The sequence below is a fragment of the Zhongshania aliphaticivorans genome, assembly GCF_001586255.1.
In the GTDB taxonomy this organism is placed as follows: domain Bacteria; phylum Pseudomonadota; class Gammaproteobacteria; order Pseudomonadales; family Spongiibacteraceae; genus Spongiibacter; species Spongiibacter aliphaticivorans.
This window is the reverse complement of sequence record NZ_CP014544.1, coordinates 590,343-705,685: the sequence shown is the minus strand read 5'-3', so window position 1 is coordinate 705,685 and position 115,343 is coordinate 590,343. Positions and strand designations below refer to the sequence as shown.

The window sequence follows — 115,343 nt, the reverse complement described above, 5'->3', positions numbered from 1 at the left end:
ATGCCACGAATTCGCATAGATGGGCATCTTGGCTATCACGCGCCCTTTGCTGGCTTCTTGGCGGACAATCAGCTCATGTTTGCGTTGTTCCGCTATGGCGCTGTTATGCGGGGGCAAGGCAAAGCTATTGGGTATGGTTCGGTCGAACTTGCGGCTCCCGAACAGCCCGCCAACCTTGAGAGTGTCTTCGGTGAGCTCGAAGCGAGCCGTGCGGCTGCACATAAAACGAGCGACTACAAACCACAACTGCCAAAGGACCCAAGGAGAAACAATGGCCGCCAGAACTTCCCAACCGGGTTCGCTCACCGTGCGATCAACCAAAAACACGAGAGCGAACATCAAGGCCCAGGCCGTGACATTGGCGGCGAAGCGCGCTACCTTAAAACGCCAGGGCGTCAGATAGCGCGGAGTGACAATAAATGCGCGGCGGCCCTGATCATCGGTTACGATTTCGGTTTTTGGAGCTCCGTCAAACGGTGATATCTGCTTCATGATCCTGCCTCCTGAATACGTTAGGGACAGGTTAAAACCTTGGACTACGAAGCTTCCTCGCAGCTTCATCGTGCTCAGGATTTAATGCTCTATGGCATATACAGACTGGCAGCTTTTGCGAATGCGTAATGCGCTACGGGCCTATCATCGCTATGGCGGTTATTTTGATGGCGATGTTTACACCTGGATCGACGTCTCAGAAGCAATAGCTGAATATTGTGATGTCGAAGTGCCTCAAGAAAGTTTGCGCAAATTCGTTGAGGGCGTAAAAAAGAAGGACGGCACACGAAAATATTCGACACCGGAAGGTGAAAATAACGAGCGCATCCACGCGATTTTTAAGTTCGTCCAGGAAGAAGATTTAAACCTCCTGAATGAAGAAGAACTTAAAGAGAGGACATTCGGGCTGCAAGCAGCGAACCGGATGGTCGAATACCTTGAGCAAGACCAGCAATACACGCAGCTCGGAATTCCTGCGAACATAGCTGGCCGGTATTACAACTGGCGCGACGACGGCGACCAGGTGTGGTGCTCGGAACTGGCCATCGACCAGCCACTCGACAATCGCATTGCTGTTGTTCGGTTGCTCGAACGCAGTTATTTGAAAGGAGAAGAGCCCAGCCTGGTTGATGTTGCCATTGGCGATATGCCACTCAATTACAAATCTCAAACGAGATTAGACGGCTGGCTGGCCGTCTCGCCAGAAGAAAACATGATGTTCTTCTTAAAGGAAGTCAGTACCGGTATGAACCGGCACTATCTGCTTCTTGATAGCTCGCTGGGGTTGAACGTTGAAAGTAGCGCCCTAGAACTCAACTTGCTGTTTTTCCACGCACCAATGGAAGTGGAACATGCCCGCGCCTTAGCGAGCTTTAAAGACCCTTCACAGGAAAACCTGGAGAAGAGTCTTTACCGCTACGCCCGCGTAAAGAGGTGATATATGGCAGATTCCGGTGATAGACAAAACTTTACCGACAGGCTCCTGTCTTCCGATACCAACACGAAGCGCGTATCAGAGATCGAAAGTCAACTGGACGCTGATACCAAGGAAGCTTACAGGCTAAAACATCTCGCTGATCTTCAGCCAATGGGCATGGTATCAACTGGTGGTTACCAGGCCGGTGATGATAGTGCCCGTGGCAACGGCATGGAGATATTACTGGCCCGACGATTTTTCGCTGCGGTTGAGCGTGGCGATGCCATAACGGTATTGGCCTACATTCGCATCGGTTATGACATAAACAAAAGAAGGGAACGGCTAGGTGATACGGCTCTCCACATTGCCGCCGCTCGCGACGCAAAAGATGTTCTTAAGGTGTTAATTGAATCCCGCCGATGCGATTTCCTTATACGCGATAATCGCGGACTGCTCGCTTCAGAAATGGCCTATCTATTTGGTGATAATCCCGCCGCCGCGCGGCTACTGGGAAATAAGGAGCGTAAACAGGCAAAGGCCCAGGGCATTAAGTTGACTCGTAGACAATGAATCATCTAGTTTTTAACACGAGTATTTTTCGCAACTATTTAAGAAAATTCAATAATGACGCTCATAAAAGGACTATCTAATGGGGCAAGCTAAGCGGCTGTGGATGGATCAGCTAGAAGATGAATATCAAGAAGCAAGAGCTGAATGGATCAGGGAGCAGCTTAACGACGACGAAGCAGACGAATTCACTGAGGGCTGGGATGATTTTTCGGACGAATATGATGAGCTATATGGCAATAACGACTTTCGAGAATACGATTACGATGATGATTTAATAGTTTCCGGCAAAACTCCATTCGAGCTGTTTGAAGAAAGTATCGAGGCAACACGCGAAATACTAAATTCGCAAGTCAGTAGGCAATCTTCCACAAAACTGCTAGTCATGCTTCATGCACATATAGTCGCATCCGTCGAAGCCTACTTATCGGCAACATTTATAAAGAACTCACTTTCGACTGAGGAGCACATGCGTCGGCTTGTGGAGAGTGACCCAGAATTTGCTAAGCGCAAATTTACGATAAAGGAAATATTTACAAAAAGAGATCAACTAAAGGATGACTTAAGCCAATATCTTCGAGACCTGATTTTTCATGATCTAGCTAAGGTTAAGCCGATGTTTAATTCGGTTTTAGACATAGATTTTGGCGACATAGATTGGTTATTCAAAGCAGTAGCCACACGGCATCACTGTGTCCATCGGGCAGGATACGACAAGGACGGAAATCAGGTCCCTCTGACGAAAGATACTGTGGAGGAGCTAATTTCAAAAGGAATAGGCCTTGTTGGAGAAATAGAAGCTTCTATCACTTCGATGCCGGAAGACGGCGAGTTCTTTTGGAAAAGCAAGTGAGACCTCTTAGGGTAGAAGCTCTCTAAACAGCTCCGCGAACGGCCCATATTTATCGAAATACTCCACCCGCTGTAAAATCATCGGGTGGTAGCCTGCCCAGATCACGAGCTGACGTTTCTTGCAATCCGAGCGAGCGAAGAACCGCGTGACTTCTTCCGGGGTCATGAGATCGTGAAGCTCCAATGTTTCCGATTTTCCGGTCATTCCCTGGCGGGCCTGATCCTGGCCGACCTCACCACCCCGAATGGCGTTGATTTGAGTTTTGCCAAGCCTCTTCGAAATATATTCTGTAGTGGCAAGATCGTTGTTCCCGAAAAATTGCATGATCCCGGCATTGGCGGCAAAGCTCTCCCACCTTTCCTTATATAAGGTGGTTCCTTGCCCCCAGTCCTGCAAGATTACCCATAGCTTCACGCCAAAAGACGCAATCTGACCAGCGGCGTTTTCAAGTTGGCTCATATGGCCCAGTACCGGAAATTCATCCAGCACGACAAGGACCGGATTCTCTGGGGTGGTTTTTTCCCGCTCCATCGCATCGAGGAGCTGGTTGATAAAGATACGAAGCCAGCGGTTGCATAGCCCCATGCGGCTGGCAGGAAGGCAAAGGTAAATAGTTACGCCGCCAGCTTCCCGCTTCAGGTCGGCGAGATCAAAATCATGGCCGGAAAGTACCCGACGCATCGCCGTATATTCCAGTATCTTGGTATGGCGGCGAACGGTGGAAAGAACGCTAGCGCGCTCATTCTCGCCCTTATCAAAGAAATCGAGCGCAGCGCCCTCAATAGCGTCGGCGACATCGGTATAGCCGCAACCTTGCCCAAGCCAGTCAGCGTTTGCCAGCATCTCCGCTTTTAGCGCGAAGTCACCGTTGTCATCGTCGCCATGCCAATCCATAGCACGTCGGAGCAGGCTGCGCACGTTGATCAAATTTCGCTCACCTTCATACTGTGCTGCCGTCGCTACATGCAAAATGACGCCCTCAATAAAATTGCGGGCACTTTCATCCCAATGGGGGTCTTTGCCTGCGGCAATAACCATAGCGTCCCCAATCAGGGCCGCATCTTCAATAATGGTAGGACTCTCCAGGCTTAGCGCAGCCATCGGATTAAATTTCGCCCGATGCTCGGCTGCGAAGCCGGTTGTTTGCTCGAACGGATCAAGCACATAGACTTTTTGTCCAATGGCCGCCCGCCGGGCCGCCGTCAGGCTCGCAAGCTCGCCTTTCGGGTCAGTTGCCAAAATACTGCCGGGGTAAAAGCACATATTACCGATCACTGCGACAGATTTACCGGCGCGGCTACCAGCCACGGTCAATATATGGCGGTTGTCTTCAATTCCCACAAGCTTATTGCCTATGGCGCCCACGAGGATTTTTCCGCAAGGGGCTTCGGGGTCATAGGCCAGCACCGCGCTTTGCTGTATAGAACTACTGGTTTGCCAGCGTGCTTGCGGGGCACTCTGCTGCTTCAGCGAGCGGGTTGATACGCCACGCGGAATATCGCCTAGAAGAACATCACTGTCTTTGCTTGTCATTTCAAATATTGTCCTGCTAGTTCCGATAGCAGGGATTATCACGCGCCACGGGAATGGTGGTCCTCGCGGTGTCCTCGCGCTCGCAAAAAGAAAGGGCCACTTTGCAGCGGCCCTTTCAAAATTATTAGATCAACACTCGATTAGAAGTTGATTTGAGTACCAACAAGAAGATGTGTTGCGTCAACATCAGTCTGGCCTTCACGTTCTGCTTCGATATAGCTCACAGAACCACGGAAAGTCATGCCAGGACCATAAGTATATACTATACCACCTGTCAGACGGTTGGTCTCCACTGGAGTAGCCGCATCTACGTTGCTGTCGTTGTTCAACCAAGATGCACCGAGTTTGTAAGGGCCAGTCGTATAGTCAGCACCGACAACCCATGTTTCGTTTTCATCTTGTGTTCCGCTTTGACCATTGTTGTTTTCTGTGTAAACAACACCAAGACCGAAAGCTGACCAGTCAAGATCAACGCCTGCGTTCCACTCTTTGTAGTCATCAAAACCAGCTGCGGAATTTTCCAAGTCTACATTCGCGTAACCGGCACCAACTGTGTAACCGATTTCATCCATCTGGCCTTCGTAACGTACAGCACCTTCCCAAGCAGAACCGTAACCACCATCGTCATCTTGGTTAACACCACCGATAGTGTTTGTGTTTGACGCGAACTGTGCATCAATAGCGGCATTTGTGTCTGCAACATCAGGCGTGTAAGAAAGACCTAACTGAAAGCCATTCATGACAGGTGACAAGTAAGTTAGTTTTTCTGCATTTCTTGTAAGGTCGTTGTCATAGTCAAAACCTTCTCCGCCGCTGTGTACAGTGATGAAGTTTGCATTGTTACCGTCATTCAAGTTGGAAAGAGTAACATTAATTGGGGTGACAAATTGGCGAATGCCGTCGTAGTTGCTGTCAGCAGAAGGCGCAGCAACTTGGAGAAGGTAAGCTGCACCGTCTTCTTCACCAAAATTTATACGGCCCCATGATCCTGACAAATAAGCGTATGACTCGTCAAGTTCAAAGCTGTCAGCGCCATCAGCGTCAGCTTCGAAATTAACACCGACAGTTAAACCGTTGTCGAGTGTTGTTTCACCATTCAAGTGGATTTCTGTTTCGCGCAAAATATCAAAGCTGCGCTCTTCGTTGTTTAAACGAGAATCTTGATCGATGTAAGTGACGTAACCTTTAAGGTGGCCACCTATGTCAAGGCTAATACCATCGCCAGCAAGAGCAGGTGATGTGATTGCTGTCATACCAACGATGGCAGCAGAAGCTAGAAGTAGTTTTTTCATTTTCATCTCCATATGAAATATTTTTTGTTAAAAATCAGCAAACGATTCGCATACTGACCTTCTTGTTCTATATCGGAGATGACGTTGTTTCTATTAAATAATGAACCGTCGAGGTATTTTTATTAAGTCGTGTTGTATTTATGTCACAGCGTTGTGACTTTCATACAGCAACATTATTTCTTGCCTGATGGCGTAGATACTTATATATCTGAAAAAGTAAGTTTGTTGTAGTAGGCGAGCTTACTCTTCATCCGGAGATCAGTTCGTTTTAGTTGGCGGGCTGATCTCCTTTCTTTCTTCATTGATAATTTTCCCTGTTGAATGACTGTGATATTTGTCGGATTGGCGGCCTGTTTTGTAAGATCAAATTCTTACCCACAATTAAAGCGGGACGCGAGAGCGTTCCCGCTTCTCGTTTTTTCACATCCTGATAGAGTCAGAACCAGCCCGTTCTGGCCTGCCGGTTCCCCAAAGGAAGCGGCGACCTGAAACGATCCGTATCGACCCGGATAAACCCGAAAACCATAGAAAAACTGCGGCTTTTGGTGTTTTGTTAAGGTTATGGTAACGACCTCTTCCGTAGACTTGAAGGAGAGCAGGAGGAAGGCGTTAAGATGGAACACAAGGTGTGCGTGGTAATACCACGCCCACCTTGGAGGGGGACTTCCCATCCCCCGTTGACACCCCCTCGGAATCCCTAAGCTTGTCGATCCTTTTGGAATCGACGCACCAAGGGATTGTGTCAGCCAGACCGGTATCGAACCTCTCCGGCTGAGGTAAACGTTTCGCCGTTTCATCACGAGCAGGGGAGACTTCGCTCTCCCCTACAGCCCCATCGACCAAAGGGCAGTGTGCGCCCCTTGGAACCCTCCACAAGGCGTGTGCCGCCTTGACCTGCATTCAGGGGAATTCGCCTCCCCTGAAAACCCTGGACCAACCCTTGCGCAGGATTGGATGCCGCGAGGACGCCGCGAGGCTCGGCTTATGAAAGCCTCAGTAAGCTGGGAGGCATGGAAAAGCAAAATGACCAAAAGCGCAAAGGACCGATATCCTACCGCCCGCCTGTAGAGCTGGAAGCCGAATTTTGGTTGCGGGTCGAGCGGTCAGGGCTCTCGAAAAATGCCTTTATCACACAGGCAATTTTCGGTAAGGAACCTGCACGCGCCGCCAGAAAGCCTGTCATCGAAAAGCAGGTTATCGGTCATCTTTTGGCTCAGACGGCCCGCCTTCATGACGATTTGCACGAGATAACGCTCCTTGCCGGAGGCGATGCAAATGTCGCTTTAAAGCTGGAAGAAGCGCTCTTCGAGCTGATTGCTATCCGCAATGCCTGCTTTAAAGCCATGGGCAGGCAGTCATGATTCCCTTTGCCTCCCAGCGCGGCGGGGGCGGTGATCTGGCCACCCACCTGCAAAACGAAGCGGATAACGAACAGGTGGAAATCGCCCATATCCGGGGCGCAGTCGCTCACGACCTTCACGGCGCGTTTGCCGAGTGGGAGCTGCAAGCCCATTGTCTCACCAAATGCCAGAAATACCTCTACAGCCTTTCGATCAATCCCTGGACCAAGGTCAACGGCCAGATGAGCCGCGATCAATATATGGACTATATCGACCGGGTTGAACAAAAGCTTGGGCTAAAAAATCAGCCTCGTGCTGTTGTCTTCCATATAAAAGAAGGACGAGAGCACGCCCATGTGGTCTGGTCACGGATTGATGCCGAGCAAGGCAAAGCCGTACAGCTCAGTTTTGACCGTGAAAAGCTCATGAAGGTGACGCGGGAATTTGCCCGCGATCATGATCTGATCTTGCCGGATGGCTACGAGCCCGATCAAAAGGAAAAGAACAAACAGAATTCGCTCTACGAGCAGCACCAGCAAAACCAGACAGGCCGCACCAAAGAAGAGCGGATGACCGAAATCACGCAAGCCTGGCGCAGGGCCGATAGCGCCAAAGGTTTTGTGAATGCCCTTGCCGATATGGGCTATATCCTCGCGCAAGGTGACCGGCCCTATGTGGTGGTTGATCTTCATGGTCACACCAGTGCGCTCCCCCGCATGATCGATGACAAGTCGGTGCGGGCGCGAGATGTCGCCGCCTTCCTGAAATACGATTACCCCTCAGAACTTCTACCGACCGTGGATGAGGCCCGTGATATTGCCGCGAAGCAGCGGGCGGAATTCAAACAGCATAGCGATCTTGAGAAATGGGCCAAGAAATATGAAGACCTCAAGCAAGCCCATCGCGAGCGCCGTAAACCGCTTGAAGCCGAAGGCCCAAAGCTGGCCGAACGTATCGCAAGGGAAAAGGCGGCCCTTATCCAGAAGCAGGATGCGGAAGGAAAATTCCTTGAGCAGAAAATAGCCAGTGAAGAACAGGCTATTGCCGATAAGCGCGCCCGGTTCAATCCGCAAGGGCTGGCCGCCTTCCTTGGCCGGGTAAGCGGTGTCGAATTTGCCCGGAAGAAGCTTCACGAATATCAGGACAAGAAGCGCCATGCCGGGCAGGCGAAAGAATTTGAAGCGCTATCCAACGCCCATAAGCGGGAAACGCGGCTACAGCAAAGGGTTCATCAAGCACTAGAGCACGATATTGAGCGCCGCCTGAAAAATCTGGCAAAGGTTGAGGCGCGGGAGATTTCCGCCCTAGATGCCAAGTTCAAGCGTGAGCAAAGCCGCGATATTCAGAAACAGTTTGAAGGTAGTGAAGCACTAAATATCCGTGAGCATTTCCGCGAGGCAGCCGGGCAGGTGCGAGGTGGCCGCGAGGAAAGCACAGGGGGCGCTCGTGATAAACCTGATCTCGCAGCGCAGTTTGAAAAGGCCGCTGGCGCTAATCAAGAAAAGGCACGGACAGAAGCGGAAGGTAAGAAGGACCTTCCAAACCTGACGGCCGAGTTCGATAAGGCCTCCGGTGCTGACCAGGAGGATGGCGATACCGGTGGCGATGACGATAACGCTCCAAGCCATGACAACAATCGCAGTTCGCGGCCTCGCCGCTCAAGAAGACCGCGCCGTGGACGGGATCGGGGTAGATAGAGGAAATACCAAATGACTAAGTCAGCAATCAATCAAACCGCCGAGATCATCGTTCTTGGTGACATTCAGCATTTTCATGAACAGTGTGACGAATGCAACAAAGGTTTTATCGCTGCCGTTTCACGCAAGGTCTATGACACCGCGATGTGCTTTGAAAAACTGGAAACTGTTGTCGGTAAGCCGAGCTGGTACATGGCAGAGGCTTACGAGAACTTCTACCGCGAAATCCACGACTATGAAGAGCTCGCCTTCTGGAAGGAGGTCTGTGACTTTCTTCGAGTGATCAGCTTTTGCTGTCCAGGTGCGATCAAAATCCTGCCAGAAGAGATCGGAGAAGAAATCGATCTTGATGATCTGCCGTTTTGACGGCCTTCTTTTTTGCGCAGCTGATCCAGAAATCACGACTGACTATAGGGGCTACGAACCAAGCTGGACATATTCTAGGTTTCTGTAAAGGGAAGGGAGATGCTTGTGATTGACTCTGAACTGGCTGCGGAGTTTCAGCTTTGCCTTGTCAGTGGAAGCATTTTCCAGCTTGATACCGGGATCATAATAAACCGCCTTGTCCATCGTGGCAGACAGGAACATTTCAAAATCGGTGCCTGTTCCCAATTCAACTGTATCTCCGTAGCTGTATTCCCGGCTACCGGTTCCTGATGGCCTCATGATGCAGGGAACATAAACGGCCTGAGAATGCTTTCTTTTCCAGTGATCCATGATTTTGGAAAAACTCCAGCTTGCGGCCACTGTATTGGCCTGATCCCTTAAGGTAATTGCGCCAGTCGCATCAGTAATTCGTCCATTATTGTGGTCAAAGCCTTCAACATTCATGACGAGATTTGTAGCGCTGCAAAGGACACCGGCAATATGCCTGCCGCCAAAATTCAATCTGTCGGGAATGCCGGATTTGTCGGGATATCCGAATGCCCGGACAAACTCCGCAGCACCTTGTACTTTGTAGTACCCGCCATTGGGCTCAGGGGTCATAAGCGTTGTCGGCTTTGCTCCTTTTTGGGGAAAGCCTGTTACTCCAAACTGCTTCACTTCCCAGCCAAGATAATCGGGTTCCGATATACCATTTGGAACAATCCCGAGCAGGGATTCAAGTGTATATCCGCCGCCGTTTGGGGCTTTATATGGTATCGCGATCTCGTCTGAGCTCAGCCTTTGCCCTGCAATCCATCCCATGTTATGGATTTCGAGAAGCTTGTGAAGAAGAGCAGATCGCGTGTCTGTTACACCTGTATGGCGAATATCTATCTGACCAAACACGCTACCGATATCCAGCAAGTTCGTATGATCAAGCTCTTTTGATAATGCAGAATCCGGTGTGGCCAAATAAGCATAGACTTTCTTACTAGCAGAAACACCAAGGATCAACCATCGGCCAATACTGGTTCCTTTCCTGTATCTATCCATCCATTCACTGGCATTTACAGGGGAGCCTTTCAGAAAGCCGGAAAACCGGACTTCGGGATATTGAGGGTAATAAATCAGCTTGGCATGAGGCGCTTCATAAGTTTTGGAGTCAGCATCGATCCAGGCTAGATCGACTGGCACCTGATACTTGATTTGTCGTTTCGGGTCACTTGTTTTACCGGACGCGGTGGCTGAGGGAACAGGTTCACCGGTAGGAATAAAAGCAAGGTCAGTGAGTTGGGCGCCAAGGTATGGCTGGTTCTTGCTGTTATCGTTAGGCGCGAGCTTTTTTACATACAGGCTGGTTGCCCCAACTCCAGCAAAGAGAGCTACAAGCTGATCCAGCGAGATATGTTTGGCCGTATCGGTATCATAGGTTCCTGGAGTGCTGGTCATTTCTTATCCGTTTTGTGTTAGCCGCTCACTGATACTATCAATTTCAGCCATGATGTCATGTGGAGATTTGCCTTTTAGTGAGCACTCCCAGACTGTTATAACCTGCCAGCCGCCTTCTTCAAGAGCTTTTCTTTGCTTTTCATCCCTAACCTGGTTTCCGGATATTTTCTCTTTCCAGAATTGGGGGTTTGATTTTGGCCATTTAAATAGCTTGCAGTTGTGGCCGTGCCAGAAGCAGCCATTCACGAATATGACGGTTTTGTACTTCGGGAATACCAGGTCTGGCTTTCCAGGCAAGCCTTTATGGTGCAGCCGGTAGCGAAATCCGCGTCTGTGGAGTTCCTGTCTGACGATAAGCTCGGGTTTTGTGTTCTTTCCACGTATGCCCGACATCATCTCCGAGCGTTTTTTCGGGCTTACAACATCCGTCATCAGGCCGCTTTTTTACGTTTGGCTTTTTTGCTCTTTTCCTGCGCTTTCGCAATGTACGGCTTCATAAGTAAGGCGACTGACTCAAATACGGGTACAACAACGCTATTGCCGAATTGCTTGTATGCCTGAGTGTCCGAGACCGGGATGACGAAATTGCTTTCGCCTTTCTTGTCAAAACCCATGAGACGGGCGCATTCTCTTGGTGTCAGGCGACGCGGCCTTTTGCGCGGTCCTCGATCAACCAGGACCTCGGAGCCGTCTTTGTAATACCGGGCAGACAGGGTGCGTGTTGACCGGTCACTTGCAGTTACCTTACCAAACCCGAAGCCATTACCAGCCTTCTTGTGCTTTTCAGCATACCCTTTCAGGTAGTTCCAGAGCTTTGGAGTGAGAACGTATTTCTCGTCAACGGTGGCTTCGTTTTCCAGAATGTCGCCTACAACAGGCTCTTTTTTCGGGAAATATTTTTTGACATCTTTTAGTGTCAGACCATCTGTGACATCAAGGTCACGCCGGAAGGCAACAATAACTATGCGCTCCCTGTTTTGAGGGACGAAATTTTTGCCATTGATAATCTTGGGGTCGGATTGTAGTTGGTTGTATTCTCGGTCTATGACATCGTAACCAAGTTCGTCGAGCGTATTCATGATGACCTTGAAGGTCTTTCCCCTGTCGTGACTTTTCAGGTTTTTGACATTTTCCAGCATGATGGCAAGAGGCCGCTTCGCATCAATTATGCGTGCGACATCAAAGAATAGTGTGCCCTGAGTATCGCACTCAAAGCCATGAGCCCGTCCGAGTGAGTTTTTTTTGGATACTCCGGCTATTGAAAAGGGCTGGCAAGGAAATCCGGCAAGCAGGACATCGTGATCAGGAATGCGCTCCTGGATGAATTCATAAGCCTGATTTTTATCCATTCCTTCCGGCTGGGTGATTTCCTTTATGTCACCATGAACATCGTGGTCACAGTGGTAGTTGGCAAGATATGTCTTGACGGCATACTTGTCGTATTCACTGGTGAAGACGCATTTTCCGCCAGCTTTCTCGAAACCGTATCTTATGCCACCAATACCTGCGAACAGGTCAATGAATGTGAACTCTCTGTCCTCAGAGCAAGGCTTGGGTAGCATGCTTTCAAGCGCAATGCGCTCAGCGTAAGTTAGCCAGTCCTGATCGGGCTGTTTGTTACGTTCTTTGAGCCAGCGGTTTACTACTTCTCTGGGGTGATTGATTTCATCTGCGATGGTCTGCTGTGAGAAGATCGAGGCAACTTTGTTCAAAAGCTCAAGATCATTCATCTCAGACATATTGGAACTCCAGGTAATAGCGGGTTTAAAAAGGGACACTTATGTGATTGAATGTCACATAATCATTCCAAAATGTCAACCAGCTGTAAAAAGAACAAGCTGGCTAGCCATTACGGAATACTGTATGTATTTACAGTTAAAAGAGCAAGCAGATTGGCGTCAAGAGCGTCCTGATTGTGAGAGTTAGTTAATAAAGCGCGGTTCGAAGGTCAAAAGATGAGCAGCCTCACAGATATTGATAAGCGATACTTGGAGAGAATATTGCAAATGGGGGGAGGTTACGTGCTGGATTACAGCGATGCGACCTACGGAGAATTCTTTTCTCGCCATAAAATAGATATTCATAGCACTCGTTATCAAATCTATGGTACGTCTAAGGCTAAAAAGATGAGAGCATTTTGGGAGTTAGAGCCAGATAGTATCGTTGCTCCTGTTTTGGAAGAAATGCTTGCATCATACGAAGCTAATTGCGAACTGAGTGGGACGGATATAGAACAAAACATACTTGAAAAATCTAGGCTCATAGTCGCAAGAATTGGCGGTAGGACTCCTGAAAATAACAAGGAGCAAACTGAAGATTCGTTCTTAAACCAGGAATTTAGAATCCCCAACCTTCACAAGCTTCCGGTTGAACACCAAATAGCCAAAATTATAGAGAAAAGGCTAGAAGAGGCGCGTTTAGCTTTAGCAGCTAATGCATATCTTTCTGTAATATTTATGTGCGGAAGCGTACTGGAAGCTGTTCTGTTGGGCGTAGCACAAAACAATCCTGAAAAATTCAACAGAGCATCGTCTAGCCCGAAAAGCCCTGAAGGCAAAGTTAGACCATTACAGGATTGGAGCCTTGCGCATTTAATCGACGTAGCTTGCGAAATCGGATTTTTGAAAGTTGATGTAAAAAAATTTAGCCACGGATTACGCGATTTTAGAAACTACATCCATCCTTATCAGCAGCTTATGTCGGGGTTCTCTCCGGATGAACATACGGCAAAGGTGTGTTTTCAGGTTTTAAAGGCAGCTCTCGCCGGGCTTGCAGGAGACAGATAATACAATGCATATAGAGTCATTATCGTTAAGAAATTTCAGATGCTTTGGAGACGTTGCAACAACGATTCAATTTCAGCCTGGCATAACGGGTTTCGTTGGTGATAATGGAGCCGGAAAATCATCAGCATTGGAAGCGTTGAAACGCCTTTTTTCACCTCTATCGAGTGAGCGTCAGTTAAGAAAAGCGGACGTACACTTTGGAGTCGGTGAAGATAGTCAGTCTGTGGCTGAGCGCGAGATCATCATTGACGTCGTATTTGGTTTTTCTAGCCCTGATGTTATTCCCCACGTTTTTAACGACATATTTTTCAATGCAAGTGATCAGGCTTTAAAGGTACGGCTAGTTCTTGAGGGAAATTATTTAAAATCAGAGTCTTACGAGGATGATATCGAGATCAAGCTCTATACGGTTCGCTCGCTGGACGAAGTTCCCTTTGGTCCAGACGATGAGCGGAAAACACCCCTGCGTGGTAAGTCTACTCAATTTGCCGAGTTGGTATACATACCAGCCCATAGGGATTCCTTGGGCGTGACCCGTCATGCATTAAAGAATGTCTTGAAACGGATAGAGCGCTCTGCAGACTGGAATGAAGAGACCAAAAATCAATCACAAGAATTTGCAAAACAACTTGAAAACAGTCTCAACGCTGTAACAGCTATCGGTACAACAAGCCACGACCTCAAAACATTTTGGGGTGCCCTACATGATGGTCATTACGATGCAGACCCACTCTTCAGTGTTGTGGCAACCGAATTCGAACAGTTGATTCGCGATCTAACATTACGGTTCGAAAAATCTCCTGGGGGTGGTAACCGTCAGCTTGAAGAGCTTAGTGAAGGTCAAGTCTCGTTATTGTATTTTGCCCTGTCTGCTACGCTACACAACTTAATTTGGAAGATGGAGGCTGCTGCGCCAGCTAGCCTTGAAGGCTTTAAACCTCTTGACTTTGTACCTGCGCCATTAACAATTTTTGCCCTCGAAGAACCTGAAAACCACCTTGCTCCGTTTTACCTCCCTAGACTAATAGGGCTTTTAGAAAGCCTTATAAAAACAGGCACAGCCCAATCGTTTGTGACTAGCCACTCTACAAGCGTCATGGCGCGTATTTCTCCGCGAAATGTTAGGTATTTCAGGAATTGTAATCAAACGCTTATTTCCGATGTTCGAGAAATCCCATTGCCCACTAGCGGAAGCGAAGAGGATAATTTCCTTCATCAAGTTATCTTGGCAAATCCAGAAATTTATTTCGCCCGCCTTGTGATAATTGGCGAAGGTGATAGCGAAAGGATTGTTATTCCTCGAATTGCAGAGGCTTTAGGCATATCACTAGACCCCTCATTTGTAGCATTTGTTCCAATAGGTGGTCGCCATGCTCAACATCTTTGGAAACTTGTTGTTGGTCTCAATATACCTTGTTTAACTCTTTTGGATTTTGATCTTGGGCGACACAATGCAGGCATGGGAAGGATAAAGAATGCCGCAACATGGCTTAACGATGCAGGATATGATCTAGACCCTTCTGCTGTCATTTCTAACGAAGCTTTAACTCCGGAAAATGTTGTACCGTGGACTCAGTGGTTACGGGCGCAATGGGTCTTTTATTCCACATGGCTAGACCTTGACATGATGATGGTTCAAGCCTTTCCGGAAGCCTATAAGCCGAGTAGAGCATTCGACCCAACAAAAGATGACCCTAGTAAAATAGCTGAAGCAGTTTTTGGCAGCAGTGGGTTGGGAAATGCAGAGCTTAACCGTATCGGTGCTCAGTTTTCAACTGAAGAGCTTTTTGCATACAAAAACCTGTTCAAGTCCCGGTCAAAGCCAGCTTCACATTTTAAAGCTTTGGCCGCACTGGATGATGAGGCAATCAGAACCAATTGTCCCGAGCCATTAAAGGCCTTGATTGCAATGGCCAAGATCATTCTTGCGCCTCCATCATCCATCTGTGCTGGGGAAGAAGAATGACCTACCTGAAGGCAGATGATTGGAAGCCTTCACCGGGCATACGAATTGAAGGCCGGGCCCTAGAGGTCGTTAAGGCCGTGGAACCAATGTCGGTGCTCGCTGGCCCGGGAGCAGGAAAAACAGAATTACTGGCACAGCGAGCAACCTTTTTGCTCATGACGGGATTATGTCCTCCACCGCAACGCATTCTTGCCATATCTTTTAAGGTGGATGCAGCAAGAAATCTTGGGGACAGAGTAACTCACCGTTGCGACCCAATTCAGGCCAAGAGATTTGAATCCCTTACCCTTGATGCTTTCGCTAAAAGGCTTGTTGATCAATTTTTAGAATCACTTCCCGATCAATGGCGCCCTAGTCATGACTACACTATAGAGTTCCCAAACCGAGATGTTTGGGAGGAATTTAAATTAAAAAATGAAAGTGACTACTCGGAAGTTAGGAGCAAGAATTCGGGTCAGCTTGACAGAATTGTTCACAGATCAATTCCAGATTTCCAATTTGAAGAGGCGGTAACCCCGGAGCAACAAATTCAGTGGTTATGGTGGCGACAACATATTGATGCCAATCCGTCTCGCCTGACTTTCGATATGATAAAAGCGTTGGCGGTTTTAATTCTTCAAATTCAGCCTAAAATTTTATCTGCTTTGCGAAAGACTTACTCACACGTGTTTCTTGACGAATTTCAAGACGTAACAGCTCGACAATACGAATTGATAAAAACGGCATTTCTCGGGTCAGACTCGGTTCTTACCGCTGTTGGGGATTCTAACCAGGCAATTATGAGATGGGCGGGTGCTAGGGAAGATATATTTAATCTATTTGAGGCTGATTTCGGCGCATCGGACGAGCGTCTTCCTTTTAATTTTCGATCCAACTCCCGTATCGTCAATTTGATCAATGATTTGGCGACTACTTTCGATGGCGACTATATTCCGACAGAATGTGCTCGCCAAGACGATCCTGTTCCAGAAAATTCAGTCGAAGGCTGGGTGTCTGAAACAAGGCAAGATGAAGGGGAGTATATAGCGTCATTCATAGCTAACGAGCTTCAGAAAAACGCTGACCTAGCTCCGGCAGATTTTGTGGTATTGGCGCGGTTACGGATAAATGATGTCGAAGATCGCATTAAGGTGGCCTTTCAAAGTAAAGGTTTGAAAATCAGGAATGAGGCAAGAGCTGTTGGCGGTATTGCCATTCAGGATTTGGTGAAAGAAAAGGCTTACACATTTTTTCTTGCCTCGCTCAAACTCGCGGTAAATGTTCGGTCTGGCCAACCATTTCAAGATTGCCGAAATGCTATTGCAGAAGTAAGAGGTGCCGACCTAGATAGCGAAAAAGGGCACAGCGAGACATTGTATGCTGTTCGATGCTTAATAGATGATCTGGAGCAGCTAGTCAGGGGTAGAAGCCCAGCGGAGGTTACCGGTAGGGAAATAGTCGATATCTTGTTAAATCATGTCGAGCGCGGCGAAATTCAAAGAACATATAGGGAGTATGCGGGCGGCGAGCGCCTCAATTCGGCTATTCTCGGATTTGCGGAGTATTTTGACGAATGTCGTGATGGTTCACCTTCTTGGTCTGAATGTATATCTAACATGGAGGGTACGGAATCTGTCCGCTTGATGACCATTCATAAGAGTAAAGGACTGGAGTATCACACAGTTATTTTTGTCGAATTCAATGACGACGCTTTTTGGGGAAATGACGATGATGTGAACGTATTCTTCGTAGCGTTGTCTCGTGCTCGTGAGCGTGTACTTTTTTCTTTCACTAAAGACTCCAAAGGAGCTCAAAATGTTAAGGGCTTCGTAAAAATCTTAAAGGATGCTGGCGTAATATTCATTAAAAAACAATAAGATATGCCTATTTCAAGGCGTGCGCGTCAAACAGCAAGCAGTGTCGGTTGCCTGCCCCCGCTACCACTTTAAAGAACGGCAAATCAGTTACTTACTGGCTTGCCGTTTTTTTTCGTCTGTTGCTTTTAAGCCCCCGTGACACTCCGTGACGTTTTCCGTGACACTTTTGAATTTAGACCCACCCCAAGCAAACGACTCTATGACCTTCGGTCACCACGCCACGATTACAGCAGTGATAAAATAGCCTAAAGCAGCAAAGACTGAAGATCAATCAATGCGCGCCCAATTCCCCAGCCCACCTATCAACTTGCACTAAAACACACAGGATAGAAAACTGGCGGTCGCCTCCCAATAACATCATTCAAGGCAACCGCATCAAAGGCCTGTATAAATGCAGTATATCTCAATCGTTGTAACCTCCCCTCTATCCCAAGAACTCTCGAGCGAGAACCAAGCCGTTCGAGTCGAAATATACAAGCTCGAAGGAGAACATCGATGGTGCCTTGAGGTAGTTGACGAATACAATAACTCGACAGTTTGGGACGATACATTTGAAACCGACTCTGACACATTAAATGAAGCTCAACGCATCATTCGAGACGATGGTATTTTCGCACTCATTGGCCCGGAGGGAGACGAAGAGTGGGCGTAGTAAACAAGCGCGCTTGATGCCCTGCCAGCAAGCATCGTCAATCCAGCAATCAACCGAAGTTACTAAAGCCAGAAGACTGCAGCGGCACAATAGCAGCCAGTCACCGGCATTACCTGTTTTCTCCTATTAAAGCGGTGTTAACAGGTGAGCAATTTTCATTAACACATTCAGGACTGATTTAACTCGTTGAAATTTATAAAAAACGGGATATGATCAGGGGAATGGAATCTTTGGCAGAGATGCGTCCGCAAATCACTTTTGCCACAATGAGGGAATATGACCAAGATAGCCAAGCAGGACTTCATCTTTAAAAAACACATGTCTGTTGGTGAGGCCGACGCAGAAAATGATAAAAGCTTCTTAGAAGAATGCTTTGTGGATATTGGTGACTACGAAATATTAGAGGATACAAGCACACCACAGTCTATTATTTTGGGCCGAACGGGAATCGGAAAAAGCGCCCTTATCGAACAGCTAGAGAAGAATAGTGATCGAGTGATAAGAATTGAGCCGGAAGAGCTAGCTCTCAGACACATATCGAATTCAACAATTTTAAACTTCTTCGAAGATTTGGGAGTTAATCTCGACATATTCTATAGCCTGTTGTGGCAGCATACTCTCTCGGTCGAGTTAATAAAAAATAAGTACAACATCGATTGCGCCCAAGCAAAAACAAACTTCATTGATTCAATCACTGCACTCCTCTCAGGAAAACAGAAAAAACAACAAGCCCTGAATTATATTGAGGAATGGGGAGATAAGTTCTGGGTAGACACGGAAACACGTATTAAAGAGTTTACTGGCAAGCTAGAAGCAAGCTTAAAGTCATCGATAGACTCTAATGTTCCTGGTGTCACATTTTCAGGCGAAGCTGGGGCAGCTTTATCAGAGGAACAAAAATCAGAAGTAATACATTACGGCAAGAAAGTTGTTAGCTCCGTCCAGATTGAAAAGCTTTCAAAAATAGTAAACCTCTTAGCAGAAGATATATTTACTGACCCGCAAAAGAAAACATATATCTTAATAGATCGCCTTGATGAAAACTGGGTGGAAGATGGCCTTCGCTATAAGCTGATAAGAGCTCTCATTGAAACAATAAAGAAATTCAGGAATATTACGCCAGTAAAAATTGTCATCACACTAAGAACCGACCTTCTGGATCGAGTATTAGACAAAACTAGAGACGCAGGTTTTCAGCGCGAAAAGTATAACAGCCTATTCCTTCAGCTAGGCTGGACCAAAGAACAGTTGATGAGGGTCCTTGATAGCCGTGTTAACCACCTTCTAAAATATAAATACACCAGTGGGAGCGTTGGTTTTAGTGATGTTTTTCCAGATAAAATAGATAAGGTAACATCCGCCGACTACATATTAGATAGGACCTTACTTCGACCGCGAGATGCAATAATGTTTGTAAACGCTTGCTTAATTGAGTCGCAGGGAAAAACAGAAATAACAGCATCAATTATAAAGCTTGCAGAAAAATCATATTCCGTAGACCGAATTGAATCGCTTAAGTATGAATGGTTTGTTGAGCATCCACTACTTGATAAGTATATTGACGTTTTGCATCGTAGAAACAGCAACTTCAAAGCAGGGACTATATCTGACGATCAACTTGAACTTCTAATACTTGAGCTAGCTGAATGTCCTGAATCAAATGCAGATATCGCAGTCAAATCTGCTCATTCATATATGAAAATTGGGTATCCGTCATCCAATGCCTATATGGCCCAGCTAAGGCAAAATATACTTTTTATATTATACAAAGTAGGTGTTGTGGGGATTAAAGTGAATGGCTCTAGCTCAGTGAAATGGTCGTATGATCGTAGCCAGGACTTAACTGCAAAGAATATTGAAAATACATCCATTGTATATATTCATAAAATACTATGGCGTGCACTTGCCATTGATAAGCGAAGTTAGAAATGTGCCGATATACAAACAACTCGAAGCAGCAACACAGGTACGTTTCTGGACGCGCTAACGTACACCGCTGATTGAGCGGTTAAGGTTAAGGCTGAATAAAATCCTTCACTGAACCGAACAACGTATTTTTGACAGCCGGTTTTTTACCAACTTCGGACACAATATATTCAACAGCGGCAAGCATATAGGTTTCCGCCTAATATTGGTGACTTGCCCTAATCCTGAGCTTAACTCCCTTCGACATAGCGCAGTAAATCTTTCGGTTCGCACTCAAAATAAACACATAGCGCATTTATGGTATCGGTGTTGGTGTTATAGCCGGGAACATTAGCAACACGAGTTAGTGTAGCTCGACTAATACCAGTGACCTCAGATACCTCTCCCACCGTTATCCGCCTTTTCTCGCGAAACGATTTTTCGTCTAGAAGCTGTTTAAACAATATCCGAATCACGTTGAAGCCAACCCTTGCCACACCCAATAATGCGCCCAGTGTACCAAATTAATCATAAATGAGCATTCTAACGCTTGACTGATTCTTTTTAGCGCAATATGATTCACTTGAGCACCTAATGAATCATATATGAGCCAAGGAGAAGTACATGACTACGACATACCTTACAACCGAAGAACTATCTGAGCGTATCAAATATGACGTACGCACCATTCGGCAACAACTCAATGACAGTGTATTGCTAGAGGGTAAACACTACATAAAGCCATTTGGTCGGCGAAAAATCCTCTACATCTGGGAAGCTGTTGAAGAGGAGATGTTAGCGCGGAAGTCTCCCAATGACATTGAAATCCCTATGGCGAACGGAGGTGTGTGCTATGGGTAAGGTTCGGGTACGGCCTGATACAGGCAGGCTGCTTCTAGATTTTTCGTATCAAGGAGCACGCTTTCGGGAACACACAGCGCTGCATGACAGCGCCCAAAACCGGAAAAAGGTGCAGACGCTTCTCGATAAAGTAGAAGCCCGAATAAAGCTTGGGGAGTTCAACTATTCTGAGTTTTTCCCTGGCAGCAAAAACATTCAGAAATTTCTAGAGGTAGATCCCAACCGCGCCAATACAAGTCAAACACAGCTTGTACGTGTACAAAACAGCTACATCCCCGCGAGGAGCTCAACAAGGGCACCGCTATTTGAAATCTTCGCACGCCAATGGCAAACCGAAAAAAAAATAGAGTGGCGGGCATCTCATGCCCGCAACATTGAATCGGTGCTTTCAAATTCACTGATCAAGTTTTTCGGCAAGCGCGTGTTATCCGATATCACCAAAGCCGAGATTCTTGAGTTCCGCTCTAAACTGGCATCGAAGCCCGGTCGTGGCGGTAAAGAGCAGATTGCAGCCAAGACCATCAATACCCATATGGCGCTATTAAAAGGCATTTTGGAAGAGGCATCAGATCGCTATTCCTTTGAGAACCCCTATAAGAACATCAAGCCCCTCAAACTCCAGCGCAGCCATGTTGAGCCGTTTTCCCTAATAGAGGTTAATCGGATCATCGAATCGGTACGCGAGGATTACCGCAATTACTATGCGGTGCGCTTTTACTCGGGTATGCGTACCGGCGAAATAGATGGACTTCGCTGGGAGTTCGTCGATTTTAAGCGCGGACTGATCGCTATCAGAGAGACACTGGTTCAAGGCCAGACCGAATACACCAAAACTGACGGCAGCCAGCGGGACATCCCCATGCTAGGGCCAGTTAAAGCCGCACTAGAGGCTCAATATCAAGCAACCGGCAAGCTCAGCCCTTATGTATTCTGCAATACCGAAGGCAAGCCCCTTGATCACAACAATATTACTAAGCGTGTCTGGTATCCCCTACTCCGCCATCTAGGCCTGAAGATGCGGCGGCCTTATCAGACTCGCCATACCGCTGCGACGCTATTACTGGCTTCCGGTGAAAACCCAGAGTGGGTAGCAAGGTTTCTTGGCCACGCCAGCACCGAAATGCTGTTCAAAGTGTACTCAAGGTATATACCCAACCTGACAAGACAGGACGGTTCCGCATTTGAGCAAATGCTTGGCGTACAGGATGAACGGCACGCCGCCCAATAACACAGTAGGGATAAGGGGAAATATTCATGACCAATGAAACAAACGATACCAATTTTATCGCTTTGCTCACCCTAGGCGATATGCGCTTACTCAACATCAAGGTACCGGAACATCTTGCAGACGATCCTGATGACGCTGTACTAGGGCTGCCACGCAGTGCCGCACTTATCCTCGCGGAACGCATACTGAACATATGGAAAGTGCCTCAGGGAGACATAGCGGTATTTCTGGCTGATATCGCTGATGAAGCATTAAGCAACCTCCTCGTTATCTATCAGCTACTGCAGGTCCTATTTCCCAGAAATGAGCCAAGTAAGTATGTACACACAAACAATAAGAACTACGACGACCGGACAACGTGGCAAGCAATTCGGGACGGCGAATCGCTGAAGGTCCGCAAATACCTAGAGCATAAATCGCTTGGCGGCGGCTGGTAGCCCCGAATGGCTATGCGCTGCTCCAAATTGAATATCCATCAACGACAACACCAATTTATACGAAACAAAGATGATGGCGCTATACGCCAACAGGAGACGCTATGAACACATTGACCAAAGAGACTGCCCGCTCACTAGCAAAAATAATCAACAGCCGTCTTTCGACCTGCTACAACGATGATTTAGTCGCTATTCTCGGTACTGGCCGCGAGTCGAATAATGAACAAGCCGTACAATCATGGCTAATGTCTCGCTTCGCCCACATCGAAGTCGGGCGTGCTGACATGCTAATGGAATACGCGTCCGAGGTACTGACTCAACACCTCGATGACATACGGCTAGAAGTGGCCATTGGCGTAATAACCGAGTTACCGCTACAGCCAAGCTTTATTCCAGCGAGAGCCCTTACTGAGCGTGAGCTACACTGCATTGCACGGTCGATCTACCTGTTGGTTTTGAGGCAAGGACCGAGAGACTATTTAGACACGCTGATCGAATTGGTGCTGGGAGGCGATGGCAATACTATCGACAAGATCGCCGCATGGATACCGTCACAAATCGAGGCTTACACTTACTTCCCTAGCGAGCTGACCTTACCCTTAGCGCAGAACATGATGCAAAAGCTCAGGCAGGCAAGTGAGTTTTATTAAAGTTTTACAACTTACCTCTCAAGGAAGGCTTCAGGACACCACTAAATGCCTATACTCTTCGAGTCACCCGACCCGACGTCAGCGTTCGGGATCTACATTTACAAAACTCGAGTGGAAATAAATTACGTAATTGGAGCTAAATGCCAACTCCAAACAGGCTGTTAAAACCTATACGCCTTGAACTCGCGACTCTGCGGCAACATGATCACTTGGACTTGATCACTATTTGGTGTTTTTCCACAAATTCGGATGCAGCCTTCATATCACCAAAAGCATTTAACAACATCTCGGACGCGCGATCTTTAACGTCTTTGTCTTCGCTCGACATTAATAAATTAATCCATGTACTCACCAGAGCGATCGGAGGCTCTTTACGTTCATTCACTTGCATACCTAAATATCAATTTCGTGAAGATCAGACCAAGTTTGAGCTGAGCCTATTGCCCTCTACTCGCCAATTCTATAACGAAACGAGCAACAGTCGGAACGATTTTTGCTGCTAGCTAATAACCTTTTAATAGTTAAGTCATATAGATTTATACATCATAGAATGCTGATTTATAAATCCATATTATCGAAAGACTACAACTACTTCCTTAAAATCCAGACACCACCAATACAACACATAAATTAGTAGACAATAGATAAAATTGTGTCATTATGTGTTAAATTCAAAATATCAAGCAAAGCTCTTAAGCTAGGATCAAGAATGCGTCACGACCGCTAAAGCCACATGTCACGGTAAAAATCTAGTACTCACGCATCTAAATACTAAAAGGTTATTCAGCACAGAACTACGTGGTTTAGCCATTACAAATCGAAAACAAACCAACAACAGGAGCATCAAAATAATGAAACAAATCCCAAAAATCGTCGCAAGCGCTTTTCTTGCCAGCCTAGCCACTACGGCAAACGCGCAGTTTTCTCTCATTACAAACCTAGCCAGCGACCTGAGCACCACACTAAATTCCATCCCGATTGGCGAACTACCGATGATCAGCGATGCATTCACAATCGCTGGGCCATCTGCTATTAGCGAGGTTTCCACTACCTTACTGCCAATACTAGTGGACTTACCCGGAGCAAATTTACTTGTCGGCCCAGTAGTCCCCTTGGGCACGCAGGCCATCGGCATCATTTCTCCCTATTTCGATAGCCTCCCGCTCACAGAGTTACCGGGATTAAGCATACTTCCCGGCGGCGGGCTATAGTGACAAAAAGCACCAGCCTTCGATTGCTAGCCACCGCAAAATCGTATCGATTTGTGGCTAGCAGTTGAATTCCTGCACGTAATTCACTGCTATATATAGAGGTAATTTATGGGTATCGGCGGAATCAGTATTTGGCAACTGCTTATCATTTTGGCCATCATCGTATTGCTGTTTGGCACTAAAAAACTCGGTAACCTAGGTAGCGACTTAGGCAGCGCATTACGCGGGTTTAAAGACGGCATGAAGGGCCTAGATCAACAATTGGCACAAGACAGTGAAGAGAAACCGTCAACTGCCTCATTAAAAGAGAGCAAAAGCGAAGCAGACCAGGCAAGCACCAGCCCAATAGAAAATCGAGCATAATCGATCATGTTCGATATGAGCTTTCTTGAATTACTGGTCGTCGGGATAGTCGGCTTGCTGGTTCTCGGCCCAGAACGGTTGCCTGGCGCAATCAGGACGGGGTCGCTTTATGTTGGCCGATTGAAGCGTGGCTTTAACAAGTTGCGCTTTGAGATTGAAGATGAAATCAACGCCACAGAAATACGTACCAAGCTGAAAAGTGACGCAATATACCGAATCGATGACGATCTTGCCGCGTTAAAACAGAATTTTCATAAAGCTATTAATAGCGAACCTGACGCAAGCACTGAGATCGCCACAGGCGACAACTCACGTTCGGCAAATAATGAAGTACGAGAGTTATGATTGCCAACGCGGAGAGTGACAAGGCTACTAACCTTACCGCGCATTTAACAGAACTGCGTGATCGGCTTTTACGTTTTCTCGTCGCAATGCTTATATCTACATTGTGCTTAATGCCGTTTTCACAAGATATTTACAGCCTCATTGCCGACCCACTTTTGCAATACCTACCGGAAGGTGGAAGTATGATTGCAACTGAGGTTACGTCGACCTTTATGGCACCACTGAAGCTTGTGCTATGCACAGCCTTCGCGTTGTCAATGCCGGTTTTTCTATATCAGCTCTGGGGATTTATATCACCAGGGCTATACCGAAAGGAACAACACCTCGGTATTCCACTGCTAATTTCCAGCGTATTGCTATTTTATATTGGCATAGCCTTTGCTTTTTACGTAGTATTTCCGCTCGTATTTAGCTTTTTTAGCAGCGCTACACCGACAGGCGTTTCTTACACCCCCGACATATCACTCTATCTCAATACCGTGCTTAAGCTATTTCTGGCTTTTGGCCTTACCTTCGAAATTCCTATTGCTACGGTACTGCTCATTACCAGTGGTATAACAAGCAGAAAAGCATTAAGTGAAAAACGACCGTATATTATATTGGCCTGTTTTGTAGTTGGAATGGTTTTGACACCACCCGACATCATATCTCAGGCATTACTCGCGGTACCGATGATCATGCTATTTGAACTTGGCCTACTCTTTAGCCTTTTGATTAAAATCAAACACTCCGATTAAATTTAAACACGCAGTTAGCAAAAAGCAATTTTCATCTTTACCTCCAACATGCGGGGTTACAATGATGACCAACCATATCTACTAATGCCAAATACCCAGCCTAAAACCTAAGGAATCTCTTACATGGACACCGCCCGTTTGCCAAGTAAAGGGTTCTGACAATATAAATCGAATGCAGTCTTACATCCGGCCTATTGATGAGCATTCAGCGCTCTGGCCCCAATGATATTTGCCGACAGGGCCCTATCTGCACATCGAGGTCTTTCCTCAAGAGATTCCTCGGGTTTGACCCGCCGCGGTTCGACCGTACTGTCATTGTCTTTACCTGTGCAATCGTTGGCTGTACTTCTCTCTTTTAGCCCTTGTTAACCCTTGCTTCTTTATTTTGCTGTAGCGTGATAACACTCGTTCCTGCTCAGCAATACCCAGGCAATCCTTGCCATTTTATTCGCCAGCGCCACAGCCCCTTCATTGGGGTGACAGCGCAGCAATAATTGCTCCACCCAAGGATTGCCGCCAGGCTGCCCCAGCGCTAACCGTCGGCGGATATGCCGAATCACGGCTCTGGCACCATGGATGAGCAACCCTCGAAGGTAGCTATCCCCTCGCTTACTGATTCCCAGTAAACGAGGCTTACCGCCAGAGGAATGCTGTCGAGGCACCAATCCTAGGTACGCTGCCAGTTGCCGTCCATTGCGGAAGCTTTGGCCATCACCGACTGTCGCAGCCAGTGCCGTGGCTGTCTGCAAGCCCACACCAGGAATGCTGGCTAAACGCTGGCTCTGCTCTGCCTGCTTATGCCAAGCCTGCAGGTATACCTCCAAATCATGAATCTGCTCCACCAGTTGAAGGTACTGCGTTCTGAGTGTTGCTACTGTGTGACGAGTCAGCATCGGCAGCCCATTGTCACCGTCTTCCAGCAAACTCGGCAATTGCCGAAGTAACACACGCTCTCCTTGAGCAAGGACAATACCGTACTCAGATAACAGCCCTCGCAGGTGGTTGCTCACGGCCACCCGCTGTTTCACCAGCAGGCGGCGCGAATGGTGTAAATGCAGCACCGATTGTTGCTCAGGGGACTTCTCAGCCACAAAACGCATTGAGGGTCGCTGTATGGCTTCGCAAATTGCCTCCGCATCATTGCGGTCATTTTTGTTGGCTTTGAGATAGGGCTTAACAAACGCGGGCGCCATCATTTTGACCTCATGTCCCAGTCGGCGAATTTCTCGTAACCAGTAATGCGCACCTCCGCAGGCCTCCATGCCCATCAAGCAAGGGGGGCAATTGGCAAAAAATGAAAGTAGCTGTGAGCGCCGCAGGGTTTTCCTTATAGCTACTTCCCCGTTGGCTGTTATGCCATGAACCTGGAAAACATGCTTTGCCAGATCTAAACCAATTACGCTAACCTCATTCATAACACCGTCCTCTCTGCTAGTTGATTGTCGAAACTCAACTATGGCACTTAGATGCCGATTCAGGGAGGGCGGTGTCCATATCATCTGCATAACCCCAAAAATTTGCGATAATGCCGGCATCATCCATTTTACTCGGAATAGTATATGAGCCAATTCACCTTTGCCGAAGCGGAATACCAAAATAAAAATCGCAAACCCGCCGCGAGCGGTTCCTTGAAAAAATGGATGCACAGATTCCGCGGGTAAAGCAAGAGAAAAATCTATGGAAATACTACCCGAAAGTCGAGAACGGGAGCCCACCCACCTCCCGGGGAACAGCGCATGTAAGCAGGAAAAATGCAGCTTACAGGCCATAACGAGAGGCGGAATTTTCTGTTTCGTAGTTTAATGGACGTGAAAATTCATGTTTTGCGAAAACAAAGCGATTTTGCGGACCGTCCCTAACAGTTAATATCTCAAGCCTTACCCGATACCCCCCCCATTCAAATATTACGCTTAACTGATCCAAGAACAAAATCAAGATATAAATATTACCCGGTAGGGGCAATATAACTCAATGAAAAAGCCCGTTTATCTCAGATCGTAATGAAACATTAATTCGTTATATGGATAGGAGATACGCAAACGGGATATATATGCATTTCCCGTTCATACTACGATACGCCTACTAAAATAAATTAGTTAGTAGGCGGTAATTGTAATGGCTCAATATAATACTTATAACCACGTTGAAAAAATAAAGAATAAGGACTCCAAACGATACCTATGGTGGCTTCCACTGTTGGTAGCAGTGTCACCGATCATCGGTATAAAAATATACGAAGCTACGGGTAACCCATTATTCCCATGGCTTACCCCTATTCTTTGGTATGTATTTATCCCACTAGGGGACCTTGTATTTGGTAGGGATGATGCAAATTACCGAGAAAGCAGATCAAACGAGATTGAGAACGATGCGTTTTATAAATGGCTCGTATTCCTTTCCGTGCCGCTTTTTTATGTGACCTGGATATATTCTGCTTGGTGGCTAGCTACTGTTGCCAATAGCACTACAGCCTACTTAGGTGTCACTATCGGCGTAGCTTTGACAAATGGACTTGCGTTGGTAGTTGGGCATGAGCTAGGTCACAAGAATAATCGACAAGAAAAGAATTTGGCCAAATTGGTATTAGCTGTTCCAGCGTACGGCCATTTTTCTGCAGAGCATAATAGAGGTCACCATAAAGATGTCGCCACTCCTGACGATCCAGCTTCAGCTAGGCTGGGTGAGTCGTTATATAAATTCATTCTTAGAGAGATTCCCGGCGCATTTGCACGAGCATTTCATGATGAGAATATAAGACTAAAAAGAAAAGGAAAGTCAGTATTTAGTATTGAAAATCAAATTCTTCAATCGTTTTCCATTACATTTCTTCTGTATGGCGGCGCACTTTACGCATGGGGACCAGTAATACTTCCATTCATCCTGATATCAACATTGTGGGGATGGCAATTCCTTTCTACGTCAAACTATATTGAGCATTACGGCTTATTGCGACAAAAACAGGAAGACGGAAGATTTGAGCGGACTCGCCCAGAGCACTCGTGGAATGCAGATCATATTGTATCTAATATTATGACATTTCATCTACAGCGGCACTCAGATCATCACTCACGCCCTACTCGTCGATATCAAGTCCTTCGAAGTGACGATGCCCCACAGCTACCAACAGGGTATGCGGGGTGCTTCACAATGGCCTACCTACCTTTCTTATGGCGCAAAGTGATGGATCACAGAGTTTTAGAACAATATAACGGCGATATTTTGAAAGCAAACCTAGACCCAAAGAAGCGCGATGCCTTAATAAGAAAATACGCTAAGTGAGGTAATGATGAATAAATATATCTGTCCAGGCTGTGGCTACATCTACAGCGAAGATTCTGGAGATGAATTTGAAGGATTTCCCGCAGGCACTAAGTGGATCGACATTCCCACCGACTGGGCTTGCCCCTCCTGCGCAGTGCGCGACAAACCAGATTTCAAAAAAATAGAAGATTAGGAACTATTTTTAATGTTAAAAAAATACGAATGCATTGTATGCGGCTTTATATATGACGAAGAAATCGGCATTCCTGACGATGGCATAGTGGCGGGTACAAAATGGGATGACATCCCTGAATCTTGGACTTGTTATGAGTGTAGCGCACCGAAATCCGATTTTGAAAATATGGAGTGAAAATAATTCACAATGAATATTAATAATAAATTAAATCATGCAATTGTGGCTATAGGAATTACATTATTTTGTGGCTGCACAGGCACAGGCACAGGCACAGGCAGAGACAATCGCACTAGTGCGAAACCTGCTAGCACTGGCACTGAGATTGAATCTATTGACTGGCCAATGCACGGAAACGACGCTTACGAACAGCGCTATTCGGTACTATCGGATATTAATACCGATAATATTTCTAAGCTTGGACTCGCATGGTACCAAGATCTACCAGAAAATCGAGGGCAAGAAGCCACACCAATTGTGATCGATGGTGTTATTTATACTACGTCTGCATGGAATCATGTTCATGCTTTCTTAGCCGAAACTGGCGAAGTACTTTGGGAATATGATCCCAAAGTTCCTAAGTCCACAGGAGTTAAAGGATGTTGCGACGCGGTAACAAGGGGCTTGGCCTACCACGACGGGGGAGTCTATCTAGCGACATTAGATGGCAGACTTATAGCGCTTGATGCGGAAACCGGTAGCATGCGCTGGAGTGTGAATACTGTAGATAGCTCTTTGAACTACACTATCACTGGAGCCCCAAGAGTTGCAAATGGGAAAGTATTCATAGGTAATGGGGGCGCAGAATATGGTGTACGGGGATACATCACAGCTTACGACATAAACTCAGGGGATCTAGTGTGGCGTTTTTACACTGTCCCTGGCACAAAAAGCCATGAAACAGGTACAGAACCACAAGCTTTAATGGATGAAACCTGGTCAAAAAGTAACAGTCCATTAGAAAAAGGAGGGACTGTTTGGGATACTATCGTCTATGACCCCGATACAAATAGCCTACTCTTTGGCGTTGGCAATGGCTCACCGTGGAACCCGAATATCCGGTCGCCCGGCGGAGGTGACAATTTATTTTTATCCTCTATAGTTTCTGTCAACGCTGATACCGGAAAATATAAGTGGCACTATCAAACTACTCCAGGAGAGGCGTGGGACTTCACAGCAACCCAGCCAATTGTACTAGCTAATATTAATATTGACGGTTTAGATCGAAAAGTCGCAATTCAAGCGCCTAAAAACGGATTCCTATATGTCTTAGATCGAACCAATGGGAAATTGATTTCAGCAGAGAAATTTGTTGACGTTAATTGGGCATCACATATTGATAAATCCACCGGGCGCCCGGTTATAAACCCAGACGCTCAATATTGGAAAACTGGCAAGCCTGCTCTGGTTAAACCGTCCTGGATGGGAGGTCATAATTGGCACCCAATGGCTTTCGACCCCAATTCAAATACACTTTATATCCCAGCCCAAAATACTTCTTTCCCTTACTTGGCGGAAGACGAACAAAGCCCTTCTAAACTGGCGGTAAATCTCGGTGTAGATACGAAAGCGGCTAATTTACCAGACGACCCAAAGGTTATAGCTGCAGTAAAAGATGCTACATCTGGCTCGCTACTTGCCCGCAACGTTCTTACCGGCGAAGATCTTTGGCAAGTAGAGTATCCTGGTGTTTGGAATGGTGGCGTTTTAGCTACAAAAGGAGGTTTAGTATTTCAAGGATCTGCTACGGGTTATGTAAACGCTTACAACTCAAAAAATGGTCATCTATTATGGCGCTTTAATGCTCAGACCGGTGTTGTTGCGCCTCCGGTGACGTTCAAAGTAAACGGCCGACAATATATCGCAGTGAACGCCGGGTGGGGGGGGATCATGCCACTTATGACTGGTGTTTTAACTCAGGATGCCGCGCAAGGCTACCCAGTTAATAAAAGCCGCCTATTGGTTTTCAAAATTGGAGGCAACACCAATTTACCCGACGATAAACGAGCCACCTTGAAGATACAACCCTCTACACAGCTAGGTGACCCAGCCGCAATTACGAAAGGGTTTGAGATTTACGACCGGTATTGTATTAATTGCCATGGCGCAGGAGCTGTTGGTGGCGGTGTAATCCCAGACCTCAGATATTCTGGATTTAACAGGGCACCTAACGCATGGCTTTCAGTTGTTAGAGATGGAATCTTAGAATCTAGAGGCATGGTGTCTTACAAGGATGAGCTGAGTGACGCAGACATAGAAAGCGTACGGCAGTATATCCTAGGGCGAACTAAGTACGCCAAAGATAGCGGCGATGATGAGCGCCCTGCTCGATGAAGTTTTTGATTAAGCCATATACTTAATTGGATACTACAATTTATATCTGACCTCTAGTTAATAAAAAAATTACATAATAGGATTAACCATGAGCTTTTATGACGATAAAGTTTTACCACACATTTTAGATAAACTCTGTAGTCAAAATTCAGTCATGAGTTTGAGAGAGCGAGTGGTTCCATTAGCTCGAGGTATAGTACTCGAAGTTGGAATCGGCAGCGGTATTAATTTACATCTATACAACCCTAGTACCGTCGATTTTGTCTGGGGACTCGAGCCCTCAAATGGAATGCGACATAAAGCGCAACATAATATTAACAAGTCCCCAGTCAACGTAAAGTGGTTAGATCTTCCTGGGGAAGAAATCCCCTTAGAAAACAATAGCGTTGACACTATTCTGCTCTGCTATACTCTATGCAGCATCTCTAATAGCGCTAAAGCTCTACAGAAAATGCATCGAGTTCTAAAGGAAGATGGAATATTATTATTTTGCGAGCACGGCAAATCTCCGGAAACTGATATTGCAAAATGGCAGCAACGGGTAACACCTACATGGAAAAAGATTGCCGGTGGCTGTCATCTTAACCGGCCTATTCAAGAATTGATAGCTTCTTCCGGCTTTGATGTTATTGAAGTAGAAACATGCTACATGGATGGATTCCCAAAGATAATGGGCTACATGTATCTAGGGCAGGCAAAAAAAATTCCAAAATAAATTTTACAACCTTAGGCTCAATAAAAGGCACCCTTTAATGGAAATTTATTTTACTCTCTGCTTATTGATCACAATGACTATTTATTTTTATGAATAAAAATTTTAATCTGATAATGGATACTGTTTTTAAAAACAGCGTTGACCCTGATGAAGCCTGCTCTTTGGTAGGATCAGTCTATCAACCACACAGGCTTAATTTGTGCCGCACGTCCGATCTGCTATCCGCAAATATGGAGCACCGCTCAATTTCTGAAACATCCTTAAGTCGATTAGCTTACAACGCAAACATCCACATACAATCTGAACCGTTCCAAAATTTCTATTTGGTAATGCTACCAGTTAGCGGTCATTTTAACATTCGCCAGAATAATATAGAAAAAACCGCCTCGGCCGGAAATCCCGTAATATTAGACACAGATAAGAATATTGACATGCAATGGTCTAATGATTGTGAAAATATAATATTTAAATTAGATAAAAATCTGATCGATCGCACTCTGCTGGAATCTTACGGGGTAGAAGCGAAACTTGCCGTCGCATTCAACTGCACAGATGGGGAAAAAAGTAATCTAGATAAGTTCTCCATTATGTTAAATAATTTTGTTATAAACAACCCATATTTAAGCGACTTACAAAACAACTCCGAAATGTTTAAAAATATTGAAAGAGTTCTAGCTCTATCCTTGCTATCTGGAAGCCACAGCCATGTTGAGGATATTGAAAAAATAAAGTACAGAGTACTTCCAAAGGTAATCGTTAAAGCCAAAGAATTCATGGAAGAAAACTACTCAAAAAAAATCACCGTTCAAGATATTGCCAACCACGTTTGTATTAGCGCTCGCTCCCTTCAAAAAGGGTTTGAGCAGTATGAGTGTTCGACCCCAATACTCTACTTAAGAAGGCTTCGCTTGAGAAGAGCCCGAGAGCTCCTTGTTTTTTCACGACGTGAAAATGTTGGAATTAAGATTTCCGAAATAGCAATGCGCTGTGGATTCTACCACTTCGGAAATTTTAGCAAATTTTACTTAGAAGAATTTGGGGAAACGCCCTCTGTAACACGCTCTGGACGAAAGTCCGCTTTATAGCTTCTGCACGCAGAGCTCCTATGGTTTGCATTCGATAATGCGCTACCCCCTAACTAAATTTCTCCTTAGAATTTCCCGTTATTATTTTGCCATGCATCCCGCGCTGGAATCTCTTCGACCACGTCCCAGTGCTCAACTATTTTTCCGTCGGCTAAACGGAACATGTCATAAAAGGCAACGTCATTACCATTGAAGCGCCCACCAGAAGCGACCAGCGCAAAGTTGCCTTTACCTAGCACCATATGCACTTTGCTATAGGCTACCTCTACGCCTTCTTCTGCCCACTGACCAAAGGCTTCTGCAAGACCATCCAAACCGTCTCTAACCATGGGGTGATGCTGAATATAGGTTTGGGCACTGACAAATTCCTCCGCCCTAGACAAGTCTCCCACCATCAAAATATTTTCTACAAATGCGCGGGCCACTAATTTATTGGCAGCAGTACAATCTATATCTACGATCTCAACGGGGCCGTCCAGTAGGCTGCGACCGCTGGGATTAGCTGGCATAAGTGGCTGTGCGTTATCCCAATGCTCAACTACGTAATCACCCTCAAATCGAAATATATCAAAAACCGCTTTTGCGCCGCCAATATCTATCTCACTATGGGCAACAACGTAGTCTCCATCTTGAAATACCCGCTTTGTTGACACTTTAGCCAGACCATCTGGCAGTGACGCCACCAGCCCACGAAATCCTGCGGGGCCATCAGGCACATAGAGATTATGTTGAATATAAGCCTTGTCATCGATAAGGCTCATTGCATCCGTATCTTTTGTCTCTATCGCTTTAAGTAAGTCTACGACCTTGGCTTCACGAATATTCATATTTCAGTCCTCTTAACTTTCATCTCACACGCTAAACGCGCCCATAAATACTCACCAAAAAATGATTTTAGTAAGTAAATCCTTATTAATGTAACAAAAACTGTTACATTAATGTGCAAATTTTTTAGCGGGACTAGCCCGCTATCTCTACTTTCGCCACCAAATCTCTAATCGTTACTTTTCCGAGAACGGCCTCAACCATGCATTGTGTACTCGAAAGCACTCCTCCTAAAAGCCCTTCAATATTACGACCTACAGGACACTGGGGATTAGACGTTGGGTGCACCCGAAACAACTGCCCTTCCTCGTCTACGGCCCGCCATACATCGAACAAAGTGATACTGCTGGCAGGTCGAGCAAGACGGACGCCGCCACTGGCGCCACGCTCAGAGCTTGTAATTTTCGCATCGTTTAAGCTAATAAGCAGGCGTCGAATTAGCGCCGCATTAGTACCCACGCTGGATGCAATCAACTGGGACGAGATTGGTCGCGTCTCATCCAAGCTAATAACAGTTAGTACATGTACCGCTACTGCAAATCGGGTATTGCTCATAATTTTAATCAGACAATGTATTTGTAACCATTATGATTACTTATTATTGTCTGTCAAGTGAAGCGCGCTATTTTTCTGTATAGCATCTTATTCCGCCTTAACTAGGCTTTAGCTGGGCCTTGGCTAGGTACTCAGCGGCTTTGCTTTGCAATTCGCGCCCGTCCATCAATACACCCTGTACTTGATAGGAGCGCCCACGGAATGTTGCTAGCAGCTCGGCTCGCTGATTTACAATACTGACATCGTATACCCCTGTCCGCTTGCCCCGTGATAGCTCCTTTGCTGTAGCAGTTAATCGATCCCCAAGTTTAGCCGGTGCAATATAGTCGATTGTGCAAGCTTGCCCAACAGTCACTGCATTATAAGTATTACAGGCAAACGCAAACGCTGAGTCGGCGAGTGTAAAAATATACCCGCCATGACAGCTATCGTGGCCCTGTATCATCACATCGCTAACGATCATACTGAGCACTGCTTCGCCAGGTACTATCGTGTCTATCACCATTCCCAGCGCGCGCGTTGCTAAATCGCGCTCATACATTAGCGCCGCACAAGATTCTGCTAACTGTTGTGGCGATAATTCAACGGTACTTTGCATTAACAATCCCCAATAGCCTTAAATAAAAAAGGCGCATGACCCAATACTTAAAAAGGTGATGCGCCCAATATCGGTCTAATAATCGAAATAGCGACTAGCCCCATTTGGGCGTCGCGAACTTAATTATTTCTCGTCAAAGCTAACAACCACCCTGTCGCTTATTGGATGCGCCTGGCAGGTAAGAATAAAGCCACGCTCAACATCTGACGCATCTAGACCATGGGTAATATCTTGATCTACCTCGCCCTCTACAAGATGCGCTTTGCAGGTGGAGCAAACCCCACCCTTGCAACTGTATGGCAGGTCTATTCCGTTATTCATACCGGCATCTAATATATTCTCGCCGTCAGCAGCAAGGTCAAAGCTACTAGCCCGACCGTCGGCAATGATCGTCACCTCACTGGTTTTACCCGCATAGGTTTTAGCCCGAGCGTGATGCTTTTTAACCACTGTATCGGCATCTTCGGCCGAAGAGCCAAATAGTTCAAAGTGAATATTATCGTCTGCAACGCCAAAACCACGCAGCCCCCTAGACACCTCAGAGATCATCGACTCTGGACCACAAATATAATAACTATCGAACTGACCAAGTGGCAGTAAGCGTTTGCTTAAGGCCGCGCCTTTGGCGTTATCAAGACGGCCGTTAAGCAGATCGACACCTTGATCTTCACGACTCAATATATTCACCCAGTGAAAGCGGGTCATAAACCGATTTTTCAGGAAGCTTAGCGCGGTGCGAAACATCATGGTGTTCGTGCGCTGATTACCGTACAAAAGCGTAACTCGGCTTTCAGGCTCTACTTCTAGTACCGACTTAATATTCGACAACACCGGGGTAATACCACTCCCAGACGCAATAAAAAGATAATTGCTCGCTTTCGCTGGATCTAGGGCCACACTAAAACTACCCTGCGGCGGCATAATTTCTAGCGTTGTGCCCTCCGCAAGCTGGTCATTAGCAAAGTTAGAAAATTTTCCGCCTTCAACTCGCTTAATAGCGATTTTCATACTTTTATCGTTTATACCCGAGCATATTGAATAAGAGCGCTGTATAGGCTCTCCGTCGATTTCAGCGCGCAGAGTTAAGTATTGACCTGGGCGGTATGTAAATGTGGCAGCAAGCTCTGAAGGGACCTCAAAACTCAGCACTACGGCGTCATCGGTTTCTTTTGTACTGCGCGAAACGGTAAGCGGATGGAAATAATTGGCCTTCATGCCCCAATACCCTCAAATAAGCTAAAGTAGCTAAATATTTTTAAAATAATCAAATGCTTCACTGCAGGCCTTGCAACGGTAAAGTGACTTACATGATGTAGAACCAAACTCACTTATTACCGCCACATCCATTGAATTACAGTGTGGGCATTGAATTCCTATATTCGAATTTTTACTGGGCGCAATTCCGTAATCCTGCAATTTTTTACGCCCCTCAGACGACATCCATGCAGTTGTCCAGGCTGGCGACAGCTTAGACTCAACCCGACCATTCACGTACCCCGACTTTTGCAATGCAATGAGAATATCTTCCTTCATTACATCAACAGCGGGGCAACCAGAATAGGTCGGGGTGATCGTTACGAGTAATTCCTCGCCCACTTTTTTTATATCTTGTAATACACCGAGATCCCAAATACTAAGAACAGGTATCTCAGGGTCTTTTACTGCGTCTAACAGATCCCATATTTCTGGAATATCAGACTCACGTCGTCGCCTGCGACGCTGGTACTCCTCCAATGGCAAAAGCGGAATAAGCTTGCTGTCTTTCATGGCGTTATTCCCAGGCTCTACCAACGACAGCCAGGATAGGCACGCTGCACATATTGCAATTCAGCTAACAAATGCCCTAGGTGCTCGGTATGGAAGCCAATACGCCCACCTTTAACTGCCCAACTTGCCGGTGGCAAAGTCACATTCGCTTCAGCAAAAGTTGTCGATACCGAACTAAACCAACGGTCAAATAAGGTACTGCGATCAACGGCAACGCCAATTTCACACAAGTCACGCTCAAGATCGTCCATCTCGAACAACTCGGTGGTATAGCCCGTCAACTCATCTAAGGCCGCCTGCAAGCGACGACGACTTTCGTCTGTGCCGTCCCCTAAGCGCAACATCCACTCGCGACTACGACGCAGATGATAACTTGTCTCTTTTGCCGACTTAGCAGCAATACCAGCAAGATCACTGTCTTTTGAATTAAGCAACTCAGCAAGAAATAAGGCCTCGTACTCATCCAACAAATATTGCCGAGCCAGCGTAAACGCGAAATCACCACGCGGTAGCTCATGCATCAGCAAATTGGTGAAATCACGACAATCTCGCTGGTAGGCTAGTGAGTCCTCGGTACTGCCGTTACCACGCAATTGCGCGGCATAATTTAAAAAATTACGCGCTCGCCCCACATAATCTAGGGCAACATTCGTTAGCGCTAAATCTTCTTCTAAAAATGGGCCATTGCTACACCACTCGCTTAAACGGTGCCCCAATACCAAGGCGTCATCGCCAAGTCGAAGTGCATACACGCTTATTGCTTGATCTATATCTCGTTCTTTCATTGCCGACCTCACATGCTGTTCACTTCATCAGGAAGCTTATAATGGGTAGCGTGCCGATACGGCTTGTCATCAAGCGGGTCGTAGAAGCTCTCGCAATCACTTTCTTGTGACGCACAAATATCCGATGACTTAACCACCCAGATGCTCACGCCTTCGCTGCGTCGTGTATAAACGTCTCGCGCATATTCCAACGCCTGCTCCTGATCTTCAGCATGCAGGCTGCCGACATGCTTATGGTCTAGCCCGCGACGAGAGCGAAGGAACACTTCGTATAACTTCATATTTACGTTGTCAGTCATGATTTTCTCCTTATGCAACTTCTCGGCTGCGCTTTTTTTCTTCGTATGCACAGATTGCATCTCTAACCCAAGACCCCTCATCGTGCGCTCGACGGTGATGAGCAACTCGCTCGCGATTACAATGGCCGCTGCCGCTAACGACGCGATCAAACTCCGCCCAGTCGATTTCGCCAAAATCAAAATGACCACGCTCTTCATTCCATACTAAATCTGGGTCTGGCAGAGTGAGCCCGATTGCCTTAGCCTGCTCCACACTTTGATCGACAAACTTCTGACGTAGCTCATCGTTTGTTTGGCGCTTTACCTTCCATTTCATGGATTGTGCAGAGTGCGCAGAAGCTGCGTCGTGTGGGCCGAACATCATTAATGATGGCCACCAAAAACGGTTAACGGCGTCTTGAGCCATGGCCTTTTGCTCGGCAGAGCCCTCCATTAACGTCATGAGGATGTGGTAACCCTGACGCTGATGAAAACTTTCTTCTTTGCAAATTCGTACCATGCTCCGTGCATAAGGACCATAAGACGTGCGCTGTAGCGAAACCTGGTTAACGATTGCTGCACCATCTACCAGCCAGCCAATCGCGCCCATATCTGCCCAACTTAATGTTGGATAGTTAAAAATTTGCGCGTATTTAGCCGAGCCATCGTGAAGCGATTCAATTAGCTCCTCACGCGTTATACCCATGGTTTCCGCTGAACTATAAAGGTAAAGGCCATGACCCGCTTCGTCTTGTACCTTTGCAAGCAAAACGGCTTTGCGGTGCAATGTTGGCGCGCGAGTAATCCAATTACCCTCCGGTTGCATGCCGATCACTTCTGAATGGGCATGCTGAGAGATCTGGCGAATCAGATTTTTGCGATACTTCTCCGGCATCCAATCTTTTGGTTCTATTTTTTCTTCCGCATCAATACGCTCTTGAAAATGCGCATTCAAACCTTCTAACTCACTTGAGGAGAGTTCTTTTGAATCAAACTGGATCATTTTAGTACTCCTTTTAATTCCTTAAACACGCTCGATTACAATGGCAATACCTTGGCCTACGCCGATACACATAGTGCAAAGTGCATAGCGCTTTTTACGTTCGATCAATTCATAAACAGCCGTAGTGACCAAGCGCGCCCCGCTCATTCCTAATGGATGACCTAGCGCTATGGCGCCGCCATTTGGGTTAACACGCGCGTCGTCTTCGGCGATATTTAATGCTCTCAATACTGCTAGGCCTTGCGCCGCAAATGCCTCATTTAGTTCAATAACATCCATGTCAGCAATTGTTAAACCGGTCTGCTCCAAAACCTTACGGCTTGCCTCTACTGGTCCGTAGCCCATAATTCTTGGTGCCAAACCACTTGCAGCCATGCCCAGCACTTTGGCTTTTGGTGTTAAACCGTAACGACTAGCTGCCTTTTCCGACGCTAACAATAAGGCGCAGGCGCCGTCGTTAAGACCCGAGGAGTTACCTGCCGTTACTGTTCCGTCCTGTCGAAAGGGCGTTGGTAATTTCGCTAGGCCTTCAAGGGTGGTTTCAGCACGGGGGTGCTCGTCGCGGTCAATAATTAGCGGCTCACCTTTGCGACGCGGAATGCTCACCGCAGCAATTTCACAGTCGAAACGACCCCGCGCTTGCGCAGCCGCCGTACGCTGTTGCGACACATAGGCAAACTTGTCTTGATCTTCCCTGCTAATATTAAAATCTGCCGCAACGTTTTCTGCGGTTTCGGGCATGGAGTCCACGCCGTACTGGGCCCTCATTGCTTTATTAATAAAGCGCCACCCCAAGGTGGTATCAAACATTTGGCTATTACGGCCAAAGGCAGAATCGGTCTTTGAAACAACGAAAGGAGCGCGGGACATCGACTCGACACCGCCAGCAATGACAAGCTCTGCTTCACCTGTTTTTATTGCCCGCGCCGCGTTACCCACCGCATCCATTCCAGACCCACACAGACGATTAAGGGTCACACCAGGCACGTCGACCGGCAAGCCCGCAAGTAGCGCCGACATCCGCGCCACATTCCGATTATCTTCACCAGCTTGGTTCGCGCAGCCGTAAAAAACGTCATCTACCTTCGACCAATCAACGCCTGGGTTTCGCGCTATTAAAGCCCGCATTGGCACTGCACCGAGATCATCCCCGCGCACTGGCGCTAACGCGCCACCGTAACGGCCAATTGGCGTACGCTGGGCGTCACAAATAAAAACATCTCTCAAGCTTTTCAATTTCTTCTCCTAAACCCTTAATCGCGCTTACACTCTTGTAATTCTTACAGCGCCAGCGTCGCTACTAGATAGATTATTCACCACGAAATTCAGGATTGCGCTTTTCTATAAAGGCAAAGACGCCCTCTTTGTAGTCGTATGTTTTACCAGCGCTGCGCATCAGCTCCTTCTCTACCTCGAGCTGCTCATCAAGGCTATTGGTGGCTGACGATAGGAAGGCCTTCTTAGTAAAGGCAAAACCCCGTGTTGGCTGAGTCGCCATCTGCTTCGCCAGTGCTAACACGGTGTCCATCAGGACTTCGTCGTCAACAACTTGCCAAATCATTCCCCAATCTGCGGCCTGTTCAGCAGACACCTTAGGCCCAAGCATCGCGAGGCCTCTGGCCCTTGCCATGCCGACCAGACGCGGTAGCATCCACGTACCACCTGAATCAGGAATTAGACCTAGCTTTGCAAAGGACTCAATGAAACTTGCCTTGCGACCGGCGATAACAATATCGCAGGCTAAGGCGATATTTGCGCCCGCACCGGCGGCGACGCCATTAACCGCACAAATAACGGGCTTTTCCATGTGGGCAATTAAACGGATTAAAGGGTTATAGTAATTCTCTACTGAATCACCCAGATCGGGCATGGTGTCGCTAGGTGCAACGGCACGGTCATTTAAGTCTTGCCCGGCGCAAAATCCGCGACCATTTCCGGTAATAACAACACAGCGAACAAGTTTGTCTTCTGCCGCTTGGCTCAGTACTTTGCGCACCTCGCCATGCATTTCCGCCGTAAAACTATTCAATGAGTCGGGTCGATTAAGGCGCAGCAAGGCAACGCCATCTTCTACCGTGAATTCGATATTTTCGTAATTCATAACAATTCTCCTCGCTCAAACTTCGCGGCGTTCAACCAGTGTCAGAATGTCGTAAATAGCAACTGCAACATCGTGCTGATTGGTGACCTCGATAGCCCACGCAACAACACCGTTAGCTTTCTCATCGCCGCGGGGTGTTTTCTTGATCTTCTTCTTAACGGTCAGTTTGGCGCGGATGGTATCGCCGATGCCCACGGGCTCGATAAAGCGCAAATTATCTAAGCCATAGTTTGCAATAACAGGGCCTTGTGAAGGCTCAACAAACATACCGGCAGCCGCAGAAATCACAAAATAGCCATGCGCCACGCGCTTGCCAAAGAAGGAGTCTTTGGCGGCAATTTCGTCAAAATGAGCATAGAAATGATCGCCACTAACACAGCCGAAATTCACGATATCGGCTTCAGTCACTGTGCGGCGGTGGGTTATTAGCGTTTCGCCAATTTGTAGATCTTCAAAGTATTTTTTGAACGGGTGAACGCCATCACTCTCTACCACCCCACCGCGATGATATTCAGAGGTAATAGCAGACAGCATATTAGGAGAACCCTGCAACGCAGTGCGCTGCATATAATGCTTAACCGCGCGCAAGCCACCGAGTTCTTCGCCACCACCAGCACGACCAGGCCCACCATGAACCAACATCGCGAGCGGTGAACCATGACCGGTAGATTCTTTAGCGCAATCGCGGTTAAGAATATGAATTCGGCCATGCCAAGCTGCTGCTGCCAGCACCAACTCGCGCGCTTCGGCATTGTCGAAAGTAACCACTGAAGCGACTAAACTACCTTTGCCGAGCTGCGCAATGCGAATTGCATCGTCAATGCTGTCGTAGGGCATTACGGTACTTACCGGACCAAAAGCCTCGATCTCGTGCACTAACATTTTCTCAAAAGGCTTATCGCATTTGAGAAGAGTTTTTGGGAAAAAGGCGCCGACTTTATTATCTGCACCCACTAAATCTAGACAGTCGCCACCGCCGTAGACAAGCTCACATTCTTCAGTAAGACGTGCTACCTGACTACGCACATCCTCAACCTGACTCTTGCTTACCAAGGCGCCCATGCGAACACTTTCATCACTCGGATTACCAACAGTGATTTTGTCTAGCCGCGCACTTAGCGCCTCGATAACATCGCCCATTAAGGCGCGTGGCACCACAATTCGACGAATAGCCGTGCATTTCTGACCGGCCTTAACCGTCATCTCTTTAACAACTTCTTTAACGAACAGGTCAAACTCGGGATCGTCCTTTGCTACCGTCTTACCCAGAATGGCGCAATTTAGGGAGTCTGCTTCCATCGTAAAGGGAATTGAGTTTGCGACAATATTTGGGTGAGTCCGCAACTTGCGGCCGGTACTGGCAGAGCCTGTAAAGGTGACTAAATCTTGTTCATTGAGGTGTTCAAAGAGATCGCCAACGGAACCGCAGATAAGCTGTATAGCGCCTTCGGGCAGGAACCCACCATCAACAATCGCCTTAACCATCGCTTGGGCAAGAAAGGCATTAGGGCTGGCGGGCTTCACAATAACGGGAACACCGGCAATCAGGCTAGGCGCGATTTTCTCGAGCATACCCCAGCACGGAAAATTGAAGGCGTTGATGTGCAATGACACACCACGCTTAGAGGTTAAAATATGGCGACCGAGGAAGCTGCCACCCCGCGATAGGTTTTCAACGTCGCCCTCAACCGTCATTACATCATTTGGCAGTTCACGTGTTGCGAGGCTGGCATAGGTAAATACGGTGCCTAAACCACCTTCTATATCCACCCAACTGTCGGCACGGGTTGCACCGGTTTTAGCCGATAACGCATAAAAATCTTCTTTATCCGCCATTAGCTGCTTAGCCATTGCCTTGAGTGCAGCGGCACGCTCATGAAAGGTCATGGCCCGCAGTGCAGCGCCACCAACTTCTCTGCCGTAACGCAATGCCTGCGCAAAATCGACGCCGTCGCTAGAGACATAACACAAGGTTTCGCCGCTTACAGCGTCGAACGTTTCCACGCCTCTACTTTCGCCTTCACGCCATTCACCGGCAATATAACTGCTGAGCTTCATAAACCAGACTCCACTGCTGTTTTTATTTGCAACACAAGGTCCCACTAGAACCCCCGAAACTTGCTTCGAGACCCATGGGTTTAATTACTCGATATGATACACATATTAATATGATACACAATAGATGCTTCAAACTACTTTTTGTGTAACACTTTAGACAATCTCAAGCTGAATTAGCCATAAGCACCGGAGCGCCCAACAATGTCCACCAATGCAACAAATACATTAACAGCCGCGATATGTTATGAACGTCGCGGAAAAATTGGCTTAATCTCAATAAACAACCCACCAATAAACGCCATATCTGCCGCCGTGCGAGAAGGCTTAATCAGCGCCTTAACAAGGGCCAAAGCCGACAAGGTAAGCTCCGTACTTATTTACTGCATGGGTAAAACCTTTATTGCAGGCGCAGATATAACCGAGTTTGGCAAACCACAAACCGGCCCGACTCTGCCGGAAGTCATTTCTGCAATTGAAGAATTTCCAGTACCAGTGATCGCCGCGTTACACGGTAACGCCTTAGGCGGCGGCCTTGAAATAGCAATGGCGGCGCATTACCGATGCGCCGCGCAAAATACCAAACTCGGCCTCCCAGAAGTCACACTTGGACTGGTGCCAGGCTCCGGCGGCACCCAAAGATTGCCTCGCCTCATTGGCGTTGAAAAAGCACTTGCGATGATTTCTAGCGGTAAGGCAATTTCCGCAGATGAGGCCCTGCAATGCGGTTTAATCGACCAAATTATTGCAGCCTCACTACCAGAATCCGGTATCGCCTACGCCAAGGAACTTATCGACAATGGCGCCAAAGTTCGGCCTACCAGCGCACTGATTGCGTCGCCCGTAGACGAACACTTCTTTGAAAATAAAAAGAATTCCTTGAAACCGACGGGAATACTGGCGCCAGCTTATATACTCGAACTCATTGAGCTCGCCACAAAAACCGATATTCATGAGGGCCAGCGGGTAGAAAGAGAGCGATTTTTAGAATGTCGCAGCTCTGCGGGTTCTGCAGCCCTACGCCATATTTTTCTTGCCGAAAGGGCCTGTACTAAGCTCCCAGATATTGCGCCATCCGTAACACCTAGACCAATTAATAAGGTCGCCGTCATTGGCGCAGGAACGATGGGCGGCGGCATTGCCATGTGCTTCGCAAGCGCCGGCTTTCCCGTAACATTAATAGAAACGGCCCAAGAAAATCTCAATCGCGGCCTAGATCAAATTGAGGCTAACTATAATCAATCTGTAAAACGCGGCCGCCTCAGCCAGGATCAACTTGCGAAAGCCATTAGCAATATAAAACCCAGCTTGCAGTACGCTGACATTGCCGATGCCGACCTAGTGATTGAGGCAACCTTTGAAAATATGGATGTAAAAAAGGCGGTCTTTTCCAAACTCGTCGAGGTTTGCAAGCCAAACTGCATCCTTGCCACTAACACCTCTTATTTAGATGTTAATACCATCGCCGATGTCACCGGACGCCCGCAAGACGTTATCGGCGCACATTTCTTCAGCCCCGCAAATATTATGAAACTCTTGGAAGTGGTGCGAACCCAAAAAACCGCACCTGAGGTGGTCATGAGCGTTATGGTTATAGCTAAACGCATCGGTAAAGTCGCCGTTGCCGTTGGCGTATGCCACGGCTTTGTGGGTAACCGCATGTTCAAGGCCTACGCCCGTCAAGCTCAGCTCTTACTGCTGGAAGGCTGCACCCCAGCGCAAGTCGATACCGTAATACAAACCTGGGGCATGGCTATGGGGCCCCTCGCGGTGGGAGACTTAGCCGGTATCGATATTAGCTACCGATCGCGACGAGATCAGGGTATTTGCAGCGGTAGCATCGCCGAGTTCGCGCTCCCCGACTTACTGGTTGAAATGGGCCGTCTTGGCCAAAAGTCGGGATCTGGCTATTACAATTACGAGCCGGAAACCCGCGCACGCAAGAATGACCAATCTGTACACGACCTTATTCAAAGCATAGCAAACCAGTGGTGCATTACTCGGCGAGAAATTTCAAATGACGAGATCATTGACAGACTAAGCCTCGCCCTCATCAATGAAGGCGCGCATATACTTGACGAGGGCATAGCGGCTCGGCCAAGCGACATTGACGTAGTCTACGTAAATGGCTACGGCTTTCCGAGGTGGCGCGGCGGGCCAATGTATTTGGCGGATAAAATAGGGCTTGATAAAGTGGTGCGCAAACTTGAAATACTTCGCGAGCAAACCGGCGATACGTGCTGGGAACCTGCTAAACTACTGCACAAACTGGCCGCAACCAGCCAAACACTAAGCTCGCTTAACAATTAAGCGCAACTCGCACTTATCATGAGCCTTTTATCGTCAACAGTACACATGCGATGATAGGCTCAGTTATTATCCGCTATCGACCTGATATTCACAAATAATTCTACGAATTTCAATTCTCAATAGCAGCCCCTTCAATCTTGAACTACTACGACAAAGCATTTCATAATTAACTCATGGTAGTGATAAACTAAGCCTCTATATAAGTGAAAATTTAAGCACACTTGTAGCTGAACTTATTCAGGGATAAAAATACGTGGCGGGAAAAATCAGCGAAATCGACAAATGGGTTAGCAATTATATTAAAAAAAATGACCCGCGTTCAAAATCATTACTCATCACCGTTTTTGGGGACTCTATTGCTCCCTATACACATGGAATTTGGCTGGGTGATTTAATTAATCTTATGTCCGCTATCGGTGTAAACGAACGACTGGTACGCACCAGCGCATTCCGTCTAACTGATGAAGGCTGGCTATCGTCGGAGCGGCGCGGCCGAAAAAGCTTTTATACGCTGACCCCATCTGGCACCAAGCGCTTCGAAGCTGCGTATCAACACATTTACAAATCCCCAAACCTTAATTGGGACGGTAAATGGACACTCGTCATTATTCAACGCAATAACGAGTCAACGCCAGAACGCAGTGAGTTACGTCGGGATTTAGAATGGGATGGTTTCACCTTAGTCACCAATGGCGTTTTCATTCATCCAACGGCGTCGGTTGAGTCAGCCAAAAAGATAGTCCAACAAAATGGCTTTGATGACCTATCTATTATTCTAAGAGCAGAAACCGGAGCGGCCGACGAAAAGATCCAAAATGACCTAAAAATAAGGGGAAATTGGAATCTTGAGAACGTCAATTCACGCTACCAAAATTTTATAAAAGAATTTTATTCCGTCAAAATACTTATTCAACGCTACAAGCTTACACCAAAAACAGCATTTCAAATTCAAACGCTGATGATACATTCATTTCGTCGAACCAATCTCCATGACCCTCAACTCCCGGAGACCTTGCTACCATCAGACTGGCCAGGACAGAAATCATTTGAGTTGTGTCGCGAGATTTATCAGCACACCTGCCAACTATCCCACGAATACGTCAGTGAATCTGCCGACCTCAACAAATCAATAGAGGCTGGAACGCGTTTAAATATTTCAGTAAGCGATAGATTTAAACACTAAAATTAAATTACCAGTCACTTTAATCGCGTAAAGTACAGCGCTTTTCGCGATTAAAGCAATTCTTCAAATTACATAAATACGCTTACTTGCCGAGTAGCTTATACACCCACCACAATCACAACACTGTAAAAGCTAAGCACTCAAGCCAACATCTAGCCTTAGATATTAATCTCGACCAAGTCGCTGCAAAGCAGCTTGGGTTAAATATTCGTCATAAATTGAATCATTATTTGCAGAACTAATATGTCCCCCGGCTAACTCCTTAACCTGCTCTATTCGCGTCATTCGTCCTGATTGAAATTCATAAGCATGTAAGTACGCCCATGACCAATAGGGATGCTTGCCATCCATGAATTTGGCTGTGCCATTGTCGTAAAGGCCATAACAACCATCAAAAGATCGAAACGGTTTACCCTGACGATCATAGGTCACCATGGCGAGCGGCATGCCATTTCGCACATCAAACCAGACTCGCTTTTTACTCACAGGGGAACGTGAAAATCCCGTAGGCTCAGCTTCACACACTATAGTTTCTGGCACCATTTCCACAACGCTATCAAAGAAGGTTTCACCTAGATCACCGCCGTGCACGCCATGTTCCCAATTTGAATCACTTGGGTTCCAGCCGCCAGAAACACCGGCTAATAGTGGCTGGCGACCAACAACCTTGTAGTTGCCCCAGGTATGTAAAGGATCACCCGCCGCCCACGCGTCTGACAGGTACAAAGCCGAGCCGGGAACTAAAGGTTCAAATCGCTGGTTGCTAGGAAATTGACGTATTCTTCGAAAGCTCGGCACATAACCGTATAAATCTGGCAGCTTGTGCTGATCATAATCCCATATATTGAGATAGCTCGCCCCTCGCTCTGATTCCGGCGAGGTATAAACTACCGTATTAAAACGCAATTTATCGATATGCTGCTCCCAATACGGCTTTGGGTCCAGCACTAAGCGTCCGACAGGAGAAAGTTCAGCCCACACCAAATCATATTCGTAGTCTACCTTGCCAGTATTGGCCACATCGTACTCTTTCATGGCGTAAAGACTTGCATCGTGGCGCCCCCACGAAAGAGTTAGCCCCGCGAACAACTCCAATGCATTCTGTGTACTGGGAAAAGGATGGCCCCCTATCCATGGCCTGCCGTCGTCGTTTACAACATTGCCCCTGTCATCAAATCGCGCGCGGCCTTGATTTTTTAAGGTGGCCTCTAAATATTCCCATGGCCCGAGTTTCATCCAATCGGTGGTCGTTGACAAAACTTTAAGTTTGCGCCCCATGTTCTTTACATGGTGATATTTCGCCGGTTCTAAAAGATGCTTTACATGCTCAACATTGGCTGCACTGATCATACCACCGGTGCTAATTTTTCCCTTTGTATAGGCATCAATTGACAAAAGCTCATCTGGGTAGGCTTTATCTATTTCGCCAGTTCTAGCAATCGTTGACCATAGTGGTGCCAACACACCTGCGCCAACAACCGAGCCGCTGTATTTCAATAGATCTCGACGATTAATACCCGATATCCAACGCGCCATACTAAAATTCTCCACAAAAAAAAGCCGGCAATATCTAATTGCCGGCCAAACGGGGCAATCTAAATTCCCCAAATAGTCCCAGTCCCTCTGGAAAACACTTTTACAGCTGGTATGAAACCCTTAAACCAACTTCTTGAACGTGATCGAACGCCCGCATCAAGGTATCACCCGAGTCACCACGTAGATTCGATTTTACGTAATTGTAGAAAAGATCGACGCTAACGCCACTACCGGGATTCCACTTTATAAGTGGTTGAACCAGAATACCGCCCCGAATGTCATAGAGAATTGCCCACTCAGCAACATACTTTTTATTTGGCCAAGGTTGAAAACCGGCAAACACAAGGTAATCAGCACCGGAAATACCGTCAGACCGCTTATAATCCGTATTCCCAACATTACCGCCATAACCACTTAAGTGCAGGCCGACCAAATCACTTTCACTGCGGTGCATATACTGTGCGACAAGATACGCCGACGGAAAATTTTCACTCCAGCGATGCCACTTTTCAGCAACCGCTGTAAAAATGTATTCATCAGTTTTTAAGCCATTCTGAGCAAGATCTGGTGTTGTAAACACTCGTTCAGGCGTGTACTGAACTTCAACATTCACAATTACCTGATTCCAAAATGATTCGTTATCATCGGTTTCATTTACAAAACTCGCACCTAATCCAAACACATTTTCACGATAGTAATCACGCTGTACATTCCCTCGAATACTACCGCCAGCCCCAAGGAAGAATGTGTTCAAAAGAGCTGCGGCTTCAGTTTCATTTGCCACTGGCGATGCGAACACGTCACGTAAGGCGGGAAAATCGGCAATGGCTCTATTCAAGACATCTATCCCGTCAAGGCGAACACCCGCGGCACTAGAAAACCATTCTTTATCGCTGTATACGCCGCCAGGCCCAACCGTGAACGGAGTATGAGATAGAGCCTCTCCTACACTATCGTATAATCTACAAAAATTATCGTAAGGATTTTGAGTAGCACTACACTTAGGCTTTGAAGTGTAAGCCCCCTCCACCAACGCTCCTAGGTTACCACCATGAGGCGTAAGCCCCTTGTTTATACCACTTTCAGCCCACCGAAAAACACCCAATGGGTTGTAGCGGCTAACCGCCATCGCTTGCCAGCCAAAGTTGCCGTAATCAGCTTTGAATCTAATACCAAAATCCAGCTCTTTGTCGTATTCACCAACGTAGTAATTATCGAGTGGTTTATAGAACTGCGCAGGAACTACGTTGTACTGGCTATTAGGGTTTGGCAATACATCTGGCTGAAATTTACCAACAAATGCGTCTGCGACCATATTACTGGTAGCTTGCATTGTCGCTCTAAACGCTAGTTTCGGTGTACGCTCATCCTCGTATTCTTCAATGGCTCGATCAAGAATCAAATGACGACGCAGGTCTAAACCATTTGCAACATCTAAGGTACGGAAAAAAACTGCCTGTCCCCACGCAATTTGTTGATTACCAAATCTAAAATCAAATTTACCAGTTTTATAATTTAATATAAAAGTCGGCAGATCGACCATGTAATCTCGACCAGCTATTTCAAATGGACTAATGTTTTTTCCATTACGGTCTTTCGCTTGGTAGTAATTCATTTGACCAGTATCAGCATAGCGATCACCGCCGCCACCCGCGATTCCACCTTGATCATTCATTACATCCAACGCATTGAAACCCGGATTTATTTCTGGGTCAAACAAGGCTCGGACCTTAGCGTTAAGACGGAAGTTTCGGGTAAAACTAATATTCATTTCACCGTTAAATCGCACTATATTCTGGGTAAAGTCGTAATTATCTTCAGGGATTCGATCACTTCGGCGTATAGTATCTGCCGTATTAACAACATTCAAACCAAGTAGGCCAACAGCCGGAATTGGAACATCTCCCCAGTTTCCGCCGCCCAAATCCGGTGGCAGGTATGCTTGTCGCGATACTTCTACATCTTGGAATGGAACGCCGCTTTGGTTATAGGGGTTCTCACTTCCCGAGGTGTTATAAGCCGCGTCGACGCGAATTTGACCCAAAAAAGTAGTCTTATCTATCAATGTTTCAATAATGCCGTCTGCTAATGCCGTTTGCATACTGAGGCCACTCGCCACGGAAAGTACATAGCAAGCGATTTGACTGCGTTTTTTATATGTTTTCATGATTTCCCCTCACTCTAGATTCTTATTGCGGATACGCCACAGAGAAACTTTGCTATTAAAAAGGTGTAAGAGACAAAATACGCGCGCTGTGCCCAACCGCCACAACGCCCCCTTCACTAGATTCAGCATGCGCTAAACCGGAGTACCAATTAAGGCTGAGGTCTATAGGTTCAAAAATCGTCCAGCTCGCTCCGCCATTACTACTCTTCATCGCTACGCGCTGACCGACTGCAAAAACCTTTTCAGAATCGATATTTGTTACGGCAAAAAAGCTGCCTTTGGTCGGCGTGGACAATGGCCGCCACGTTAGCCCTGCGTCATCGGTACGAATCACCAATCCGGCTTGACCAACCGCATAGCCGGTATTGCCCGATAGCTTTAAATCAAAAAAAGTGGCGGCAATATCGCCATCTACTTCCGGATGCCTATACAGCACCGACCAACTGTCACCGCCATCATCAGAGACGTTTAGCTGACCATATTCGCCACCAACAATGATTCTGTTATCTTCCAAGACCTTTACAATATAATTAGTAGGCTCGTCCCGAATAACCGCGGCATCGCCCGCACCAGAGTCATATAACTTTGCCCAATCAGGCGCAATCGACTCCCAGCTTTCACCGCCGTCTTTGGAACGTAGAAGCGTACCGAATGCCCCAGTTGCTACAGCTAAACCGCGACTATTGATATCAACATTTAGCAGCCTCATATCGGAGCCCGTATCTGCTAGCTTCCATTCAGACGATCCGAACCGAATAATAGCTACGCCCATTTGTCCTACTGCGATCTCTCTATCACCGCTGTGCGCAACGCTAATTAGACCAAGCGTTGTAGGCGACGCCTCCTTCGTCCATGTTTTACCGGCATCACTAGTTCTCATAATCAAGCCAGCTTCACCAACAGCGACACCGGAGTCTTTATTAAAATCCACACTAAACAATCGATCTGTCGGCGTTGCCTGACTAACAACAGCATTTAGACTTTCATCTAATTCAGAGGCCAATACAGGCTCGATAAATGCCCGCGCCAATAGCACTAAAATACAAGTTGATAAACGTAACTTCATTCGAAACCTCCTTCCTTCATTAGGTGAGCAATGCGCGACACTACAACACCGCGCATGCACCTAATTAACTAATCAAGCACGTCCAAGAGACTGCAAGGCCTGCTGAGTGCAGTAAGTTTCGAACAACCAATCTTCATCTATCTGGAAGAGAGATTCAGTACCCACACCTTTCTTAGCGTGATGGGTACGCGACATACGTTTGTTTTGATGGTCGTAAATCATGACGTAAGTCCAAGACCATGCAGGCGTCTTACCGTCCGCGCTCATTACAACGCGTTTGCCGTCTTTACCGCCGCCAACAAACTGACCAAAAGCCATTTCGAAGTTTGCCCAGAGTTTGCCTTGACGGTCATAGCGAACACAGCCGCAAGGCACACTGTTACGAGCATCTACGTAAACGCGCTTCTTACTCACTGGTGAACGCGGGAAACCAACAGGTTCACATTCAGTCACGATAATGTCTGGCGCCATTTCGTACTCAGATTCCCAGAAAATAGGATTCCCTTCTTGCTCTTTTGGCTGCCAATTGTCATCCGTACCGGAGAAGTTACCGCTACATGCAATTAGCATTGGCTTGCGTTCGACAATTTTATGATTGCCCCAAGTAAGGAACGGGTCGCCAGCAGCCCATGGATCGGTAAGGAACCAAGTTGCGCCAGGAATAAGCGGCTCGAAGCGCTGGTTAGCAGGGAACTGCCGCACTCGACGGAACTCAGGCAGATAACCATACAAATCGGGGATCTGACGCTGATCAACTGACCAATTACTTAAAAACGATGTGCCGCGAACGTCGGCAGAGTTGGTAAAGTAAACTGTTTGCCTCCGAAGCTCTTTGTCATAACCTCGAAAAACCTTTCTATCTGTTCTGGCCTGCATTTGCAGTTCAACCCACTGGAAATCGTATTGGTACTCCAGCTTGCCATCGGCACCAAAATCCCACTGTTTAATCGCATAGGTGTTGGCGTCGGCACGGCCCCAGCTCATCGCCATATTCGCCCATACCTCAACACCTGTCTTTGGGCTTATAAAGGGGACGCCACCACCCCAGGGATTGCCGCTGGAGTCAACAACATTGCCTTCAGCATTAAACGTTGCGGTTCGACCTTCGGCAATATTGCGCTGCATCGCCTCGTAATAGGCATGATTGAACAACTGGCGTAAATCCGTGGTAGGCGCCTTAATCTTGATACGACGTCCTGCGTTTTTTATCTGGTCATATATTGAAGGATCCAGAATATGCTTGGCATGCTCTACATTGGCCTTCGTTATATAATCCCCTACGCTAATTTGCCCTTTAGTTTGATCTTCGATGCTATACAGCTCATCGGGATACGCGCTAGTAAGCGGGATATCCTTAGCCATAACCTTTTCAATTGGCATCAGTAGACCGGTTCCAGCTCCGCAGGCTATTCCTTTTAGGAGCTCACGACGGCCAAAATTTAGATCGTATTTGCGAATATGCATAACACCCTCCGGTGAATTATTATTTACAAGCCGCAATATCTAACCGTTTGCGACATTACGGTTTTTGCCTGGATTATTAATTTTTTCGAGTATTAATTCGGTTTAGTAGTCAACTGCGCTTCACTGAACCATGCCAAGTCGATACCCTCCCCAACCATCAGGTCGGTTCGAGTAACAAATTTTGGTTTAAGTACTGACACAATCAATGGTAGTACCAACAAGGCAAGCACCATGTTGATCAACATAATTGCTGACAACAGCAAGCCCATGTCCGCCATAAATTTAAGATCAGAAAGGAAATACCACGGCATAATACCGATCAACATAATTGACGCGGTGAACATGATCGCCTTGCCAGTGGTGGTTAGAGCCTCCGTGATAGCGCGATCCCAATCCTCGCCCTGAGCATGGTACTCCTCACAAATTCGTGACATTAGGTAAATGCCATAATCGATACCAACACCAACACCGAGAACAGCCACCATCACCGAATTAATGTCAAGACCAATACCAAGCATCGACATTGTGGCCGTTAGATAGAAGTTTGCTAGAACCACTGGAACCAGCAATACCAAGGATGCGACAAAGGATTTATACATATAACTAGCAATAAAAAATATCGCCAAACATGCAAGCCCCAGCAAGATCCACTCATAGCGTTTCACCACGGAGTTCATTGCATGCTGCAAGGCAATGGTGCCCGATGCTAGTCGTACGGTAATTCCTTCATGATCTTCACCAACAGCATCTAAGGCTGCATGCGCCGCAACAAGCGCCCGATCAATAGTTTCTTGCTTGTTATCTCTATAGAACAAGGATATTGCGCTATGCTGAAATTGAAAGTCAGTAACGTCAGCGAAATTTAGCGGATTCTGGCCAAAGGCGACGGCAACACCAGCCGCATTCACCGACCTATCTGTTGGATCAAGGGACAGCCACGCCGGGTGTCCTCCCGAATACAATCGAGAGCCTTCTTCCATAAAATCAGTGAAGGATCGCGCGGCTTTAGCTGGGTATTCCTGACTTAAGGCAACGCGTAGTATTTCTTTTGTTAACCCATAAGCCTCCTCTGAGCGCGCAGCTCTTTTTTGAACATTATCGGGATCTTTGGCCTCAAGAATAATTTCTAAGGAATTAACGCCGGGAAAATGGTCATTCACATCTCGAACACCAACATTAAATTCGGAGTCATCCCAAAGTAGATTACTACCTTCAGTCGGGTTCCCTATTTCCACCTGCCTAGAAAGAATGATGACCACGATAGAGATAATGCAAACGATAGTAGCGGTTACTTTTGGAATTCGCTTTCCGGTAATTAACGAGGCCACGCCTTCAAGCACTCGCTTCTGCAGGCCATGAATACCCTTCTCACGATCACCACCAATAATATCGTCGATATTTTTAGGCGTAGGTAAGTAAGACAGCATTACAGCGATTAGCATCACACCGGTAGGAATTAGGAAAAATGCCCAGAAGCCGCAAAACAAGGCAAATCGCTGCATCGCTGGAATAGGCGCTACACCGATACACATAATAGCGACCATATCAGTGATTATGCCAAACACACTTGGCGCCATCATCACCGCCAGCGTCGCTTCAGAGGCCAATTTGCGATCTTTAAGCTCGCTAAAGATCTCATAGTAACGCTCGGTATATTGAACGCAGTGTGAAAAGGAGCGAGCTACCAACAATAGCGGAACAACCATCAAAAGGGGTTCGATCGGGGACTTTAACCAACCAACCAATCCAAAGCCCCATATTGCAGCGACTGTACTGCAGACTACAGGCGTTATCACACCGGCAAAATTGCGCATATAGAATGCAAGTGCAACAACAAGCAAACTCACTGTCACGGCAAATATGGCATAGGTTTGCTCCTGAAGAAGATAAACCCATCCGGTTAACACCGGCTGACCGACGACACGAATAGTATGACTACCATCCTCCGCGCCTTTAGCTAGCTTTTGGATTTCCTCAAAAACAAGACCATAATCCAACAAATGCTCATGGAAACCAGCTCGAATTAACGTCGATGTTTCATCAGATGAAACCAGATAAGTTCTCGCCATTGGCGAGCGCTCCACTTTCCGCTGTAAATCCTTAAGCTCCGCTTCGCCCTGCGGAATTCGATCGCCCATTAAGGGCTGCATTTCAACTCCCATTGGCGTCGCTTCTGCGTAATTCGCCTTTTCTGTGGTTATTGAAACAATCCTGTCATGGTCCACCCCCTCAATGAGATCGATATCCCGAGTAAGATCCCACACTTTCTTCAAGGTATCTTCATTATAAATATTTCCGCCATCCGAACGTTTTACCATAACGGTAATGGTTAGCGGATTCCCGAAATTTGGGTGATCTTTAAATGTTTGAACAAACGGATCATCTGACGGCAGCAAATCTGCAAAAATAGTTCTGATATCTACGCGCGGAACGCCGACAGCAAAGACGACCGTAATTACAAGGAACACACATGCTACATGTGCACGGTGCGCCAATATCCAGCTAGCTATTTTAAATCGTAAATTTTCCATATCTTTATATTCTTTTACTGGCTTAAATGAAAAGCGGACTGCATCCGCCTATTTGGCAATCTTTACATTAAGAAATCACAGTCCCTTTTTTCATTACAAGGACCTTATTCTCTCAGTTTAAAATTTACATGCTTGTTGCAAAGTGCATTTTGAGTGACGCTATGTGCACAGCCAAAACAATAAGATAAACGTAATAAATACCGGCATGCAGATGTCGGCTATCAGTCACTTACATGCACAACAGATTTACCGATGTTTTCTCCATCAAAAACTGCTCTTAACGCGTCCGGTGCATTTTCTAATCCTTCAGTAATAAACTCGACTGGCCGAACTACACCCTGCGCAATCCATGACTTCATCTCCCGCTTAAACTCTACGTGCCGATCGGTATTTAACATATCCAATACCATTGAACCCTTGACGGTCAGCCGCTTAAGTAAAATCTCATTCAAGATCATAAATGACCGATCTGGTGTAACAGGTAACTGCGTCATGGAATACAGCGCCATAAGACCACAAACGGCGATCCTGCCACCTGGCGCCATCAAGGGAAATGTTGCGTCGAATGTTTGCCCCCCCGCGGATACCACCATGGCGTCGATACCGCCATCGATGCGATCACTTAGCATGCGCTCAAAATTTTCGCTTTTATAATTAAAACAATCTGTATATCCAAGCTTCGAAACCGCTAAGCGACACTTCTCATCTGTGCCCGCTGAGCCATAGGTAGCACCACCTTTTAAGTGGCTTATTTGGCCTACCATTTGCCCAAGTGCACCAGTTGCTGCACTACAAAAAACGGTGTCACCATTTTTCACTGCAAGGACATCGTTAACCACCAAATACGCCCCGAACCCAGTCGCTCCTAGCGCACCGAGACAATATGAAGGCCTGGATATATCGTTATCAACGCTAAATATGCCGGCACCATTACTAATAAAGTAGTCTTGCCAGCCCCACAAACCATGAACTAGGTCACCAACGCTAAAATCGGGATGGTTAGAGATATCGACCCGCCCGACCGTCGCCCCGTACATCACCGCCCCAATCGGAATTGGCCTAGCTTGATCTGAAACTTTTTTAACCTTTGAAAATAAATTTGGATCCATACCCAACCAAGTAGTGCGAATTCGAAACTCGCCCTCACCCGGCTCTGGTGCCGCCTCTTCTTCTAGACGAAAGCATTTTGCGGTAGGGACCTGAAATCTAGGGCGCTCTTTTAATACGTAACGCCGATTAATGTTGGCCATAAAATCACACCTCGATCACAACAATATTAGATGTATAGAATCCACATTATTAAGACCAGGAGCATCTCTCTGCGTGCAGACTTAATGATCAGGTGTGCGTTTTAATGCATGAATATCATGGCGAAAATAATATTCATCGAAAAAGCCATTTAATTAAATAACATATAAAAAAATACCCAGCATTTGCTGGGCATAAACACTATCACTTAGAGGGGTAGAATTTCGATTAACGAGGGAGGGGTGCTATTGTGATAAATAGTTAGTGATGCCCTTCTTGAGTTATTGCCAGCGAAACGGCCCGAAACTCACTCGGTGTTTGGCCATACTGAATTTTAAAAATTCGACTAAATGTCGCATAATCATTAAATCCAATATCAAATACGATATCCGTTATTTTACGATGCCGCTGAGCATTATCAGCAAGCATATGCATGGCCAGCTCTAAGCGAGTATCACGTATTAACCTTGCAGGCGTAGTATTACTTTCCTCAAACAACATATATAAGGACCTGCGCGACATGCACATTTCAGCAGCCAAATCGTCAGTTGCAAATTCAGGGTTTGCAATATTGTTTAAGATGTGACGCTGCACTTTATAAAGTCGAGGGTTATCAAATTTCGACATACCTTGCGTTGCCGCAGAGCGGTGAAGTGCCTTTGTCGTCATGGCCTGTATGGCCTGAATTACAGTGACCATATCTTCAGACGACTCGTCCTCCCGAATAGCGACGCTAAGCGCCATCAAGGAGCCAAGCGCAGCACTAATCGACGCCCCCTTAAGCAGCCGAGTCCCACATATAGCACTGCCAATATGATCCCAGCCAGGGCACGCTTGATGAGGTAGCGTTAACACAGCAAATCGCGAGCTCTCTGCCATAGCAATTCGGTAAGGGCGAGCTGTATCACATACGGCTGCCTGACCTGGTAAAATAAGGCAATTGTTATTATTCTGCTCTAGGTGAATTTTTCCGTTAAGCTGCCATATTATTTTAATAAAACCCGCGTCCGCCACTTCAGCCAAATGTCGAGTGCGCACCACCTCTCCGTCAGATGCACTAATAGTACTAAGGTCAATCGTGTTGGCATCGCCGCCGCCAAAACGATGCGTACTGACCTCAGCCTCAAATCCACCACCACTATAGTCTTTATGTTCTAACCAGGGAAAATTATCGTGAACAAAATCCTGCCACTCACGAAAATTCCCAAGCTGCTTGGTATTTGACGGACACCAACCCAGCCTGGACATTACATCTGACTCTCTATTTACGCTTTTTATTCCATTCATTATTAGCCACTCTTTTATATTTATTTAGCGCAAGCTGATACCGAATTCACTAATTTAATAAATTTTGTAATTTAACTATTTGCTTTTCGCAACTTTCAGTGCGCGGATACCGATAATAAGCAGCGCACCCATCGCCAATACACCAAACAAGTAGGCCGGCCCTAATGCTAATGCACTAAATATATCGCCACTACCAAATTTATTGTCGCCAAAACTTAATCCGCGGTTGGGAGTAAAGTTACCAAAGAAGTAAAACCCAACATTGCCCCAACCATCTAAGATAATTATATTTCCCAGTATTCGCGCCATCTTTTCGGAGAAATTTAAGGTCGGCAACACAAACGCCACTGCAATGACCATCATCCCATTTAGTGCCGGGCCGGTATGCGCGCGCTTCCAACCGTCTGCAGTTCCAGGCACATCAAAATAGATTATATATCCTGGAATAATCTCAAACCCACCTACCAAGTTCATCCAATAGAAGACACCAAATAGCAAGGTACTAAAAATCATTAGGACACCATGACCTGACATTTTGTATTGCAAACTAGACAACATATTTATTTCCTCTAGAAAATATTGGTTTTTATAATTAAGTTAATACAGCCGTACATTATTAGTATTTAAAACTCCAATTAACTAAAGCCTGTGGAGTTGCTCATGTTTCAACCGTCGCGGCAATGACGCTAAATTCATTTTGCTCCACAAGCAAACACTGCCGAACAAAATATAGGCTTCGCTCTTATACGACAAGACAAAAATAGCCCAAACACCTCCAAGCCACTCCGCCCATATTATCATCAACTACTCGAATATATGCCTCTAACAAGAACCCTCGATCCTACCGCGAGACTATAGAGGCCAGTTGCGGCAAACGAGCATCAACCACTTACCGCTCACTTTACATGTCATTTTTAAAACTTACCACTTTTTTTTGTATCAAATAAGATGTGCCACAACGCATTCTGGAACAGCTTCACAAAAAAGTGAACTTTTAGGCTACTTTCTTTGGTTATTCAAGGCGCGATGACACTAGCAAAATACGATATAACCATTTGATTTAGTTAATTATTATAATATAACACTTGATTTTTTGCGACTTACTGCGCCGCAAATCACTTCAATTATAAACCTTAACATTGACCTAGTTATCTGCACCACTCATTTGCTTTACTACGAAGATCAATTAAATTCGCCCCATTATAATCAACACTACTAGGCGTAATTAGGGATTCAGAAGAGAGAGGGAGGGGAAACCTGATATCGCGCGCCAAATGTGGCAGGCACTTGAGGCAGCCTCGCAGATACTTACCAACATCATTAGGCAAGACCTGCGATCACTGCTTCTACCCCATGTATTGACGCTCGCCCAAATCGGCTTGCATATCGGCTTACAAAAGGAGCACTGGGAGAATATTAGTCGGTAAGGATAGTAACCACTTTTTCTTCCGTATAAGCCAAGACACCTGACAAGCCGCACTCGCGACCAATGCCACTCGATTTTACGCCACCCCAAGGCAGCCGTGCATCAATTGGCGCCCAACAATTTACACCGATGGCGCCCACCTTTAGCCCTCGGGCTAAACGGTGTGCCCGCATAACGTCGCGAGTCCAAATAGTAGCAGCAAGCCCGTACTGCGAGTCATTTGCAATAGATAGCGCTTCAGCTTCGTCAGCAAAGGGAATTACTGTTGCCACTGGACCAAATATTTCCTCCCGAGCAATCGTCATTTTGTTTGTAGCCTGAGAAAATACTGTCGGCTTTACAAACCACCCCTTCTGGTACTCGCTTTCGCCGCCCGCCAGGAGCTGCGCGCCCTCTTGAACACCCGAACGAATATAACTATTCACTCTGTCAAACTGACCTTTTTTAGCAAGCGGCCCCATTTGCACAACGCCGGATGCCGGATCTCCGACGGCAATACCTTTCGCGACTTCGGCCAATCGCCCCGCGAATTCTTCAGCAATATCTTGCTGTACTAACACACGAGACCCTGCAGCGCAGATTTGCCCCTGGTTAAAGAATACCCCCATCGCGCAACCACCAACGGCGGCATCAATATCTGCATCATTAAAAATAATCTGGGGACTCTTACCACCGAGCTCTAGCGATACTCGCTTAAATTGCTTAGCGGCTACGCGCTGTATATCTTGGCCTACAGCTGGGCTGCCAGTGAACGTAATCTTATCTACACCCGGATGCTCCGCGAGCCCCCGACCAATCACCAAGCCCGAACCAGTCACGACATTAACCACTCCGTCAGGAAAGCCGGCTTCTTTACAGAGCTTCGCCAAATGCAGGGCAGATAGCGGTGTTTCCTCCGAAGGCTTAACAACAACGGTACAACCTGCCGCAAGCAAAGGGCCAAGCTTCCAACAGGTGATCATAAAAGGCGTATTCCACGGCACAATTGCGCCAACCACACCCACCGGCTGCTGCAAAGTATAGGACAGGGTAGGTCGACCCATATAGCCGGGCGTTGGAATGGTACGCCCTTCAATTTTATCTGCCCAACCACCGGAGGTTCGTAATGTCTGTATCGCATTTGGAAGATCTAATATCGTCGGCTCGATTCCAACCCTGCCTATACAGCGCGCGTCCATATTCGCGATTATGGCGGCGTCTCGCTCGACAAGATCAGCCAGCTTATTGAGTAACTGACCACGCTCGCCACCGCTCAGTTGACTCCACTCGCCACCATCAAACTGTTGACGAGCCGCACTTACAGCAAGGTCTAAATCATCTTGCGTTCCTAAAGCAAACGTAGCAAATTCATATTCATCTACCGGACTAATAAGCGACTGCCGCCCATTATCAGACGCGGCCAATTCCAGTCCGTTTATGTAGTGATTCAGCACAAGTGGTTCTGAATTTATTAGGTTTTGAGTCGTCATCGGTCGTTCCCCTCAATTAACTCCCCATAATCTGCATGGGAAAAAGCGATTTTAATATCACCGCAATCGTGTATTTCATACTAAGCTGAACGTGCACATCACATCGCCCGTCGTGCACTTTCTTATAATTTATTCACACCACATCACTGATCTGCATTTGAGGGCTAATATTAGTGTAATGAATTACGTCAGCAATAATTTCGCGACGGCGCGGACCAAAGCCGGCATAAAAGCTTTCGATAGAATCGCTATAAATGTGGCAACATGCTATATAAAGTGGATTAGTATTCGGAGCGTCACCACATACTCCACGATCAATTGTATATTTAAGACAACTTCTTCCCATCTTCTCCTGTATAAGTGGCAGATGCCTATTTTTGTAATATTCATGATCAAATTTACCATCCGGGCTATACGGATACATAAGACTGACTTTTATCATAGAGAACTCCCAAAATAGTTATTCATTATATTTATTCTATTCTTTCGATTAGAATAGCTACGCCCTGCCCATGTTCGTCACATATTGCGCAAACCGCGAATCGTCCACCGCTGCTTTCCAGTTGATTAATTGCCGTGATTACCAACCTTGCGCCAGTAGCGCCCGCGGGGTCACCAACGGCTAGCGAGCCACCATTTGTGTTAACATAATCTGCATCTACAGGGATTTTTAGTTCACGTAAAACTGCAATCGCATTGACTGCCGACGCCTCACTTATCTCAATAAAATCTATTTGCGACAGTTTCAATCCGGCTATTTTCAAAACCTTATGCACGGCAGCGGATGACCCAAGCAAATAATCTATCGATTGCGATTCAATAAAGGCATGAGCGACAATTCTAACTCGCGGAACTAATCCGTATCGAGTAGCAGCCGATTCAGACGCTAGCAGCATCGCACAAGCGCCATCGCTTATTGGCGAGCTATTGCCAAGCGTTATTGTTCCGTCGACGCCATGAATTTCATTAACGCTACGAAATTCTGCAATCCCATCAGCCACATACCTCGCCTCGTCATTTCGAAAAATCAGGTTATTACCTTGCCCGTCGACAACCCTCACCACCATCGCTTCACGCTCAAAAAAGCCCTTATCCGCTGCCGCATGCCAACGCGCCTGGCTTCTAAAGCTAAACTGATCCTGATCGTCACGTGAAATGGAAAAGTGACTGGCCAAATATTCCAGCCTTGCAACACCAGAGACCCATGCATTTGAGCTATGCTCATTGGCTACCTTATTAGCACGTACTAATAAGTTATTACCTCGCGCGCTCTGAAAAATCGACTTAGGTATATGCAGCTGCCCGACGCTCTCGACGCCACCAGTAACAATGAGGTTTAGCTCACCCGAAGCGATAGATTTGGCTGCGCTTACAACGGCAAACAAGCCGGATCTGGACCTGCGACTTTGCACCTCGCCGCGAATCGTCTTTGAAAATCCAGCTCGCAGTGCTGCGGTACGAGCTATATTATTCTCGGCCTCCCCGCGACTGTTTTCGCAACCCAGCGTGATATGACTAACAGCCTCCCAGTCCACCAGCCTGTTTCGATTTATCAGATCGAATAATGGCAGTGCCGCCAACGCCTCCACGTCGAAAGCAGACAAGAAGCCGCCGGGCATACTGAATGGTGTTCGTACTGCACCACAAATGTAGACACTCATATTAACGAAGATCAATCACGCGCTTCGCTTTACCTACTGATCGCTCCATAGAGCCTGGCGATTGCAATTCGACATGAATCGTTATCCCCACATGAATTTTAACGAGATGCTGCAATTTCTTAACAATTTCAAGCTTACGATCAGAACTAATATTGAGAGCGCTATTATCTAGCTCTACAGCAACAGCAACTGAATCCAAATTCCCGCTCTTAGATACAGTGATCAAGTAGATTGGCGCTAGCTCAGGCAGCTTTAGCAATAATTCTTCAATCTGAGTAGGGAATACATTTACTCCGCGAATAATTAGCATGTCATCCGACCTACCAGTGATCTTTCCCATCCTACGCATTCCACGGGATGTAGGTGGCAGCAGCTGGGTTAGATCGCGAGTTCTGTATCGAATTACTGGTAGCGCCTCTTTCGTCAGCGAAGTAAAGACCAACTCACCCTCTTGTCCATCAGGAAGAACTTCACCGGTGACGGGATCTATTATCTCTGGATAAAAGTGGTCCTCCCAGATCACCGGACCATCCTTTGATTCTACGCACTCACTTGCCACACCAGGCCCCATCACCTCAGAAAGTCCGTAGATGTCAACAGCGTCTATTCCTGCTCGCTCCTCAATCTCTTTGCGCATGGCATTCGTCCACGGTTCCGCACCGAAAATACCAATTTTCAAACTTGTTTCACGCGGATCTATACCCTGCCGCTCGAATTCTTCTATTAAATTCAACATGTATGACGGCGTTACCATGATAATCTTAGGACGGAAATCCTGGATAAGCTGCACTTGCTTTTCGGTTTGGCCACCAGACATAGGTATAACAGTACACCCCAGACGCTCCGCACCATAATGAGCACCCAGGCCTCCTGTAAACAATCCATACCCATAGGCTATATGAATGATATCGCCAGCTCGTCCGCCTGCGGCATAAATACTACGAGCGACAAGATCAGCCCATGTATCTATATCGTTTTGGGTATAGCCAACAACCGTTGGCTTGCCCGTTGTACCACTTGATGCATGAACTCGGACTACCTCTTCACGCGGAACAGCAAAAAGCCCAAACGGGTAGTTGTCTCGCAAATCTTGCTTCACTAAAAATGGAAATTTTGACAAATCAGACAGTGACTTTAAGTCATCAGGACAAACCCCAGCCTTTTCAAAACTTTCTTTATAGAAGGGAACATTATTATATGCATGCTCGAGCGTTTTCTTAAGACGCGAGAGTTGTAGCAATTGCAGCTCATCTTTGCTCGCCATTTCGATTGATTCTAGCCCAGATTTTGTGAATGATTTTAAATTAGACATATTCTTCTTCCTCCTGATATAGGGCAATATGCATCAAAAGGTCGAGCCAAACATCGCAGTTGGTGCAGAGGGCCTGCTTAAGTGTGCAAACTAATTCCGGCAACACCGAGAGAGGCTTCAAGGAATTCTATGCACTCGGACCTACGAGATGAAATGTCACCAAAACCCACAGCAGAAAAATTTACTTACAAGAGGTGCGTAGCAATACACTGATATACCACGCCTAATAAAATATGTATCATTAATATTGCCTCTCCATTTGGGATTTTACGATATGACTTTTTATGCAATAGATGGTGTCACTCCCTTCCTTGATCTAAACTCGTATGTGCACCCAACAGCTGTAATAATTGGCGACGTGGTTATTTTAGGGAAATGTTATATCGGTCCTAATGCGGTATTAAGAGGAGACTTTGGTCAAATTTATGTAGAAGAAGGCTCAAACATCCAGGACTGCTGCGTGGTACACAGCTTTCCCGGCAAACAAACAAAACTGGGACGCAACAGCCATATCGGTCACAGCAGTGTAATTCACGGCTGCACGCTAGAAGAAAATTGTCTAGTAGGAATACATAGCACCGTGCTAGACAACTCATACATCGGCGCAAACTGTATCATCGGCGCCAATAGCCTGGTACCGGACTCTTTTGTATCACCGCCAAATAAGCTTATTTTTGGTTCGCCCGCAAAGATTCGACGGGACTTAAATCCGGAAGAATTAAGCTGGAAATGCAACGGCACACTTGAATATCAAAACCTTGCGCAACGCAGCCTTGATACATTAGCTACTTGCAGACCCGAGCGCATAAGTAAGCCCGAGGGTATTCGATTAACCACCAAGTCACACGCCAGGAAAAAAGAATTCGCGTAAAAAACATGCAAAAAATCTAAAGTAAGCCTCGACGGGAGACATCATGACCGACCGAACTCGCGCACTATTATTCCTAAATGGATTCAGCTTAATTGCCTTAAGCCTCTTAATTGGCTGGGTATGGTTTTTTGCCTTACTAGATCGCATCGTTTTATGGCCCCTCCCTATCGACATACCAGTGAGCATCCCAGATGATGGCCGGGCGTGGCGAATGGCCCACATGGAAGCGATAACGCAAGGCTTGATGCTAATTGGTCTCGGCGCTGCAGGAAGATTCATCAGCATTAGCGATACGCAATTTAAATGGCTTTTCTGGGGAGCCCTCACAGCGGCATGGCTATTCACTATTCAGGCTTGTTTTAATGCTTTATTTGGTACGAGAGGCTTAGCTTTTGGTGGGGGACCATTCAAGTCTGGCATCGCAAATGACATTATTTATATTTCGGGATACCTCCCCATGATCGGTATACACGTTATGATCGTACTTACATTACTAGGGATATGGCGGTCAGTAAAAGAGTTTCCACGGCATGAGCATTAATAACGCGAATTTCTAACGTCGAATTATATCGATAAAAATATTAAACAAACTATTTTTTATTATCTAGGCACAACTATTTTCCCAAGCATAAAAAACGCCCACAAGGGGCGCTATAAAAGAGACAACAGGGTGGAACAGCTGAAATACTAGTTGCTAGACCGCCCCTCACTTAAGAGCGATTCCATCTTTGGAATTGCTTTTTGAATCAATTCACCCATAGCCTGAATATTTGCAGCTATCTCTGGATCATCAAAATCGAGAAGCGGACTGAATAGATCCGTACGCGACTCATTAATCCATTTTACTACCGCCGGCTCGCTTAACCAAACCGACATATTTTTGCTATTTTGAAGCGCGCAGCGTAAGTAATCAATTTCCAGATATGGCAGCGGAACTGGATGGCACAGCTCATTCTTGCGAGCTTCGTCAGCATCGACATTGCACTCCACATTACCGATGAACCCAGCACTGTAAACCTGCTGACACATACGGACGGTTTGCAGCGTAATTGTATTGCCATCAAATACCTTAACCTCAGGAACCTTAGGTAATCCATCGGCGGCACAATCAATAAAAACCGCGTTAGCGGGAACAGCACACGAGCCTTTAGTGAGTTTCATTTCAGTGGCAGTTACCGCCTCCAAATAACCCATGCGTATAATGTTTTTCACTCTGCGAAGTTGTTCTAGCTCCAGCGGCGTGAAGGTTGCACAACGCCAGCGAGTAGGCTTAACTGAGGAATCTAACTGCATAATTAATTCGCGACCAGCTAGGCGGTCGTAAAAATCACGATAATTTTCGGCTTCAAGTGCGCATTGCAATATACCAATAGCATACTGGGTTACTGGATCGCTAAACTTCCGACCAGGATCCACCGTGAATCGATCAAACATCCATGCATCAGCAGGCATGACCCATGTAATCCGATCAGGATCAATACCATTACTTAGCAGGAATAATACCGCGTCCATTCCCGTTTTCCCCGACCCCACAATAACAAAATTATCATAATGCGGCGCGACCCTCGGCAGCTCATTTACTGCAACTGCTTTTACGCTTTCCGACAAGTCAAATGTCGGTGGCCGCTGCGAAGGCACAGTGACATTCAAGTAAGTTGAATCAACAATTTTTTTAGTACGAAACTCGTATATTTCGCCGCTAACAAGATTCTTTGCTGTACCAGATTCCTTATCGTATTCGCACATTGGTATATATTTGACACGACCAGACGCAAGAAAGCGGCGACGCATCACATTATCAAAGTAGGCGACAACTTCACGACCACTTGCTAGCTCATAGCAGCCCTTATTCAAACCAAACTCATCGCGCTGATCACCACCCAATTCCGTAGAATTTACGCCATAACATGTAGATGTTTGATGAAGTCGCACAAATGGATAAGCATAGTTCCAATGCCCGCCTGGACTAAAATTCTTATCGATAATGATAATAGAAGCTTCACTGTGAGAAAGTATCTCATCTGCAAACGCCATCCCCATCCCGCCAGCACCAACTATCAGATAATCTGCCTCGAGAACTACCGCCATTTTAAATCCCTCGCAAATGCTTCATTATTTTCTAATACGACAATCAAAATCGAACCATCGCAAAACCGTAAGTGAGCGTAGTATCTCGATAAAAGAGCAACGAGAACTGACCTCCCGTGCAAAATCCTACACAATTAGTGCATTTATCCTCGCTCGGGAAGGATATCCCCGCATTACTATAACCGTACACAAGCCTTGATTACGGCACGAAAAACAACCTAATAGTTTGTTTTATATAGCAATTATTAGATTTAATTACCCGCATAACTGAAAGCCCTAACTCAACTCCCGCGAAGAAAAACCTAGGACTAAGTCACATTTAGTTCTAATGAACATTCCTGAACTAGAATCCTGTTTGCCAACCAGCGTCGAAGGCAGTTCAATAAGCCTTGAAATAAGGAGTTAGAAAACGTCTCAATCGGTCACTACACCATAGCGGGAGGATTTCCACACTCAAACATCGACTTTATTTGTATATAATTCAGTATATTAAGAGATTCCCACTGGGTCCAGCAAGGAATTCAGACCACATCTACGACCTTTGTATTTACTGCATTCCCACGACAAAAAATGTTGCTCAGCATGAAATACAAGATGAATATAGCGCGACCACCAAACAGTGCCCATGACATACAAAATGGGGCCTAATCGTCATGAGCCATCTTCTGACTATAAATCAGTATTTATAATCAACAGATGCGCTACCAAACAAGTGCTAAGTGATTTGCTGGTCATCCAAGCAAAGTAAGCAAACTTTCCAAGTAAAGTCGGCAAATTACACGCAAAGTTAGCAAACAGGTAACCGCTTGCTTGTAAGTGTTGTGAAAAACCTTCTTATATCGGGAATGGCCTACATATGACCTCTTAACCTTCAACAGATAGGTAGCTTTAAGGGTCAGAGAAATGATTGCCGATATGATTAAGCGCGTATCAAATTCAGAGTATCGCTTTTATAGTCGATCAAATTATCGGCTCAATGAATTTATCGGGCGCATCGATCTCACCTAAAATGCCTGAAACGGTGCGACGATATTGTTAGTAGCGAGCTCAAGGTAACGAATTTCACCGGCAGCTCGTTGGAAAATACCGGAGCCATGCCTGAATGTGGAATCATCAATATGCTCCGCACTTTGTCTAAATAGGCGCACTTCAGTCAAAAATCCGTTAAAATATGATTATTACGGATTATTGTTACAGCCCTCTTCGAGGTTTTTCATGCCTAAATCTGGCCAGGCGCGCGTCCTCACCGCCGAGCAACAAGACCACGTATTCGATGTGATTCAGCACCACCGGCACATTGAAAAGAACACAGCCATCATGCAGATCAGTTTCAAGCTTGGGCTGCGGGCCCAAGAAATCGCGCTACTCCAAGTCAAAGAAGTCGCGAAACTGAATGCGTCGGGTACGGATTTCAAATTATTGGAAGTCATGAGCCTGCCAGCAGCCTACACCAAAGGTGCTGATGCTATGGGGCGGTCCCAAAGCCAGTACCAGCGGAGAACAGTCAGTTTCAATGTAGAGAGTTTCAACCAGGTCGTTCGCCAAGTCGAAGCCCTAGCCAAAGCTGGTGCTGAGGTGAAACCAGAGGATTTTTATCCACCAGTCAGGAAGCATCGCGGAAAATTTAGAGATCTCCCTATGGTAAGCGCCGCACTTCGCGCAGCGCTGACAGAATATTTGCGCTTACGACTTGAAAAGACCGGAACTCTAATGCCTTCCTCCCCTCTTTTTATTACTCAAAAAGGTGGGCCGTATTCCCCAAACACTCTACAGGAACATATGGCGGTGATACTGAGGGACTGGGCTGGCGTCGAAAAGGCCAGTTCGCACAGCGGCCGACGATCCCTTATAACTAATGTCATTCATAAGCAGAAAAAATCAGTGAAGATCGCACAGAAGATCGCAGGTCACGTCAATCCATCAACAACCTTGATTTACGAAGAACCTCCTGAAGAGCAAATTATGCGCGCTCTTGAGAATATTTAAATGCTGAAAACATAGAGCATTTCCTCTGGAGGAAGTAAATAACTCGCTTATATTGAAAATATATCTTTATTCGAACTTAATAGTTTGAACTCCAGATATGGTTAATAACGCCCTTAAAATATTCGATCTTTAAAGATTTCTTAATACGAACTACGGCCACAGTATGCCAATATTTACCACTTTCATATCGGTATCCGCTTTCATGTTTTTGTAAGTTAATCAGTAATATTAAATCAGAATTATTACGTACAAGAAGCTTTTCAAGAAGCGCCTTATTTACAACCAGCCGATGACCATCGCCAGATCCACCTTCTCTCGATTTTGAATAAGCCCAGGCTTCTGATTCTGCTTTTAATCTGCCTCTGGCGGTACAACTGCAGCCGAACGGGCCACGACTTTTAAGATTCAAACTATCGGCGATGCCTATCGCTATGCGAGGCTTGTGCAAAACGGCTGCACTGGCGATTGGGTCATCACCATCGAGACGCGGCTCACGTCCAGGCATCGTGATCCATGGCAGGCAGTTGCTCTTCTCACTATTTATATAGCCTTTACCATCATCGTCTTCTGCGCAGGAGGGAAGCCAGACACACATGGGATCGTCCGATTGAAGACTCTTGATAACGGCTTTCGCTTCTCGCGGGCGAACAAGAGCCGAGCTGATTTGAACTCGAATGTGATCGGCAGAAAACCAACTTCCAGCAACGACGACGGATTTATCAATTCCGTTATCAAGTCCCGCTAGTCCTAGAATTTTTCTTTTGTCACCTGTTAGTCCAAGTCCGTCTTTTCCTCTCTCCATTAGAATTGAAGTCACTTCCGGAGGAGCTCGGTTGAGGATATCCGAGATCCAAACCCCGTCGTCTCTCGTTAAGAGATACCGACTAAGCCAATCATTCCATGGATCGTCGCACCACCAATCCTGGGTCGCTGGCTTGGTTTTCTGCAATTGGCCAGCGGCAATCATCATTCCATGCCAGGCGAGCTGCTCACCATAAGAATGATAGGCACTGCTAAGTCCACGTCTAGCACGTGGTGCGCCATCACGCCCACCTGACGCATACATACTTTTGGCATCATCATCCATGTCGTGGACGATGTCTGAGATCAGGTCAACAACCAACCAATGTGGCTGCCCAAAAACATTGCTTAGGTAGTGGACGTCTTCTTTATTGAAGTCATATTCCAGTGAAAAATCATAGGCGCGTTTCGGTGCCGCTTTTGGACGGTTCTCGTGATAATCCCCGTTATATTTCTTAAGCTTTTCTTCCAGCAGCGGATAGGGAGACTGATCAACACTTCTGAGTTCGGACTCTCGCTTTGTACTAACGGTTATCTCTCTCGCTTCGATACACGTGATTAAGGCCTTTGCCGCAAAATGCCGCATAAGGACATGCCTTACATCTGAATCGTCTAGAACCCGGTCGAGCTTGGATTTATACCTGGAAACCTCCGCTGGATGATCCTTGGAAATCCGAGCTATCGCAATCAATAGCCAAAGCTTTGCATGAAGGTAGTAAAACCTCAATTCTGGGGCATGGAACGGACCGGCATCCTGATTCTCTAGCTGCGCCAGAAGTGCGTCAACAACTCTCCATTTCCCGAAGCGCGCAAAGGAACGAATACAATGAGCAGCCCGCCAACGGTCACTTGCGCGGGGCGAACCCAATTGCCGCCAGACTAGGCCCGCGAAGATTTGCGCCTGTTTATTTTTTGGATAAAGCCCGTTTTTCCACTCACCGTCGAGCACACTCCCGGATAGTTTTGCTGCGTCGCTCCTGAGCAGTCTTGTAAGCGCAGCCTGCCCTTTCCCCTCGCCAGCTTGCTCGCAGATAAGGTGCGCAAAATCAAGCCAAACAGGCGCTCCGACTGACGACTCGGGTTCAGAGAACAACTTGACTATCTCCAGCACAAGTTCGGCCAAGGGAAGCCCGGAAAGTTCTGAAATATCTGCGAGGTGATAGATTGATAGACTGTCGTTGCTAATGAGGTCGTCAAGGTGCTGAAATATCAACGCATTCGCAAGTTGTCGATATACACTTTTGAGAGCACCGGACGACACCGACCACAATTCATTGCACTTTTTAAGCTCATCGAGCTTCCAATAGAGATTGAGGTGTTCACTTCCAGAAATATTTCGGACATAAGCGGCCCGCTCTCCATATCCGACTTTCACACGCAGCTTGTCAAAAAAATCATCTTTTACACGGTATGCACTTTCGCTATCACTTAGCGCTGCAAGCGCGCTACTCAACGATTCGTAATCACCCGGTCGTGTAGAATTAGCAACGCGAGTAAGTACGCTTTGGCTCTTCGCTTCTCGCTTATCTGCGGCGCGCCTGAGTTTTAAATCGTCGCTGGAACGATAGTTAGCATGTTCATTACGTGTATTGATTACCCGGCCAAAATGTGGATACAGAGAATTCAAGCGGCTAACAATTTTGGACCTAGTTCCAAGGACACTTCTCGAAATCTCCGCGAGAGCCTTGACAGTTGACTCAGTAGAAAGGCCCGGATTGTTCGCTTCGAATTGCTCAACTAACTCCGTAACTAATTGTTTTTTATTCTCACTATTTTTTCCGGCCAGGGCCTTCGCGAAAGTCTCGGTATTACATGACCAGTAATCTGCTGGATCAGCAAGCCAGTTAAGTGCTACCGCGTCTTCGGGGGCGACTTTGTCATCCTCAACGAGTGCTGTTAAATAGGGCCTTAACGTACAATCAAGCGTGACCTTATCCCTATCGTCCCATCGACTGAGTTTGGCAAGGCCTCTACAGCCCGAGACCCTCGACATCCCTTGTCCGAATGCATACCAGGGAAATTTTTCAGGTTCATCTGTCAGGTTAAGTTCGGCGATATTCGACAATGTGTGAAAATCAGCCTCTTTAAGCTCAGCACCTTTGACGGATGCAGCTAGAATAAAAAGATGGTTAGTATACTGGTAGTCCCCTGAACCAATGGCATCCATCTGCTCCAGACCGGCACGGAAGTACTCTGCAGATTCCTCCATACTAGCTGGTAGAATTGCCCGACCGAGTCTCGCATAAAGTGAAGCTCTATAGTCGATCTCGTTTTCAGACCCAATGAGTGAAGCGCACCGGATCGCTTCTTGACCAGCAAAATCATGCAACCGGGATCTCTTGGAGAAAATGGAGACCAATTCTATCAATGTGGATGTAGAAACAATTTCCAGGTCGTGCAGTTGATTAAGGAAAGTCTTTACGGAGGCAGCTTTCAAATCATCCCTAGCCCACAAAGTAAATTGTATCAGCTGCAACCCCAGGAGCGTGAAGAAAGGACTTAACCTGCCTGCGCGATAGTAGTCCCGTTCCTTTCTGGTCTCCACCCAAGACTTGACAAGATCTTTGAATGCCTTGTCCGCTCTTCCTTTCGGCTTACGAAGGACGATGGACAGTTTTCTCGTCAAGTCGAGCAGGGGTTCAAAACGATAATTTAGAAAGCGCTCTGCGTGCTGATTATCCTCATAGCTAATCGATCCGGGCTTCTTCTCTTTTTCCTGATCTTGCGTTCCAGTACGTATTCGCTTGGCCAGCCGCTTTTCAAGCTCTTGGCGAAAGTCTATACCTGCCAAGCTATTTTTGATCCCGGAAGCGGCGTCACGAAGCTCACTCGGCATCAGATCCTTTTCATGAACTTCAATATCCTTGATAGCTGCGTTCAAGGCTACGCCGAAAATGAATGGGAATACATACTGTTCTGAGTAGTGATCCCTAAATAACCAAAGACCAGCCCTATCTGTAGGGAGCAACTTACCGATGGCTTTTGCAGAGCGCCGATCTTGTAAAGCCAAGGCTAACGAGGCTGCTTTGCGAAAGCCGTTAATTATTTCTCCGGTGTCGCGCGAGCCGTGAACGGGCACATCGATTTTATCTGTATCGCTGGCCGCTTTGGATATCTTGGATAAAAGTGCTTTTTGCTCAAGTGGCTTTAAATCGAGATGCGCCAATGCGGCGGTTAAAGCCCCGACCTTGCTTGAAAGTACATTAAGAAAACCTTTTACATCGCAATATTCGATATTGGACTGAGGGTGAGAGACAAAACCGAAAACGTGTTCGCAAATTTTATAGGTATACCAGTCGTACCACCGATCTAGCGTATTCGCTGCATCTTCAAATCGCTTCTGGCCCAGCAAATAGAATGTGACAGATGCATTATCGATAGACTTTGGTCCCTCCCCATAGGGGCGATCATCTCTGTCTTGTTTATGGAAATGCCGCACCCAGTCTTCTGTCGCCAGGATATGTCGAAGCGCTTCATCATGGTCACCAGAAAGCGTGTTAGCGATTGCCAACCGGGCATGCCGCGTTCCCTGCCAACCAGTTCGTGCTTCGAATAGCCGCCTGGTTGCGTCGGTATCCTGAGCCGCAATGACAAGATCGGGGAAATCCAATATATAATCGGTGCCACGGCGATCAACAGCGGCAACGGTCGACATCTCGACGGTAAGCTCTACAAGCTGATCATAGTTTTTTTCTAATGCCGCATGGCGAATCGCTGCCTTAAGACGGGAGAGCCGGATATTACGCTTGCCAACCGAGCCGGTTACCTCTTTAGGGAATGTCTGATCAAACGCGAGTGTGAACAGTTTCCTAGCATCACCTAGTAACAGTAGTAGATCTGGCAGCGAACGGGCGGCATAGACAGATTGAGCCTGCATTTTTAAGAGATTTTTCGCCAGAAAACGAAGCGGTGTTTTAAGGCAACCATATCTCTCCCGAACCAGATCTTCTGTCGGCTCGTCCCTGAAAATCAACCCATGCTTTGTCCGTTCCAATAACGGTGACAAATCAGATGCAAAGCTCTCTATGGCACTGATTGCCATACCATGTGCTTGAGCATATTCGTTTAGGGGAACCGGCGGAGGTAGGACAGCTAGACCTGCCAAGAATGAGTTAATCTCCTCCGTTTTGGAGCCGCGCTGTCTGGCTTCGTCCAGCGCACTGTCGATACGTCCCTGAATCAGGTCATTGAGTACAATCTTTTTATTGATTTCGGATTCATCCAGAAGCCCTCTCTCTGTATCCAGCATATATTGGAGAATGCGTGGAGTTCCTTGAGATCGAGCCTGTGCAACACGAATCTCCGATTCTCTGACATCGGGTATCCGTGCCTGAAGATAGCACTTGGTTTCATCCAAACTAAAATTACGGAGAGCGAAATCTACATAGGAATTGTCGGATATGGGAATCCGCTCTGTGCGCGACGACAAGACAACTTTAAAGCCGGGTACCGGGTTTGCATTCAGATGTTCGACAAGCAGTACCGGAAACGAATCCTCACGTTTGTCCTTTGCGTGAATTGCAGCATTATCTATAGCGTCAATGAAAAGAACGAGGCTTTTCTTGCTATTGCTTGAAGCGAGAGTAGCGACCGATTGCTCAATTCTTCGACGAAACGTATTGATCAATGAATCAATGTCGTCGCTTCCTGGGATAATCGGATCACACAATCCGCGACAAGCGAGGGTATTGGCTATATGAATGAAACCTCGGCGAGGATGGTGGCGTGCGTCGCCAGGCGATCTGTAGTTCCCTCCTCCAAAACAATCAAAGAACACCGTTTCGTGGTCATTCGAAAGTGATTTGCAAATGCTGTCCAGGAACACTGTTTTGCCGGTACCGCCAGCAGCGCGGACCATAAGTGGCTTGTCGAGATTAGCAACAAGGGAAACAGCTTCGCCTAACTGTTCACGCTCGACGATATCACCAACATCAGCGAGGGCCTCGGGACACGGAAGGAGATCGCTGCTATCAGATAACCCTAATGCAGCAAGGATGTCCGTATGTTCGATAATGTTTCTATCGGTACCTGCGAATCCGGCCTTATCGCGGATCATTTGCTTGAGGTCACCAAGACTTGCCCGTGCAATGGCATCACTACCATTGCCAAACCAATCAACAATGGTGCTGGAAAGCTGGGCTTTAGATTCACGCAAGGTGTCATTCAGACTTTGGATACTGCATTTTCCAGCAAATTCGGACAATGCAGTTCCAGTAAGCCCACAGGCCAATTTAAGTTGATCTGCTTGTTTTTTTACTTCACCTGAAACTGCCGTTCCTGTCGCCAGCGCATCAAGCGCTTCGACCAATGGACTATATATAGGCCTGTTGGTATGAAGTTCAAACGCAACCTTTTTCCGAACGAGTGGAGCCCCATACTTACCCCTTAGACTACGAAAGGCCTTTCCGAACTTTTCTATGGTCTTCTTTGCATCGGCAGCCCGAAACGGATTGGATCTGTCGCGAATTGAGTATTTAAACTGTGCAATGCAGACTTTTCTCGCACCATTGAAACTCGCTCGCCTGCCATAGTAAAAAGCGAGATCAGCGATCTCTATAGTTTCTTCTGATGCCGACCTCTGGTCTCCGGGCTCCAGTCCCTCTATGGCTATTCCAACCAAATCGGAGTTCGGCAGCAAAATCCGCATGGCGTGTCGCGCAGCCCATGCTTCATGGTATTCGTGTCCGTCCCTTGATGCTCGGACCTTATCAATAGGTCTCTTGGTTTTTGACATATTCCCCAACTATGATTCAACGACATTTGTTCTAAGCAGAACTAGGACAATAACGCGATGTACTTAAAATACTTAGGCCTCAATGAAAATCAACCCCGTCCAAAAAATGCCCGCCATCGGCGGTGAGCACATTGGTGTAAATCTCGGTACTTTCGATCGATTTATGCCCCAAGAGCTGACTGACAACCTTCAGCGGCCGTCCGTGCAGCAATAGATGGATCGCGAAGCTGTGCCGAAAGGTATGACAGGTAATATTGATCGGCGCGCCCCCTACTCTATCCACCAGATCATGGATGTGCCGGTTCACTGTCTGGCGCGCCATGGTGAAGATCCGCTCGTCCTTCCTAAAATGGCCCGCGTACAGGTAGCTCTGTATGCGATCTTGAAGCATCGGGTCAATGATGGGCACGGCCCGCTTTGGGCTACGGGCGAGTTGTACGTTAGTCGGTCTCCCCGGCCGCTGTTTAAGTGTGCGCAGCACCACCATGAAATCGTAGCCGTCATCAATGAAGTGGCTCGGTGTGAGGGCCAGAACCTCAGAAATCCGAGCGCCGGCAGTCCACATAAGGTCAAGAATCAGGCGGTAAGTTGGGTGTTTTTCGGCGTCGAGAAGGCCCAGGACTTCGGGCTTGAGTAAGTACGTGGGCATCGCGTCCACGGTATCCAACACGAGTTCGCGCTTGGCCATGAGGCGCTGCCAGTCGATTTGCACATGCTGAATCGGGAACGTATCGAGGCGCAGCTCTTTCGGGGTGAAGCGTCGTTTTGGCCGGGATGCGGGAAATGCCCCGCGGCTGTCCTGATTCCGTACCATTTCACCTAAATCCCTGGTGCATATTTGTTACCTTTATACGCTCAGGTTTTGGGCGTTGCAAGCCGCAATAGTCGAGGAAAAACAGGCTGCAGACCGGTGCACCGAAATAGGTGATCTAGGTGCAAAACCTGCTATTTTAATTGTTGTTAAAACAATAGAGTTCTAGTGACGCACTCAGGAGGAGACGCTATGTCAAAACAATCGTCCTTTGGTGCTACTTATACACCTGCCTGCCATCGCTCCTTGGTGGCCGATTCGTTAGTGCCCCACCTAGTAAATTCCATGTTACAACGGATTATTACGTACAACGCGTTATGAAATCTCCGCTTATCGCCACACAACATAGTTACATTGAGCAACACTATGCAGACGTACCGGAAATAGACCCCAAGGTATCAGAACTTCGCTCTAACCCATTTACCTAGGAATTGGTCGAAAAGCTATATCTCGGACTTTCACGTAGTACATGGCCATTACCAAATAGTACAAAATTAATGTCACGCGACGACTCGCATTTGCAACCGATATCGATACCGGAATACCGGAGGATACATTTCACGCGGAAGACAACGTAGCGCTATGGGGTTTTGTCCATGAAAGGGGTCGAGCAGAAAGACTATCAGATATAGTTGATGACCTTGATTTATCTACGTCAAGAATTAGTCCTATACTGAACCGTGGCCGAGGGGATGATGGAGCAGAGCCACCAGTGTTAACCTCCGGAAAAAGACCGAATAGCGTAACACGCCGCTGCCACAGTTGACTGGGAACGGTGGCAGCGGCGTGCCATTTCACTATATCTAAAGGCACGCCCAAGCATGGAGGTATCGTTAGATAGGTTAATTTGGCGTTCAATCAAAAAATACCCACATGAGCAACAACTGGAGCCCCTTTATCTATCACTAAACCCTACTGGCTTTGCAATCGAATGGTTTTGCCCCCCCACATTGGCTGGACTACTATCTTGCGCGTACTGGTAAGAGTGATACTTTCAGATTTTATTTGGTGTTCAAATGATTTTACGTCAATTTCCTGTGAAAATTCACCTAGTAGCTGAGCGACTATGTCCTGTCGACCAGTTAAGCCCAAGCTTTCCAGTGTCAAGGCAAGGCTTAAGCCTTGAGTCAAGCGTGTAGCACCTGCTGAACATTTAGCTAAAAATAATGGGTCGGTTAACAGCGATTTAATTGGCGGATCTAGTTTTACGTCGACTCTTAGAGGTGCAATGCTGCCTTCTAGAATCAAATAACCCCTCTTATCGTTCTCGCCTTGCCTCGATCTTAGTGCAATAGTTCGTTCTTCATAGGGAATATCAGCCTTAATTACAGGACTCCAACGCTTGCCAAATGGCGCAACACACAAGAATACATGACCTAAATCTAAAGGAGTGATTTTAAGTCCAACATCGAGCCTACCTTTTACGGCGGCCCCAGTGGTGATTCGAATAGTTGTGAGGTCATCGGCAACATTGATATTTGAAACAATCAAATTTGCCGTACCGCTAAAACCGACTACACCTTCAAATCGGCCTAAGGCCATGAAATTATTGGCTTCACGCAATACATCACATTTAGCAACCTGCGCCTCTTGGTCAGCCTGATGCGCCACCCTCGCTGTCTCGTGAAGTATATTATCTGCCGCTACTCGACTTTCTTCGAGGACATTGCATGCTGTTTTGTTGGCCACACATATAGGGTCGTCTGTGCATACGCTGCAGTGACCCAGCGGTCGGCAAGGATCTACGCATCTTAAGCACGACCAATTACATGAAGCGCGGCTATATCGAGTCCTTGAGAATGGTTTGCGTAAATCTTGGCAGTCGATGCGACTTGGCTTAACCTCGACAGTTGACTTAAACTGCACGCTGGGCACGGAAGCTTGGTATTCAATTTGCAATTGCGAACTTAATGCCTCCCGCAAAAGAGATGCGAGCGTGTGCTTGGCTACCTGAATATCTATGTCTACCCGGGCATCGACAGGATCAAGGTAGGAAGCCCAGCGTTTGTTAAAGATCCTGTTGTATCTTTGGAACAAATCATTGAGTTCGGATGGAGTTTTCTTAAGACCCAGGCTGGAAGCAACAACTTCTGACTCCTTGCCAGCTGGCAATTTACCGTCTTGTAGCTCCAGCAACATCGACAGCCCCGTTTCATCAATCCGAACTAAGCTAGATTTTACATTTCGAGAAACTTTTACTTTTTCTGCAGTCACTGTGGTATTTGCATCACCAAGATCAGCGGCTAGGTCAACCACCGTACTAGTGTTAAGTTTGAGATCCAAAATCATTGGTTTTGCTAATAGTTCAGAGTTGATAGTCTCGACAAGGCCACCGGTAAGTGTTTTGAATGCTGCAAGCACCAGAACATCAGTTACCATTGTACCATTCTGAAGCTCTACGTCGTGAATGCGTATATTCTGAAAGGCTGGTCTTAACCTAAGCTGATCGCCGGCAACATCGACTGCAGCTATGCCAGAAAACGTACCTTTACCTGCAACTCCATTTACACGATCCTGTAGTTTAAAAGTAGCATCAATCCAAATACCTTGCGTGACAAGCCTAATCTTTGAATCAAACCAGAGAACCTTTAGCTCTGCTTGGTCAACATCAGCCACAGCTTCTTTAATAATATCGGGTAGACTAGAAGTGATAATTTCACTAGAAATCGAGATACCGGCATTCGGGATAAATCCCTCAGACTGCTCTAGGTTACTTTGTACTGATAAGTATTGCTGATCCACCGTAGTAAGAGGTGGCCGCCACATATTAACTAATCCTTGAAATAATGAACATCCGCTAATAGTTACCGCAAAAAAAAGCACCAATCCAAGTCGAGCCACATATCCGTATCTCATAATGTTCCAATCCATTTAGAAGCAAGTGAGATTGAATAATAGACCGAATCTAGTTAAGTGGAAGCAAAAATAATCGGCTAGATGTTAAATTGCATTTAATTGTGATCCTGTTTTTGGAATTATGGAAACTAAGTATTAGGTTCCTAGCTAAAAATTTATACAACCAAACACCCCCTAACCTCAGCAATCGTAATAGTCACCCTTGAGCCTGCGTTAAAGGGCAAGTAATCACTTTCAATCCCATCGGAAAATATCACCCCATTCTCCGGCATGAGTGATTCAATACTGAGTGGGTTATCGTAATTAACCTGCCCATGAATGAGACTGACCCCAGTCTGTTTACTGGGAAAAGGCTCCCGTACGCTGTACATCAAAAAGTCCGAATTCCATGCAAAACCGCCTGACTCCGCTTGACTCGAGCTTGAATGACAAACGCCGTGCGCACCGGCCAGCACACTCTGGTACCACCCCGTTGACCCCAGCCCTGTTGATACGATAATCCCAGATGAGCTTTGCTGCTCTTTAACTCCCCCTAGCTTTAACGTGTAATGGGCAGAGGTATGGGTCTTTGGTCCAATAAACAGATCGTTAACCGCAAGCAGACTTTGGCCGTCATTGGTGGTGGCTTTCGCAAAAGTAATCTCACGGCATGTCCGCCGCTGCTTCATTACGTCAGTAACTATGGGTAATAAATCAGCGGGTTTAAACGGCAACAGTACGCCGTCCCAACGGCTACTATCAGGGTTTAGCGCAATGACGGCGTGGCCATCCAAATATTTCAATGTATTGGCCACTAAGCCGTCTTGGCCAATAACCACCACATAATCATCAGCCCGAAATAGGTAGCTCGGTAGCATGGCGCGCTCCAGCATTTGCACACTCCCAAGCTCGGCTAGTGTGCGACGGGTAAATTCCAGCCCCAACCCATAGAGGCGATCCTCTTCCATATAGTCGTGGAAGTCAGCGCCAGATTGTTCAAGATAGAACCGCGCCTGTTGAACAGTATTAAACCGCTCAACCAACTCCGTTAGGCGCGTTTTACGATAAACTAATATAAAGCGTGACGTCAGTTCCATGATGAATGCCTCTCTATTGCTAACGAACCAAATTACGCTCGCCAGCATCTGCCACTAGGTTAGATAATATGTCGGTGCCAATATTCAGGGTACCGACCTTGGCGGCATTCATGGCAAAGGTATCCATGGCTGCAGCAAACAACTGCTGTGGATCCATATTAGCCATGGCCATGGCTTTGACGTATTCCACTGGAACACTACTTGATGCCTTAGCAAAGGCTGTAATCGCATAGGCCTCGGCATCAGACTCAATCTGCCGATTCACCTGCGCTAACTCAACCAGTGCTTTGCGCTTCGCTTCGGCTTCGATATCCGCTGCCAGCTGCTCCGCCTTGGCTTCGGCCTTCTTCTTAGTAAGGGCACGCACATTGTCCAGCTTGGCTTCGGCTATTTCTTGCTGCTTAGTCTGTACAGCCATTTCTGTTTGCAGTTCGGTCTCGCGGATGGTGCGCTCTTGAACCACCGCAGACTTTCGGCGATCGTAAATTGCGTCATCCGCGTGTTTGAGAATCGCCTCACGGGCTTCTGCTTCAAGGGCTTTGGCTGTTTCGGGCGTTGGGCTCAGTGCAACGATCATTGCATCCAGCACTTCAATTCCTAGGCGGTCCAGCGCCGGATTATCAGTCAGTGATGCTTTCAAGTGCGCATCCAAATCCCGTAGCATGGTTAATGCAGTCCGAAGGGCGGTGGTTTGAATCAATTCCTGAATAACCCCCTGCGCCACACGCACTACGCGATCACCCAGGGTACTTGGGTCTTCAGAAACGTATTCTTTGCCGCCCTGATTTAAGGTGAAGTTCAGCAATTCGCTGAGCTTCTCAGGCGCAGCGGCGCGGAACGTCAACTGACCTTGCACACGAAGGTGTTGAAAGTCCGCCGTTTGCAGATTAAAGATAAAAGGCGCTTCTTTGGCGCTCATGGGTATAGCGGTTAATGAGGTATTGGGAGCGTAGTAGAAAAAGTTAAGGCCCTTACCTTGGCGCTTTATACGACCACTACTGATTTGAATCACGTGAACAGTGGGGTCGGCTTTGAAGTATTGAATACCTAGCATGGCGGCTCTCCTTTAATGGCTTTAAGACACTAAGTGATTTAGATAATGTCTTAAAGACACAAATTGGTCAAGCACTGTTAGTGTCTTTTAGACCATAACTGGTGTAATATTACGGTAAGCTATTGATGCGATAGCGATAAAAATTTATATGAAACTGGGTTTTGTAGAGGTTCTGCATGGCAGCCAAGCCGCGTAATTACAATATTCATGACTATGACGTGCCGCTAACGACCGTCGATGGCGTGCTATTTACCGTGCATGAAGATCAGCTAAAAGTACTGCTGGTCCAGCGGGGTAAGGAGCCCTTTGAGGGCAAGTGGGCGCTGCCCGGTGGATTCATCGACCTAAAACAAGATGAATCAATTGAAGCCTGCGCAATCCGCAAATTGCGCGAGAAGACTGGTGTCGAGCCACCGTATATTGAGCAACTCTTGTCTTGGGGCGGTCCAGACCGAGATCCGCGCGGCTGGAGCGTGACGATCGCCTTCTTTGCCTTAGTGGCCCATTCAGCCTGTGAGTCATCCGTCGCGTCAGTTGCAGATGTGAAATGGCAGCCCGTCCAAACCTTAAAGAAAGACCTAGCCTTCGATCACCGTGATGTTATTGCTGCCGCCCACGAACGGCTTCGCCAAAAAGCGTTGTATTCGATGGTGCCAGCCTTTGCCCTACCCGATGAATTTACGCTGACAGAACTCCAGTCGCTACACGAAGTTATCATTGGCACGCAGCTGAACAAAAAGTCGTTCCGGCGCCGTCTAGAAAGCGCAGAACTGCTCGAAGACACTGGCAAGGCAACGGAATCACGGGGACGCCCAGCCAAGCTCTACCGAGCTAAGGCCGAAAGCAAACAATACCGCTTCATCCGCAATCTCGAAGGGTAAACAACGGAGTGACGCACGGCCCAGACAGCGCACACGGCAAGGAGAAGTTCAATGTTTGACGATAAAACAATTATCTACGTCGATATGGACCACGTCCTATGCGACTACGATGCGGGCTTTACGCAGTGGCAGGCCAAATACCCAGAACTGAAATTCCCTCAGAGCCAGCCGGGCATGTATCTCAGCCTTGAGCCAGTGGAAGGCGCTATCGAAACCTACTTGTGGCTCCACAACCATCCCAAAACAGCGGTATTCATTCTTACCGCACCGTCAGTAAAAAACCCCCACTGCTACGCCGAAAAACGCCTATGGGTAGAGCAGCACCTTGGCATGGATGCGGTAGACAACCTTATTATCAGCCCACACAAAGGACTGAGCCGCGGTGATTACCTCATAGACAACAACATCACCGGCAAAGGCCAGGATTCATTCGAGGGGGAGCTGATTCACTTTGGCTCAGAGTACTTTCCAAACTGGGCTAAGGTTAGAGATCACTTTGAGCAAATATTAACGAAAGCCTGAAAATCAGTTTATCGTAGAAACAAGCTGTACGCTGCGCAATTTCCTGGCTCACCAGATTGTCGTCCTTAATATAAGTACTTGAGTAATCGGACGGCTTAGACGTAATGAAATCAGTATCAGGGGTACGGACATGAAGTTATTAGTGTTGAGCGATCTCCACCTAGAATTTGCACCGCTATCGATCCCTGATACAGACGCGGATGTGGTCATTCTTGCGGGTGATATCAACCTGAAAACCCGCGGTCTCGAATGGGCGATGAAAACATTCCCCGACAAGCCAGTCATCGCAGTGATGGGTAATCATGAATACTACGGCGAGAAATACCCCGGTCTCGTGACAAAGGGAAAGCAGTTAGTCGAGGGAACAAATGTCCACCTGCTGGAGAACGACCATGTCGAAATCGATGGCATCTCATTCTTTGGCTGTACCCTTTGGACTGATCTAAAATTATTTGGCGACCCGCGTCTGGCGGGGTATTTCTGCCAGCAGGAAATGTCCGATTTCAAGAAGATCCGTGTTGAGCCAGGGTACTCCAAGCTCAACCCCATAAGTATGACGGCCATTCATAACCGTTCATTGGATTGGCTAAAAGACAAGCTCTCAACCAGCGCGACAAAGCAAAACGTTGTGGTCACCCATCATGCACCCTCCGCAAGATCAATTGCACCAAATCTTTCAGAGGAACTCACCAGCGCCGCCTACGCCTCCCATCTAGATGCAATGATTGAAAGCCATAGCATAGATGTATGGGTACATGGGCATGTGCACAACAGCTGTAATTACAAAATTGGGGATACACACGTTGTCTGCAACCCGCGTGGATATAGCCCAGACTGGTTGAACCCTGGTTTTGATGAAAGCTTTATTGTTGAAATATGAGTTCCGAACTAAAAAACTTGACGATTTCGGCCTCCAAGAAGACGATAAGCTACAACGATCTATTAAAGTAGGTAACTTAAGCAATCTGATAACTATTGCAGGATTGACACTTATCACGAAAACAATTTCGTTGGAGACTTAAACGGCACTATCAAAGCCTGATAGGAAAAATTAATTAAGTTATCGAATTTTAAGTGGGAATCAAAGGCTCCTAATTATGTGATTCAGCACTACACCTTTTTAATAGCACTGCCACACATGGTGTCCTTATCGAAAGTATACTTGTGCATTTTGGGGTTATTACTGCAAATGCCAATGATTTCGCTGTCAAATACCGATTTACGAGTTAATGACACGGAATCTTGAATACGCGCCCTTCCAAAACATACTGGGCAATCAGCGGTGACCAACCAAGCTTCTAATGAATACCCAATAAATCTCGGCGGCACATTTGGTTCAGGCAGCTTTAAAACATTTAAAAAGCATATTGCATCCTTTGATTGAAGTATAAAAGTATCCTTTCAAAGGCCACCACATGTAACTACAAAAACTGCAACCTAGCAAACCAAAAGACTTGAGTTTTATGTAGACGCTCGGTATTGTTGCTATTGGCTTAGAAACCAGCGCTAGCCGTCAGCGTAAAGCATCTTCATTTTCGGTTTATCGATATCCAAATTTCTTCGGAGAAGAAAATTGGCGGCCTCTGAGAAACTTGGATTTAAAGAAAATGGAACATATAGAACACCTAAAACTACTCAAAAAGAATAGCCTACTGCTTCGTGATTCAGACCTAACCAGCTGTCAAATATTAGAGCTAATAACAAAGTTAACCACGAAGTATGATCAGTATAATCAATTTGTAGCTTCGCCAGAGGCACTCAATCTGCCACGGACTCCTCGGGAATTCGTCAGAAAACTCCACCGTTGTTATGAATTCCTTTCAAAAATAGATAAGACTGGAGACTGGATACAGACTTCATTAATAGCAATCCATCTCGTTGATGGGCTGGTCGAAGATCCCAAGAATATCGACGCATGCAGTGCGTACATCAATTTGATGAACCCAGCTTATACTAGATTTGACGCCTCCTTTAACTACTCCTATTCTGGAATTTCCCTTTGGTATTACTTTGAATTCCAGAATGAAACCGGCCTCAGAATTTGGGAATGGCACGCAAAATCTGCGCAAAATATCGGCGCAAGCAGCAGTGAATCAAAATTAATTTCCTCAGCAATAAAGGTTTTAGTCGAAAGCAAGGCAGCACTTGAATATTGGATAATGGTTGGTATAGACCATCCAGATTTGGACAATTGGTACACAAAGAATCTTGGGGAAGCTGTACATAAAAGCAAATTTGTTCTTAAAATATTCAAATAACCCCTTGCAATTAAGTAAAAATCATACTAATTTTGCATTTGGGGGCAGCTGCACCCCAGCCTCATCCCCGCATTGAGGCAAGCCGTCGGCGCAGCGCAAAAAATCATTCATCAAGATAATTCGGTCAAAACTGAGCGGGGAAGTTTTGCATTTGGAGTATCTTGACATGACCAGTACCACCCGTCCCCTCTGGGTTTCGCATCATCAATACAAAAAAATACTTAAACCTTTTTGCCGGAAATTAGCGTTTGAAAGCAAAAACCTCAAGCAACACGAGCTTCTTGATTTTGTAGCCAAAGCCCTTACTTTCGACAACGCAGCGCACCTAATGCACTCATTGCGTGACGCGCCTCTCCCGTGCTTAATGCACTTCCTCTTGATCCATTTTCCGCTGCTCGAAGAGTCTTGGGGACTGAATGACGATTGTCTCGCAGTTTTTGAAAAATACTATATTTTAGATGAGGCACTTAGTCCCTATCTCTTAAAGCGAATAATCCCAGATGGCGAAGTTACCGCGCTTAAACTACCTAATTCAAATCAGCAACTATCGTTCATTGATTTGTCGTCGTTTTTATCCCCAGACAAATATGAAAGCACAATAGATTTCACAGCTTTCGGCTCATGCTTTGCGAAAAATGAAGATGAAGCAATTTTCCGAGGACAGACTATTCTCAGCGACGACAGCCCGCTACCCGCTACCTATATACTTGACTTAATTTCCGACAAAAGACTCAGATTTGGCGAAATCGATGATAGAGCTCCAGATGAACTTACAGTTCTAAATACTGATGGTCTTGCCCAACAACTAAAATTCGCAGGCACCATTTTTAATGAGAAAATTAATCACCTCATCAACTCCGATAACACCAATGCTCTCCGAATCGCTTTCGACAATATCGGATCAAAAATACACCACGAAACACATCTTCAAATACTAGTCAATGCGAGCATAAATGATAAGACATATGATTTACGTAGGAGCAGGCTTCAAATACGGCGAGGAAATACCAAACCATAAGTAAATTTTATTTTTTTAGCATTTCTACTTTCGGGGCTGGTGAAATAAATATGGAGCAAATAGTTACCTATTCTGGATTAGATATTATGGATACGTTGTGACGGATCTCACCCTCTTTTCAGCCCCGCCTAGCAGATAACTTTTACCGGTGAAAAATAATGCCAGATATCTCTGACCCCGAAAAACACAGCACATCATCTAGAACGATATTATCAACATCCCCACATGTCGATTTTATTACAAAAAATATAGATTCAGTTTTTACAATAAAGAAAAACTTGGTTATTAACACCGATGAGCACAAACTCGTTCACTACCTTTATTCTTCGCTTACAAAATATTTGTGCACGTTTCATGGAAATTCAGCAATATCTCTTAAAATCGAGGATCAACTTGATCTATACAAGCGCAAATTCGGACAATTCTACTCTGAAATAATTGCATTTGGACCAGAACATACTATTGACGATATTTTTGACTTCCTTGTCAATGCCCTATCTTACTTAACGCAAAGAACTCTTTCTGAAACTGGCATTTGGGACCATCAACTTGAATTAAAACTATTCAGCAAAGAAGAGGTTGAATTTTTTGATATTTGTATTAGCGAGTTTATTGAAAAACATTCAGGTTCTAAAATATCAAAGCCATTTGAATGCCACCTCGGACTTTCCGAATCGAGTACAATCTATTTCACTGGGCGCATTAAGAAGGCCACTCTGCATCAAATCGACATGACACAAATTCAAGCCGTAATCGAAATTCATGGTTTTGATGATAATAACAAAGAAATAAAAGGTACGATTGTGGAGGGTGATTTAGAAGGAAAGAGAATTGTACTGCACACAATTTCACACGATACATTCATCCAAGCGGCACGAGGCTATATTGATCACACAAAATTCAGCTGTCTTTACAAAGAAAAAGGAAATAAATTAGGGGGAAAGGTAGTTAATGAATTACTCGCATTTAACGCGATAATTTAGTAATCACTCCCCTGGTAAGTTAATAGTACAGCGATCGCTAAAAAAGCGACTACAAGCTCATGACTGTTGCGTATGAAGCCTTCTTTCCGTCTACCTACAACCACCGCCCCATACTTTTTAAGATTCACTCCGCCACGGTAAGGATCTGGAAAAGGGTCAATTCGAATTGCCCCTACAGCGCCTGCTGGCTCGAATTCCCTATCAATAAGAAACCCGTGAACACGCAAAATATCCTTAATATCAGGATCATTCCCTTTAGCCACACCAATACACGCCTCACTTGATAGCTGAAGCTGATTGAGGACATACTTCACGAAAGCGCAACTTTCGCTTGTCACGAAGAGTAAATGGCGACGCTCACCAATAAACTCATGTATTCTTTCTGTTTCATATTGCGGAAACTGCTCATTATCGATAACGAAATTGCGGCCCTTAGAAAAATTGATTAGCCTGTTCCAGGCAGATTCTTGAATATAGTGCAAAAGAGCATTAGGCATTTCCCTACCGATAAACCAATCCTTTTCATCATGATCATTACCCGCGCTCCAATCACCCAGGCGGCGCTTAAATCTCATTTTATTAGTTGTTTTACTAATAACGTCTTCTAAATTGGCGAGGAGCGCTGGCTCCAACCCAGCTAGTTCACCTGCTTTTGCATAACTCCGTCCTTGCGAAACTAATCTCAGCGTCTTAAGCACTCGCTCCAACGAGGGCACCGGATAAGCCAATGGGGATTGATCAACCATGGCGATCATCGGCCTAGACTCTTCTAGGTCACCCGTATTAAGGGCGCCACTAACCTCTAAGCAACGCTCACTTACCACCGGTGTCAACGCATCGCACCACTCCGTCATTAAGTGGTTATAGTTCTTAAGTCCACTACTTGGCCCTGAATGCCCCATTAGACGCGATACCGCCATGCCTACTCGCCGGGAGAGCTTACTTTGAGGCCCTAATATATTCTCTCGGATTTGCGGTGCATTGAGGTTCTTACTTAATCGAGAATGCAACAAAGACTCGGCAGGGCAAAGCACCGCAAATAACGTATTGTAAAACGCATGCCGGCAATGATGGAGGACTAAATGAGAGGTTCCAGTGACTTGGCGCAGCAGCTTGATCAACGCCTTCGGAATATTACTGTGCTTACTTGTTATTTGCGGCCTGCCATCAATAGTTTCACTAAGTAGATACTCGTTTTTCCCCTCACCAGCTGTGGCGTCGTAATGAGCAAGCATCATCTCAATTAATTTTATTTCAACATCATCCAATTGAAATAGGAGTGGTACCGCGCGACGACTCATATGGCTTTTTAGGCGTCGCTTTCTATTGTTCTCGACAAGCACCCATATTTGACCGCCGGACTCACACCAATTTTTTCTTCGCAGGAACCGGGCTTCCTTACTTCGAAGGCCAAAACGAAAACTTAAGAGTAGAACAAAGCCAAGGAACAAGTGATCAGTTTGTTGCCAATTACTACTCTCTTGAAGGTGTCGCAAGACGGCCAAGTAGTCCGTCTCTGAAACTAGGCCAGCCCTAACGTGGCGCGAAGAATTCCCCAGATCGAGTTCTGACCAGTCAGGCTCCTCTAGGCCATATTGAGCAGCCCAACCATGAAAGACTTGAAGTAGATCGCCAAAATATTTTAAATCTTTCTTATTTTCTTTCGCATCTTCAAGCAACTCTTCATAACAATCCGTTAGCTCTTCACTCTCCAGCGCCGTCAGGTCAGTGTCATACAAAACACCTGCAAATTGCCCGCGCAAAGTACTGAAGTAGGTTGTGATGGTATTAATCGCGTAGGGCGAAAAGTTCTTACCTCGCCCTTTTCCCGATCGTATTTTTTCGCTGATCCAATAGCCCAATAGAAGAACAGCATTAGACACGTCATTTCGGCGGGTTTTTGATATAGCAGTGATAGCGATAACTGTCGCTTTTGCTGACCTTAGATTCGGCTCATATTTTTTGAGCTCATTGAAAATTTCTTGCAAGTAGGCATTCGCGTTATTCTGGAGTTGCACTTTATCTAGGTCGGCGGCATTTCCCTCAATTTCTGGGATCTCTGCCGCGAACACCTCATCTTGCTCGCTTTTCGTTTTGGGGAGCTTTACATATCGGCCCTCGACAATACGCAATATGTCTTGTATTGGGGCTGAGGTCGGCGGATGACGCTCACTGAGCGCACCAGCAACTGCGCTGGGCATTGCAATTAAGTTATATTGACCAATAGTGGCGCAGAGACTTCCCGTCAATGCCTTCAGATCACGAACATGGACGTCAGCTCCAATGAAGCTGCCAATGGGGAGTGATTTCAGCGCATCGTGCGGAGAATCCTCCAATATCTTTTCTTTGCCACTATGCCCAATCCCTTTCTGGAGCAGACTAGCAAGCTTATAGTTCACCTCATGGCGCTGAACGGGCGCTTTAAGATCATCAAGTTCTAACGTCTCGTTGTACTCAACAAAATATCGATCCCCATGCTGCACCACCCTATAATGCCTGCCAGACGCGACATCCTGAACGAGCTGACGGTAGCTAATGCGCTTTACGATACTCAAAACAACCGCACCAAGAGATGCGGCCCCGATCTTCGACATCCGGTTTTGGCTGCTCGCACTCAGCACCTCACTCGCCCACGTGTCTAGTTCGGGTACTGTTTTTAGCGCCGGAATTACCCCTTCACTTATATAGGATTTCTCAGGCTGCATTTCTGCAATAGTCTTTGTGATAACTCGCTTGTTTGGATCGCCTTCTTTACGGATTTTGCGATTTAGGATCGCAAGCCGTATTGCAGCATAAGGTGCTGGCACACTACGGTCATTGAACAGCATCTTCTTTGCAAGCCGTTCAATGTCAGTTTTATCCAGATCCGCTATTTTCCTATTCCTAAGAAAAAGGTTGATATCGCGGTGAGCCTCACTAATCGCCTTTTTCCGATTTTTCGCACGCTCTTCTTTACGGAACCTTATGCCGAATTTTTGCGTTCGTAGCGGGTTAAACTGGCTTTTCACACCGAGGCTCGGCAATACTGGGAGCGGGAATGCCGTCGGTAAATCTAGCTCGTTATACACATTATTAATCGCTTCGCTATATTCACTGACATCGTCGATCCAGCACCGAGGCGAGGAATCGGAGTATGTCGAGGCACCGCGCTCGGAGTGCCCAGTCCACGCATCCACCACCTCAGGATGCACGCCAGCTCGCGGCAGTACCTGTTCATAGCGGTGACGAAGCTGATTAACCCGCAACTCCCACTCAACAAATGGTAACCCAGGAAGCTGGTTGTTTTTGACCGATAACGAATGCCAGTTCAATTCTGCATCAAGCAAGAAGAAAAGAGGCATGCTTGCAGGCTTTCCTTCTATCAAGCATACCAACTCCTTTGAAAGCGCTGGTGCAATAGTGCTCAGCTGCTCCGCTAGCCACTTAAGATAATCAATGTATTGAGCGACTAGTCGGCACACTCCTTCGGGTAAGGGTGTAAGGCGACCGTTATGCAACACACCGTCAGACTTGTCGTCGATATAGACGTACCGCCCCTCCAGATCAAAGTACGAAAGTGACTCAAATGGATCTTGGGTATGGCGGCATCCAGTTGCAGCATAGAGCGCCACCACACAGAATGTCGCAATGCGATTATGACCCGCAACAAAATCTAGCCCCGGAGCTTCAAGAAGCTTGGATTTGATTTGATCTATCCAGCTATCGAGATAAGCGGCCCCCATGACTAGACGACTGCCCATGACATTGATTTGATCCGCCAATGGCCCTGAAGAGAGAACAGGTCGCGCTATCGCTTTTTTAACATCGCCAGCGCTCCAATACCCATAGGCGCATGATGCGGGCAGACCACTATTAGGCTCCGCCATTAGTAGTCGCGTTAAGTTATGATCTCCACTTCGGTCGTATGCAGCTTGAGCAGCCCACTTACCTGGCATGGCGGTCAGTACACGGGATATCTCATCGCTACGCTCTCGGTGAAACCACGTCTCCATTTTTTCATCGCTAACAGATTTCCACAGAGCATGAAGCGTTTTAGGGCTGCCTTCCGCTTTCTCTCGGACTGCCCTCAGGACGCGACTAATACCTGGAGCAATCTCGATAGTCAGTACCTTTTGAAAGGGTCTTACCAGATTAACCTGCTTTGCATTCGGTTCCCATGATGAGCGGCGCCGAGGTGCAAGGCGATGCACCGCAGTGAGATCTTCGTTCAATGACCACTCAAAGCCCACGGACTCAGTAACCTGAAACGCGAGCGTGAAATAAAAGGATCTTGAGCACATTGCTGAGAGACCAACAATAGCCGCGCCTAAACTTCGCTCCGCGCTCTCTGATTCGAGCCCTGCCTCGATCCAGCGCTCCAAGGCTGCACGCTCAGGCGGCAATACGCCCGTCAACGACCACGGCAAATAATTAGCTTCTTCCTGCGAGAGCAGATGAAAGGTCTTTACCGAAATAGCGTGCTCTGCCGCGGTATCTGTAGGATCAACATCGAGAACAAACGCTGGCTCACTATCTGTACTCGAACCCTCGTGCTCGGTGTCATCCACATCCAAGGAGGTGAACCCTTGTCCATCTACATTAAACAAGGGCGGTGGAATTTCGATCTCTGCCTCTTTACTACTCGCTAGCGAAGCAATTTGATTAAGACCGGCAATTCGCGAGGCCTGATGAGAGCGAATAGGATCATATTCACCGTCAGCCAACTTACCTAGTGCATTAAAAAATCCTGAGGCACGGCGGCGAGCTTCACTTTCTAGGTTACCCGGAGTAGCTGCTATGGCAACCGCATCAGAAAACTGCTGATATGTGACCCTGAAGCCACGTGTAGATTGATGCAAATGATCCAGCAGGGCACAAATGGCCGTCCATCCTCCATCATCTCTTGGTTTCGAAAGAAATCTGGCAACGGTGCTGACAAGAGTATCTCTCGCTTGTCCTTTGCCGACTAGGCGCTCAGCCGCTTGCAATATCAGCCAAATCTTCAGCCGCTGGTGGTTAATCACGGCTTCTTGTGGGTAGCGACAGTGGGTAAAATTGGGGCTTGAGGTAAGTAATAGAAATAGTAGAAACGAACGCTCTTTTTTATCACCCAAGACTTGGGCGATTTTAGCGTTACTACCGCTGATCGTTATTTCCGTGTGAGTTGCGTATATATCGGAAGCAATGAAGGCATGAGAAAATTCTGAGAGCCGTTGAGCTATTTGACTACCAGCCCACTCTGCGATTACCTGTTGAGATTCTTCCTTTACGATCTCCGTGGCCAAGTTAGCGATAGCTACGGTATGATGATCAAGACCTAAGAGGTGGTAAGTGAGCAACAATTCCGGCTGGAAGTTTTCAGCCCTAGCCCACTCCTCAATAGCAGAAAAGCTTTCACCGAGCCCGAAGGTCGTCTCATCCATGGCGTTTGCCGTGCCACTCGCGCCCATCAAGAACAACCTCAATTGTGGTTAAGTGTTCTCAGATTAAAACGCAAAATATGGAAAATCGCTACTAATACGCCTTTTTAAGCCAATTAATGCCGTCTAAGTATACTAGATGTATATTAATAGGCTAATTCTCATAACCGAATCCTGCCCCCGCTACCACATTAAAGAACGGCAAATCAGTTACTTACTGGCTTGCCGTTTTTTTTCGCCTGTCGGTTTTGCACCTCTGTGCCCATCCTGTGCCCACAGTGTGCCCAAATTGTATTTCTAGTAAATTTCTAAACTCCACCAGATGACCTTCGGTCAACGCCCGCCTCATTCCAGCAGCGTTTATTCAACCATACTAATGAAGCTAGATACGCGCAAAAGTAATTCGAAATCGGGTACGCAGAGCGATTGGACCGAGCACGCTTTAGCGTTACTCTCAAGTTCGAGCCGCAGCGCAACCTGAAGGTTTGAAGTAAAATGCCTGGCTCTACCCCATTAACGGGGGATGGCACTCATTAAACCCTGTTTATAATCCCGTCCCATCCACAATGGGCTAGCACTCTTATCCTGTAATTTTCAAAGTTTCTAAAACCATACGCTCGTCGTGTCATCATTTCCATTTTGTTGTGGAAGCCCTCCGTTATTCCATTACTTTTACTAAATCGCCACATGGCCACAATGGGCTTCAACCATGAGCGCAATGTGTTAGCTAGCGCTCGTAGCGGGCTCTCAGCTAGCTCTTCAAGCAATCTCATAAATACCGGCAACTTGATGCTGGCTTTCTTGCGCGTTAGGGTCTTGAGCAACACAAACCGGATTAATCGTTGCTTGGCCACATACAGTGCTTGCAGCACAGGGTAATCAGCCAAATAGTGCATAAGATTGGCATGCTGCTCATCGCGCAAATTCCACTGATGGCGGCGCATTAAACTGATTAAGCCACGGTTCTTTCTTCCCTCTGGGTCATGCTGCTTCCAGACACTTAAAAAGTGTTGGTTAATAAGTCTGACCACATGGAATCGGTCAGCCACGATCGTGGCACTGGGAAAGTAACGGCGGGCAATGCTGCGGTACGTTTCCGAGAGATCCATCACCACAACCTGAACGCGCTCTCGACCCTCAAGGGCCTTTAAATAGCGGCGCAAACTCAATTCTGATCGTCCTAGTTGAACATCAAACACTTTGTGATTCTTGAGGTCGGTAAGCGTAGTCGCATAACCCTTTTTACGGGTAAAGAAATGCTCATCAATCCCCAAGACGCGGGGGCAATATCGGCGATCCCCCTCGGAACGCTTTTGCTTAATATGGTGCTGATACCAACGCTCTACGGTCGCTGGGCTGATTTGATGGGTTCGAGATAACTTGCGCTGCGTTACACCGCCATCATGGGCTTCGAACACCTCCAGCCGATAGGCTTCTGAAGCGCGATAACGCGGACGAATACCGGTAAAGGCGTGACGAAAATAGCGCTTGCAAGAGGTGCAATGGTACTTGGGAACCCGCAAGTGTAACGTCAGCACCTGATTACCCTGACGGGTATGTTTCACCGTCCTGAGATGCGTGGCCTTAATCCTCAGGCCATTGCCCTGACAATGCTTACAAGGCGGCCTGTGCACAGGCTTTGCCCAGACTTCGATCCCTTTCCTGCGAACTACCCGTTCAATCTCAAGGCCAGATATGCCTATAATTCTTCCTGCGTGGGACATCGGTATTCTCCATCAAACTGTTTCTTCGCAAATTCAGTTTAATGAATGCCGGTGTCCCCCGTTAATGATGAAGAGCCAAATGCCTTCAGATTGATATGATGCTCGACAGCACCCACAACACAACCTTAGTTCCACAATTAGAATCGGCGTCAACAATATTTCAGTACTAGGCACAGGGAGTGAGCATTTTTTGATTGATAGACTGAAAATATGGTTACATTCCAAGCCTTGGTTTTGGGCGACCCGAACTCGCTTAGGAGAGATAGCTTTTTCCTTCGAGAGTAGCGCATACCAGACGGGCACCTCAATCAGCGAAGCGAGGACCAACGCACGTATTCTCTACTCTTTCGCATTGGTCGGAGTAAAAAGTCTTTTTGGGGTCGTACTAGTTTTTGCCGCACTATATTTCGCTGAGGATTACGTAGCAAAGGATCTGTCTTGGTTGCCCCCTATCAGTGCTGAAGACCAAGATTATAATGTCGAGCAGCTCAGGCTATACGCCCAACTGCTCACTGCTATATTCTCGATCTATTTCGCTACAATCGGCATTATACTGAGCGCCGGTTACACTAGGCTTCGCCGAGATATCATCCACCTACTTACTAACGAGCAAGTGGGAAGTGCATACTCTCGGGTTTTAGTGTTTTCAGCGATGTTCTGTTTAGCATCAACTGCCGCGCCTTTGATTGGATTCCAGCCTGGTCTTTTCGTTTATTCATTCGGTACAATTTTAACTTTGCTGAGTGCTTTAGCGTTGTTTCCATTGGGCCAGAGGCTATTCAATTTCTTTGACCTCAATTTGCTGGTTCAAACTGAAATACTCCCGAAGATTGCCCGCCACATCGACGGCGCGGCAAACCCTCGAAATTCCAATTCTTTAGCCAACCATCACTCTCTGGCGGCCCGAAAGGCACTTGAACAACTTTACTATATCGACAATCGCATCAAATCTGACAAAGAGGGACTAAAAGACAACCTACCCGCGCTTAGCAATGCCTATTCAACCTTAGTAGTGCACTACTTTCAGAAGAAGCATAATATCGCTAAAGAAAGCTATTGGTTTCCGAGGCGAATAAAGCACAAGCAATGGTTTTTAGCTGGGGACAGTGCGACATCCATGGCACTGCAATCAAGCAGCCAGCAAATGCTGATCGAGGAAAAATCAGATCACCAATGGTTTGAAAACGAAATTGTGGAGAGATTGGCCAGTCACATTGAGCTTGCATTTCAGGTCGGTGACTTTGCTCTTGCGCTAAAACTTATCGGTCGCCTTTCCTCCCGCATTTCAGCGTATGCAGTACAACTCCAGTTTGACGTTGGCTTGCAAGAACTTAAGAGAATTAAGGAAATCATAGAACTCGCTTTTGCCTCAGCCAACCAAACAGGCAATACCGAAGCAGCGATTATAAAGATTGGAATAGCAGACACATGGGCTGCACTGGGAAGTAATCTTTGCCTAGAAACTCTCCGTCGAATGATGACCTTTGAGAAAGAGCTTAAACAGTACTTTGACACAGACGATTGGAGCGAAAAGTCCCTGCGTAGTCTACCCGTCTTTCTGCAGGTAGAGCTCGCATTCATTGTCGAGCGCATTGAGTTTGAGCAAAAGATCGAGGGGCAACGCCTATCGAGGCCACGATACGTCCAACAATTGGCGGTCCAAAAGTTATTGCAGTACTACGCCAAAGCCCTTCCTACAATATGCGATTTTTACCAAAATATCGTTCCAGATTTTGTGGATTCACTGACAAAATTAAAAATGTCAGAGGCCGCAACCCAAGTTGTCTTAGGAAGCTTGCATAGCCATTGGAAACTACCACACAGGTTTGACGAAATCGGCAAGCTCTTGGATCGGTATCAGGCCTATAACCATTACACGGAGGAGCAATATACATTCAGTGAAATCAATGCCGCAGAAATGTCAAAGAAACTTGCCTCTGCGCGAGATGAGGCAATTGCTACGCTGGGTAGCGGGGCTATGATCGAACATATCTTCGAACAAACCCACAATGATGAACTTCCGGATCATTTTGGACAAATCTATTTTGAACTGGCCGAAGCATGCATTAGCGCTCTTGAACAAAACGATGAAAGTATGTTGAACAAGGTTTTTCCGACGTTCCTTATCCTAGCGTTTCTCGCTGCAGATTCGAAGTTCACGGACCCCTCACTTGAAGTAAATGACGAGTTTCGATTGCACCTTATTTCAACTGTGATCAATGATTTAGCGTCAGTCTTAGGTTTTGCAATCCTATACGGGGCATACTTCGATAATGAGCATTTGTCAGAGAATGCCCTAGCCAAATTCGATTCTTGGATTGAACGTATACCTAACAAGCAGGAATACCTAAAAAGAATGCTGCACATTTCTGACCCGCACCGCTTTAGCATGAGCGCGTCGCCGCGTGGTCTGATCCGGATAAACTGGAAAATGTCGTTCGAACATCGAGCAAGAAGCGACGGATTTGGCGATCAAATGAGCATAGAAGGAAGAAGTAAGCACCAAAACGAAATTGTGCGGGAATTTCTAAGATCAACCTCTGATGCGTCCCACCTGTTTTTTGCGAAACAAGTCCTGCCGCAACTCGACACCATTAACTTCGATATAAACCACCATATCACGGCCCTTGCTCACAATTTTCATAAAGACGACGAGGCACAGCATGAAGATTTCTAGGGCTGTACCTTCAAACCCGCATCATTTTCGAGACGAGGAAATGGGATTAATTGATAGCCTCATCGTGAAGCGCGAACGGCAGAAGCCAGACTTCAATCGCCGGATGTTTGATGAGGATTTTGCGAGACTGCTGCATTCAACCAATCGAAGATGCAATCTTTTCGAGGTCACCTCGAATGACGACAAACTCATGGAAAAGCTACTTGGCAACGTGAAACCGGGATACGCACCACATTCTATTGATGAAACAGTACGTAAGTTGGTGGAAAAAATAGCCCAGTCTCTAATTTGGTTTGGAAGAGCATACTATTTCCTTCACGACGATACTGAACAGGGAAAAATTCACACTACCTCATTCAGCTCAGCTGGCGTTGCGCGCCTCTTTGGTACGCATATTCAATGGGTACCCAAACGAAAAGTAAATCACTGGGATCGAGATAATGAGGAGCTTCCGCGAGAAATACGCATACTGGATTCAACCAAAGTAATGCGCTTCGACATGCCCACAGCAACCAAACGGATGCTATCAGTACAGAATAAAACTTTGGCGGCCCTCGATAAACATCAGTTTGGAGAAACTAATTTTACCTCTCAAGCTACACACGAAAACCCGAACCCAACAAACCATTTCGATTTCCGTGTTTGGAGAGATACGCAAGATCGCGCTTTGTACCGAGCCACACGAAATACCGGCTGGAATTGTAGGAAATATGACACATCAATACGCTCAGACTTCTTCGTTTGTCACCGCCTGATCCGCTTTCGACGAAACCAAGTCTTGCTAAGAGACGATATTTTGAAGCAGCTCAACCGCGAACTTACAAGGACTGGCAAAGCTTACAAAACCAAATTCTCTGCTGAAATATCGGTAACTGATGAATTACCCAGCATCGCACGGCTGAACGAATTAGAGGTGAAGCTGGCACGTGAAGAAGTCGGGTTCAGCGAAATCATGGACTATTGCTACAAAATCTGACCAGCTGGTTTAAAAGCAGCAGCGCAGGCTAATTCTGATGGTTTCTATAGGCAAATTTAAAACTCTATTCCCCTGCGGTCAAAAGAAAGTGCTGCCGATAAATAATACACCTCACTCGAACAACAGAAGTTATACGGCGAAAACGCTCCAAAGCGTCTAACCCTTTAAGTGGGTGACCAACTGTTCAACTTCGCAATCAAAATAATTACACAGCTTATCCAGGTTATCCGTCACCGTGCTATGACCAGGATGATTGATGATCTTCGACAGAGTCATCCGATTTATCCCAGTCTCCGCAGCTATCTCACCGATAGTAATCCGCCGCTTTTCAGCGAACTCCTTTTCTGCAATTAGCTCTTTCAAATGGAAACGGATCACCTAAAACCTCAAACGATTAAATATATTATCAAATAATGATTGCATTGATCGCAAATTTAGGTATATTTAATATCAAATGATAACTTATATTATCATTAATGATTTAAATCTACGCTGGAGATGATCGCATGAACAGAACATACCTTACAACTGAAGAGCTTTCGTCAAAAATAAAATATGACCCCAGAACCATCAGACAAAGCCTTAAAGATAGCGTTCTACTTGAGGGTAAACATTACATACGCCCTTTTGGTGGAAGGAAGATACTGTACATCTGGGAAGTGATAGAACAAGAAATGCTCGAAGGCTTTAACAGCAACTTTGCAATTCCCTTGGCCAACGGAGGCGTCTCCCATGGCTAATATTCGAACTAGACCGGAGACGGGCAAACTCTTTATAGATTTCCGCATACACGGTACCCGCTACCGCGAGCAAACTCTGCTAGAGGACAACCCCAAGAACAGAAAACAACTCGAAGCCTTCACCCAGCGAATGGAGGCCAAAATTCTACTCGGGGACTTTAACTACGCTGAGTTTTTCCCGAATAGCCCAAATATTGCGAAATTCGCCACCACTGGTTCGAATATTCACTCTGCAGCAGAGAATGCAGCGACAAAAGTAGAGTCTCCAAACTTTGAAAGTTTCGCACGCCAATGGCAAACCGAAAAGAAAATAGAATGGCGTGCATCCCATGCCCGCAACATTGAATCGGTGCTTTCAAACTCGCTGATCAAGTTTTTCGGCAAACGCGTGTTATCCGATATCAACAAAGCCGAGATCCTTGAATTCCGATCTAAACTTGCATCTAAACCCGGTCGTGGCGGTAAAGAGCAGATTGCAGCCAAGACCATAAATACCCATATGGCGCTATTAAAGGGCATTTTGGAAGAGGCGTCAGATCGCTATTCCTTTGAAAACCCTTATAAGAACATCAAGCCCCTCAAGCTTCAGCGCAGCCATGTTGAGCCGTTTTCCTTAATCGAGGTTAACCGCATCATCGAATCGGTACGCGAGGATTACCGCAATTACTATGCGGTGCGCTTTTACTCTGGCATGCGTACCGGTGAAATCGATGGGCTTCGCTGGGAATTCGTCGACTTTAAGCGCGGACTGATCGCTATCAGAGAAACATTAGTTCAAGGCAAAACCGAATACACCAAAACTGACGGCAGCCAGCGGGATATTCCCATGCTAGGGCCAGTTAAAGCCGCACTAGAGGCTCAATATCAAGCAACCGGCAAGCTCAGTCCTTATGTTTTCTGCAATACCGAAGGCAAGCCCCTTGATCACAACAATATTACTAAGCGTGTCTGGTATCCCCTACTCCGCCATCTAGGCCTGAAGATGCGGCGGCCCTACCAAACTCGCCATACCGCTGCGACGCTATTACTGGCTTCCGGTGAAAACCCCGAGTGGGTAGCTCGATTTCTTGGCCACGCCAGCACCGAAATGCTCTTCAAAGTGTATTCACGGTATATACCCAACCTGACAAGACAGGACGGTTCCGCATTTGAGCAAATGCTTGGCGTACAGGATGAACGGCACGCCGCCCAATAACACAGTAGGGATAAGGGGAAATATTCATGACCAATAAAACGAACGATACCAACTTTATCGCTTTGCTCACCCTAGGCGACATGCGCTTACTCAACATCAAGGTACCGGAACATCTTGCAGATGATCCCGATGACGCTGAACTAGGGCTGCCACGCAGTGCCGCACTTATCCTAGCCGAACGCATACTGAACATATGGGAAGTGCCGCAGGGAGACATAGAAGCATTTCTAACTAACATCGCTGATGAAGCATTAAGCAATGTTCTCGTTATCCATCAGCTACTGCAGGTGCTTTTCCCCAGAAATGAGCCAAGTAAGTATGTACACACAAACAATAAGAACTACGACGACCGAACAACGTGGCAAGCAATTCAAAACGGCGAATCGCTGAAGGTCCGCAAATACCTAGAACATAAATCGCTTGGCGGCGGCTGGTAGCCCCGAATGGTTATGCCCTCCCCAAATTGAATATCCATTAATGACAACACCAATTTATACGGAACAAAGATGATGGCGCTAAACGCCAACAGGAGACACTATGAACACATTAACCAAAGAAACTGCCCGCTCACTAGCAAAGGTAATCAACAGCCGTCTTTCGACCTGTTACAACGATGATTTAGTCGCCATTCTCGGTACTGGCCGCGAATCGAATAATGAACAAGCCGTACAATCATGGCTAATATCTCGCTTCGCCCACATCGAAGTCGGGCGTACTGACATGCTAATGGAATACGCGTCCGACGTACTGACTCAACATCTCGATGACATAAGGCTGGAAGTGGCTATTGGCGTAATAACCGAGCCACTACAGCCAAGCTTTATTCCAGCAAAAGCACTTACTGACCGTGAGATACGCTGTATTGCTCGCGGGATCTACCTGCTGGTTTTGGGGCAAGGATCGAGAGACTATTTAGACGCGCTGGTCGATTTGGCACTGGATGGCCAAGGCAATGCAATTGAAAGGATTGCAGCATGGACCTCCATACAAACACAGATCTACACGTACTTCCCTAGCGAACTTACACTGCCATTAGCACAGCGCTTGATGCAAAAGTTCAAGGACGCCAATTGACATTATTAGAAATCAAAATGAGTAACAATAATTCATGTGTGTAGAAATTTTACACTTAAATCACACCCTGATTTCTCAGGGAATCAATGGCACCCGCCCCGAGACCGAGCTCGGTTAGTATTGCACCCCCATCTTGACCAACAAGAGGCGGCGCTCCCACTACAGCCTGATAATTACTCATCTTGGGCGCTATCGACGGTTGCAAAACATCGTTAACACGGATGTAGGTCCCCCGAGCTATATTATGTGGATGTCTTTCTGCCTCCTCAAAACTAAGAATGGGCGAGAAGCACGCATCCGTACCTTCGAGAAGCTCGCACCAATGATCTCTACTTTGTGTATTGAACAATGAGCTGAGTATTCCCTTCCCTTCCCCCCAAGCGGAGGTATCCCACTGACTCCGAAAAGCTCTATGCTCTGTAAGATCCAGTCTCTGTAGTAGCTCTTGATAGAACTTTGGCTCCAATGCACAGATTGTGATAAACCCGCCATCTGCACACTGGTATGTTTCATTCCAAGGGGCTGCACCATCAGCCCAGCCTTGCCCTAGGTTCTCGGCCAGCTGCCCAGTATTTCGCATCAACAGTAACAAACTAGATGTATATGCAGAACCATCGGTAATCGCTGCATCGACTACCTGACCCACCCCTGATTCTCTGGCTTGCATAAGCGCACAAAGAACACCCCAGCATAAGACCATTGCCCCACCACCAATATCACCAACAGAGGTCAATGGCGCTGTAGGCGCGTGACCGGGTCGCCCACCGTACCAAAGCGCACCAGATATACCGATGTAATTAGGATCGTGCCCGGCAGCCTGCGCTAATGGCCCAGTCTGCCCCCAACCGGTCATTCTGCCAAAGATCAACTTCGGATTTCGCGCAAGACACACATCAGGCCCAACACCTAAGCGCTCCATAACGCCTGGCCTGAAGCCTTCAATCAATACATCTGCGCTATCTACGAGCCTTAGCGCTAGCTGAACGCCTTCAGCAGACTTCATATTAAGCGCAATTGATCGTTTACCGCGATTCAGAAACATCGCGGCGGATGAAGCCGCTTGATCAGCACTACTAGAGCTGGACTTCCGCTCGATCACGATGACATCTGCCCCCATATCCGCGAACAACATACCGGCGAATGGCCCGGGACCAATTCCCCCAAACTCAACGACCTTAACACCGGATAAGGGACCACTATTTTTCATAATTCACCAACATGAAGCTAGTTTTAGAGAGCCCCAGTACCAGCATCCAACATCATGAAATCCATGAAGTTAAATGCACCTTAGCGACGCATGGGGAAATAAAGGAGAAACTCTAACAACAGAACAACTACTCTCCCGTAAAAATGGCTTCCTTCTTTTCAAAAAATGCCATCACGGCTTTTTGACTATCACTACTTGTCGAGCACACAGTTTGCAGCCTTGCCTCTTTATCCAAGACGTCTACATATTGAGAGTCTGCTACAGAGCGCATAATTTGTTTAGTGAACTTCTGTGCCAAAGGCGCCCCCTTGGCCAGGGTTGCCGCCCAAGATTGCGCTTCACTCTCAAGGTCCTCAGCACTAACCACCTTATTGACGAAGCCATATTTTTCGCAATCAATTGCAGGTAAGCGGCCTGACTCCGCGAATAACTGAATTGCTTTTTTGTATCCCATTGCGTTCACCACGAAGTGACTCATACCACCATCCGGCACAAGACCTAATCCCGCAAATGGCAGATACAAATAAGCGTTGTCTGCCATTATGGCCAGATCGCAGACCATAGCCAATGCGGCGCCAATTCCGGCACAGGCGCCGTGTATGGCGCTAATATACAATTTATCTGAATTAACGATACCCATTATTACAGGTTTGTATTCGCGTTGAATTTGCTCCTCGATCGTATCGAACCCCGCCAAGCCTTCACTTAAGTCGGTTCCAGCACTAAAGCCACGGCCCTCCGCCCGAATAACAACAATGCGTACATTTTCATTTTGCTCGCAATCTTCGATCGCTTTAAGCAGCTCTTGGCGCATAAGCTGACTGATTGCATTCATTGCCTTAGGGCGATTTAAACTAATTGTCGCAACCCGGTCAGCAACGGAAAAATTAATCGTTTCAAAATTTCTCATGGTATCTCCTTGATTTATCAATCTAAGTTGCTGGCATAGATGTCCGAAAAAATATCGCGGCTAATGATCAATTTCATGATCTCAGAACTGCCAGCAAGAATTCGATTAACACGTGCATTGGTGAACATTTTACATATCGGATACTCATTCATATAACCCGCGCCGCCGTGCAACTGGACACCCAAATCAAGCATTTTCCATTCAACTTCGGTGGTCTGCAGCTTCGCTTTTGCAGCCATATTCACCGTGAGCTTTTTATCGTTGTGTAGCGAGACCAACTCATCCACGAAAATTTCGAGGACATGAATTTCAGCATCCATCTCCGCCATTTTAAACTGTGTATTTTGCATTGCCGACAGTTGCTTACCAAACACCTTGCGATTCATTACAAACTCGCGGGTAAGATTAAAGGCATGCCGAGCGTTAGCAACAGAGCCAACCGCGGCAATTAGACGCTCCTCAGCCAAACCCTGCATAAGATAGAAAAATCCTTTGCCGGGTTCGCCGAGAATATTTTCTTTGGGGATTCTGACATTAGAAAAGAATAATTCGGCGGTATCCTGTGCTTTCAATCCCATCTTATCTAGGTTGCGCCCCCGCTCAAAGCCGTCCATACCACGCTCGACAACACACAGCGTCATTGCATGAGGATTACCGTTAATATCGGCCTTGCCCGCCACAATCACATAGTCAGCATTGATACCATTGGAGATATAGGTCTTCGCACCATTTAAAACAAAATCATCACCGTCTTGCTTCAGAGTGGTACGCATACCGGCCAAATCACTGCCGGCATCAGGCTCGGTCATCGCGATAGCAAGAATTTTATCGCCTGACACGCAAGCTGGTAAAAATCGTTGTTTTTGCTCTTCCGTTCCCAAATGATCGATATAGGGACCAACTAAGCGGCTGTGTAACGTGTTAAACCACTCAGCACAGCCCTGCCTTACTGTTTCTTCAATAATAATCTGCTCAAAGCGAAAGTCCCTATCCCCCATACCGCCGTACTTTTCGTCCGGCCAGATCATTAAAAAGCCCTGCTCGCCTGCGCGCTTGAAAGCATCACGGTCGACAATATTTTGCTCTTGCCATTTCTCCATATTTGGCGCGATTTCAGTCTGGATAAATTTCCGATATGCGTCACGGAACATGCTCTGATCTTCAGTAAAATTTCGCACAAAAAACTCCATACAGTAATTAAAACGCAGGAGATCAATGCTCATTAAACTCCTGACGATGTATATTATTTACTTCACTAATCAGCGAAACATACTTCCTTCGAGAATTTTCTCGCCGACGATACTCGGGCAGCTAAATCGGTCACCGTACTTATCTGCCAATTCCGCGCAGCGACGCTGAAATTTCTCGAGACCATAGGTATTCACAAACTGCAAAAACCCGCCGGTCCAAACTGGGGCGCCAATACCCATGACCGACCCAATATTGCCATCGGCCACCGTGCGCAAAACACCGGACTCCAAACACTTGAGCGTTTCAATAACCTGCCGGAATAGCAACCTGTCTTTAATATCGTCATCTGGCACTTGCGCGTTGCTACAGTAGTACTCGTCAAGCACACCCGGCCAAAGCGTCTTTCCACCATCAACATAGTCATAATAACCGCCGTTGTGGTGCCGTCCGCCACGCCCGTTTTTAACGGTAAGAAATTCGATTACAGTGCGCAATGAGTCTTGCTCACCCCATTTATCGGCAACGCCCATCTGCTCCCACGTTTCAAAGGCCTTACGACTCAGCTCCTGACTCACTTCATCGTGAACAGTTAGTGGCCCCACTGGCATTCCAATAGCCTTACCAAGACTATCTATTTTACTTGGGTGCATGCCCTCAACAACCAAGCGAGCGCCCTCGTCAAAATAGGTACCAAAGGTGCGGGAGGTGAAAAAGCCAAGAGAATCGTTAACAACAATTGGCGTCTTTCTAATTTGACGGGCGTAATCAAATGCTTTGGCAAGTGCGGTATCACTGGTCTGTTCGCCGCAGATTATTTCTACTAAAGGCATTTTATCGACCGGCGAAAAGAAATGAATCCCGATAAAGTTCGCCGGCCGTGATGAGGCTAAAGCCAATTGCGTTATGGGTAAGGTCGAGGTATTCGAGCCCCAAATACCATCATCATCTAAATGCTTTTCCGTCGCGCGGATAATCTTATTTTTAAGCTCAACGTTTTCGAAGACAGCCTCGATAATTAGGTCACAGCCGTCGAGATCATCATTTTCTGCCGAAGGCATTATCCGCGCTAAGATCTTCGCTTTTTCGTCAGCGCTCATGCGCCCTTTAGCAACGCGCTTGGCCAGCAATTTCTCGGTATAGGCTTTGCCTCTTTCAGCAGCATCCAAAGAGATATCCTTAAGAACCACATCTATACCAGCCATCGCCGAGACATAAGCAATGCCCTGCCCCATCATCCCCGCACCGAGTACGCCTACCTTTTTGGTCAACTGTGGTGCTATTCCTTGGGGACGTGACGCACCACCATTGATCTCGTTCATTTGGAAGAAGAACGTGGTGATCATATTCTTGGCTTGAGGCGTCATCACCAAATACGTTAATCCGCGGCTTTCAATGCGCAGTGCCGTGTCGAAGTCCACACGCGCAGCCTCTACAGCGCAATCTAGTATTTGCTCAGGCGCTGGCAAGAGGCCTCGAGTCTTTGCGGCCAGCATGGCCGGTGCAGCCATCAATAACTGCGCTAGTTTAGGTGAACTCGCATTGCCCCCAGGAATCTTAAAGCCACTCTGATCCCAAGGCTGAATTGCAGCGGCTACGTTACCCGCATTTGCCTTGATATACGCCTTTGCGCGAGGAAGAAGCTCTTCAAGAGACTGTACTGTTTCATGAATCATACCGGCTGCTAGCGCCTTTTCCGGCACTACTTTCATGCCCTCAAGCAAATAGGGCAAGGCGGCCTGCAATCCCAGTAAGTTCACCATGCGCACAACACCGCCACCGCCAGGTAGTAGTCCCAGACTGACTTCCGGCAGGCCCAGCTGCACAGACTTATGATTAAAGGCAATTCGATAGTTACACGCTAGGCAAATTTCAAAGCCGCCACCTAAGGCCGTGCCGTTAATAGCCGCCACTACAGGTACAGGTAACTTTTCTAAACGTCGTAAGGGTCCCTTGATAGCTTCAAGAGTTTCCATAAACGATGCTTCATCACCAGGTTTCGCGGCCAAAAGATCATTAAGATCACCGCCGGCGAAAAAAGTCTTTTTTGCCGAAGCAAAAATAACACCACTTAATGCCGCTTCCTGTTCGATACGGGCTACTGTTTCTGCCATTGCTAGCTGGTATTCCGTGTTCATCGCATTGACTGGACCTGTCTGGTCCATAGTCACTGTCACTATGCCGTCAGCGTCTTTCTCGTATTTAAATACACTCATGCTAATCCCTAAATTCGGTGGTTAACTGTCTATTGAACTAATTGATGCGAGAAGCTATAACCGCTCGATGATCGTTGAGATTCCCATCCCGCCGCCGACACAGAGTGACAACATGGCGCGCTTCAAACCTCGGCGCTCGAGTTCATCGAGCGTAATGCTCACTAACATACCGCCAGTCGCACCGAGCGGATGCCCCATTGCGATAGCACCGCCATTTACATTGGTAATTTCATGACTGATGTCTAAATCCTTCATATAGCGCATAGCAACGGATGCAAAGGCTTCGTTAATTTCCCAGAGATCGATATCTGAGGTTTTAAGGCCGGCTTTGGCCAATGCCTTTTGTGCGGCTGGCCCAGGTCCTGTGAGCATAATAATAGGGCAGGTGGACAGCACTGCGGTTGCGACAATCCGACCGCGCGGTGTCAAACCCAAATCTTTACCGGCTTTTTCGCTGCCGATTAAAACCGCTGAGGCGCCATCGACAATTCCCGATGAATTTCCGGGTGTATGAACATGATTTACTTTTTCAAGAGTATTGTATTTACGCAAAATAACATCGTTAAAGCCGATTTGACCCATGGCCTCGAAGGACGCCTTTAACTTAGCTAGACCCGCCATCGATGAGTCAGCCTTAATGAAATCGTCTTTGTCTAAAATCACTAAGCCATTTTTATCGAGCACAGGGACAACAGAACGGTCAAAATAACCGTTGTCACGGGCAAATGCCGCCCGACGCTGTGACTCCAGAGCAAATGCGTCTACATCCTCTCGACTCCAACCTTCAATACTGGCGATAACGTCTGCACCAATACCTTGCGGTACAAATCCGATTTTAAGCTGAAATGCCGTATCGCCAACCATGGCGCCACCATTCGAGCCCATTGGCACTCGCGACATACTTTCAACGCCACCAGCCACGACAAGATCCTCCCAGCCGGACGCAATTTTTTGGGCTGCGAAGTTCACCGCCTCTAGGCCTGAGGCACAAAAGCGATCTAGCTGCACACCGGGCACGGACTCATCCCAGCCCGCATTTTGCACTATCATTTTTGCCACATCTGATCCCTGCTCGCCAACCGGACCAACGCAGCCCATGACAACATCATCAACATAAGCGGTATCGAGGTCGTGACGGGCCTGTAAACTCTTAAGCAGACTGGCGCCCAAATCGATCGGTTTCACTTCATGCAAGCTGCCGTCTTTCTTACCTTTGCTTCGCGGAGTGCGCACGGCATCATAAATATAGGCGTGATTTGTCATCTAAATTCTCACTTAGTTTTTGAAATGGTATTTCACCCGAAACTGAAATATTGGGTCAATGATTGCAAGCAGCCGCGGCGATTAGCGCGTCAATTGCTCGTTAATTTTTTCAAGGAGCGCATTCATCTCTGACTCAGAAATCGGACCGGTATGTTGATACACTGGCTTACCAGATGCAGAGAACAGCGCGACAAAAAGCGTATTCTTAGGTAATGACCAGACATTTCTGACCGCTCCGGTATTATCACGTACGACTTCAACATCTGGATTCGACTTTTTATTCGCTTTTAGCTCTAGCGCAGCCAAAGATTTTGTCCCCCAAAGGGCATCATCGAAATCAGCAACAGTAACAACACGCAAGTAATCAACGCTGTATTGTTCTTTAATTATGCGATTTTTAAGCGCATCGACTTCTGTCTTAATACTTAATTTCGCAGGGAAATGAATAAATAAAACGTTTTTCCGAGCGGGGCTATAGGCAGTCCATTTACGGTATTCAATCGCATCCCCTCTAGTAACGAGCTCGCCCGGCAATATTTCACCAAGCCTCTCCAATGCCGGTGTTATCTTATCGTTAGCAGCATTAGCAGAAGCCACACTCCCTCCAAAAAACGTTAGAAGAAAACCAGTAAAATAAATTAAAGCCACCTTACTCATTAATATTCCCTTATATTCGCTTAGCCTATACTGAAAATAGGGCCATCACTGAACAATACCAAAAGCTGCAGTAAACCAGCGGCGCCACCAAGCATCGCTCCAACGATAATCACCAGCCATTTATCGTGTTGAAAAATTGGAAGAAATAGCTCCTGGAACTGCTCAGGTGGCATCTGCTGCATACGCATCGTTAAAAGCATCTGCACTGGTTTTACTAACGTCCGACTGACTTTACTGTTATCCAGTAATGGAAAAATATTGCTCTCTAGTACTTTCAGCGCCTTTTCATCATAAAGTTCATCTCGAGAGGCCAAGCGCACGCTTAAATCTATTCCTTTCGAAAATAGCTTTGACTCCATATGATTTCTTAGCTGACGCTTGATCATTCGCTTTATTTCGTCACCGCGCTCGCCATCCCATATAAATTCAAGTACATCTTTGGTGTTTAAAAATTTCTCAGTAAACACTTCGGCGAAACTTAATGAAACGTCCTTCTGTCGTTTTAGAACTAGGCCTTGCAACTCCCAGTTTAGGAATTTCACGCCTCTGGCGGGATAGGCAAGAATATTGAGTGCTATCCAATTTGTTAACGCGCCGACTAGGCATCCAAATAAAGGCAAAAGCGCGTTGATCGGCATAAAATACCAACACAGAGCCTGTAGGCACCCCAATGGGAATCCAATATACAAACCGGAAATCTTCATGAATCGAAATTCTGTTCCGAACATGGATAGAATTAATTCACCGAGTATTTCTGGACGTTCTTTGGCCCTTGAAACCGCGAGCGTCTCTATATCCAACAAATATTCGCGGTTCTCTGTAATCTCCCGAATCACTAAGCGAGATATAGACGGGATATCATGCAATATTCGTTTATAAACTCGCTGACGTGCCATATCCGGCGCAATAGACCATAACTTAACGCCATTGCTTTGCATGAAGTCATCGACCGCTTCTTCGATTTGTGAACGAATAAGCACGCTCATTTCACCGAGCGCATCGTCATCATTTAATGCGTTTAGCATCTCCGCTGGTGTACAAACTTTAACAACTGTTTTAGTAACTAAATCCCGAGTAAATCGTTCGCGTATACGCGGGATAATTCCCTGCCATCCTATGCTCTTCCCAACGCCCCGCCACTGGACAGGATAAAACATCATTTGCAGACCAACCACATTCGTTGCCCAGCCCACAAAGGCCACGACAAATGGCATAACGATGTAGGGAATTAAGTCTTCCATAAACGTCGCCCATCTAGAATCTGTAAGTTGCCTGCATACCTATGCTACGGCGGGGGCCAACAACAGCAATATGCGACGTGCCGCCCGTAATAGTGTTAACCATTGGCGTGTCGTTGGCGTACAGATATACGCGCTCGTCGGTTAGGTTTTTGCCAACCAAGGCAAGGTCCCACATATTATCTATTGTAGAAATACTTAACCGTGCGTTGAAAGCAACGTATGCCTCTTGTTCAACACGGGGATCTAGATTTGGCGAGGGGTTATAAGAATCGCTAAATATTGCGTCAATATTGCCGCGGAACAACAGACTGTCAGTCAACTCAGACTCATACCCAAGTACCGCATTCCCCGAGTATGTAGCCACGAATTGCCCGGTTTTCCCTGAGTAATCGCAGGTTGGCGAACCTACCACATCCGGTTCCTGACCTTGTACACAGGTTCCTTTTTCGTGGTCTTCATACTCAAAGGACATTACCGATATGCCCGCGGCGAGCAGCCAGTTGGCACTCAGCGCCACGCGACCATCCATTTCTAGACCGTATGAAACCGCACTTGCAGCGTTGCCGACATTAAAACCGAGTGTACCGTCAAAAATAGAAACCTGGAGATCGCGGAAATTAGTATAGAACAAGGCCATATTCAACTCCGCGACGCCGCCTAAGAAACTCGACTTACTGCCTAGCTCAACGGTATCGGCTTCTTCACGGTCATACTCAAAACTACCGACCAGCGACACCTGATTACATCCGTCGGCAACGCCACCATTAGTACAACCCAATACATTTGGATTGAGTGGGGTTAAGCTTGGATCCGGACTTGAATTGGATCGGGCATCATAGCCACCAGACTTATAGCCCCGCGCCCAACTCGCATACAGCATTACGTCGTCGCTTGGATAGTATTGATACTTTAGCGAAGGAGCGAACTGGCCTTCTTCACGCTGCCCCCGTAAATCATGGCGCTCGCCAGCGAAACTAATCGCTGCCACCGTATCTATTTCACCAACGGGCATGATCTCACCGTCTGCGCCCGCAAAATCAAACTTCCGTGCACCGGTCTTTCTTTCCCACGTATAACGACCACCGAAAATCACGCGAGAGTAGTCTGTAGCAAGCCACGTAGCCTGCAAAAATGCAGATGCAATCGTAGATTCTGAGATAAAGGTTCTAGGTGCAGAAAATCCGACCAACTCGTTACCAGCATCACCTATACCCAGTGTCGTCCTTGGGTCTAATATATTTCCAAGCCCGGGATCAATGTCACCGCGGGCTCCGCCTTCGAGGATATCCGCCGCATTAATCAATTGTGGTGCAAGGTCACTAGAGACAATTACGCGATCCTGGAAATCGACTTCGCTGTATTGCAGGTAACCACCACCGATATATTCCCAATTGTCGCCCTGATCGGACAGCCAGCGGAACTCTAGACTCGTCTGCTGGTAGTCCTCCGAGAATTCTGCCTGAAGAAGATCTGCACCGGTGTAATCGCAATCACAGAGTTCATCATATGAGTACATCATGTGCGCGAAAATAAGATTGTAGATGCCGCCGCTATCACCGTTCCAATCGAGCTGACTGGTAAGGTTGTACGTTTTGTTGTTGCTGTAATCTTCTTGGCGAGAAGTGCGATAATCTGGAGTATGGTCACGCACCGAAGGGTGTTCATTTAGCACCAAGCCATAGGTCGTATTGCCAATCGGCACACCCGCATTGGTATCACTTACAATTTCACCGTAGGTTCTGCCATTAAACAGGAAAATGTCGGAAGGTGAAGGATCATCAGATATCACCTCAAACTGTCGGCCTACAACATCAAAAATGCCGTGTTCAAGCTTTACCGTTAATGTTTTGTCACTGGGCATGTCCCAGACGCCTTTGAGTCTTGCGGTTAACTCCTCTCGCTGCGGCTCAGGTTCATTGCTGATTTGGTTAATCATATAACCGTCAGTCTGGCGAGCACGCATTGCGAAACGCAGCCCAAAGCTATCATTCACCGGGCCAGAAAAAACGACGTCCGTGGTATATTCGTTGTATTCAGGATCACCTGTTACCGAGGCAAGTATCTCGGAGTCTTGACTGGGGCTAGCGGTCCGAACCGATATCGCGCCACCCACACTGTTTTTACCGTACAGAATATTCTGCGGTCCTCGTAATACCTCGACCTGGGCCAAATCAAGAAAAGGCGCTCGAGCAAGCTGTGCACGGCCGTAGTAAACACCATCAACGTAAGTGCCGACTGATTGTTCAAAGCCTTGATTTTCACCGGAACCAATACCGCGAATGAAAATCAAGGTGCCAACGCCGCCTTCCGCCATTTTTAAATTGGGGACATACGCTGCCAAATCTTCCATTTTATTAATGCCGGCTTCGAAAAGTTTGTCGCCAGAGACCGCACTAACGGACACTGGTACGTCGGCCAAACTCTCACTGCGATGCTGAGCCGTAACTATCACTTCTTCGAGCACCCCTGCTGACCAAGCTTGCTGGGCTAGACCGGACACAAACGCTGCAGATAGCAAGGCGGGAATTTTCATCATTTTAACTGTCATAACACTCACACTAAATTATTAGGTTGCTATCAACTGGTTTTACGCAGTGCGCTTGTACAAAAACCGTGCTTCGAGTGATGCCATTTCCTCGCGCCAGGTTTCCAGCATTTCTTGCTTTTCATCGTTCGCTGGGTGAAAGCTAGGCTTGAAATATTGCAGAAATTCCGGCGTCATACGTCGTATATAGCCTGAATTTTTACCAAATCCGAACATCCACTTTATACCGCCAAATATAGACTTTGGTGCCAATGCGCGAGGATCATTAATTGCCAAACGTAACTGCGAAAGTAGGATAAAGGTCATTAGCAATACAGTTGACACAAGGTACATGGCGATACGGCGAACATAACTACCGTCTAACTGCTGGTACACATCATACGCAACGGTATTGTGCTCAACTTCCTCAATGGCATGCCAAACAAACATGGGACGAATCATTGGATGCACCGATTCAGCAATTTCAGGGTTGCGCAATACCGCTGTACCAAACATTGAGGTAAAGTGCTCTAAACCGGCCGTCATTGCCAGCTGTGCCTTTGGTCCACATATTTTCTTGATTACTTTTATTGCAAATTTGGTTTGCTTATCAATTGCGACGGTAGGTGCACCCTGCCCTGCCAAAAAGTCATTAAGTTGATCGTGAGCATATGCATGATGAGCCTCTTGACCAATAAACCCGGCAACCTCACGACTAAGATTTGACTGCTTATCAAGCTGATTACGATAATGCTTCACCGCATCAATCATAAAACGCTCACCTTCTGGAAATTGCGCCGCAAACCCGGTGAAAAAATGCGTAAGAAAAGGGTTGTTCGCCAACCAGTCTCTGTCTACCTCGCCATCGAACTGGAAATCCATTCGACGCGGTTTAATATTATGTATGCTCATGTTGCTCTCCATTAGTATTCTGTTTCTTCTCGCAAAACGTTTACAGCGGCACCAAGTTTTAGATCTTGCGCACTGCTGCCTTTCTCTTCTTCACTGTCGGCAATATCCAATGCCGCCGCTAAGTCGTCGCTTCCTGAGTACCGCCACTCCACTAAAGGCTGTAACACGCCACGAAATGCATAAATGAGTGCAATCCATTTTGGCGCCCAAACTCGGCTAGAGCGTTTTTTAATGGCTGTTTCAATGACCGCAACTGCTTTCTCTACGCTGATTTCGGCGCCAAGAAATTTTGGCAGAGAGGCTTCCATCGTCGCCATGGCTGGGTGTTTTCTGGAGCCATGCACTAGGTCTGTATCGATGGCACCAAAGTAAGCACAGCCCACGGATACGCCCTTGCGCGCCAGCTCAATCCTCAAACTATTGCTTAACGCGTCTACCGCGGCTTTCGCGGTAGCGTAGGCACCGACCAGTGGGCCGTTAATGACGGCTGCCACAGAGGCGATATTAAGAATATAACCACGCTGACTGACGATCTGCGGTAAAACCGCTCTAATACTATTTATAACTCCATGTAAATTAACGTCGAGTGTTCTGTCAAAGCCCGTGCTACTAGCACTATAAAAATTTCCGACATGCAGCACTCCTGCGTTCACCACTGCGATATCGATTGGACCTAAACGCTGTTTGACCACTTCCGCCGCGTTAACTAAAGAGTCTGCATCGGTAACATCAACTTCAATTGCGATGCAACGGGTGACTAGTTCGGCGCAAATAGCGTCCATACGGTCAATCTCAAGACCGATAAGCGCCACATTTGCACCAAGCTTATGTAGTCTGCGGGCTATCTCTGCGCCTAATCCGCGCGCAGCGCCTGTGATAAATACCGTTTTATTATGAAGTTGATACATAAGTTAAATTCGTCCTATTTCGCGCACGCTGAGGGTTCAGTTTGCGGGTAGTCCGTTGGCGCAACTTTGACGTCTCGTCGGTAAACACAGTTAAAGTCTTGCCGCTGAAATGACGACAAGGTGCGCCGATATCGGAAACTCCAATCCGGCCATAAGCCTAGGTTCTGCCCGTTCTTGTCTTGGTAGTAACTCTTACATCCACCGGCGACCCAACTTACTCGCTGACTTTTTTTATGGACATCGGCGACAAATTTAGTTTGTGCTGAGGGTTTTACGTCAATGCTAGCAATGTCGTCGCGATCAAGCTCAGCCATGACCATTGCGATATATTCAGCCTGGGATTCCAGCATGAAAATTGCTGATTGGTTGCCCGCCGCAGAGAACGGCCCGAGCATGGTGAACATATTCGGGAAGCGGCTTACCGAGGTACCGAGATAAGCACCACTCATATCTTCCTTAAATACAGAGGATAGGCTCTGCCCGTCACGGCTAAATATGCGGTTAAACTGATCATTCGGCACTTGAAATCCGGTAGCATAAACCACAACATCGACGTCGATTTTGTCGCCTTTGTCGGTCTCAATACCATCCTCATAGAACCGGGCGATACCGTCAGTAATCAGATCCACATTTGCCATATTTAATGCTGGATAGTATGCATCGCTTAGCAATGTGCGCTTACAATTGAACCTAAAGTCCGGCGTCAACTTTGATCGCAACTTTGGAGAATCAATATTCCGACGGATATGCCAACGGCCAATAGCCTCAAAGCCGCCAAGAAAAATGGGGTGAACATATTGAGGAAGACCGACAATACCCTCATATGCGCAATACCACGCGCTTCGCACCATTTTTTGCAATAGCGGTATACGCCGGTATATTCCGCGCTTAAAGGCGCTTGTTTCTGAATCTAGGCGCGGCAGTATCCAAGTTGGTGTGCGCTGAAACACATTGACCTGCTTCGCTTCCTTTTGTAACTCAGGAACAATTTGAGCCGCGGTTGCACCGGTGCCAATCACGGCGACTCGCTTACCCGTAAAATCGTACTCGTGATCCCAATTGAAGCTATGAAAAGAGCGCCCCCCGAATTGATCTTGGCCCTCCAGCGCAGGAATAACTGGACTCCCGAAAGGTCCTGTGGCGGTAATAAGCACTCGGGCATAGTGATGCCCTGCCGACGTCTCAATACACCATGCTAGCCGCTCTTCAACCCATCGAGCGCTCAATAACTCATGCCCAAATCGAATTTTTTTACGCAAATTTAACGTGGCCGTGACGTCCCGCAGGTAGGCAAATATCTCCTTTTGACTACCATAAGTTCGCGTCCAATTAGGATTTTGCGCAAATGACAAGGAGTACAGATTACTAGCCACGTCACAGGCACAGCCCGGATAAGTGTTATCGCGCCACGTACCACCGATATCATCGGCCCGCTCAAACACCAAAAAGTCTTCAATACCCTGATCCATTAAACGCTTGGCCATTGCCAGCCCGCCGAACCCGGCACCGATAATCACGATCGGATCTCGTTCCAGAGAAGCAACGCTACTGTTTGACGGTTCAAAATTTAACAACACTGACACCTTTTGAATTAGTTATTCTGCAGCTAACAGAATATTCAGTTTTTGACTCACCAAAAATTCGCCTTCGCCTAAATTTAAATAATCTTTTAAATTCAATGGATTAAATTAATATTAAGCATTCAACGTCGGCGTTATATACGCTTTTTGGGGTTGCTACTCAGCATTCATTCGCATTTAGATAGATCCCGTTCGCGCGAACTCGCCTCACTCGCGATATACGCGTCGCGCAACTCACGCTTCAGGACTTTTCCCGCACCAGACAGAGGCAAAGGCTCCGCTGTAAACTGAATGGA

Annotated in this window: 94 protein-coding genes (2 of these 94 cut by a window edge); 41 read left to right on the top strand and 53 right to left on the bottom strand. The window is 46.7% G+C overall.

Annotated features, from left to right (window positions below):
• Positions 1-492, bottom strand: partial view of a hypothetical protein gene (locus tag AZF00_RS03070; RefSeq protein ID WP_062383149.1) — the 5' portion only. It extends 186 nt beyond the left edge of the window; only the first 492 of its 678 coding nucleotides appear in the window; it begins with the start codon at positions 490-492; the stop codon falls past the left edge of the window.
• A 91-nt stretch (positions 493-583) separates the two neighbouring features.
• Between AZF00_RS03070 and AZF00_RS03065 the strand changes: the two genes are divergently transcribed.
• The 3 genes from AZF00_RS03065 (at position 584) to AZF00_RS03055 (ending at position 2,828) form a co-directional block, all read left to right on the top strand.
• Positions 584-1,429 carry a hypothetical protein gene (locus AZF00_RS03065; protein ID WP_062383146.1) on the top strand — a complete coding sequence of 282 codons (846 nt, stop codon included), beginning with the start codon at positions 584-586 and terminating at the stop codon, positions 1,427-1,429.
• Between the two features lie 3 nt (positions 1,430-1,432).
• The gene (locus AZF00_RS03060) at positions 1,433-1,978 is read left to right on the top strand and encodes an ankyrin repeat domain-containing protein (protein WP_062383143.1); all 546 of its coding nucleotides are present in this window, start codon (positions 1,433-1,435) and stop codon (positions 1,976-1,978) included.
• A 79-nt stretch (positions 1,979-2,057) separates the two neighbouring features.
• On the top strand, positions 2,058-2,828 hold the full coding sequence (locus AZF00_RS03055) for a hypothetical protein (RefSeq protein WP_062383140.1): 771 nt from the start codon (positions 2,058-2,060) through the stop codon (positions 2,826-2,828).
• 6 nt (positions 2,829-2,834) lie between these two features.
• Here AZF00_RS03055 and AZF00_RS03050 read toward each other — a convergent pair whose 3' ends face one another.
• Complete coding sequence (locus tag AZF00_RS03050) at positions 2,835-4,361, bottom strand: type IV secretory system conjugative DNA transfer family protein (RefSeq protein WP_062383138.1); 1,527 nt, start codon at positions 4,359-4,361, stop codon at positions 2,835-2,837.
• A 140-nt stretch (positions 4,362-4,501) separates the two neighbouring features.
• On the bottom strand, positions 4,502-5,653 hold the full coding sequence (locus tag AZF00_RS03045; protein WP_062383135.1) for a porin: 1,152 nt from the start codon (positions 5,651-5,653) through the stop codon (positions 4,502-4,504).
• A 1,010-nt stretch (positions 5,654-6,663) separates the two neighbouring features.
• Here AZF00_RS03045 and AZF00_RS03040 point away from each other — a divergent pair.
• The 3 genes from AZF00_RS03040 to AZF00_RS03030 are packed head-to-tail and all read left to right on the top strand — an operon-like array spanning position 6,664 to position 9,056.
• Positions 6,664-7,014, top strand: coding sequence for a hypothetical protein (locus AZF00_RS03040; RefSeq protein WP_062383132.1), 351 nt, complete (start codon positions 6,664-6,666; stop codon positions 7,012-7,014).
• Positions 7,011-8,690 (top strand): relaxase/mobilization nuclease domain-containing protein, encoded by a 1,680-nt coding sequence (locus AZF00_RS03035; protein ID WP_062383130.1) that lies wholly within the window; start codon positions 7,011-7,013, stop codon positions 8,688-8,690. Before AZF00_RS03040 ends, AZF00_RS03035 begins: the two co-directional genes overlap by 4 nt.
• A gap of 12 nt (positions 8,691-8,702) precedes the next feature.
• The gene (locus AZF00_RS03030; RefSeq protein WP_062383127.1) at positions 8,703-9,056 is read left to right on the top strand and encodes a hypothetical protein; all 354 of its coding nucleotides are present in this window, start codon (positions 8,703-8,705) and stop codon (positions 9,054-9,056) included.
• A 51-nt stretch (positions 9,057-9,107) separates the two neighbouring features.
• On the opposite strand, the gene AZF00_RS03025 is transcribed toward AZF00_RS03030, so the two are convergent.
• From AZF00_RS03025 to dcm, 3 genes are read right to left on the bottom strand one after another with little or no spacing between them, the layout of a single operon-like run.
• On the bottom strand, positions 9,108-10,505 hold the full coding sequence (locus tag AZF00_RS03025; RefSeq protein WP_062383124.1) for an MvaI/BcnI family restriction endonuclease: 1,398 nt from the start codon (positions 10,503-10,505) through the stop codon (positions 9,108-9,110).
• 3 nt (positions 10,506-10,508) lie between these two features.
• Positions 10,509-10,937, bottom strand: coding sequence for a very short patch repair endonuclease (locus tag AZF00_RS03020; protein WP_062383120.1), 429 nt, complete (start codon positions 10,935-10,937; stop codon positions 10,509-10,511).
• Positions 10,937-12,244: a DNA (cytosine-5-)-methyltransferase gene (dcm, locus tag AZF00_RS03015; RefSeq protein ID WP_062383117.1), complete on the bottom strand. Its 1,308-nt coding sequence runs from the start codon at positions 12,242-12,244 to the stop codon at positions 10,937-10,939. Before dcm ends, AZF00_RS03020 begins: the two co-directional genes overlap by 1 nt.
• Before the next feature lie 216 nt (positions 12,245-12,460).
• Here dcm and AZF00_RS03010 point away from each other — a divergent pair, with 216 nt between their 5' ends.
• The 4 genes from AZF00_RS03010 to AZF00_RS02990 all read left to right on the top strand — a co-directional run bounded on the left by AZF00_RS03010 (position 12,461) and on the right by AZF00_RS02990 (position 19,691).
• Positions 12,461-13,291: a hypothetical protein gene (locus AZF00_RS03010; protein WP_062383114.1), complete on the top strand. Its 831-nt coding sequence runs from the start codon at positions 12,461-12,463 to the stop codon at positions 13,289-13,291.
• A gap of 4 nt (positions 13,292-13,295) precedes the next feature.
• Entirely contained in the window at positions 13,296-15,257 is a 1,962-nt protein-coding gene (locus AZF00_RS03005; protein ID WP_062383111.1) for an ATP-dependent nuclease, read from the top strand.
• Positions 15,254-17,113, top strand: coding sequence for a UvrD-helicase domain-containing protein (locus tag AZF00_RS03000; RefSeq protein ID WP_062383106.1), 1,860 nt, complete (start codon positions 15,254-15,256; stop codon positions 17,111-17,113). Before AZF00_RS03005 ends, AZF00_RS03000 begins: the two co-directional genes overlap by 4 nt.
• 928 nt (positions 17,114-18,041) lie before the next feature.
• Entirely contained in the window at positions 18,042-19,691 is a 1,650-nt protein-coding gene (locus AZF00_RS02990; protein WP_062383104.1) for a P-loop ATPase, Sll1717 family, read from the top strand.
• Positions 19,692-19,921: 230 nt separating this feature from the next.
• On the opposite strand, the gene AZF00_RS19775 is transcribed toward AZF00_RS02990, so the two are convergent.
• Entirely contained in the window at positions 19,922-20,146 is a 225-nt protein-coding gene (locus AZF00_RS19775) for a helix-turn-helix domain-containing protein (RefSeq protein ID WP_040802984.1), read from the bottom strand.
• A gap of 148 nt (positions 20,147-20,294) precedes the next feature.
• Between AZF00_RS19775 and AZF00_RS02980 the strand changes: the two genes are divergently transcribed.
• From AZF00_RS02980 to AZF00_RS02965, 4 genes are all read left to right on the top strand, one after another.
• The gene (locus AZF00_RS02980) at positions 20,295-20,531 is read left to right on the top strand and encodes a hypothetical protein (protein ID WP_008248011.1); all 237 of its coding nucleotides are present in this window, start codon (positions 20,295-20,297) and stop codon (positions 20,529-20,531) included.
• Positions 20,524-21,759 (top strand): Arm DNA-binding domain-containing protein, encoded by a 1,236-nt coding sequence (locus AZF00_RS02975; RefSeq protein ID WP_008248013.1) that lies wholly within the window; start codon positions 20,524-20,526, stop codon positions 21,757-21,759. Before AZF00_RS02980 ends, AZF00_RS02975 begins: the two co-directional genes overlap by 8 nt.
• A 26-nt stretch (positions 21,760-21,785) precedes the next feature.
• Positions 21,786-22,196 carry a hypothetical protein gene (locus AZF00_RS02970; protein WP_008248015.1) on the top strand — a complete coding sequence of 137 codons (411 nt, stop codon included), beginning with the start codon at positions 21,786-21,788 and terminating at the stop codon, positions 22,194-22,196.
• A gap of 101 nt (positions 22,197-22,297) precedes the next feature.
• The gene (locus tag AZF00_RS02965) at positions 22,298-22,846 is read left to right on the top strand and encodes a hypothetical protein (RefSeq protein WP_008248017.1); all 549 of its coding nucleotides are present in this window, start codon (positions 22,298-22,300) and stop codon (positions 22,844-22,846) included.
• A 205-nt stretch (positions 22,847-23,051) separates the two neighbouring features.
• Here AZF00_RS02965 and AZF00_RS02960 read toward each other — a convergent pair whose 3' ends face one another.
• Positions 23,052-23,231 (bottom strand): hypothetical protein, encoded by a 180-nt coding sequence (locus tag AZF00_RS02960; protein WP_197465711.1) that lies wholly within the window; start codon positions 23,229-23,231, stop codon positions 23,052-23,054.
• Between the two features lie 466 nt (positions 23,232-23,697).
• On the opposite strand from AZF00_RS02960, the gene AZF00_RS02955 reads away from it, so the two are divergent.
• The 4 genes from AZF00_RS02955 to tatC all read left to right on the top strand — a co-directional run bounded on the left by AZF00_RS02955 (position 23,698) and on the right by tatC (position 25,502).
• Positions 23,698-24,057: a hypothetical protein gene (locus tag AZF00_RS02955; RefSeq protein WP_008248020.1), complete on the top strand. Its 360-nt coding sequence runs from the start codon at positions 23,698-23,700 to the stop codon at positions 24,055-24,057.
• Between the two features lie 108 nt (positions 24,058-24,165).
• On the top strand, positions 24,166-24,420 hold the full coding sequence (tatA, locus tag AZF00_RS02950) for a twin-arginine translocase TatA/TatE family subunit (RefSeq protein ID WP_008248023.1): 255 nt from the start codon (positions 24,166-24,168) through the stop codon (positions 24,418-24,420).
• 6 nt (positions 24,421-24,426) lie between these two features.
• Positions 24,427-24,765, top strand: coding sequence for a Sec-independent protein translocase protein TatB (gene tatB / locus AZF00_RS02945; RefSeq protein WP_008248025.1), 339 nt, complete (start codon positions 24,427-24,429; stop codon positions 24,763-24,765).
• On the top strand, positions 24,762-25,502 hold the full coding sequence (gene tatC / locus AZF00_RS02940; RefSeq protein ID WP_008248027.1) for a twin-arginine translocase subunit TatC: 741 nt from the start codon (positions 24,762-24,764) through the stop codon (positions 25,500-25,502). The genes tatB and tatC overlap by 4 nt, the downstream gene beginning before the upstream one ends.
• 380 nt (positions 25,503-25,882) lie before the next feature.
• Here tatC and AZF00_RS02935 read toward each other — a convergent pair whose 3' ends face one another.
• Positions 25,883-26,917, bottom strand: a complete 1,035-nt coding sequence (locus AZF00_RS02935) for an IS110 family RNA-guided transposase (protein WP_008248029.1) — start codon at positions 26,915-26,917, stop codon at positions 25,883-25,885.
• Positions 26,918-27,617: 700 nt separating this feature from the next.
• Here AZF00_RS02935 and AZF00_RS02930 point away from each other — a divergent pair.
• The 6 genes from AZF00_RS02930 (at position 27,618) to AZF00_RS02905 (ending at position 33,090) form a co-directional block, all read left to right on the top strand.
• Entirely contained in the window at positions 27,618-28,781 is a 1,164-nt protein-coding gene (locus AZF00_RS02930) for an alkane 1-monooxygenase (RefSeq protein ID WP_008248031.1), read from the top strand.
• A 4-nt stretch (positions 28,782-28,785) separates the two neighbouring features.
• Positions 28,786-28,956, top strand: a complete 171-nt coding sequence (locus AZF00_RS19565) for a rubredoxin (RefSeq protein ID WP_373088615.1) — start codon at positions 28,786-28,788, stop codon at positions 28,954-28,956.
• A 12-nt stretch (positions 28,957-28,968) separates the two neighbouring features.
• Complete coding sequence (locus AZF00_RS19560) at positions 28,969-29,133, top strand: rubredoxin (protein WP_008248040.1); 165 nt, start codon at positions 28,969-28,971, stop codon at positions 29,131-29,133.
• A gap of 12 nt (positions 29,134-29,145) precedes the next feature.
• On the top strand, positions 29,146-31,290 hold the full coding sequence (locus tag AZF00_RS02915; protein ID WP_008248041.1) for a PQQ-dependent dehydrogenase, methanol/ethanol family: 2,145 nt from the start codon (positions 29,146-29,148) through the stop codon (positions 31,288-31,290).
• Positions 31,291-31,378: 88 nt separating this feature from the next.
• Positions 31,379-32,005, top strand: a complete 627-nt coding sequence (locus tag AZF00_RS02910; protein WP_008248042.1) for a class I SAM-dependent methyltransferase — start codon at positions 31,379-31,381, stop codon at positions 32,003-32,005.
• Positions 32,006-32,094: 89 nt separating this feature from the next.
• Positions 32,095-33,090: an AraC family transcriptional regulator gene (locus tag AZF00_RS02905; protein ID WP_008248043.1), complete on the top strand. Its 996-nt coding sequence runs from the start codon at positions 32,095-32,097 to the stop codon at positions 33,088-33,090.
• A gap of 65 nt (positions 33,091-33,155) precedes the next feature.
• Here the strand turns inward: AZF00_RS02905 and AZF00_RS02900 are convergent, their stop codons facing one another.
• From AZF00_RS02900 to paaZ, 11 genes are all read right to left on the bottom strand, one after another.
• A complete protein-coding gene (locus AZF00_RS02900; protein ID WP_008248046.1) occupies positions 33,156-33,917 on the bottom strand; it encodes a nuclear transport factor 2 family protein in 762 nt (253 codons plus the stop codon).
• A 133-nt stretch (positions 33,918-34,050) separates the two neighbouring features.
• Positions 34,051-34,470, bottom strand: a complete 420-nt coding sequence (locus AZF00_RS02895) for an Rrf2 family transcriptional regulator (protein WP_008248048.1) — start codon at positions 34,468-34,470, stop codon at positions 34,051-34,053.
• A gap of 97 nt (positions 34,471-34,567) precedes the next feature.
• A complete protein-coding gene (paaI, locus tag AZF00_RS02890; RefSeq protein WP_008248049.1) occupies positions 34,568-35,068 on the bottom strand; it encodes a hydroxyphenylacetyl-CoA thioesterase PaaI in 501 nt (166 codons plus the stop codon).
• Between the two features lie 123 nt (positions 35,069-35,191).
• Entirely contained in the window at positions 35,192-36,283 is a 1,092-nt protein-coding gene (gene paaE / locus AZF00_RS02885; protein WP_008248050.1) for a 1,2-phenylacetyl-CoA epoxidase subunit PaaE, read from the bottom strand.
• Positions 36,284-36,313: 30 nt separating this feature from the next.
• On the bottom strand, positions 36,314-36,835 hold the full coding sequence (gene paaD, locus AZF00_RS02880) for a 1,2-phenylacetyl-CoA epoxidase subunit PaaD (RefSeq protein WP_008248051.1): 522 nt from the start codon (positions 36,833-36,835) through the stop codon (positions 36,314-36,316).
• 17 nt (positions 36,836-36,852) lie between these two features.
• Positions 36,853-37,620, bottom strand: coding sequence for a 1,2-phenylacetyl-CoA epoxidase subunit PaaC (gene paaC, locus AZF00_RS02875; protein ID WP_008248052.1), 768 nt, complete (start codon positions 37,618-37,620; stop codon positions 36,853-36,855).
• An 8-nt stretch (positions 37,621-37,628) separates the two neighbouring features.
• Entirely contained in the window at positions 37,629-37,919 is a 291-nt protein-coding gene (gene paaB / locus AZF00_RS02870; RefSeq protein WP_008248054.1) for a 1,2-phenylacetyl-CoA epoxidase subunit PaaB, read from the bottom strand.
• 10 nt (positions 37,920-37,929) lie between these two features.
• Entirely contained in the window at positions 37,930-38,901 is a 972-nt protein-coding gene (paaA, locus tag AZF00_RS02865; RefSeq protein ID WP_008248056.1) for a 1,2-phenylacetyl-CoA epoxidase subunit PaaA, read from the bottom strand.
• A gap of 21 nt (positions 38,902-38,922) precedes the next feature.
• A complete protein-coding gene (pcaF, locus tag AZF00_RS02860; RefSeq protein WP_008248058.1) occupies positions 38,923-40,128 on the bottom strand; it encodes a 3-oxoadipyl-CoA thiolase in 1,206 nt (401 codons plus the stop codon).
• A gap of 82 nt (positions 40,129-40,210) precedes the next feature.
• On the bottom strand, positions 40,211-41,002 hold the full coding sequence (gene paaG / locus AZF00_RS02855) for a 2-(1,2-epoxy-1,2-dihydrophenyl)acetyl-CoA isomerase PaaG (RefSeq protein WP_008248060.1): 792 nt from the start codon (positions 41,000-41,002) through the stop codon (positions 40,211-40,213).
• 15 nt (positions 41,003-41,017) lie between these two features.
• A complete protein-coding gene (gene paaZ / locus AZF00_RS02850; RefSeq protein WP_008248064.1) occupies positions 41,018-43,060 on the bottom strand; it encodes a phenylacetic acid degradation bifunctional protein PaaZ in 2,043 nt (680 codons plus the stop codon).
• Between the two features lie 201 nt (positions 43,061-43,261).
• On the opposite strand from paaZ, the gene AZF00_RS02845 reads away from it, so the two are divergent.
• Positions 43,262-45,367, top strand: coding sequence for a 3-hydroxyacyl-CoA dehydrogenase NAD-binding domain-containing protein (locus tag AZF00_RS02845; RefSeq protein WP_008248066.1), 2,106 nt, complete (start codon positions 43,262-43,264; stop codon positions 45,365-45,367).
• 253 nt (positions 45,368-45,620) lie between these two features.
• A complete protein-coding gene (gene paaX, locus AZF00_RS02840; protein WP_008248067.1) occupies positions 45,621-46,550 on the top strand; it encodes a phenylacetic acid degradation operon negative regulatory protein PaaX in 930 nt (309 codons plus the stop codon).
• 165 nt (positions 46,551-46,715) lie between these two features.
• On the opposite strand, the gene AZF00_RS02835 is transcribed toward paaX, so the two are convergent.
• The 12 genes from AZF00_RS02835 to paaK all read right to left on the bottom strand — a co-directional run bounded on the left by AZF00_RS02835 (position 46,716) and on the right by paaK (position 63,717).
• Positions 46,716-48,086 carry a DUF1329 domain-containing protein gene (locus AZF00_RS02835; protein WP_008248069.1) on the bottom strand — a complete coding sequence of 457 codons (1,371 nt, stop codon included), beginning with the start codon at positions 48,084-48,086 and terminating at the stop codon, positions 46,716-46,718.
• Between the two features lie 100 nt (positions 48,087-48,186).
• On the bottom strand, positions 48,187-50,253 hold the full coding sequence (locus AZF00_RS02830; RefSeq protein WP_008248071.1) for a DUF1302 family protein: 2,067 nt from the start codon (positions 50,251-50,253) through the stop codon (positions 48,187-48,189).
• 55 nt (positions 50,254-50,308) lie between these two features.
• Entirely contained in the window at positions 50,309-51,319 is a 1,011-nt protein-coding gene (locus tag AZF00_RS02825) for a WD40/YVTN/BNR-like repeat-containing protein (protein WP_008248073.1), read from the bottom strand.
• Between the two features lie 72 nt (positions 51,320-51,391).
• Positions 51,392-52,783 carry a DUF1329 domain-containing protein gene (locus AZF00_RS02820; protein ID WP_008248075.1) on the bottom strand — a complete coding sequence of 464 codons (1,392 nt, stop codon included), beginning with the start codon at positions 52,781-52,783 and terminating at the stop codon, positions 51,392-51,394.
• A gap of 92 nt (positions 52,784-52,875) precedes the next feature.
• Entirely contained in the window at positions 52,876-55,314 is a 2,439-nt protein-coding gene (locus tag AZF00_RS02815) for an efflux RND transporter permease subunit (protein WP_008248100.1), read from the bottom strand.
• Positions 55,315-55,535: 221 nt separating this feature from the next.
• Entirely contained in the window at positions 55,536-56,564 is a 1,029-nt protein-coding gene (locus AZF00_RS02810) for an MDR family NADP-dependent oxidoreductase (RefSeq protein WP_008248102.1), read from the bottom strand.
• A gap of 259 nt (positions 56,565-56,823) precedes the next feature.
• Positions 56,824-57,849 (bottom strand): helix-turn-helix domain-containing protein, encoded by a 1,026-nt coding sequence (locus tag AZF00_RS02805; protein ID WP_008248103.1) that lies wholly within the window; start codon positions 57,847-57,849, stop codon positions 56,824-56,826.
• Positions 57,850-57,924: 75 nt separating this feature from the next.
• A complete protein-coding gene (styC, locus tag AZF00_RS02800; protein ID WP_008248104.1) occupies positions 57,925-58,407 on the bottom strand; it encodes a styrene-oxide isomerase StyC in 483 nt (160 codons plus the stop codon).
• Between the two features lie 858 nt (positions 58,408-59,265).
• Positions 59,266-60,744 carry an aldehyde dehydrogenase family protein gene (locus AZF00_RS02795; protein ID WP_008248105.1) on the bottom strand — a complete coding sequence of 493 codons (1,479 nt, stop codon included), beginning with the start codon at positions 60,742-60,744 and terminating at the stop codon, positions 59,266-59,268.
• 133 nt (positions 60,745-60,877) lie between these two features.
• Positions 60,878-61,186, bottom strand: a complete 309-nt coding sequence (locus AZF00_RS19055; RefSeq protein WP_008248106.1) for an EthD family reductase — start codon at positions 61,184-61,186, stop codon at positions 60,878-60,880.
• 31 nt (positions 61,187-61,217) lie between these two features.
• A complete protein-coding gene (locus AZF00_RS02785; RefSeq protein WP_040802976.1) occupies positions 61,218-62,405 on the bottom strand; it encodes a thiolase family protein in 1,188 nt (395 codons plus the stop codon).
• Between the two features lies 1 nt (position 62,406).
• A complete protein-coding gene (paaK, locus tag AZF00_RS02780) occupies positions 62,407-63,717 on the bottom strand; it encodes a phenylacetate--CoA ligase PaaK (RefSeq protein ID WP_008248116.1) in 1,311 nt (436 codons plus the stop codon).
• 274 nt (positions 63,718-63,991) lie between these two features.
• Between paaK and AZF00_RS02775 the strand changes: the two genes are divergently transcribed.
• The gene (locus AZF00_RS02775; protein ID WP_008248118.1) at positions 63,992-64,588 is read left to right on the top strand and encodes a gamma carbonic anhydrase family protein; all 597 of its coding nucleotides are present in this window, start codon (positions 63,992-63,994) and stop codon (positions 64,586-64,588) included.
• Between the two features lie 43 nt (positions 64,589-64,631).
• Positions 64,632-65,129 carry a styrene oxide isomerase gene (locus AZF00_RS02770; RefSeq protein ID WP_008248120.1) on the top strand — a complete coding sequence of 166 codons (498 nt, stop codon included), beginning with the start codon at positions 64,632-64,634 and terminating at the stop codon, positions 65,127-65,129.
• A gap of 146 nt (positions 65,130-65,275) precedes the next feature.
• On the opposite strand, the gene AZF00_RS02765 is transcribed toward AZF00_RS02770, so the two are convergent.
• The gene (locus AZF00_RS02765) at positions 65,276-66,676 is read right to left on the bottom strand and encodes a hypothetical protein (protein WP_008248126.1); all 1,401 of its coding nucleotides are present in this window, start codon (positions 66,674-66,676) and stop codon (positions 65,276-65,278) included.
• 1,215 nt (positions 66,677-67,891) lie between these two features.
• On the opposite strand from AZF00_RS02765, the gene AZF00_RS02760 reads away from it, so the two are divergent.
• Positions 67,892-68,662: a tyrosine-type recombinase/integrase gene (locus AZF00_RS02760; protein ID WP_008248128.1), complete on the top strand. Its 771-nt coding sequence runs from the start codon at positions 67,892-67,894 to the stop codon at positions 68,660-68,662.
• A gap of 76 nt (positions 68,663-68,738) precedes the next feature.
• Here AZF00_RS02760 and AZF00_RS02755 read toward each other — a convergent pair whose 3' ends face one another.
• The 5 genes from AZF00_RS02755 to AZF00_RS02735 form a co-directional block, all read right to left on the bottom strand.
• Positions 68,739-75,197, bottom strand: a complete 6,459-nt coding sequence (locus AZF00_RS02755; protein WP_008248130.1) for a hypothetical protein — start codon at positions 75,195-75,197, stop codon at positions 68,739-68,741.
• A gap of 79 nt (positions 75,198-75,276) precedes the next feature.
• Positions 75,277-76,011 carry a tyrosine-type recombinase/integrase gene (locus tag AZF00_RS02750; protein ID WP_008248132.1) on the bottom strand — a complete coding sequence of 245 codons (735 nt, stop codon included), beginning with the start codon at positions 76,009-76,011 and terminating at the stop codon, positions 75,277-75,279.
• 909 nt (positions 76,012-76,920) lie between these two features.
• The gene (locus AZF00_RS02745) at positions 76,921-78,864 is read right to left on the bottom strand and encodes a hypothetical protein (RefSeq protein ID WP_143829350.1); all 1,944 of its coding nucleotides are present in this window, start codon (positions 78,862-78,864) and stop codon (positions 76,921-76,923) included.
• 155 nt (positions 78,865-79,019) lie between these two features.
• Positions 79,020-79,940, bottom strand: a complete 921-nt coding sequence (locus tag AZF00_RS02740) for a diacylglycerol kinase catalytic domain-containing protein (protein WP_008248136.1) — start codon at positions 79,938-79,940, stop codon at positions 79,020-79,022.
• Between the two features lie 19 nt (positions 79,941-79,959).
• Positions 79,960-80,994: an SPFH domain-containing protein gene (locus AZF00_RS02735; protein WP_008248137.1), complete on the bottom strand. Its 1,035-nt coding sequence runs from the start codon at positions 80,992-80,994 to the stop codon at positions 79,960-79,962.
• Positions 80,995-81,170: 176 nt separating this feature from the next.
• On the opposite strand from AZF00_RS02735, the gene AZF00_RS02730 reads away from it, so the two are divergent.
• The 6 genes from AZF00_RS02730 to AZF00_RS02705 all read left to right on the top strand — a co-directional run bounded on the left by AZF00_RS02730 (position 81,171) and on the right by AZF00_RS02705 (position 86,656).
• A complete protein-coding gene (locus tag AZF00_RS02730) occupies positions 81,171-81,875 on the top strand; it encodes an NUDIX hydrolase (RefSeq protein WP_008248139.1) in 705 nt (234 codons plus the stop codon).
• Between the two features lie 51 nt (positions 81,876-81,926).
• Complete coding sequence (locus AZF00_RS02725) at positions 81,927-82,397, top strand: 5' nucleotidase, NT5C type (protein ID WP_008248141.1); 471 nt, start codon at positions 81,927-81,929, stop codon at positions 82,395-82,397.
• A 130-nt stretch (positions 82,398-82,527) separates the two neighbouring features.
• A complete protein-coding gene (locus AZF00_RS02720; protein WP_008248143.1) occupies positions 82,528-83,277 on the top strand; it encodes a metallophosphoesterase in 750 nt (249 codons plus the stop codon).
• Between the two features lie 727 nt (positions 83,278-84,004).
• The gene (locus AZF00_RS02715; RefSeq protein WP_008248146.1) at positions 84,005-84,655 is read left to right on the top strand and encodes a hypothetical protein; all 651 of its coding nucleotides are present in this window, start codon (positions 84,005-84,007) and stop codon (positions 84,653-84,655) included.
• Between the two features lie 166 nt (positions 84,656-84,821).
• Entirely contained in the window at positions 84,822-85,673 is an 852-nt protein-coding gene (locus AZF00_RS02710) for a hypothetical protein (protein WP_008248148.1), read from the top strand.
• Between the two features lie 158 nt (positions 85,674-85,831).
• Entirely contained in the window at positions 85,832-86,656 is an 825-nt protein-coding gene (locus AZF00_RS02705) for a hypothetical protein (RefSeq protein ID WP_143829351.1), read from the top strand.
• Here AZF00_RS02705 and AZF00_RS02700 read toward each other — a convergent pair.
• Positions 86,653-92,058, bottom strand: coding sequence for a site-specific integrase (locus AZF00_RS02700; RefSeq protein WP_143829352.1), 5,406 nt, complete (start codon positions 92,056-92,058; stop codon positions 86,653-86,655). The two genes, AZF00_RS02705 and AZF00_RS02700, sit on opposite strands and share 4 nt — an antisense overlap.
• A 530-nt stretch (positions 92,059-92,588) precedes the next feature.
• Positions 92,589-93,779 (bottom strand): ISL3 family transposase, encoded by a 1,191-nt coding sequence (locus tag AZF00_RS02695; protein WP_062383101.1) that lies wholly within the window; start codon positions 93,777-93,779, stop codon positions 92,589-92,591.
• 190 nt (positions 93,780-93,969) lie between these two features.
• Here AZF00_RS02695 and AZF00_RS02690 point away from each other — a divergent pair, with 190 nt between their 5' ends.
• Complete coding sequence (locus AZF00_RS02690) at positions 93,970-96,456, top strand: hypothetical protein (protein WP_062383097.1); 2,487 nt, start codon at positions 93,970-93,972, stop codon at positions 96,454-96,456.
• Entirely contained in the window at positions 96,443-97,432 is a 990-nt protein-coding gene (locus AZF00_RS02685; RefSeq protein ID WP_062383095.1) for a hypothetical protein, read from the top strand. Before AZF00_RS02690 ends, AZF00_RS02685 begins: the two co-directional genes overlap by 14 nt.
• A gap of 156 nt (positions 97,433-97,588) precedes the next feature.
• Here the strand turns inward: AZF00_RS02685 and AZF00_RS19770 are convergent, their stop codons facing one another.
• Positions 97,589-97,810, bottom strand: coding sequence for a helix-turn-helix domain-containing protein (locus tag AZF00_RS19770; RefSeq protein WP_062383092.1), 222 nt, complete (start codon positions 97,808-97,810; stop codon positions 97,589-97,591).
• A 128-nt stretch (positions 97,811-97,938) separates the two neighbouring features.
• Here AZF00_RS19770 and AZF00_RS02675 point away from each other — a divergent pair, with 128 nt between their 5' ends.
• The 4 genes from AZF00_RS02675 to AZF00_RS02660 all read left to right on the top strand — a co-directional run bounded on the left by AZF00_RS02675 (position 97,939) and on the right by AZF00_RS02660 (position 100,441).
• Positions 97,939-98,172, top strand: coding sequence for a hypothetical protein (locus tag AZF00_RS02675; protein WP_062383089.1), 234 nt, complete (start codon positions 97,939-97,941; stop codon positions 98,170-98,172).
• The gene (locus AZF00_RS02670) at positions 98,165-99,367 is read left to right on the top strand and encodes a tyrosine-type recombinase/integrase (protein ID WP_062383085.1); all 1,203 of its coding nucleotides are present in this window, start codon (positions 98,165-98,167) and stop codon (positions 99,365-99,367) included. The genes AZF00_RS02675 and AZF00_RS02670 overlap by 8 nt, the downstream gene beginning before the upstream one ends.
• A 26-nt stretch (positions 99,368-99,393) precedes the next feature.
• Positions 99,394-99,804 (top strand): hypothetical protein, encoded by a 411-nt coding sequence (locus AZF00_RS02665; RefSeq protein ID WP_062383082.1) that lies wholly within the window; start codon positions 99,394-99,396, stop codon positions 99,802-99,804.
• Between the two features lie 100 nt (positions 99,805-99,904).
• Positions 99,905-100,441 carry a hypothetical protein gene (locus AZF00_RS02660; protein ID WP_062383078.1) on the top strand — a complete coding sequence of 179 codons (537 nt, stop codon included), beginning with the start codon at positions 99,905-99,907 and terminating at the stop codon, positions 100,439-100,441.
• Between the two features lie 55 nt (positions 100,442-100,496).
• On the opposite strand, the gene AZF00_RS02655 is transcribed toward AZF00_RS02660, so the two are convergent.
• From AZF00_RS02655 to AZF00_RS02600, 12 genes are all read right to left on the bottom strand, one after another.
• Positions 100,497-101,648 (bottom strand): CaiB/BaiF CoA transferase family protein, encoded by a 1,152-nt coding sequence (locus tag AZF00_RS02655; protein ID WP_062383077.1) that lies wholly within the window; start codon positions 101,646-101,648, stop codon positions 100,497-100,499.
• 127 nt (positions 101,649-101,775) lie between these two features.
• Positions 101,776-102,558, bottom strand: coding sequence for an enoyl-CoA hydratase/isomerase family protein (locus AZF00_RS02650; RefSeq protein WP_062383074.1), 783 nt, complete (start codon positions 102,556-102,558; stop codon positions 101,776-101,778).
• 17 nt (positions 102,559-102,575) lie between these two features.
• A complete protein-coding gene (locus AZF00_RS02645) occupies positions 102,576-103,781 on the bottom strand; it encodes an acyl-CoA dehydrogenase family protein (RefSeq protein WP_231856185.1) in 1,206 nt (401 codons plus the stop codon).
• Positions 103,782-103,817: 36 nt separating this feature from the next.
• Positions 103,818-105,962, bottom strand: coding sequence for a 3-hydroxyacyl-CoA dehydrogenase NAD-binding domain-containing protein (locus tag AZF00_RS02640; protein WP_062383072.1), 2,145 nt, complete (start codon positions 105,960-105,962; stop codon positions 103,818-103,820).
• Between the two features lie 54 nt (positions 105,963-106,016).
• A complete protein-coding gene (locus AZF00_RS02635) occupies positions 106,017-107,225 on the bottom strand; it encodes an acetyl-CoA C-acetyltransferase (protein ID WP_062383070.1) in 1,209 nt (402 codons plus the stop codon).
• A gap of 81 nt (positions 107,226-107,306) precedes the next feature.
• Positions 107,307-107,882, bottom strand: a complete 576-nt coding sequence (locus AZF00_RS02630) for a YtfJ family protein (RefSeq protein WP_062383067.1) — start codon at positions 107,880-107,882, stop codon at positions 107,307-107,309.
• A 20-nt stretch (positions 107,883-107,902) separates the two neighbouring features.
• Positions 107,903-109,123: a DUF445 domain-containing protein gene (locus AZF00_RS02625; protein WP_062383063.1), complete on the bottom strand. Its 1,221-nt coding sequence runs from the start codon at positions 109,121-109,123 to the stop codon at positions 107,903-107,905.
• A 13-nt stretch (positions 109,124-109,136) separates the two neighbouring features.
• Entirely contained in the window at positions 109,137-111,671 is a 2,535-nt protein-coding gene (locus AZF00_RS02620; RefSeq protein ID WP_231856184.1) for a TonB-dependent receptor, read from the bottom strand.
• A gap of 39 nt (positions 111,672-111,710) precedes the next feature.
• Positions 111,711-112,559, bottom strand: coding sequence for a metal-dependent hydrolase (locus tag AZF00_RS02615; protein WP_062383060.1), 849 nt, complete (start codon positions 112,557-112,559; stop codon positions 111,711-111,713).
• An 11-nt stretch (positions 112,560-112,570) separates the two neighbouring features.
• Positions 112,571-113,467 carry a short-chain dehydrogenase/reductase gene (locus AZF00_RS02610; RefSeq protein ID WP_062383057.1) on the bottom strand — a complete coding sequence of 299 codons (897 nt, stop codon included), beginning with the start codon at positions 113,465-113,467 and terminating at the stop codon, positions 112,571-112,573.
• Between the two features lie 14 nt (positions 113,468-113,481).
• A complete protein-coding gene (locus tag AZF00_RS02605; protein WP_156474840.1) occupies positions 113,482-115,041 on the bottom strand; it encodes a flavin-containing monooxygenase in 1,560 nt (519 codons plus the stop codon).
• A gap of 173 nt (positions 115,042-115,214) precedes the next feature.
• Positions 115,215-115,343, bottom strand: the end of a protein-coding gene (locus tag AZF00_RS02600) for a long-chain-fatty-acid--CoA ligase (protein ID WP_082793647.1). Its footprint extends 1,461 nt past the window's final position; the window shows 129 of its 1,590 coding nt (coding positions 1,462-1,590); its start codon lies off the right edge, out of view — the gene reads right to left on this strand; the stop codon is at positions 115,215-115,217.

Excerpts from the sequence above, each read along its gene's own strand:
- AZF00_RS03065 (WP_062383146.1), top strand. The coding sequence starts at position 584 with ATGGCATATACAGACTGGCAGCTTTTGCGAATGCGTAATGCGCTACGG.
- AZF00_RS03060 (WP_062383143.1), top strand. The coding sequence starts at position 1,433 with ATGGCAGATTCCGGTGATAGACAAAACTTTACCGACAGGCTCCTGTCT.
- AZF00_RS03055 (WP_062383140.1), top strand. The coding sequence starts at position 2,058 with ATGGGGCAAGCTAAGCGGCTGTGGATGGATCAGCTAGAAGATGAATAT.
- AZF00_RS03050 (WP_062383138.1), bottom strand. The coding sequence starts at position 4,361 with ATGACAAGCAAAGACAGTGATGTTCTTCTAGGCGATATTCCGCGTGGC.
- AZF00_RS03045 (WP_062383135.1), bottom strand. The coding sequence starts at position 5,653 with ATGAAAAAACTACTTCTAGCTTCTGCTGCCATCGTTGGTATGACAGCA.
- AZF00_RS03040 (WP_062383132.1), top strand. The coding sequence starts at position 6,664 with ATGGAAAAGCAAAATGACCAAAAGCGCAAAGGACCGATATCCTACCGC.
- AZF00_RS03035 (WP_062383130.1), top strand. The coding sequence starts at position 7,011 with ATGATTCCCTTTGCCTCCCAGCGCGGCGGGGGCGGTGATCTGGCCACC.
- AZF00_RS03030 (WP_062383127.1), top strand. The coding sequence starts at position 8,703 with ATGACTAAGTCAGCAATCAATCAAACCGCCGAGATCATCGTTCTTGGT.
- AZF00_RS03025 (WP_062383124.1), bottom strand. The coding sequence starts at position 10,505 with ATGACCAGCACTCCAGGAACCTATGATACCGATACGGCCAAACATATC.
- AZF00_RS03020 (WP_062383120.1), bottom strand. The coding sequence starts at position 10,937 with ATGACGGATGTTGTAAGCCCGAAAAAACGCTCGGAGATGATGTCGGGC.
- dcm (WP_062383117.1), bottom strand. The coding sequence starts at position 12,244 with ATGTCTGAGATGAATGATCTTGAGCTTTTGAACAAAGTTGCCTCGATC.
- AZF00_RS03010 (WP_062383114.1), top strand. The coding sequence starts at position 12,461 with ATGAGCAGCCTCACAGATATTGATAAGCGATACTTGGAGAGAATATTG.
- AZF00_RS03005 (WP_062383111.1), top strand. The coding sequence starts at position 13,296 with ATGCATATAGAGTCATTATCGTTAAGAAATTTCAGATGCTTTGGAGAC.
- AZF00_RS03000 (WP_062383106.1), top strand. The coding sequence starts at position 15,254 with ATGACCTACCTGAAGGCAGATGATTGGAAGCCTTCACCGGGCATACGA.
- AZF00_RS02990 (WP_062383104.1), top strand. The coding sequence starts at position 18,042 with ATGACCAAGATAGCCAAGCAGGACTTCATCTTTAAAAAACACATGTCT.
- AZF00_RS02980 (WP_008248011.1), top strand. The coding sequence starts at position 20,295 with ATGACTACGACATACCTTACAACCGAAGAACTATCTGAGCGTATCAAA.
- AZF00_RS02975 (WP_008248013.1), top strand. The coding sequence starts at position 20,524 with ATGGGTAAGGTTCGGGTACGGCCTGATACAGGCAGGCTGCTTCTAGAT.
- AZF00_RS02970 (WP_008248015.1), top strand. The coding sequence starts at position 21,786 with ATGACCAATGAAACAAACGATACCAATTTTATCGCTTTGCTCACCCTA.
- AZF00_RS02965 (WP_008248017.1), top strand. The coding sequence starts at position 22,298 with ATGAACACATTGACCAAAGAGACTGCCCGCTCACTAGCAAAAATAATC.
- AZF00_RS02955 (WP_008248020.1), top strand. The coding sequence starts at position 23,698 with ATGAAACAAATCCCAAAAATCGTCGCAAGCGCTTTTCTTGCCAGCCTA.
- tatA (WP_008248023.1), top strand. The coding sequence starts at position 24,166 with ATGGGTATCGGCGGAATCAGTATTTGGCAACTGCTTATCATTTTGGCC.
- tatB (WP_008248025.1), top strand. The coding sequence starts at position 24,427 with ATGTTCGATATGAGCTTTCTTGAATTACTGGTCGTCGGGATAGTCGGC.
- tatC (WP_008248027.1), top strand. The coding sequence starts at position 24,762 with ATGATTGCCAACGCGGAGAGTGACAAGGCTACTAACCTTACCGCGCAT.
- AZF00_RS02935 (WP_008248029.1), bottom strand. The coding sequence starts at position 26,917 with ATGAATGAGGTTAGCGTAATTGGTTTAGATCTGGCAAAGCATGTTTTC.
- AZF00_RS02930 (WP_008248031.1), top strand. The coding sequence starts at position 27,618 with ATGGCTCAATATAATACTTATAACCACGTTGAAAAAATAAAGAATAAG.
- AZF00_RS19565 (WP_373088615.1), top strand. The coding sequence starts at position 28,786 with ATGATGAATAAATATATCTGTCCAGGCTGTGGCTACATCTACAGCGAA.
- AZF00_RS19560 (WP_008248040.1), top strand. The coding sequence starts at position 28,969 with ATGTTAAAAAAATACGAATGCATTGTATGCGGCTTTATATATGACGAA.
- AZF00_RS02915 (WP_008248041.1), top strand. The coding sequence starts at position 29,146 with ATGAATATTAATAATAAATTAAATCATGCAATTGTGGCTATAGGAATT.
- AZF00_RS02910 (WP_008248042.1), top strand. The coding sequence starts at position 31,379 with ATGAGCTTTTATGACGATAAAGTTTTACCACACATTTTAGATAAACTC.
- AZF00_RS02905 (WP_008248043.1), top strand. The coding sequence starts at position 32,095 with ATGAATAAAAATTTTAATCTGATAATGGATACTGTTTTTAAAAACAGC.
- AZF00_RS02900 (WP_008248046.1), bottom strand. The coding sequence starts at position 33,917 with ATGAATATTCGTGAAGCCAAGGTCGTAGACTTACTTAAAGCGATAGAG.
- AZF00_RS02895 (WP_008248048.1), bottom strand. The coding sequence starts at position 34,470 with ATGAGCAATACCCGATTTGCAGTAGCGGTACATGTACTAACTGTTATT.
- paaI (WP_008248049.1), bottom strand. The coding sequence starts at position 35,068 with ATGCAAAGTACCGTTGAATTATCGCCACAACAGTTAGCAGAATCTTGT.
- paaE (WP_008248050.1), bottom strand. The coding sequence starts at position 36,283 with ATGAAGGCCAATTATTTCCATCCGCTTACCGTTTCGCGCAGTACAAAA.
- paaD (WP_008248051.1), bottom strand. The coding sequence starts at position 36,835 with ATGAAAGACAGCAAGCTTATTCCGCTTTTGCCATTGGAGGAGTACCAG.
- paaC (WP_008248052.1), bottom strand. The coding sequence starts at position 37,620 with ATGAAAGAACGAGATATAGATCAAGCAATAAGCGTGTATGCACTTCGA.
- paaB (WP_008248054.1), bottom strand. The coding sequence starts at position 37,919 with ATGACTGACAACGTAAATATGAAGTTATACGAAGTGTTCCTTCGCTCT.
- paaA (WP_008248056.1), bottom strand. The coding sequence starts at position 38,901 with ATGATCCAGTTTGATTCAAAAGAACTCTCCTCAAGTGAGTTAGAAGGT.
- paaG (WP_008248060.1), bottom strand. The coding sequence starts at position 41,002 with ATGAATTACGAAAATATCGAATTCACGGTAGAAGATGGCGTTGCCTTG.
- paaZ (WP_008248064.1), bottom strand. The coding sequence starts at position 43,060 with ATGAAGCTCAGCAGTTATATTGCCGGTGAATGGCGTGAAGGCGAAAGT.
- AZF00_RS02845 (WP_008248066.1), top strand. The coding sequence starts at position 43,262 with ATGTCCACCAATGCAACAAATACATTAACAGCCGCGATATGTTATGAA.
- AZF00_RS02835 (WP_008248069.1), bottom strand. The coding sequence starts at position 48,086 with ATGGCGCGTTGGATATCGGGTATTAATCGTCGAGATCTATTGAAATAC.
- AZF00_RS02830 (WP_008248071.1), bottom strand. The coding sequence starts at position 50,253 with ATGAAAACATATAAAAAACGCAGTCAAATCGCTTGCTATGTACTTTCC.
- AZF00_RS02825 (WP_008248073.1), bottom strand. The coding sequence starts at position 51,319 with ATGAAGTTACGTTTATCAACTTGTATTTTAGTGCTATTGGCGCGGGCA.
- AZF00_RS02820 (WP_008248075.1), bottom strand. The coding sequence starts at position 52,783 with ATGCATATTCGCAAATACGATCTAAATTTTGGCCGTCGTGAGCTCCTA.
- AZF00_RS02815 (WP_008248100.1), bottom strand. The coding sequence starts at position 55,314 with ATGGAAAATTTACGATTTAAAATAGCTAGCTGGATATTGGCGCACCGT.
- AZF00_RS02810 (WP_008248102.1), bottom strand. The coding sequence starts at position 56,564 with ATGGCCAACATTAATCGGCGTTACGTATTAAAAGAGCGCCCTAGATTT.
- AZF00_RS02805 (WP_008248103.1), bottom strand. The coding sequence starts at position 57,849 with ATGAATGGAATAAAAAGCGTAAATAGAGAGTCAGATGTAATGTCCAGG.
- styC (WP_008248104.1), bottom strand. The coding sequence starts at position 58,407 with ATGTTGTCTAGTTTGCAATACAAAATGTCAGGTCATGGTGTCCTAATG.
- AZF00_RS02795 (WP_008248105.1), bottom strand. The coding sequence starts at position 60,744 with ATGACGACTCAAAACCTAATAAATTCAGAACCACTTGTGCTGAATCAC.
- AZF00_RS19055 (WP_008248106.1), bottom strand. The coding sequence starts at position 61,186 with ATGATAAAAGTCAGTCTTATGTATCCGTATAGCCCGGATGGTAAATTT.
- AZF00_RS02785 (WP_040802976.1), bottom strand. The coding sequence starts at position 62,405 with ATGAGTGTCTACATTTGTGGTGCAGTACGAACACCATTCAGTATGCCC.
- paaK (WP_008248116.1), bottom strand. The coding sequence starts at position 63,717 with ATGTCTAATTTAAAATCATTCACAAAATCTGGGCTAGAATCAATCGAA.
- AZF00_RS02775 (WP_008248118.1), top strand. The coding sequence starts at position 63,992 with ATGACTTTTTATGCAATAGATGGTGTCACTCCCTTCCTTGATCTAAAC.
- AZF00_RS02770 (WP_008248120.1), top strand. The coding sequence starts at position 64,632 with ATGACCGACCGAACTCGCGCACTATTATTCCTAAATGGATTCAGCTTA.
- AZF00_RS02765 (WP_008248126.1), bottom strand. The coding sequence starts at position 66,676 with ATGGCGGTAGTTCTCGAGGCAGATTATCTGATAGTTGGTGCTGGCGGG.
- AZF00_RS02760 (WP_008248128.1), top strand. The coding sequence starts at position 67,892 with ATGCCTAAATCTGGCCAGGCGCGCGTCCTCACCGCCGAGCAACAAGAC.
- AZF00_RS02755 (WP_008248130.1), bottom strand. The coding sequence starts at position 75,197 with ATGTCAAAAACCAAGAGACCTATTGATAAGGTCCGAGCATCAAGGGAC.
- AZF00_RS02750 (WP_008248132.1), bottom strand. The coding sequence starts at position 76,011 with ATGGTACGGAATCAGGACAGCCGCGGGGCATTTCCCGCATCCCGGCCA.
- AZF00_RS02745 (WP_143829350.1), bottom strand. The coding sequence starts at position 78,864 with ATGAGATACGGATATGTGGCTCGACTTGGATTGGTGCTTTTTTTTGCG.
- AZF00_RS02740 (WP_008248136.1), bottom strand. The coding sequence starts at position 79,940 with ATGGAACTGACGTCACGCTTTATATTAGTTTATCGTAAAACGCGCCTA.
- AZF00_RS02735 (WP_008248137.1), bottom strand. The coding sequence starts at position 80,994 with ATGCTAGGTATTCAATACTTCAAAGCCGACCCCACTGTTCACGTGATT.
- AZF00_RS02730 (WP_008248139.1), top strand. The coding sequence starts at position 81,171 with ATGGCAGCCAAGCCGCGTAATTACAATATTCATGACTATGACGTGCCG.
- AZF00_RS02725 (WP_008248141.1), top strand. The coding sequence starts at position 81,927 with ATGTTTGACGATAAAACAATTATCTACGTCGATATGGACCACGTCCTA.
- AZF00_RS02720 (WP_008248143.1), top strand. The coding sequence starts at position 82,528 with ATGAAGTTATTAGTGTTGAGCGATCTCCACCTAGAATTTGCACCGCTA.
- AZF00_RS02715 (WP_008248146.1), top strand. The coding sequence starts at position 84,005 with ATGGAACATATAGAACACCTAAAACTACTCAAAAAGAATAGCCTACTG.
- AZF00_RS02710 (WP_008248148.1), top strand. The coding sequence starts at position 84,822 with ATGACCAGTACCACCCGTCCCCTCTGGGTTTCGCATCATCAATACAAA.
- AZF00_RS02705 (WP_143829351.1), top strand. The coding sequence starts at position 85,832 with ATGCCAGATATCTCTGACCCCGAAAAACACAGCACATCATCTAGAACG.
- AZF00_RS02700 (WP_143829352.1), bottom strand. The coding sequence starts at position 92,058 with ATGGATGAGACGACCTTCGGGCTCGGTGAAAGCTTTTCTGCTATTGAG.
- AZF00_RS02695 (WP_062383101.1), bottom strand. The coding sequence starts at position 93,779 with ATGTCCCACGCAGGAAGAATTATAGGCATATCTGGCCTTGAGATTGAA.
- AZF00_RS02685 (WP_062383095.1), top strand. The coding sequence starts at position 96,443 with ATGAAGATTTCTAGGGCTGTACCTTCAAACCCGCATCATTTTCGAGAC.
- AZF00_RS02675 (WP_062383089.1), top strand. The coding sequence starts at position 97,939 with ATGAACAGAACATACCTTACAACTGAAGAGCTTTCGTCAAAAATAAAA.
- AZF00_RS02670 (WP_062383085.1), top strand. The coding sequence starts at position 98,165 with ATGGCTAATATTCGAACTAGACCGGAGACGGGCAAACTCTTTATAGAT.
- AZF00_RS02665 (WP_062383082.1), top strand. The coding sequence starts at position 99,394 with ATGACCAATAAAACGAACGATACCAACTTTATCGCTTTGCTCACCCTA.
- AZF00_RS02660 (WP_062383078.1), top strand. The coding sequence starts at position 99,905 with ATGAACACATTAACCAAAGAAACTGCCCGCTCACTAGCAAAGGTAATC.
- AZF00_RS02655 (WP_062383077.1), bottom strand. The coding sequence starts at position 101,648 with ATGAAAAATAGTGGTCCCTTATCCGGTGTTAAGGTCGTTGAGTTTGGG.
- AZF00_RS02650 (WP_062383074.1), bottom strand. The coding sequence starts at position 102,558 with ATGAGAAATTTTGAAACGATTAATTTTTCCGTTGCTGACCGGGTTGCG.
- AZF00_RS02645 (WP_231856185.1), bottom strand. The coding sequence starts at position 103,781 with ATGAGCATTGATCTCCTGCGTTTTAATTACTGTATGGAGTTTTTTGTG.
- AZF00_RS02640 (WP_062383072.1), bottom strand. The coding sequence starts at position 105,962 with ATGAGTGTATTTAAATACGAGAAAGACGCTGACGGCATAGTGACAGTG.
- AZF00_RS02635 (WP_062383070.1), bottom strand. The coding sequence starts at position 107,225 with ATGACAAATCACGCCTATATTTATGATGCCGTGCGCACTCCGCGAAGC.
- AZF00_RS02630 (WP_062383067.1), bottom strand. The coding sequence starts at position 107,882 with ATGAGTAAGGTGGCTTTAATTTATTTTACTGGTTTTCTTCTAACGTTT.
- AZF00_RS02625 (WP_062383063.1), bottom strand. The coding sequence starts at position 109,123 with ATGGAAGACTTAATTCCCTACATCGTTATGCCATTTGTCGTGGCCTTT.
- AZF00_RS02620 (WP_231856184.1), bottom strand. The coding sequence starts at position 111,671 with ATGACAGTTAAAATGATGAAAATTCCCGCCTTGCTATCTGCAGCGTTT.
- AZF00_RS02615 (WP_062383060.1), bottom strand. The coding sequence starts at position 112,559 with ATGAGCATACATAATATTAAACCGCGTCGAATGGATTTCCAGTTCGAT.
- AZF00_RS02610 (WP_062383057.1), bottom strand. The coding sequence starts at position 113,467 with ATGTATCAACTTCATAATAAAACGGTATTTATCACAGGCGCTGCGCGC.